This is a genomic window from Kitasatospora sp. CB02891 (genome assembly GCF_002803145.1).
GTDB lineage: Bacteria > Actinomycetota > Actinomycetes > Streptomycetales > Streptomycetaceae > Kitasatospora > Kitasatospora griseola.
In genome coordinates this window covers 511,248-622,746 of sequence record NZ_NNBO01000001.1, presented here as the reverse complement: position 1 = coordinate 622,746, position 111,499 = coordinate 511,248, and the positions used below count along the sequence as shown (strand labels likewise).

The 111,499-nt window shown below is 72.9% G+C and carries 110 protein-coding genes and 4 pseudogenes (2 of these 114 only partly in view); 57 read left to right on the top strand and 57 right to left on the bottom strand.

What is annotated here, in order from left to right; translation table 11 throughout:
* The 3 genes from CG736_RS35860 to CG736_RS02950 form a co-directional block, all read left to right on the top strand.
* A protein-coding gene (locus CG736_RS35860; RefSeq protein WP_157815376.1) for a hypothetical protein crosses the window boundary here: on the top strand, positions 1-32 show its final stretch. It extends 250 nt beyond the left edge of the window; only the last 32 of its 282 coding nucleotides appear in the window; its start codon lies beyond the left edge, outside the window; it ends in the stop codon at positions 30-32.
* Between the two features lie 246 nt (positions 33-278).
* Positions 279-713 (top strand): hypothetical protein, encoded by a 435-nt coding sequence (locus tag CG736_RS02955; protein ID WP_157815375.1) that lies wholly within the window; start codon positions 279-281, stop codon positions 711-713.
* A gap of 95 nt (positions 714-808) precedes the next feature.
* On the top strand, positions 809-1,006 hold the full coding sequence (locus tag CG736_RS02950) for a YegP family protein (protein ID WP_100584533.1): 198 nt from the start codon (positions 809-811) through the stop codon (positions 1,004-1,006).
* Positions 1,007-1,392: 386 nt separating this feature from the next.
* On the opposite strand, the gene CG736_RS02940 is transcribed toward CG736_RS02950, so the two are convergent.
* A complete protein-coding gene (locus CG736_RS02940) occupies positions 1,393-1,608 on the bottom strand; it encodes a hypothetical protein (RefSeq protein WP_157815374.1) in 216 nt (71 codons plus the stop codon).
* Between the two features lie 426 nt (positions 1,609-2,034).
* On the opposite strand from CG736_RS02940, the pseudogene CG736_RS37400 reads away from it, so the two are divergent.
* Positions 2,035-2,356 (top strand): annotated as a pseudogene (locus CG736_RS37400) (transposase); the annotation flags it as partial.
* A gap of 30 nt (positions 2,357-2,386) precedes the next feature.
* Here the strand turns inward: CG736_RS37400 and CG736_RS02935 are convergent.
* The 6 genes from CG736_RS02935 to CG736_RS02910 form a co-directional block, all read right to left on the bottom strand.
* Positions 2,387-3,931 carry a beta-N-acetylhexosaminidase gene (locus CG736_RS02935; RefSeq protein ID WP_198520331.1) on the bottom strand — a complete coding sequence of 515 codons (1,545 nt, stop codon included), beginning with the start codon at positions 3,929-3,931 and terminating at the stop codon, positions 2,387-2,389.
* A gap of 60 nt (positions 3,932-3,991) precedes the next feature.
* A complete protein-coding gene (locus CG736_RS02930) occupies positions 3,992-5,995 on the bottom strand; it encodes a right-handed parallel beta-helix repeat-containing protein (protein ID WP_100584530.1) in 2,004 nt (667 codons plus the stop codon).
* Between the two features lie 73 nt (positions 5,996-6,068).
* Positions 6,069-6,953, bottom strand: a complete 885-nt coding sequence (locus tag CG736_RS02925; protein ID WP_100584529.1) for a carbohydrate ABC transporter permease — start codon at positions 6,951-6,953, stop codon at positions 6,069-6,071.
* Positions 6,950-7,930 carry a carbohydrate ABC transporter permease gene (locus CG736_RS02920; RefSeq protein WP_100584528.1) on the bottom strand — a complete coding sequence of 327 codons (981 nt, stop codon included), beginning with the start codon at positions 7,928-7,930 and terminating at the stop codon, positions 6,950-6,952. Before CG736_RS02920 ends, CG736_RS02925 begins: the two co-directional genes overlap by 4 nt.
* The gene (locus CG736_RS02915) at positions 7,923-9,263 is read right to left on the bottom strand and encodes an ABC transporter substrate-binding protein (protein ID WP_100584527.1); all 1,341 of its coding nucleotides are present in this window, start codon (positions 9,261-9,263) and stop codon (positions 7,923-7,925) included. The genes CG736_RS02920 and CG736_RS02915 overlap by 8 nt, the downstream gene beginning before the upstream one ends.
* Before the next feature lie 98 nt (positions 9,264-9,361).
* Positions 9,362-10,651 (bottom strand): Gfo/Idh/MocA family protein, encoded by a 1,290-nt coding sequence (locus tag CG736_RS02910; protein WP_232733749.1) that lies wholly within the window; start codon positions 10,649-10,651, stop codon positions 9,362-9,364.
* A 305-nt stretch (positions 10,652-10,956) separates the two neighbouring features.
* Between CG736_RS02910 and CG736_RS02905 the strand changes: the two genes are divergently transcribed.
* Positions 10,957-12,054 (top strand): ROK family protein, encoded by a 1,098-nt coding sequence (locus tag CG736_RS02905; protein WP_100584525.1) that lies wholly within the window; start codon positions 10,957-10,959, stop codon positions 12,052-12,054.
* A gap of 317 nt (positions 12,055-12,371) precedes the next feature.
* Here the strand turns inward: CG736_RS02905 and CG736_RS38515 are convergent, their stop codons facing one another.
* Complete coding sequence (locus CG736_RS38515) at positions 12,372-12,827, bottom strand: MarR family winged helix-turn-helix transcriptional regulator (protein ID WP_100584524.1); 456 nt, start codon at positions 12,825-12,827, stop codon at positions 12,372-12,374.
* 76 nt (positions 12,828-12,903) lie between these two features.
* Here CG736_RS38515 and CG736_RS02895 point away from each other — a divergent pair, with 76 nt between their 5' ends.
* The 3 genes from CG736_RS02895 (at position 12,904) to CG736_RS02885 (ending at position 16,546) form a co-directional block, all read left to right on the top strand.
* Positions 12,904-13,983: a substrate-binding domain-containing protein gene (locus CG736_RS02895; RefSeq protein ID WP_100585021.1), complete on the top strand. Its 1,080-nt coding sequence runs from the start codon at positions 12,904-12,906 to the stop codon at positions 13,981-13,983.
* Positions 13,984-14,123: 140 nt separating this feature from the next.
* Positions 14,124-15,530, top strand: coding sequence for an APC family permease (locus CG736_RS02890; protein WP_100584523.1), 1,407 nt, complete (start codon positions 14,124-14,126; stop codon positions 15,528-15,530).
* Positions 15,527-16,546: an acetamidase/formamidase family protein gene (locus CG736_RS02885; protein WP_100584522.1), complete on the top strand. Its 1,020-nt coding sequence runs from the start codon at positions 15,527-15,529 to the stop codon at positions 16,544-16,546. Before CG736_RS02890 ends, CG736_RS02885 begins: the two co-directional genes overlap by 4 nt.
* Before the next feature lie 135 nt (positions 16,547-16,681).
* On the opposite strand, the gene CG736_RS02880 is transcribed toward CG736_RS02885, so the two are convergent.
* Positions 16,682-17,155 (bottom strand): MarR family winged helix-turn-helix transcriptional regulator, encoded by a 474-nt coding sequence (locus tag CG736_RS02880; protein WP_100584521.1) that lies wholly within the window; start codon positions 17,153-17,155, stop codon positions 16,682-16,684.
* Positions 17,156-17,380: 225 nt separating this feature from the next.
* Here CG736_RS02880 and CG736_RS02875 point away from each other — a divergent pair, with 225 nt between their 5' ends.
* Positions 17,381-17,791: an organic hydroperoxide resistance protein gene (locus CG736_RS02875; RefSeq protein WP_100584520.1), complete on the top strand. Its 411-nt coding sequence runs from the start codon at positions 17,381-17,383 to the stop codon at positions 17,789-17,791.
* A 214-nt stretch (positions 17,792-18,005) separates the two neighbouring features.
* On the opposite strand, the gene CG736_RS02870 is transcribed toward CG736_RS02875, so the two are convergent.
* Positions 18,006-18,788, bottom strand: coding sequence for an SGNH/GDSL hydrolase family protein (locus CG736_RS02870; protein WP_100584519.1), 783 nt, complete (start codon positions 18,786-18,788; stop codon positions 18,006-18,008).
* A 154-nt stretch (positions 18,789-18,942) separates the two neighbouring features.
* Between CG736_RS02870 and CG736_RS37390 the strand changes: the two genes are divergently transcribed.
* Positions 18,943-19,074, top strand: a complete 132-nt coding sequence (locus CG736_RS37390) for a DUF6126 family protein (RefSeq protein ID WP_232733748.1) — start codon at positions 18,943-18,945, stop codon at positions 19,072-19,074.
* A gap of 16 nt (positions 19,075-19,090) precedes the next feature.
* Here CG736_RS37390 and CG736_RS02865 read toward each other — a convergent pair whose 3' ends face one another.
* Both CG736_RS02865 and CG736_RS02860 read right to left on the bottom strand, forming a co-directional pair.
* Positions 19,091-19,432: a MazG-like family protein gene (locus CG736_RS02865; protein WP_100584518.1), complete on the bottom strand. Its 342-nt coding sequence runs from the start codon at positions 19,430-19,432 to the stop codon at positions 19,091-19,093.
* A gap of 125 nt (positions 19,433-19,557) precedes the next feature.
* On the bottom strand, positions 19,558-19,920 hold the full coding sequence (locus CG736_RS02860; protein WP_043911705.1) for a UBP-type zinc finger domain-containing protein: 363 nt from the start codon (positions 19,918-19,920) through the stop codon (positions 19,558-19,560).
* A 252-nt stretch (positions 19,921-20,172) separates the two neighbouring features.
* On the opposite strand from CG736_RS02860, the gene CG736_RS02855 reads away from it, so the two are divergent.
* The gene (locus CG736_RS02855; RefSeq protein ID WP_043911706.1) at positions 20,173-20,748 is read left to right on the top strand and encodes a TerD family protein; all 576 of its coding nucleotides are present in this window, start codon (positions 20,173-20,175) and stop codon (positions 20,746-20,748) included.
* Positions 20,749-20,994: 246 nt separating this feature from the next.
* Here CG736_RS02855 and CG736_RS02850 read toward each other — a convergent pair whose 3' ends face one another.
* Entirely contained in the window at positions 20,995-21,606 is a 612-nt protein-coding gene (locus tag CG736_RS02850; protein WP_100584517.1) for an RICIN domain-containing protein, read from the bottom strand.
* 264 nt (positions 21,607-21,870) lie between these two features.
* On the opposite strand from CG736_RS02850, the pseudogene CG736_RS02840 reads away from it, so the two are divergent.
* Positions 21,871-22,624: pseudogene (locus CG736_RS02840) on the top strand (IS5 family transposase); the annotation flags it as partial.
* Positions 22,625-23,071: 447 nt separating this feature from the next.
* Here the strand turns inward: CG736_RS02840 and CG736_RS02835 are convergent.
* Positions 23,072-23,515: a hypothetical protein gene (locus CG736_RS02835; RefSeq protein WP_100584515.1), complete on the bottom strand. Its 444-nt coding sequence runs from the start codon at positions 23,513-23,515 to the stop codon at positions 23,072-23,074.
* Positions 23,516-23,962: 447 nt separating this feature from the next.
* On the opposite strand from CG736_RS02835, the gene CG736_RS38320 reads away from it, so the two are divergent.
* Positions 23,963-24,088 carry a hypothetical protein gene (locus tag CG736_RS38320; protein ID WP_255418979.1) on the top strand — a complete coding sequence of 42 codons (126 nt, stop codon included), beginning with the start codon at positions 23,963-23,965 and terminating at the stop codon, positions 24,086-24,088.
* A 78-nt stretch (positions 24,089-24,166) separates the two neighbouring features.
* Here CG736_RS38320 and CG736_RS02825 read toward each other — a convergent pair whose 3' ends face one another.
* From CG736_RS02825 to CG736_RS35850, 3 genes are all read right to left on the bottom strand, one after another.
* Positions 24,167-25,648, bottom strand: a complete 1,482-nt coding sequence (locus CG736_RS02825; RefSeq protein WP_157815372.1) for a hypothetical protein — start codon at positions 25,646-25,648, stop codon at positions 24,167-24,169.
* A complete protein-coding gene (locus CG736_RS02820; RefSeq protein ID WP_100584512.1) occupies positions 25,645-26,376 on the bottom strand; it encodes a sensor domain-containing protein in 732 nt (243 codons plus the stop codon). The genes CG736_RS02825 and CG736_RS02820 overlap by 4 nt, the downstream gene beginning before the upstream one ends.
* Positions 26,377-26,437: 61 nt before the next feature.
* The gene (locus CG736_RS35850) at positions 26,438-26,581 is read right to left on the bottom strand and encodes a hypothetical protein (RefSeq protein WP_157815371.1); all 144 of its coding nucleotides are present in this window, start codon (positions 26,579-26,581) and stop codon (positions 26,438-26,440) included.
* 1,154 nt (positions 26,582-27,735) lie between these two features.
* On the opposite strand from CG736_RS35850, the gene CG736_RS02805 reads away from it, so the two are divergent.
* Entirely contained in the window at positions 27,736-28,719 is a 984-nt protein-coding gene (locus tag CG736_RS02805; RefSeq protein ID WP_100584509.1) for an aldo/keto reductase, read from the top strand.
* A 118-nt stretch (positions 28,720-28,837) separates the two neighbouring features.
* On the opposite strand, the gene CG736_RS02800 is transcribed toward CG736_RS02805, so the two are convergent.
* The 4 genes from CG736_RS02800 to CG736_RS02785 all read right to left on the bottom strand — a co-directional run bounded on the left by CG736_RS02800 (position 28,838) and on the right by CG736_RS02785 (position 32,258).
* Positions 28,838-29,068: a DUF6296 family protein gene (locus CG736_RS02800; protein WP_100584508.1), complete on the bottom strand. Its 231-nt coding sequence runs from the start codon at positions 29,066-29,068 to the stop codon at positions 28,838-28,840.
* A 99-nt stretch (positions 29,069-29,167) separates the two neighbouring features.
* The gene (locus CG736_RS02795; RefSeq protein WP_100584507.1) at positions 29,168-30,067 is read right to left on the bottom strand and encodes an NAD(+)/NADH kinase; all 900 of its coding nucleotides are present in this window, start codon (positions 30,065-30,067) and stop codon (positions 29,168-29,170) included.
* Positions 30,064-31,197, bottom strand: coding sequence for an SPFH domain-containing protein (locus CG736_RS02790; RefSeq protein ID WP_232733747.1), 1,134 nt, complete (start codon positions 31,195-31,197; stop codon positions 30,064-30,066). Before CG736_RS02790 ends, CG736_RS02795 begins: the two co-directional genes overlap by 4 nt.
* 191 nt (positions 31,198-31,388) lie before the next feature.
* Positions 31,389-32,258 carry an NAD(P)-dependent oxidoreductase gene (locus CG736_RS02785; protein WP_100584506.1) on the bottom strand — a complete coding sequence of 290 codons (870 nt, stop codon included), beginning with the start codon at positions 32,256-32,258 and terminating at the stop codon, positions 31,389-31,391.
* A 247-nt stretch (positions 32,259-32,505) separates the two neighbouring features.
* Here CG736_RS02785 and CG736_RS02780 point away from each other — a divergent pair, with 247 nt between their 5' ends.
* From CG736_RS02780 to CG736_RS02765, 3 genes are all read left to right on the top strand, one after another.
* On the top strand, positions 32,506-34,314 hold the full coding sequence (locus CG736_RS02780; protein WP_100584505.1) for an alkyl/aryl-sulfatase: 1,809 nt from the start codon (positions 32,506-32,508) through the stop codon (positions 34,312-34,314).
* Between the two features lie 112 nt (positions 34,315-34,426).
* Positions 34,427-34,744: a DUF6191 domain-containing protein gene (locus CG736_RS02770; protein ID WP_100584504.1), complete on the top strand. Its 318-nt coding sequence runs from the start codon at positions 34,427-34,429 to the stop codon at positions 34,742-34,744.
* Between the two features lie 64 nt (positions 34,745-34,808).
* Complete coding sequence (locus CG736_RS02765; RefSeq protein WP_100585020.1) at positions 34,809-35,144, top strand: hypothetical protein; 336 nt, start codon at positions 34,809-34,811, stop codon at positions 35,142-35,144.
* A 1,469-nt stretch (positions 35,145-36,613) separates the two neighbouring features.
* On the opposite strand, the gene CG736_RS02755 is transcribed toward CG736_RS02765, so the two are convergent.
* From CG736_RS02755 to CG736_RS02745, 3 genes are all read right to left on the bottom strand, one after another.
* Positions 36,614-37,516 carry an SGNH/GDSL hydrolase family protein gene (locus CG736_RS02755; RefSeq protein WP_100584502.1) on the bottom strand — a complete coding sequence of 301 codons (903 nt, stop codon included), beginning with the start codon at positions 37,514-37,516 and terminating at the stop codon, positions 36,614-36,616.
* 196 nt (positions 37,517-37,712) lie between these two features.
* Positions 37,713-38,882 (bottom strand): glycosyltransferase, encoded by a 1,170-nt coding sequence (locus tag CG736_RS02750; RefSeq protein WP_100584501.1) that lies wholly within the window; start codon positions 38,880-38,882, stop codon positions 37,713-37,715.
* Positions 38,879-40,228: a glycosyltransferase family 1 protein gene (locus CG736_RS02745; protein WP_100584500.1), complete on the bottom strand. Its 1,350-nt coding sequence runs from the start codon at positions 40,226-40,228 to the stop codon at positions 38,879-38,881. The genes CG736_RS02750 and CG736_RS02745 overlap by 4 nt, the downstream gene beginning before the upstream one ends.
* 452 nt (positions 40,229-40,680) lie before the next feature.
* On the opposite strand from CG736_RS02745, the gene CG736_RS35840 reads away from it, so the two are divergent.
* Both CG736_RS35840 and CG736_RS02735 read left to right on the top strand, forming a co-directional pair.
* Positions 40,681-41,097 carry a hypothetical protein gene (locus tag CG736_RS35840; RefSeq protein ID WP_157815369.1) on the top strand — a complete coding sequence of 139 codons (417 nt, stop codon included), beginning with the start codon at positions 40,681-40,683 and terminating at the stop codon, positions 41,095-41,097.
* A complete protein-coding gene (locus CG736_RS02735; RefSeq protein ID WP_369879862.1) occupies positions 40,980-41,594 on the top strand; it encodes a discoidin domain-containing protein in 615 nt (204 codons plus the stop codon). The genes CG736_RS35840 and CG736_RS02735 overlap by 118 nt, the downstream gene beginning before the upstream one ends.
* Positions 41,595-41,937: 343 nt before the next feature.
* Here CG736_RS02735 and CG736_RS02730 read toward each other — a convergent pair whose 3' ends face one another.
* On the bottom strand, positions 41,938-42,360 hold the full coding sequence (locus CG736_RS02730) for an avidin/streptavidin family protein (protein ID WP_100584499.1): 423 nt from the start codon (positions 42,358-42,360) through the stop codon (positions 41,938-41,940).
* A 276-nt stretch (positions 42,361-42,636) separates the two neighbouring features.
* On the opposite strand from CG736_RS02730, the gene CG736_RS38510 reads away from it, so the two are divergent.
* Both CG736_RS38510 and CG736_RS02720 read left to right on the top strand, forming a co-directional pair.
* Positions 42,637-43,467: a pentapeptide repeat-containing protein gene (locus CG736_RS38510; RefSeq protein ID WP_100584498.1), complete on the top strand. Its 831-nt coding sequence runs from the start codon at positions 42,637-42,639 to the stop codon at positions 43,465-43,467.
* 163 nt (positions 43,468-43,630) lie between these two features.
* A complete protein-coding gene (locus tag CG736_RS02720) occupies positions 43,631-43,867 on the top strand; it encodes a hypothetical protein (RefSeq protein ID WP_100584497.1) in 237 nt (78 codons plus the stop codon).
* Positions 43,868-44,175: 308 nt separating this feature from the next.
* Here CG736_RS02720 and CG736_RS02715 read toward each other — a convergent pair whose 3' ends face one another.
* The 3 genes from CG736_RS02715 to CG736_RS02705 all read right to left on the bottom strand — a co-directional run bounded on the left by CG736_RS02715 (position 44,176) and on the right by CG736_RS02705 (position 46,235).
* Complete coding sequence (locus CG736_RS02715; protein WP_100584496.1) at positions 44,176-44,748, bottom strand: rhodanese-like domain-containing protein; 573 nt, start codon at positions 44,746-44,748, stop codon at positions 44,176-44,178.
* 135 nt (positions 44,749-44,883) lie between these two features.
* The gene (locus CG736_RS02710) at positions 44,884-45,861 is read right to left on the bottom strand and encodes a sulfite exporter TauE/SafE family protein (protein WP_100585018.1); all 978 of its coding nucleotides are present in this window, start codon (positions 45,859-45,861) and stop codon (positions 44,884-44,886) included.
* On the bottom strand, positions 45,858-46,235 hold the full coding sequence (locus CG736_RS02705) for a rhodanese-like domain-containing protein (RefSeq protein WP_198520330.1): 378 nt from the start codon (positions 46,233-46,235) through the stop codon (positions 45,858-45,860). The genes CG736_RS02710 and CG736_RS02705 overlap by 4 nt, the downstream gene beginning before the upstream one ends.
* Before the next feature lie 330 nt (positions 46,236-46,565).
* On the opposite strand from CG736_RS02705, the gene CG736_RS02700 reads away from it, so the two are divergent.
* Together CG736_RS02700 and CG736_RS02695 are read left to right on the top strand one after the other, a co-directional pair.
* Positions 46,566-47,936, top strand: a complete 1,371-nt coding sequence (locus CG736_RS02700) for an MBL fold metallo-hydrolase (RefSeq protein WP_100584495.1) — start codon at positions 46,566-46,568, stop codon at positions 47,934-47,936.
* Between the two features lie 134 nt (positions 47,937-48,070).
* A complete protein-coding gene (locus CG736_RS02695; RefSeq protein ID WP_043911727.1) occupies positions 48,071-48,337 on the top strand; it encodes a metal-sensitive transcriptional regulator in 267 nt (88 codons plus the stop codon).
* Between the two features lie 39 nt (positions 48,338-48,376).
* Here the strand turns inward: CG736_RS02695 and CG736_RS02690 are convergent, their stop codons facing one another.
* Entirely contained in the window at positions 48,377-48,625 is a 249-nt protein-coding gene (locus CG736_RS02690) for a hypothetical protein (protein ID WP_157815368.1), read from the bottom strand.
* A gap of 128 nt (positions 48,626-48,753) precedes the next feature.
* Between CG736_RS02690 and CG736_RS02685 the strand changes: the two genes are divergently transcribed.
* Positions 48,754-50,409 (top strand): NaeI family type II restriction endonuclease, encoded by a 1,656-nt coding sequence (locus tag CG736_RS02685; RefSeq protein ID WP_100584493.1) that lies wholly within the window; start codon positions 48,754-48,756, stop codon positions 50,407-50,409.
* A gap of 9 nt (positions 50,410-50,418) precedes the next feature.
* Here CG736_RS02685 and CG736_RS37375 read toward each other — a convergent pair.
* A pseudogene (locus CG736_RS37375) lies at positions 50,419-50,778 on the bottom strand (transposase); the annotation flags it as partial.
* Positions 50,779-50,817: 39 nt separating this feature from the next.
* Between CG736_RS37375 and CG736_RS37370 the strand changes: the two are divergent.
* From CG736_RS37370 to CG736_RS02665, 4 genes and pseudogenes are all read left to right on the top strand, one after another.
* Positions 50,818-51,150, top strand: a complete 333-nt coding sequence (locus tag CG736_RS37370) for a hypothetical protein (RefSeq protein ID WP_369879872.1) — start codon at positions 50,818-50,820, stop codon at positions 51,148-51,150.
* Entirely contained in the window at positions 51,099-51,350 is a 252-nt protein-coding gene (locus CG736_RS38775) for a hypothetical protein (protein WP_369879860.1), read from the top strand. Before CG736_RS37370 ends, CG736_RS38775 begins: the two co-directional genes overlap by 52 nt.
* Before the next feature lie 283 nt (positions 51,351-51,633).
* On the top strand, positions 51,634-56,010 hold the full coding sequence (locus CG736_RS02670) for a GDSL-type esterase/lipase family protein (protein ID WP_157815367.1): 4,377 nt from the start codon (positions 51,634-51,636) through the stop codon (positions 56,008-56,010).
* Positions 56,011-56,192: 182 nt separating this feature from the next.
* Positions 56,193-56,841: pseudogene (locus CG736_RS02665) on the top strand (IS5 family transposase).
* 7 nt (positions 56,842-56,848) lie between these two features.
* Here CG736_RS02665 and CG736_RS02660 read toward each other — a convergent pair.
* The 3 genes from CG736_RS02660 to CG736_RS02650 all read right to left on the bottom strand — a co-directional run bounded on the left by CG736_RS02660 (position 56,849) and on the right by CG736_RS02650 (position 58,947).
* Complete coding sequence (locus CG736_RS02660; RefSeq protein ID WP_100584489.1) at positions 56,849-57,115, bottom strand: metal-sensitive transcriptional regulator; 267 nt, start codon at positions 57,113-57,115, stop codon at positions 56,849-56,851.
* 90 nt (positions 57,116-57,205) lie between these two features.
* The gene (locus tag CG736_RS02655; RefSeq protein ID WP_100584488.1) at positions 57,206-58,090 is read right to left on the bottom strand and encodes a 1-acyl-sn-glycerol-3-phosphate acyltransferase; all 885 of its coding nucleotides are present in this window, start codon (positions 58,088-58,090) and stop codon (positions 57,206-57,208) included.
* Complete coding sequence (locus tag CG736_RS02650; protein ID WP_100584487.1) at positions 58,087-58,947, bottom strand: GNAT family N-acetyltransferase; 861 nt, start codon at positions 58,945-58,947, stop codon at positions 58,087-58,089. Before CG736_RS02650 ends, CG736_RS02655 begins: the two co-directional genes overlap by 4 nt.
* Before the next feature lie 346 nt (positions 58,948-59,293).
* Here CG736_RS02650 and mptB point away from each other — a divergent pair, with 346 nt between their 5' ends.
* From mptB to CG736_RS02635, 3 genes are all read left to right on the top strand, one after another.
* Positions 59,294-60,697, top strand: a complete 1,404-nt coding sequence (gene mptB, locus CG736_RS02645) for a polyprenol phosphomannose-dependent alpha 1,6 mannosyltransferase MptB (RefSeq protein ID WP_100584486.1) — start codon at positions 59,294-59,296, stop codon at positions 60,695-60,697.
* Positions 60,691-61,956, top strand: coding sequence for a glycosyltransferase 87 family protein (locus CG736_RS02640; protein WP_100584485.1), 1,266 nt, complete (start codon positions 60,691-60,693; stop codon positions 61,954-61,956). The genes mptB and CG736_RS02640 overlap by 7 nt, the downstream gene beginning before the upstream one ends.
* 98 nt (positions 61,957-62,054) lie before the next feature.
* Positions 62,055-63,182 carry a DUF4037 domain-containing protein gene (locus CG736_RS02635; RefSeq protein WP_100584484.1) on the top strand — a complete coding sequence of 376 codons (1,128 nt, stop codon included), beginning with the start codon at positions 62,055-62,057 and terminating at the stop codon, positions 63,180-63,182.
* 121 nt (positions 63,183-63,303) lie between these two features.
* On the opposite strand, the gene CG736_RS02630 is transcribed toward CG736_RS02635, so the two are convergent.
* From CG736_RS02630 to CG736_RS02610, 5 genes are all read right to left on the bottom strand, one after another.
* A complete protein-coding gene (locus CG736_RS02630; protein ID WP_100584483.1) occupies positions 63,304-64,128 on the bottom strand; it encodes a bifunctional 2-polyprenyl-6-hydroxyphenol methylase/3-demethylubiquinol 3-O-methyltransferase UbiG in 825 nt (274 codons plus the stop codon).
* A 112-nt stretch (positions 64,129-64,240) separates the two neighbouring features.
* A complete protein-coding gene (locus CG736_RS02625; protein WP_100584482.1) occupies positions 64,241-65,338 on the bottom strand; it encodes a glycerate kinase in 1,098 nt (365 codons plus the stop codon).
* A gap of 260 nt (positions 65,339-65,598) precedes the next feature.
* Complete coding sequence (locus CG736_RS02620) at positions 65,599-66,459, bottom strand: sugar phosphate isomerase/epimerase (protein WP_100584481.1); 861 nt, start codon at positions 66,457-66,459, stop codon at positions 65,599-65,601.
* Positions 66,456-67,604 (bottom strand): dihydrodipicolinate synthase family protein, encoded by a 1,149-nt coding sequence (locus CG736_RS02615; protein WP_100584480.1) that lies wholly within the window; start codon positions 67,602-67,604, stop codon positions 66,456-66,458. The genes CG736_RS02620 and CG736_RS02615 overlap by 4 nt, the downstream gene beginning before the upstream one ends.
* A gap of 248 nt (positions 67,605-67,852) precedes the next feature.
* A complete protein-coding gene (locus CG736_RS02610) occupies positions 67,853-69,004 on the bottom strand; it encodes a Gfo/Idh/MocA family protein (protein WP_100584479.1) in 1,152 nt (383 codons plus the stop codon).
* Between the two features lie 373 nt (positions 69,005-69,377).
* On the opposite strand from CG736_RS02610, the gene CG736_RS02605 reads away from it, so the two are divergent.
* The 3 genes from CG736_RS02605 to CG736_RS02595 all read left to right on the top strand — a co-directional run bounded on the left by CG736_RS02605 (position 69,378) and on the right by CG736_RS02595 (position 71,739).
* Positions 69,378-70,421, top strand: a complete 1,044-nt coding sequence (locus CG736_RS02605; RefSeq protein ID WP_198520329.1) for a LacI family DNA-binding transcriptional regulator — start codon at positions 69,378-69,380, stop codon at positions 70,419-70,421.
* A 183-nt stretch (positions 70,422-70,604) separates the two neighbouring features.
* Positions 70,605-71,351 carry a phosphotransferase family protein gene (locus CG736_RS02600; protein WP_100584477.1) on the top strand — a complete coding sequence of 249 codons (747 nt, stop codon included), beginning with the start codon at positions 70,605-70,607 and terminating at the stop codon, positions 71,349-71,351.
* A gap of 79 nt (positions 71,352-71,430) precedes the next feature.
* Positions 71,431-71,739, top strand: coding sequence for a hypothetical protein (locus tag CG736_RS02595; protein WP_232733745.1), 309 nt, complete (start codon positions 71,431-71,433; stop codon positions 71,737-71,739).
* A 718-nt stretch (positions 71,740-72,457) separates the two neighbouring features.
* Here CG736_RS02595 and CG736_RS02585 read toward each other — a convergent pair.
* The gene (locus CG736_RS02585; RefSeq protein ID WP_100584475.1) at positions 72,458-73,033 is read right to left on the bottom strand and encodes a MarR family winged helix-turn-helix transcriptional regulator; all 576 of its coding nucleotides are present in this window, start codon (positions 73,031-73,033) and stop codon (positions 72,458-72,460) included.
* A 409-nt stretch (positions 73,034-73,442) separates the two neighbouring features.
* Here CG736_RS02585 and CG736_RS02580 point away from each other — a divergent pair, with 409 nt between their 5' ends.
* The 8 genes from CG736_RS02580 to CG736_RS02545 all read left to right on the top strand — a co-directional run bounded on the left by CG736_RS02580 (position 73,443) and on the right by CG736_RS02545 (position 83,479).
* Positions 73,443-74,453 carry an MFS transporter gene (locus CG736_RS02580; protein WP_100585016.1) on the top strand — a complete coding sequence of 337 codons (1,011 nt, stop codon included), beginning with the start codon at positions 73,443-73,445 and terminating at the stop codon, positions 74,451-74,453.
* A complete protein-coding gene (locus tag CG736_RS02575; RefSeq protein ID WP_100584474.1) occupies positions 74,450-76,750 on the top strand; it encodes a molybdopterin oxidoreductase family protein in 2,301 nt (766 codons plus the stop codon). The genes CG736_RS02580 and CG736_RS02575 overlap by 4 nt, the downstream gene beginning before the upstream one ends.
* A 6-nt stretch (positions 76,751-76,756) precedes the next feature.
* The gene (locus CG736_RS02570) at positions 76,757-77,365 is read left to right on the top strand and encodes a 4Fe-4S dicluster domain-containing protein (protein WP_100584473.1); all 609 of its coding nucleotides are present in this window, start codon (positions 76,757-76,759) and stop codon (positions 77,363-77,365) included.
* A 137-nt stretch (positions 77,366-77,502) separates the two neighbouring features.
* A complete protein-coding gene (locus tag CG736_RS02565) occupies positions 77,503-78,135 on the top strand; it encodes a ubiquinol-cytochrome c reductase iron-sulfur subunit (RefSeq protein ID WP_100584472.1) in 633 nt (210 codons plus the stop codon).
* A 52-nt stretch (positions 78,136-78,187) separates the two neighbouring features.
* Positions 78,188-78,556, top strand: a complete 369-nt coding sequence (locus CG736_RS02560; RefSeq protein ID WP_100584471.1) for a hypothetical protein — start codon at positions 78,188-78,190, stop codon at positions 78,554-78,556.
* Between the two features lie 113 nt (positions 78,557-78,669).
* Complete coding sequence (locus CG736_RS02555; RefSeq protein ID WP_100584470.1) at positions 78,670-79,071, top strand: SHOCT domain-containing protein; 402 nt, start codon at positions 78,670-78,672, stop codon at positions 79,069-79,071.
* 38 nt (positions 79,072-79,109) lie between these two features.
* On the top strand, positions 79,110-81,167 hold the full coding sequence (locus tag CG736_RS38505) for a SpoIIE family protein phosphatase (protein ID WP_100584469.1): 2,058 nt from the start codon (positions 79,110-79,112) through the stop codon (positions 81,165-81,167).
* A gap of 38 nt (positions 81,168-81,205) precedes the next feature.
* Positions 81,206-83,479 (top strand): SpoIIE family protein phosphatase, encoded by a 2,274-nt coding sequence (locus CG736_RS02545; RefSeq protein WP_232733744.1) that lies wholly within the window; start codon positions 81,206-81,208, stop codon positions 83,477-83,479.
* A gap of 63 nt (positions 83,480-83,542) precedes the next feature.
* Here CG736_RS02545 and CG736_RS02540 read toward each other — a convergent pair whose 3' ends face one another.
* Positions 83,543-84,547 (bottom strand): aldo/keto reductase family protein, encoded by a 1,005-nt coding sequence (locus tag CG736_RS02540; protein WP_100584467.1) that lies wholly within the window; start codon positions 84,545-84,547, stop codon positions 83,543-83,545.
* Between the two features lie 225 nt (positions 84,548-84,772).
* Here CG736_RS02540 and CG736_RS02535 point away from each other — a divergent pair, with 225 nt between their 5' ends.
* From CG736_RS02535 to CG736_RS02525, 3 genes are all read left to right on the top strand, one after another.
* Positions 84,773-86,017, top strand: a complete 1,245-nt coding sequence (locus tag CG736_RS02535) for an ROK family transcriptional regulator (protein WP_100584466.1) — start codon at positions 84,773-84,775, stop codon at positions 86,015-86,017.
* A gap of 175 nt (positions 86,018-86,192) precedes the next feature.
* Complete coding sequence (locus CG736_RS02530; RefSeq protein WP_100584465.1) at positions 86,193-87,203, top strand: nitroreductase family protein; 1,011 nt, start codon at positions 86,193-86,195, stop codon at positions 87,201-87,203.
* A gap of 82 nt (positions 87,204-87,285) precedes the next feature.
* Entirely contained in the window at positions 87,286-87,624 is a 339-nt protein-coding gene (locus CG736_RS02525) for a DUF5713 family protein (protein WP_100585015.1), read from the top strand.
* A 16-nt stretch (positions 87,625-87,640) separates the two neighbouring features.
* On the opposite strand, the gene CG736_RS37355 is transcribed toward CG736_RS02525, so the two are convergent.
* The 3 genes from CG736_RS37355 to CG736_RS02515 are packed head-to-tail and all read right to left on the bottom strand — an operon-like array spanning position 87,641 to position 88,973.
* A complete protein-coding gene (locus CG736_RS37355) occupies positions 87,641-87,814 on the bottom strand; it encodes a hypothetical protein (RefSeq protein WP_232733743.1) in 174 nt (57 codons plus the stop codon).
* Positions 87,811-88,128 carry an NUDIX domain-containing protein gene (locus tag CG736_RS02520; protein WP_232733742.1) on the bottom strand — a complete coding sequence of 106 codons (318 nt, stop codon included), beginning with the start codon at positions 88,126-88,128 and terminating at the stop codon, positions 87,811-87,813. Before CG736_RS02520 ends, CG736_RS37355 begins: the two co-directional genes overlap by 4 nt.
* Before the next feature lie 17 nt (positions 88,129-88,145).
* Positions 88,146-88,973, bottom strand: coding sequence for a class I SAM-dependent methyltransferase (locus CG736_RS02515; protein WP_232733741.1), 828 nt, complete (start codon positions 88,971-88,973; stop codon positions 88,146-88,148).
* 207 nt (positions 88,974-89,180) lie between these two features.
* Between CG736_RS02515 and CG736_RS02510 the strand changes: the two genes are divergently transcribed.
* The 3 genes from CG736_RS02510 to CG736_RS02500 all read left to right on the top strand — a co-directional run bounded on the left by CG736_RS02510 (position 89,181) and on the right by CG736_RS02500 (position 91,239).
* The gene (locus tag CG736_RS02510) at positions 89,181-89,813 is read left to right on the top strand and encodes a winged helix-turn-helix domain-containing protein (RefSeq protein ID WP_198520328.1); all 633 of its coding nucleotides are present in this window, start codon (positions 89,181-89,183) and stop codon (positions 89,811-89,813) included.
* Complete coding sequence (locus CG736_RS02505) at positions 89,810-90,559, top strand: SRPBCC domain-containing protein (RefSeq protein ID WP_100584463.1); 750 nt, start codon at positions 89,810-89,812, stop codon at positions 90,557-90,559. Before CG736_RS02510 ends, CG736_RS02505 begins: the two co-directional genes overlap by 4 nt.
* 107 nt (positions 90,560-90,666) lie before the next feature.
* Positions 90,667-91,239, top strand: a complete 573-nt coding sequence (locus CG736_RS02500; protein ID WP_100584462.1) for a dihydrofolate reductase family protein — start codon at positions 90,667-90,669, stop codon at positions 91,237-91,239.
* Positions 91,240-91,310: 71 nt separating this feature from the next.
* Here the strand turns inward: CG736_RS02500 and CG736_RS02495 are convergent, their stop codons facing one another.
* From CG736_RS02495 to CG736_RS02480, 4 genes are all read right to left on the bottom strand, one after another.
* Positions 91,311-91,952, bottom strand: a complete 642-nt coding sequence (locus tag CG736_RS02495) for a DedA family protein (RefSeq protein WP_100584461.1) — start codon at positions 91,950-91,952, stop codon at positions 91,311-91,313.
* A gap of 175 nt (positions 91,953-92,127) precedes the next feature.
* Positions 92,128-93,084, bottom strand: coding sequence for an electron transfer flavoprotein subunit alpha/FixB family protein (locus tag CG736_RS02490; protein WP_100584460.1), 957 nt, complete (start codon positions 93,082-93,084; stop codon positions 92,128-92,130).
* 41 nt (positions 93,085-93,125) lie between these two features.
* Positions 93,126-93,911, bottom strand: a complete 786-nt coding sequence (locus CG736_RS02485) for an electron transfer flavoprotein subunit beta/FixA family protein (RefSeq protein WP_100584459.1) — start codon at positions 93,909-93,911, stop codon at positions 93,126-93,128.
* Positions 93,912-94,171: 260 nt separating this feature from the next.
* Positions 94,172-95,839 (bottom strand): FAD-dependent oxidoreductase, encoded by a 1,668-nt coding sequence (locus CG736_RS02480; protein ID WP_100584458.1) that lies wholly within the window; start codon positions 95,837-95,839, stop codon positions 94,172-94,174.
* A 138-nt stretch (positions 95,840-95,977) separates the two neighbouring features.
* Between CG736_RS02480 and CG736_RS02475 the strand changes: the two genes are divergently transcribed.
* Complete coding sequence (locus CG736_RS02475; protein ID WP_100584457.1) at positions 95,978-96,610, top strand: helix-turn-helix domain-containing protein; 633 nt, start codon at positions 95,978-95,980, stop codon at positions 96,608-96,610.
* 66 nt (positions 96,611-96,676) lie between these two features.
* Here CG736_RS02475 and CG736_RS02470 read toward each other — a convergent pair whose 3' ends face one another.
* The 3 genes from CG736_RS02470 to CG736_RS02460 form a co-directional block, all read right to left on the bottom strand.
* The gene (locus CG736_RS02470) at positions 96,677-97,309 is read right to left on the bottom strand and encodes a Tat pathway signal sequence domain protein (RefSeq protein WP_100584456.1); all 633 of its coding nucleotides are present in this window, start codon (positions 97,307-97,309) and stop codon (positions 96,677-96,679) included.
* Positions 97,310-97,426: 117 nt separating this feature from the next.
* Positions 97,427-98,089 (bottom strand): Tat pathway signal sequence domain protein, encoded by a 663-nt coding sequence (locus CG736_RS02465; protein WP_100584455.1) that lies wholly within the window; start codon positions 98,087-98,089, stop codon positions 97,427-97,429.
* A gap of 166 nt (positions 98,090-98,255) precedes the next feature.
* Entirely contained in the window at positions 98,256-99,230 is a 975-nt protein-coding gene (locus tag CG736_RS02460) for a hypothetical protein (RefSeq protein WP_198520327.1), read from the bottom strand.
* Between the two features lie 593 nt (positions 99,231-99,823).
* Between CG736_RS02460 and CG736_RS02455 the strand changes: the two genes are divergently transcribed.
* The 4 genes from CG736_RS02455 (at position 99,824) to CG736_RS02440 (ending at position 102,681) form a co-directional block, all read left to right on the top strand.
* On the top strand, positions 99,824-100,453 hold the full coding sequence (locus CG736_RS02455) for a DUF6230 family protein (protein ID WP_043911765.1): 630 nt from the start codon (positions 99,824-99,826) through the stop codon (positions 100,451-100,453).
* Positions 100,443-100,946: a DUF6114 domain-containing protein gene (locus CG736_RS02450; RefSeq protein WP_232733739.1), complete on the top strand. Its 504-nt coding sequence runs from the start codon at positions 100,443-100,445 to the stop codon at positions 100,944-100,946. Before CG736_RS02455 ends, CG736_RS02450 begins: the two co-directional genes overlap by 11 nt.
* 231 nt (positions 100,947-101,177) lie before the next feature.
* Positions 101,178-101,834 (top strand): allophanate hydrolase subunit 1, encoded by a 657-nt coding sequence (locus CG736_RS02445; RefSeq protein ID WP_100584454.1) that lies wholly within the window; start codon positions 101,178-101,180, stop codon positions 101,832-101,834.
* Positions 101,821-102,681 (top strand): biotin-dependent carboxyltransferase family protein, encoded by an 861-nt coding sequence (locus CG736_RS02440; protein WP_100584453.1) that lies wholly within the window; start codon positions 101,821-101,823, stop codon positions 102,679-102,681. The genes CG736_RS02445 and CG736_RS02440 overlap by 14 nt, the downstream gene beginning before the upstream one ends.
* A gap of 10 nt (positions 102,682-102,691) precedes the next feature.
* Here the strand turns inward: CG736_RS02440 and CG736_RS02435 are convergent, their stop codons facing one another.
* The 3 genes from CG736_RS02435 to CG736_RS02425 form a co-directional block, all read right to left on the bottom strand.
* A complete protein-coding gene (locus CG736_RS02435) occupies positions 102,692-104,041 on the bottom strand; it encodes a VWA-like domain-containing protein (RefSeq protein ID WP_232733738.1) in 1,350 nt (449 codons plus the stop codon).
* The gene (locus CG736_RS02430; protein ID WP_100584451.1) at positions 104,038-105,258 is read right to left on the bottom strand and encodes a MoxR family ATPase; all 1,221 of its coding nucleotides are present in this window, start codon (positions 105,256-105,258) and stop codon (positions 104,038-104,040) included. Before CG736_RS02430 ends, CG736_RS02435 begins: the two co-directional genes overlap by 4 nt.
* An 89-nt stretch (positions 105,259-105,347) precedes the next feature.
* Positions 105,348-106,655 carry a hypothetical protein gene (locus CG736_RS02425; RefSeq protein WP_100585012.1) on the bottom strand — a complete coding sequence of 436 codons (1,308 nt, stop codon included), beginning with the start codon at positions 106,653-106,655 and terminating at the stop codon, positions 105,348-105,350.
* Positions 106,656-106,840: 185 nt separating this feature from the next.
* Between CG736_RS02425 and CG736_RS02420 the strand changes: the two genes are divergently transcribed.
* The 3 genes from CG736_RS02420 to CG736_RS02410 all read left to right on the top strand — a co-directional run bounded on the left by CG736_RS02420 (position 106,841) and on the right by CG736_RS02410 (position 108,793).
* A complete protein-coding gene (locus tag CG736_RS02420) occupies positions 106,841-107,758 on the top strand; it encodes an oxygenase MpaB family protein (protein ID WP_232733737.1) in 918 nt (305 codons plus the stop codon).
* Positions 107,759-108,223: 465 nt separating this feature from the next.
* A complete protein-coding gene (locus tag CG736_RS02415; protein WP_043911770.1) occupies positions 108,224-108,406 on the top strand; it encodes a hypothetical protein in 183 nt (60 codons plus the stop codon).
* 93 nt (positions 108,407-108,499) lie between these two features.
* Positions 108,500-108,793: a WhiB family transcriptional regulator gene (locus tag CG736_RS02410; RefSeq protein WP_100584450.1), complete on the top strand. Its 294-nt coding sequence runs from the start codon at positions 108,500-108,502 to the stop codon at positions 108,791-108,793.
* Positions 108,794-108,857: 64 nt separating this feature from the next.
* Here the strand turns inward: CG736_RS02410 and CG736_RS02405 are convergent, their stop codons facing one another.
* The 3 genes from CG736_RS02405 to CG736_RS02395 all read right to left on the bottom strand — a co-directional run bounded on the left by CG736_RS02405 (position 108,858) and on the right by CG736_RS02395 (position 110,847).
* Positions 108,858-109,325, bottom strand: coding sequence for an ATP-binding protein (locus CG736_RS02405; protein ID WP_100584449.1), 468 nt, complete (start codon positions 109,323-109,325; stop codon positions 108,858-108,860).
* 100 nt (positions 109,326-109,425) lie between these two features.
* Positions 109,426-109,779: an STAS domain-containing protein gene (locus CG736_RS02400; protein ID WP_157815366.1), complete on the bottom strand. Its 354-nt coding sequence runs from the start codon at positions 109,777-109,779 to the stop codon at positions 109,426-109,428.
* A 180-nt stretch (positions 109,780-109,959) separates the two neighbouring features.
* Positions 109,960-110,847 carry an RNA polymerase sigma factor SigF gene (locus CG736_RS02395; RefSeq protein WP_100584447.1) on the bottom strand — a complete coding sequence of 296 codons (888 nt, stop codon included), beginning with the start codon at positions 110,845-110,847 and terminating at the stop codon, positions 109,960-109,962.
* Between the two features lie 209 nt (positions 110,848-111,056).
* Here CG736_RS02395 and CG736_RS02390 point away from each other — a divergent pair, with 209 nt between their 5' ends.
* Positions 111,057-111,437, top strand: coding sequence for a cyclase (locus CG736_RS02390; protein WP_100584446.1), 381 nt, complete (start codon positions 111,057-111,059; stop codon positions 111,435-111,437).
* Positions 111,438-111,492: 55 nt separating this feature from the next.
* Here the strand turns inward: CG736_RS02390 and CG736_RS02385 are convergent, their stop codons facing one another.
* Positions 111,493-111,499 carry the final stretch of a PRC-barrel domain-containing protein gene (locus CG736_RS02385; protein WP_100584445.1) on the bottom strand. The gene runs 353 nt beyond the window's last position, so only the last 7 of its 360 coding nucleotides appear in the window; its start codon lies off the right edge, out of view; it ends in the stop codon at positions 111,493-111,495.

Sequence of the window (111,499 nt, the reverse complement as noted above, 5' to 3'; positions counted from 1 at the left end):
TGCGCGGGATCGTCGAACGCGCCCGAAGCTGACTGGCGGCGGTCGGCTGAGAGTCTTTCCGCCGAGCCGTAGGCCCAGAGAGGCCCGGCAGGGCGCACAAAGTGCGCGGGAATCCTGCCGGGCATGGCCGGCCACCGCGAGACCTCAACAGACCCACAGCCGAACCAGCCACCATCGTTCCACAACTGATCGATCACCAGGGGCACCCCGTGGACGTCGAGGCGCGGCCGAGCTTGCAGATGCGCGGCACCTCGCCACTGGTTCCTGAACACAAGAACTTGACAGGGAACGACACGGCGCTGGATCCGACCGTCCGGCTGGGCGCACTGGTCCAGCGCGCCCGCTGCGTCCCGGGGTTCGACGCCCAGGAGGCGGTCCGGGCGGCGGTCGGCCTGCTGCGCGAGCAGCCCGCCCCGGCCGAGGACTGGTGGCACTCCGCGGCCCCGGCCGTGCCGCAGCCCGCGTTCGAACCCGGCAGCGCGCCGGCCCGCATCAGACCGACGCCGTTCCTGGCCCGGTGGGCGAAGGGAGGGTGGTGGGCGGACAGTCTCAGGCCCACGGTCCTGGGGTCGTCGGGCATCAGGACGGCACGGTCCTCGATCGGTGCGGCGCCGTCGGCCGGCCCCGCGCGTCGGCGGACGCCGGCCTCGGCACGGGATCGGGCCGGTGCGCTGCTTCAGCGTCCCGGGAACCGGCCGCCGGACGAGTGGTGACGCTCACGCAGACGAGGGTCCTGCAGCGCCGACCGGCCTTCGCGGGCAACTCCTCGGGAACGCGCCCAGAAACCCACGTCAGGAAGGAAGACGTCATGTCCGGGAAGTTCGAGATCTACGAGGACAAGGCCGGCAAGTTCCGGTTCCGGCTGAAGGCCGGCAATGGCGAGATCATCGCGGTCGGCGAGGCATACAACTCCAAAGGCGCCTGCGAAAAAGGCATCGACTCGGTCAAGCGGAACGCCCCGACCGCCGAGGTCAAGGAGATCCCCCGGGAGGCCGCGATGAAGTGAGGCCGGGCCCGTACCCGCGTCGCCGGGCTCCTGACAGGCAGACCTGACCGCCCGCCAGGAGCCCGGCGACGGGTCGGCCCCGCCGACGGCAGGGATGCCCCGTCAAGCGCGAAGGACCATCCCCTCGTGCCCAGGGGCACCGAGATCGCCGGGCGGGTCCGGTCGTACCGGACCCGGACCCGGACCCGGACCCGGTCGCGGATCGGGCTCAGGGCGGATGGTGATGGTACTGACGGTGCCATCACCCCGGACCGTGGTGTTCATCATCATCAGCCCGTCCAGGGACACCACCGTGAACTCCGGGATGGCCCCGATGCTTCGTCAGACTGTTGACGGCGCCTATCGTTCGAACTCGATACGGCCGAGGGCTCAGCATGATGCTCGGCTCAGCGGTGATCGAGGTCTCGGCTGTCGAGATAGTCGATCAGCGCGGCCTCCTTGTGCAGCAACCGTTCGCGGTCATCGGCCGACAGCGACGCAAGGGCGTCGAGCAAGACCCGCTTGCGGTGGACGTAGACCAGGTTGCCCGAATAGATCCGGCACCCCGAGCACCAGTTGAACCCGATGCATCGCTCGAACCTGGAGGACTCAGGCGGATGCACGCGGTACTGGTAGGAGCGGACTGGCTCCCGGCACACCGTGCAGACCGAGCGTTCACCGTCACGAACGCACCAGCCGGTTTCGCCTCCGCGCCAGGACTTGCGTCCGGCCGGCGCTCTTCAAGCCGTCATGACGATCATTCTGCCTCGTCCTCAGGAGATGCTCGATCGCTTCTGGCCGGCCTCGGCGACTGCGTGCATGAGGCGGCTGTCCAGTACGGCGCGACCGTCGACGAGATCGACGACTGGCGGCTGTTCGCGGCCTGCCTGGGCGCCGCCCGGACAGGTGAGGGCTGGAGAGCGGGCACTACCAGCCCGAGAGCGAGATGCAGTCGAACGGCCCGGTGGGATCGAGGTGACGGCGAGTGGAGGGACTGTGGCGATGAGCATCGACCGCAGCCCGGTGGGGCCGCGAGGCGCTCGGCCGGTCGCGTGGCGGTCGCCCGGCCGGGTCCGGGCAGGCCCCGGCTCCGGCGCGACCGCGTGCTCGCGGACAAGGGCTGCTCGGCCCGCACGATCCGGGTCCACGCTCGCAGGCGCGGCATCGCCGCGACGATCCCCGAACGGATCGACCGGATCAACGGACGCATCCGTCGCGGCGAGACTCGATGCCGCCTTGACAAGGACGTCCACTGACGTCGCAACGTGGTCGAGCGCTGCTTCGGTCGACTCAAGCAGCACCGGCCCCGGCCACCCGCTACGACGGACGAGCCGTCCGCCGCCACCGATGGTCGCCCTCGCCTGCCTTCGCCGCCGGCTCCTGCGGCTTCATCGACACGGCCTACTGGGCCCGGGTGGGTGGGAGGGGGCCGGGGGTGACGTTCAGGCGGGTGAGGCGGCGGAGGTGTTTGGTGAGGCGGAAGGCGAACTCGGGGTAGTCGCTGGCGGTGCCCCAGAGGACTTCGGCGAGGGCGCAGAGGCGGGGGAAGGCCATGTACTCGACCTGGCGGGTGGTGGGCATCAGTTCGGTCCACAGGCAGCCCTGGGCGCCCAGGATGTGGGCGGCGGCGTTGGGCGGAAGGCCGGGTGGGACGGGGCGGTAGGCGTACACGTCGGCGGTGGTGAGCACCTCGGCGACCGCGAGCGGCTGTTCGACGCGGTCCGGGTCGGCCTGGTAGACGGTGAAGTAGAGCAGCTGGTGCGGCGTCATCACCACGTCGTGGCCGAGCCGGGCGGCCTGCGCGCCGCCCTCCTCGTCGCGCCAGGACATCAGCGTGGTCCCGGCGGGCAGCCCGTCCTCCAGCAGTTCGTCCCAGCCGATCGGGCGGCGGCCGCGGGCGGTGAGGAACTCGGCGAGCTGCCGGGTGAACCACGCGGCGAGCGCGGATTCGGAGGGCAGGCCGAGTTCGCGCATCCGCTGCTGCACCCGGGGCGACTGCCGCCACTCGCGCTTGGGCACCTCGTCGCCGCCGAGGTGGACGTAGGGGCCGGGGAAGACCTCCAGCACCTCGGTGAGGACGTCCCGGCAGAACTGGAGGGTGGACTCCTCGACGTTGAGGATCTGCTCGGTGATGCCCCAGGTGGTGCAGACGGGGCGGGCCGGTTCCAGGTCGTTGCCGAGTTCCGGGTAGGCGGCGATCGCGGCCCGCATGTGCCCGGGCAGGTCGATCTCCGGGACGACGGTGATGCCGCGGGAGGCCGCGTGGGCGACCAGGGCGCGCAGTTCGGCCTTAGTGTAGTAGCCGCCGTGCGGCGTTCCGTCGAAGACCGCGTCCGGGTCGTCCTGGAAGGTGTAGCGGCCGACCAGGGTCTCCGCGCGCCAGGCGCCGACCTCGGTCAGGCGCGGGTACTTCTCGATCTCCATCCGCCAGCCCTGGTCGTCCGTCAGGTGCAGGTGCAGCACGTTGAGGCGGTGCAGCGCGGCCAGGTCGACCAGCTTGTGCAGGAACTCGATCGGGAAGAAGTGCCGGGCGACGTCGATCAGGAGCCCGCGCCAGCCGAACCGGGGCGCGTCGGCGATGTCCACGCACGGCACCGAGACGCCGCCGCGCCCGTCGGGCCGTCCCTCGTCCAGGAGTTGACGCAGCGTCTGGGCGGCGAGCCGGTGGCCGCCGGGCCCGGCGGCGGTGACGGTCGCGCCGGCGGGCGTCACCTCGATGCGGTACGCCTCCGGGGCGAGGGCGGGCTCGGTGCGCAGCGTCAGCGCACCGGGCGTGTCGGCCGTGGCGCGGGGCAGTGGCTGGTCGAGGAGTTCGCGGAGCAGTTCGGCGACGGGTTCCAGGCCGGGTTCGAGGCGCAGCGGGGTGGTCGGGGTGAGGTGCCAGCCGCCCGGGCCGGTCACCGTCATCGACGCGGGGCGGGGGACCAGGTGCGGCAACGCGGGCACGGGTGCTCCTGAGGTGGGGGAGGGGTGGCCCGGGGGCCGGCGCGGCCCCCGGGCCGGGGGTCAGCGGGTGCCGATCTCGTTGACGGCGAAGTTGCCCCACTGGAGGTTCGCCGCGCGGACCACCAGCCGCAGCTGGCCGGTCGTCACCGGCGTGGGCAGCGTCACCGAACGGCGTTCCACGGCCGCGGAGTTGGACGACCAGGCCACGGTGGCGTCGGCGAGGGCGGTGACCCAGGCGGAGCCGTTCCAGTACTGCACGTCGAAGCGGGTGATGCCCTGGCCGGTCCCGAAGTGGGTGGCCAGTTCGACCTGGGAGACGGTGCGCGGGTTCGGGTAGGCGAGGGTCAGGTTGCCGCCCATGGCGACGCCGCTGGACGGCGAGGCCCAGCTGCTGGCGTCCGAGCCGTCCGCGACGGCCGCGAGCGTTCCCTGGCCGGTGGCGTACGAGCTGGTCATGGTCGGCGCGGCCTCGGTGAGGCCGGTGCCGGCGGTGCGCTGGAGCGCGCCGAGGTCGGGCATGCCCTGCGGCAGGGCGGCGCCGACCGCGTCGCGGCCGCCGTCGTTCGGAACTTCCAGGCCCTGCTGGAGGATCGGCGACGTCGCGGTGGGCCGGTAGCCGGCCAGGTCGGCGATCGAGGTGGCGGCGCCGGGCGCGGTCAGGCCGGGGTTGCCGGTGAGCGCGGCCCGGTCGGTCGCCGGGACGGGGCCGCCGTCGTACCAGTTGCGGTCGTAGGTGATCGCGCTGCCGGTGTTGTACGGGAGGTTCGCCGCATTGTGGATGATGTTGTTCGCCATCGTCACGCCCGCCGCGTTGTGGTAGACGGCCGTCAGCGCGGTCATCGCGGCGCCGCTGTTCGGCGACACCCACACCGTGTTGTTGTAGACCTGCACCGAGGTGGTGTTGGTGGAGAAGGTGAAGATCTCGTTGCGGTCGTTCTGGCTGACGTTGTACCGGACGACCGCCGTGGCGGGCGCCGAGTCGCCGGAGACCGAGATGAAGAACCCGCCGCCGTTGTCGTGCGAGTAGTTGTACTGCACCAGGCTGCCGCGGCTGTCCTCGTCCGCGTCGAGCGCGTCGCCGTCCATCTGCGGGCCGTTGTACTTGGTGCCGGAGATCTCGTTGAACTGGACGGTGGTGTTGTCCGCGTCCGCCCACCAGATGGCCACGTTGCCGTGCGCCTGCGCGGTGTCCGCGACCGTGTTGTGGTCCACCATGGTGTCGCGCACCACCAGCGGCGCGATGCCGCCCGCGGCGATGCCGTGCACGTAGTTGTTGCTGATCACGGTGCCGGTGCTGGGCGTGAACGGCCGGTACTCGGTGGTGGGTGCGCCCAGGAACGGCCACAGCGACGTCCAGCCGTCGCGCTGCATCCAGGTCGACCAGCCCGAGATGCCGTACGAGGCGATGTTCGCCACCTCGTTGTTCCGCACCGTCAGCCCGGTGAAGTAGGTGGGCGTGGCCGAGCCGCGCACCGTGTAGATGATGCCGCCCGAGCCCGGGTTGGAGCTGTTCGGCGGCGCGTCGACGTCGTGCACGTAGTTGTCGGTGATCCGGATCCCCGGCACCGCCCCCACGTCCTGCGCGAAGACGTTGACGCCGATCCGGTACGGCGTCGAACTCGTGATCGTTCCGGCCGAGTTGGAGATCTCGAAGTTGCTCACCGTGACGTCGTGCTGATTGGCCAGCAGCACCACGGACGCCACCGCGCCCTGCCCGTCCAGCTTCGGGCGGGCGCCCGTGCCGTACGAGGTGAAGGTGATCGGCGCGGCCGCCGTGCCGGAGCCGTGCGGGGCGAGTTGCCCCGTCCAGGTGTCGCCGGACCGGAAGGCGACGGTGTCGCCGGGCTGGAAGGTCTGCCTGCCGACCTGCGCCAGCGACTTCCACGGCGCGTCGGGCGAGGTGCCGCTGTTGGTGTCGCTGCCCGCCGAGGCGGACACGTAGTAGGTGGCGCCGGCAGCGTGCGCCGCCGGGGCCGCGAACGTGGTGAGCGCCGCGGCGGCCAGGGTGAGCGCGCTCAGGCCGCTCAGGCCGCTCAGGCGTGCGGGAACGAATGTCGGGGTCACGTGCTGCCCTCTCCTGACGTGGGGTTCACGGGGGCCGTGCGAACAGCCGGGCCGAACCCGGCTGCGGGGGCGGCTACTTGGTCGTGCCGAGGGTCATCCCGTCCATGATCCGCCGACCGCACCAGAAGAACAGCGCGACCATCGGCGCGACCAGGATGGTGACGCCCGCAAACAGGCCGCCCCAGTCGGAGGTGTACTGCATGGTGCTGCTGAGCTGGTTCAGGGCGGCCGGCAGGGTGAACTTCGCCGGGTCGTGCACCATCACCGACACCAGCAGGAACTCGTTCCACAGGCCGATCGCGTTCAGCACCGTCACCGTGGTCAGGCCCGGCCGGGCCACCGGCACCATGACGGTCCAGAAGGTGCGCACCGGGCCGGCCCCGTCGAGGGCCGCCGCCTCCTCCAACTCGGCTGGCAGCGACCGGAAGTAGCCGGTCAGCACGAACACCGTGAACGGCAGCGACATCGCCACGTCCACCACCACCAGCGAGATCCGGTCGTCCCACCAGCCGGTCACCCAGTCCACCATGAACTGGCTGACCGACGAGGCCAGCGTCTGGTAGGGGATCAGCACCGCCTGCACCGGCAGCGCCAGACCCGCCGCGAAGTAGGTCAGCGTCGGCCCGGCCGAGCGGCGCGCGGAGCGGGCCAGCATGTACGCCGCCGGGGTCGCGACCAGCAGGATGCCGACGAGTGAAACACCCACCACCACAACGGTGTTGAGCAGCATGCCGGCGAAGTCCGCGGCGTGCCAGGCCCGGGCGTAGCCGCTCAGGTCCAGCCCGTCCACGCCGAGCGGCGAGGACCACAGCGCGCGCGAGGTGCGCGCCGAGGACAGGAACGTCCAGGCCAGCAGCAGCACGTTGAAGGCGGCCACCGCCCACAGCAGGACCTTGACGGCGCCGGGCACCGCCAGGTCGCCGAAGAACCGTCTGACAGCGCGCAGTTGGGTCTTCACGAGATCTCCAGTCGTTCGCTGCGGCCCAGCCGGCGCACCAGCACCACCAGCGCCACGGTCAGCACCGTCAGCAGCGTCGCCATCGCCGAGGCGTAGCCCAGCTCGGGCGCCCCGCCGCCGGTGGTGTGCCCGGCCGACAGCCACTGCTGCACGGCGTAGGTACGGGAGTTGACGGACGGCGTGCCGGCCGTGCCGACGAAGCCGATCACGATGTCGAAGGTGCGCAGACTGTTCGCCGTCCACAGCACCGCCGCGATCGCGATCATGTCGCGGGACAGCGGCAGGGTGATCCAGCGGAACTGCTGCATCCGGGTCAGCCCCGTCAACTGGGCTTCCTCGTAGAGGTGCTTGGGGATCGCGTCGACCGCCGTCATCAGCAGCACGATGTAGAAACCCGACCCCATCCACACCACGCCGACCACGATGCAGCCGAAGATGTGCTGCGGATCCAGCCAGGTCTGCTGCAGCGACTCCAGGCCGAGCAGGCCCAGCAGGCGGTTGACCACGCCGTCCGGGTTCAGCAGGAAGCCCAGCGAGGTGCCGACCGCGATCATCGAGATGATCGACGGCAGGTACAGCGCCGCCCGCACGAACGCCCGCCCGCGCATGTCGCGCAGCACCGCCATCGCGAGGAACGCCAGCGCGAACACCGCCGCACCGCCCACCAGTACGATCACCGCCGTGTTCCAGAACGCCTGCCGCACCGTGTCGTCCCGGAACACCCGCACGTAGTTGCGCCAACCCACCCAGGTGACCGGCGAACCCGGACCCGACCACTTGGCGAACGAGATCACCACGCCGTACATCGACGGGCCGAGGAAACCGAGCGTGTACATCAGCAGCGCCGGCCAGGTGAACAGCCGGAAGTACCCCTTCGAGTCGCGCTGCGAGGTGGCCCCCGGCCGGGCCCGGCCCGCGGTGCGCAGCGCGGGCCGGGCCGGGCGGGACGTGCCGCGGGTCGTCGTCGTGTCAGCCATTGGCGAGCGCGTCCGCGGTCTTCTTCTTGCCCTGCGCGACGAAGTCCGCCGGGGACAGCGTGCCGGCCAGCAACTGGTCGTCCAGCGGCAGGAACACGTTGTTCCACCACTTGTCGTTGGCCGTGGCGCCGTCGTACGTGGTGTTGGTCTCGGTCGCCTTCAGGATCGACTCCTGCGCCGCCTTCAGCGCGTCCGGCGCCGCCGCGTCCGCCCGGGACGGGATGTTCAGCGCGTCGGTGCCGATCTTCGCGATCACCTGGGAGCGCAGCAGGTAGCTGAGGAACAGCTCCGCGGCCTCCGCGTGCTTCGCCTTCGCGCTCACCGACCAGCCCAGCGAACCGACTTCGACCGTCGAGTGCCCGCCGTCCACCATCGGGAAGGTGAAGCTGCTCGGCTTCGCGTCGGTCGGCGCCTGCGGCTTCGTCTCCGACGGCAGCCAGGTGCCGTTCAGGTTCAGCGCCGCCTTGCCCTGCGCCCAATCGTTCTGCGCCGCAGGGTACTTGGTGCCCATGTAGCCGTCCTGGAAGTACGGCTTCAGCTCCGCCACGGCCTGCGCCGCCTTCAGCACCTCCGGCCGGTCCCACGCCGAGGCGTCCGTGCCCAGTGCCGAGAGCGAACCCGGACCGGCGAACCGCATCATCAACTCGTAGAACCAGTAGGCGTTGTAGAAGTTCACCAGGCCGTCCTGGGCGATCGGCGTGGCGCCGGCCGCCTTCTGCTGCTGGAGCAGCGCCAGGAACTCCGTCCAGGTGGCCGGCCGGTTCGCCGCCAGCGCCGGGGTCCGGGCCGCGTCGTACCAGATCGCGGTGGAGATCAGCGTGTGCGGGACGAACGCCAACTTGCCGTCCTTGTCGGTGGCCGACTTCAGCACGTTGGGCGGCAGCACGTCCGCCAGCGACTTGCCGTCCTCGCCCGGGACCGGCAGCTTCAGCACCGCGTCGATCGGCTGCGTCATGTGCTGGCCCGCGAACGCCGCGATGTGGTCGGTGCCGCTGTCGAACATGTCCGGCCCGCTGCCCGAGGCGATCGCCTGCGGCATCGTCGTGGTGCCGGACCGGCCCAGGTACTTGATGTTCACCTTGATGCCGGTCTGCGCGGTGAAGTCGTCCGCCGCCGCCTTGAAGATCGCGGCCTGCGGCTCCTTCTCGCCCCAGGTCGACCAGTAGTCGACCTGGCCCTGCGCCTTCGCGGCGGTCACCAGATCGGCGGCCGAACCGCCCCCGGCGCGCTGCGCGTCGCCGGAGTTCTTGACACCGCAGGAGGACACCAGCAGCACGGCCGCCAGCGAGGCGGCGAGCGCGGCCGCGGTGGCCGGGGAGGGGGTACGGGGCATGGCATTTCTCCATCGAGGGGGCGTGGCAGCGGGGGAGCAGGGAGGTTCGGGGGTGTCGTCGGCCGGGGCGGGGACGTCGTCGGCCGGGGTGGGGAGGCTCAGCGGACGGGGAGGGCGTCGTCGGCCGGGGCGAGCGTGACGACGGTGCCGGTGCGGCGGGCCTGTTCGGCGGCCCACACGGTGCGGTGCGCGGCCAGGCTGTCCCGGCCGCTGGAGCGGATCCGGTCACCGGCGCCGGTGGCGACGGCCTCGACGAACGCCTCGAACAGCCGGTCGTCGGCGCCGCCGTGCCCGGCCGCCGCCGAGGCGTCCGCGCCGGGGACGTCGGTGGCGTCGATGAACTCCCAGGTGGCGGTGGTGAAATCGTGCACCGAAAGCCGCACGCCGTCGCCCTCGACGTAGCCGCGGGTGCCGAAGATCCGGGTCTTGCGGAAGTCCAGCGGCGTGAACGCGGACATCGTGAACGAGGCGGTGCGCCCGTCGCCGAAGTCGAAGTCCACCACCTGGGTGTCCACCACGTCGTTGTCGCAGGCGTACACGCAGCGCCCGTAGGGGCCGGTGCGCAGCGCCCGGCGGATCCCCTCCGGGGTGCGGTCGGTGGTGACGGCGCCGAGCGGCCAGTACTCCTTGTCGGGATCGCCCAGGCAGCCGAGGTACAGCCGCGGCGCCGAGTACGGGCAGCTGGGTTCGACCGGGCAGTCCAGGCAGTTGTCGGCGGCGGCGGCCGGGCGGTTGCGCTCGTTGAAGTGCACCAGGCCGCCGAACGAGGACACCCGCTCGGGCGGACGGCCCATCAGGTACAGCAGCCAGTCCACGTCGTGCGAGGACTTGGCCAGCAGCATTGGCGAGGACTCGTCCTCGCGCCGCCAGTTGCCGCGGACGAAGGAGTGCGCCTGGTGCCACCAGCCGACCGGCTCCAGGTGCTGGATGGAGACGACCTCGCCGATCCGGCCGGAGTCGATCATCTCCTTGATGGTGCGGGTGTAGGTGGTGTAGCGCAGCACGTGGCAGACCGCGAGCAGCACGCCGGCCTTCTCGGCGGCCCGCACGATGCGCAGGCAGTCCTCCTCGGTGGTGGCCATCGGTTTCTCCAGCAGCAGGTGGTAGCCCGCCTGCGCCAACGCCTCCACCGGCTCGGTGTGCTGGTTGTCCTGGGTGGCCACCACCGCCGCGTCGGCGAGGCGGGGCCGGGCCGCGAGTTCGCGCCAGTCGGCGAACACCGCGTCGTCGGGGACGCCGTACTCGGCGGCGAACGCCGCCCGGCGCTCCGGGTCCGGCTCGGCGACCGCGACGATCCGGCCGCGGCCGCCGTGGTGCGCGCTGCGGGCGTACACCCCGCCCCGCAGGCCCGCTCCGACGACGGCCAGCGTCACCTGTCTGTCCGGCACAACACACCCCGATTTCCCAGCAGTCGGCGAATTCCGGCCGGACGGCACACTGCGCGCCCGAGCCGTGCGAGGATGACTTTCCCAGGCCACTTATGTAAGTGACTTGTGGAATCATGGGGAGCGAAACCGGCCACCGTCAAGACTTCGGCGCGGAAGGATCGTCGACGGACCGGCCGCTCCCGGGTCCGGCAACCGCCGGTCCGCACCGGCGACTTACGAAAGGCAGGCGGTAGATGACCGCGGGACGTGCGACGACTTCGGCAGGCGGCGACACCGGGGAGCCGGCGGACCCACCCGCCCCCCGCATGCCGGTGCTGACCGCCAGCGCGGCCCAGGTGCTCGCCGCGGTGCGCGCGGCCGCCGCACCGGCCGTCACGGTCGCCGAGGCCGCCGCCGCGACCGGCCTGTCCCGCCCCACCGTCGAAGTCGCCCTCGACCGGCTCGCCGCGCTCGGCCTGGTCGGCGAACTCGCCCCCGACCCCGGTGAGCGCCGGATGGGCCGCCCCGCCCGCAACTACCGCTTCCGGCCCGGCGCCGGACACGTCCTCGGACTCGACATCGGCAAGTACAAGGTCCTCGCCGTCCTCGCCGACCTCGACGGCACCGTGCTGACCACCCGCCGCATCGAGGTCGACCCCGCCCAGCCGCGCAAGGCCCGGCTGGCCGCGGCCCGCACCGCGGCCCGCGCCGCGCTCACCGCCGCCGACCTCACCCCCGACCGGCTGTGGGCCGTCACCGCCGGCACCACCGGCATCGTCGACCGCGAAGGCCGGATCAAACTCAGCTCCGCCTTGCCCGAATGGACCGGCCTGCACCTGGCCCGCTCACTCGGCCGCACCTTCGCCTGCCCCGTCCTGGTCGAGAACGACTGCCGCCTCGCCGCCGTCGCCGAACGCTGGCTCGGCGTCGCCCGCCACGTCGACGACGTCGTCTACCTGCTCGCGGGCATGCGGATGGGCGTCGGCGTCCTCAACGGCGGCGTCCTGCAGCGCGGCCACAACGGCTCGCTCGGCGAGATCGGGGCGCTCCCCGAGATCGGCTGGAACGCCGCCCCCGGCCACCTGGTCGACGACCCCGACGCGGAATCCTCCGAACAGGCCGTCGCCGCGCTCATCGCCGCCGCACGAGCGGGAGATGCGAACGCGGCCGACCGGATCCGCCGCTTCCTCGGCGCCATCACCCTCGGCGCGGCGACCGTCGCCCTCGCCTTCGACCCCGAACTCGTCGTCGTCGGCGGCGGATTCTCCCGCGCCGACGACCTCGTCCGGGAACCCGTGCAGCACGCCCTCGACACCCTCTGCCCGATGCCGCCCCGGGTCGCCTCCTCGACGCTCGGCGAGGACGCGGTCGCGTTGGGGGCGGTGCGGGTCGCGCTGGATCACGTGGAGGCGCAACTGGCGTGAGGTGGGGGGCTTTTCGGTGTGTGGGGGTGGAGCTGAGGTGGAGGGGGGCGGTCGAGTGGGAGGGGAGAGGGAGGGGCGTGGGCGAGGACGCCGTCGCGCTGGGGGCGGTGCGGGTCGCGTTGGATCACGTGGAGGCGCAACTGGCGTGAGGCGGGGGGCTTTTCGGTGTGTGTGGGGGTGGAGCTGGGGCGGAGGGGGGCGGTCGAGTGGAGAGGGGAGGGGGAGGGGCGCGGGCGAGGACGCGGTCGCGTTGGATCACGTGGAGGCTCAACTGGCGTGAGGCCGCTGGGAGTTGAGTAGGCGGCCCGCGAGGGCGCTCAGAGGGCTGCGAGGCGGGCGAGCGGGCCGGCGGGGTCGGGGAGGCCGCAGGCGGCGCGGACGGCGCGGTCGTGGGCGGCGGCGAGCGCGTCGAGCCGCGACAGGCGGGAGCCGCCCTGGCGGGACAGGTGGGCGGTGATCCGACGGCGGTCCCGGTCGTCCTGGCGACGGTAGACCAGCCCCGCATCCGCGAGGGCGTCCACCAGGCGGCTCAGGCTCGCCTGCGGAATCAGCAGCGCCTGCGCCAACTCGCCCATCGACCGGCCCTCGCCGTCCGCCAGCGCCCGCAGCACCCGCCACTGGTCGACCGTGCAGTCCTCCTCCGCGAGCGCCGCCGCCAGACCGGACGTGAGCCGACGATGCGCGAGCGCCACCAGCTCCACCAACAACGGCGGCGAGCCCGCCGGCCCCGGCGCGACGGTTCCGTGCGCGGCAGCCGCACCCTCGATGGCCATCCGACCCTCCCGTTCCGCGGTCCCCCCGAGCCTCGCGGGCTTTCCCGGGGCCGACATCCCGACCATACTCGCACTGGTGACGCTGGATGCCAGGCTGGTCGACCCGCTCGACGCGCTGCACCTCCCGAGGGAGGGCGGCGCGTTCCGCGTCGGCCTCGTCGTCCCGCAGTCCGGTCCGCTCGGCCTGACCGGCCCCTCCGCACTCGACGGCGCACTGCTCGCCGCGCACGAGATCAACACCCGCGGCGGCATCCACGGCCGCCCCCTCGACCTCGTCCTGGTCGACGGCGGCGGCGCACCCCGCCCCGTGGCCGCCGAAGTTCGCCGCCTGCTCGACGCCGGCGCCCTGGACGCGCTCGCAGGCTGCCACACCAGCGACGTCCACCGCGCCGTCGAGACCGTCGCCGCCGGACGCATCGCCTACATCTACACCCCACCCCACGAAGGCGGCACCCGCCGCCCCGGCGTCCTCTGCACCGGCACCGACCCGTCCGGCCAACTCGGCCTCGCGGTCGACGAACTGACGCAGCGTCACCAGCTCCGGCGCTGGGCGCTGATCGGCAACGACTACATCTGGCCGCGCTCCGTCCACCGCGCCGCCGCCGCCCTCGCCACCCGGGCCGGAGCCCGGATCGTCCTGGAGCGCCGCATCCCGTTCGGCGCCGTCCAGCCGGCCGTCGAACCACTGCTCGACGAGCTGCGCACCGCCCGCGCCGACGCCCTGCTGCTCAGCCTGATCGGCCGCGACCTGGTCCACTTCAACCGCGCGCTGCGCCGCAGCGGACTCGACCGGCGACTGGTGCGGCTGTCCGGCGCGTTGGAGGAGAACGGCCTGCTCGCGCTCGGCGGCGACGACACCGGGACGCTGTACGCCGCCATGCCGTCCTTCGCCACCCTGGCCGAGGAGCCCCGGCAGCTGCTGGGCGAGCGGCACCGGGCACTGTGCGGGCCGTGGGCGCCCGTCCTGGACGCCTACGCGGTCGGCCTCTACGACGGCCTGCAGCTGCTCGCGGCACTCGCCGACCGTCACGCGCTGGAGCCGCACGGCCTGGCCCGGGCGGCCGGGCGGTTGCTGCGCGGAGAGCCGCGCACCGTGCACCTGGCCCGGGCCGAGGGTCTCGGTTTCGCCGTCCTGCCGCCGCTTCCCGCGCGCTGACCTGCGAGTACCGACGGGCGTCCGCCGTCTCGACCGGCAGAACGCAGCCGCAAAACCCTTCCATATGGAAATACTTGCCTCTACAGTCTCCCCCACGCATCCCCCACACATCCGCAGGGTCGTCACGGAGAGAGAGCACCATGGCCGACACACCCGCGCCCCGGAGCATCGAGAACTACGGCTACCAACAGGAGCTCCGCCGGTCCCTGACCTTCACCGACCTGCTCGTCTACGGGCTGGTCTTCATGGTGCCGATCGCCCCCTTCGGCATCTTCGGCGGCGTCTTCCAGGGCTCCGGCGGCATGGTCGCCCTGGCCTACGTACTCGGCATGGTGGCGATGATGTTCACCGCCCTGTCGTACGCCCAGATGTCCCGGGCGTTCCCGATGGCCGGCTCGGTCTACACCTACGCCGGACGCGGCATCGGCGCACCCGTCGGCTTCCTGTCCGGCTGGATGATCCTGCTGGACTACGTGCTGGTGCCCGGCCTGCTCTACCTGATCGCCGGCGTCGCGATGAACTCGCTGGTGCCGGCCGTCCCGGTCTGGCTGTGGCTGATCGGCTTCGTGCTGCTCAACACCGTCGTCAACTACCTGGGCATCGAGACCACCGCCAAGGTCAACAAGGCCGTGCTGATCGGCGAACTCGTCGTGCTCGCCGTGTTCCTGGTGGTCGGCGTGATCGCGCTCGCCAACGGCAAGGGCCGCGGCTTCGACTTCACGCCGCTGTACAACTCGGACACCTTCTCGTGGCCGTTGGCCTTCGGCGCGGTCTCGATCGCCGTGCTCAGCTTCCTCGGCTTCGACGGCATCTCCACCCTCTCGGAGGAGAACCGCGACTCCACCAAGGCGATCGGCCGGTCGATGGTCGCCGCGCTGCTGCTCGCGGGCACACTGTTCATCGTGCAGACCTGGGTGGCGTCGCTGCTGGTCGCCGACCCGGACGCGCTGATCCGCGACGGCGACCCGAACGGCACCGCCTTCTACGACGCCGCCCGCACCGCCGCCGGCGGCTGGCTGGCCACCCTGACCGCCGCGTCCACCGCCGTCGCCTGGGGCTTCGCCAACTCCCTGGTCGCGCAGGCCGCCACCTCCCGGCTGCTGTTCGCGATGGCCCGCGACCGCCAACTGCCCCGCTTCCTCGCCAAGATCCACCCCACCCGCCGGGTGCCCGTCAACGCCACCCTGCTGACCGCCGGCATCTCGCTGGTGCTCGGCCTGTACATGGCCTCGCGCACCGACGGCATCACCCTGCTCAGCACCCTGGTCAACTTCGGCGCGCTGACCACCTTCCTGGTGCTGCACGTCGCCGTCGTCGTCCACTTCCTGATCCGCAACCGCAGCAAGGACTACTGGCGCCACCTGATCGCCCCGGTGCTCGGCTTCGCGATCCTCGGCTACGTGGTCGTCAACGCCAACATCGCGGCCCAACGGCTGGGCTTCGTCTGGCTGTTGATCGGCGGGATCGTGCTGACCGGCCTGATGCTGACCGGCCGCAAGCCCCGACTGGCTGTCGCCGACCCGACCCCCGAGGAGACCGAGAAGTGACACTGCCCGAGATCGTCCAGCTCACCCCCGCACCGGAGGACTGGGCCTACACCTTCGGCGGACGCGCCCCGCTGACGACCGTTCAACCCGGCAGCATCGTCGAACTGACCACCGAGGACTGTTTCGGCGGCAAGGTCCGCGGCATCGGCGACCTGCCCAGCCAGGTCTGCGTCTTCCCCTACCTCAACCCCGTGACCGGCCCGATCGCCGTCGCCGGCGCCGAGCCCGGGGACGTCCTCGCCGTGCACTTCGTCGAGATCACCCCCGCCCGCGACCACGGCATCTCCAGCACCTTCCCGCACTTCGGCGCACTCACCGCCACCCACCAGACCGCGATGCTGCACCCCGCGTTGGAGGAACGGGTCTGGATCTACGACCTCGACGTCGCCGCCGGCCTGTGCCACTTCCGCGCCCGGGGCGGCGACTTCACGGTCGCCCTGCCGCTGGACCCGATGCACGGCACCGTCGGCGTCGCCCCCGCCGCCGGCGAGGTGCTGGCCTCGATCACGCCCGGCGCGCACGGCGGCAACCTCGACACCCCCGAGATGCGGGCCGGCACCACCGCCTACTTCGGCGTCAACGTCGACGGCGGCCTGCTGGCCATCGGCGACGGCCACGCCCGCCAGGGCGAGGGCGAGGTGTGCGGCACCGCTGTCGAGGCCGCGATGCGCACCACCGTCATCGTCGACCTGGTCAAGGGCGGCGGACCGGCCTGGCCCCGCCTGGAGAACGACGACTACCTGATCAGCACCGGCTCCGCCCGCCCGCTGGAGGACGCGTTCCGGATCAGCCAGCACGACCTGGTCGGCTGGACCGGCGAACTCCTCGGCCTGGACCAGCTCGACGCCTACCAGCTGGTCAGCCAGGCAGGCCTGGCGCCGGCCGCGAACGTCTGCGACACCAACTACACGATGGTCGCCAAGCTGCCGAAGTCCGTCCTCGGCCGGGCCCGCGCGTACGACGGCCTGCACGAGCGGCTGCGCGCGACGGCGGCGGCGTACCTGCGGCACCGGTAGGTCACTGCGGCGAACGGGGCCCGGGCGTGTACTGCGTCCGGGCCCCGGCCGCGTCCGCCGCTCGGGCTCCGGCCGCGTCGGTCGCTCGGGCTTCGACCCGGTTCGCTGCTCGGGGCTCCGGCCGGGTTCGTTGCCTCAGGCCTCGGCCGCGTCCAGGTTCGCGGTCAGGCGGGTGAGCAGTTCGCGCAGGGTGCGCAGCTCGGCGAGGGAGAGTCCGGCCGCGGCGCCGATGTGGCGGGGGACGGCGCGGGCGGGGTCGCGCAGGTCGCGGCCGGCCGGGGTGAGCGAGACGATCACCGACCGCTCGTCCTGCGGGCTGCGCTCGCGCGCCACCAGCCCGGTCGCCTCCAGCCGCTTGAGCAGCGGGGAGAGCGTGCCGGAGTCCAGCCGCAGGCGCTCGCCGAGCCGCTTGACGGGGAGTTCGCCGTGCTCCCAGAGCACCAGCATCACGAGGTACTGAGGGTAGGTCAGGCCCAGGTCCTTCAGCGCCGTCCGGTAGACGCTGCCGAACGCGCGGGTGGCGGCGTTCAGCGAGAAGCAGAGCTGCTGGTCGAGCAGGAGCAGGTCGGAGCGCAGGTCGGCGCCTGCGGCCGCGAGGTCGTCCAGCATCGCGTCAACCTCGGTGGGCCCCGCGGGAGTTCGGTTCTCGTCGTGCCTGGTCATGGTTCAAGGGTAGCAAGCGGCCGAGTTGTGGGCGATTGAGTTGTGCGCAATTGAATCGCGTGCTTTACTTCTGGAGCAGGGCAGGCCGGGGACGGCGCCGGCGGACCAGACCGCCGGACACCGGGAACCGGTCCGTCAAGGACCTGGGATCAGGACACAGGAGAGCTCGACATGGAACCGCTCTACACCGCCGTTGCCACCTCGAACGGCCGCGACGGTCGCTCCGTCACCTCGGACGGCAAGCTCGACCTCAAGCTGTCGATGCCGCCGTCGCTGGGCGGCGACGGCGTGGGCACCAACCCCGAGCAGCTGTTCGCCGCCGGGTACGCGGCCTGCTTCTCCGGCGCGCTCGGCCTGGTCGCCCGCCAGTCGAAGATCGACGTCTCGGACGTCTCCGTCACCGCCGAGGTCACCATCGGCAAGGACGACACCGGTCTCGGCCTGGCCGTCGTCATCCGGGTGGAACTGCCGGAGGCGCTGGTCGGCGAGCCCGGCGAGCTCCTGGTCAAGCAGGCCCACCAGGTCTGCCCGTACTCCAAGGCGATCAGCGGGAACGTTCCGGTGGAGCTGATCGTCGAGTAGGGCGAGGCAGGGTTCTCACCTGGGGGCTGCGGGCCGCATTCCGCGTGGGGGCGGGGCGGCCCGCAGTGGTGTCCAGGCGCATTTCGGACCCGGCGGCGCGTCGGGCCCCGCAAATCGGTCCGGGCCCCGCATCGCGGTCTGGGTCCGGCACTCCGGTCCGGGTCCGGTACTCCGGTCCGGCGCCGGTGTCTCGGGCCTGGCTCCGCGTGTCGGGTCAGAGCGGGAGCAGCTCCGGGCGCTTCGCCTCGACGTGGTCGCCGGACGACTCGCCGCGCAGTCGGCGCCCCACCCACGGCAGCAGGTAGGTGCGGGCCCACTGGAGGTTCTCCCGGCGCTGGTCCGCCGGAGTGGTGGCCGGCGCGGGCGGCCAGGCGGCCTCCGGGTCGTCGACCGCGGTGAGGCCCAGGGCGCGCGCCGCCAGCAGCGCCACCCGCTGGTGGCCCTCCGGCGACAGGTGCAGCCGGTCGTCCGACCAGGCCCGGCGGTCGTGCACCGCGCGCAGCGACCACAGGTCCGCGACGGCCAGACCGTTGCGGTCGGCGATCGCCCACAGGTGGGAGTTGTACGTGGCGACCTTGCCGCGCAGGTGGCGCAGCACGGGCACGTTGCGGGTGTCGAAGCCGGTGCAGATCAGCACCCGTCCGGCGTTCTCGCGCAGCTCCAGGACGGCCGACTCGAAGTGCTCGGCGATCAGGTCCGGGTCGCTGCCCGGGCGCAGGATGTCGTTGCCGCCCGCGCACAACGTCACGAGTTCGGGCTGGAGTTGGCGGACCTTCGGGACCTGCTCGGCGACGATCTGGTCCAGCAGACGGCCGCGCACGGCCAGGTTGGCGTACCGGAAGTCGGACTCCGGCCGCCGTCCGGCCAGCATCCCGGCGAGCCGGTCGGCCCAGCCGGCGAACTGCCCGTCGGGGCCGGGATCGTTCAGGCCCTCGGTGAAACTGTCACCGAGGGCGGCGTACGAATTGAGGTCGGGGGTCTCCTGGTAGTCGGCCATGGAGGAGATAGTTCACTGTGTGAAGTGACCTACGCCACCGTAGGTGGCCCCAAGTGCCCCGTGATCTCCGCCACGGGCCCCCGCCGAGCTACCCTGCAAGGGTTCGAAACGACCGAACGACCGCAGCAGAGCCCAGGACGACAGGAGAACGGGTGTGACCAGCGACGGCGTGCGCGATGAGAAGGCGCGTCGCAAGCAGATGATGATCCGCGCATTGATCTACATCGTGGGGACCCACCTGTTCGCCGGCTTCGTGGGCCTGCTGTTCGTCGTCGGGCACCGCTGACGGAGCCCCCCGGCCGTCATTGCGCGGCGGCGTCGGCCCCCGGTGCGGGCAGCGCCCGGGCCGCGACCTCGGCCAGGTGCGCGTCGAACGCGGCGGCCGGATCCGGGTGCACCCGGACCAGCGCGACCATCGCGGTGATCATCACGTCGCACAGCTCGCCCGCGACGTCGTCCCAGGTGTGCGAGAAGCCCTTGCGCGGATTCTGGCCGAGCACGCCGATCACCGCCTCGGCCACCTCCCCGGCCTCCTCGCTGACCTTCAGGCACTGCAACACCCGCTGCATCTCCGCGGGTTGAGTACTGCCGTCGGCCAGCCACGCCGCCAGCCGCCGCACCGTGTCCCACTGCTGCGCGTCCACGTTCCCGCCCCTTCGCCGCCGTCACCCGTCCTGCCGCAACGACCGTACCCGGCGCGGGCGGTGGCCAGGGCTGGGTACGGTCGTTGCGACCGGACGGGTGCGGTCGTCGCGGCAGGGCGGGGGAGTCAGCGCAGGCGCTGCTGCCAGTCGATCGGGACGTGCCCGGCCGGGCCCGGGGTGGGCTGGGTGACCGGGTGCGCGGACGGGCCGGCCAGCGGCGGGCCCTCGTAGAACTGCTCGGTCTCGGTGTTCCAGAACCAGTCCTCGCCCGGTTCGAAACTGGTCAGGAACGGGTGGCCGGCCGACCGGGCGTGTGCGCTGGCGTGCTGGGACGGCGAGGAGTCGCAGCACCCGATGTGTCCGCACGCCGCGCACCGGCGCAGGTGGAACCACCAGCCCTGGCCCTCGCCGGCCAGACACTCCATGCAGCCGTCGCCACTGGGCGGCACCTTCGGGTCGATACCGGGGATCGTCGTGTCGTCACTCATCTCGGGCACCTCCTCGGAAAGGGTATGCCCGGGGTGGCGGCCGACGCCGGTAGGCGGCTCCCGGCGCGGCGCGCCTCCCCGGTGGGGCGTTTCTTTGCCGTCCGTTGGGGTGCTGACGGCGTGAAGGTGGATTCCGTCCTGATCTACAGTGCTGTAGATTCAATTGCGGGGCCTGGGCCCGCGGACGCGGCCGGGGGCCGGCCGCCGGGCCGAACTGCCGGTCCCGGCACGGGGATACCACAGGAGGGCAATATGGGAGTCTCGCTCGCCAAGGGCGGAAACGTCTCGCTGACTAAGGAGGCCCCGGGACTCACCACCGTCATCGTCGGCCTCGGCTGGGACGTCCGGGCCACCACGGGCGCCGACTTCGACCTCGACGCCAGCGCACTGCTGTGCAACGAGGCCGGCCGGGTCCTCAGCGACCAGCACTTCGTCTTCTACAACAACCTGCGCAGCCCCGAGGGTTCGGTCGAGCACAGCGGCGACAACCTGACCGGCGGCGGCGACGGCGACGACGAGCAGATCAAGGTCGACCTGACGGCCGTCCCGCCGCAGGTCGCGAAGGTCGTCTTCCCGGTGTCGATCTACGACGCCGAACAGCGCCGCCAGAGCTTCGGCCAGGTCCGCAACGCCTTCATCCGAGTCGTCAACGAGGCCGACGGCACCGAGGTCGCCCGCTACGACCTGTCGGAGGACGCCTCCACCGAGACCGCGATGGTCTTCGGCGAGCTCTACCGCTACGGCACCGAATGGAAGTTCCGCGCCATCGGCCAGGGCTACGCCTCCGGCCTGCGCGGCATCGCACTCGACTACGGCGTCAACGTCTGACACCCGGAAAGGGCCGGATCCTGAGGGATCCGGCCCTTCCTGCATTCTCCGTCCCGACGTTGCCGAGGGCCTGTCACAGAGGGGCAGGGTCCTGGCGATCACGAGCGGAGCCGGATGACGAGTGCGGCTTGTTCAGTCGGGCGCTCGGCCGGGAAAGCCCGGCCGAGCGTCCGGTGCGGTCGTCCGTCGAGCTCGGCGGCGAGGGCGGCCGGGCCGCGCCCTGGCCTCTCGACCACGCGTCACCGGTCAGGCCTGGTAGAGCGTCCACGCCTGGTTGTCCCAGCCGTTGCAGCCCCAGAGCCACACCGTGTCGCCGTTGGTGCCGATGCGGCCCAGATCCCCGTCCAGGCACTGCCCGCCGTTCCGGTTCACCAGCACGCTGCCGTTCCAGCCCCACGCCTGGTTGTCCCAGTTGTTGCAGCTCCAGAGCCACACCGTGTCGCCGTTGGTGCCGATGCGGCCCAGATCCCCGTCCAGGCACTGCCCACCGTGGGCGTTCAGGATGGTGTACCAGCCCGCACCGCGCGCCGCGTCGGGCACCCAGATCCACGTCTGGTTGTCCCAGCCGTTGCAGCCCCAGAGCTGCACCTTGGCGCCGTTGTTGCCGATGCCGTTCAGGTCCCCGTCCAGACACTGCCCACCATGGTTGCTGCGCATGGTGACGCGGTAGGTCGCGGTTGCCACCGCCTGGCCGGCGGGCTTGCTGTGCATCGTCGGGATCTGCGACATCGAGGTCACATCGATCACCGTCGGTGCCCCGGTGGTGGTGGCGGCGCTCGCAGTCTGGGACAGCCCCAGAGCGGCCATGCCGACGGTCACCGTGGCGGCGAGCAGTGCTGAGCCCTTACGCGTACGCATGGTTCGGCCCTCCCCTTCTCCGAGTTGCGCTCGGAGGTCAACTCCCCACCCAGAGTGGCGAGTTCGTGAAAGAGTAGTGGTCCGGCACCGGCTTCAGAAGAGGGCTGCGCAGGGCAACCTGCCTTCCTCCGGTCCCGGGCCCTCGCCACCTTCGGCCCGCCACATGCCCGGAACAACGAGCCGATCGACCGCGGTCACGTGATCGGCCGGACAGCTCCTGGGCCGTTTCCTTCAGACCATCTGATCGTTGGATCCGGTGCGTCGTTGACTGATGCCCAGTGGGCCCGGACAGAGCCGTTGTCGCCGGACCGGACGCCTCGTCGGGGCGGGCGGTGGCGGGACCACCGGGAGGTGATCGACGCGATCGCTTTCAAGTACCGCACCGGGACGCCGTGGATGGACCTGCCGGAGCGTTTCGGGTCGTGGAAGGGCCGTCCACAACCGGCTGCGGATGTGGGCGCTCGACGGCACGCGGGAGAAAGCGTTCACCGTCCTGCTCGCCCACGCCCACGCCGACGCCGAGGGCGACCTGGGCCGGGTGGTGGCGGTCGACTCGACGATCGTGCGCGCCCACCAACACGCCGCCGGGGCCCGGCAGAAGGGGCTCCGGACGGCGAGCCGCGCGACCATGCCCTCGGATGCTCCCGCGGCGGGCCGACCACGAAGGTCCACCTCGCCGCCGACGGGCGCTTCAGGCCGCTCGCCTTCCACCGCACGCCCGGCCAGGCCGGCGACGCGCCCGCATTCGAGGAGGTCATGGCCCGCATCCGCGTTCCCCGGCCCATCGGCCGACCGCGCACGACGCCGACCGCGCACGACGCCGGACGCGGTCCTGGCCGACAAGGCCTATTCGTCCCGCGCCATCCGCACCCGCCTGCGACGCCGCGGCATCCGGGCGGTGATCCCGCAGCCCGCCGACCAGGCCGCCCACCGCAAACGGCGCGGCAGCCACGGAGGCCGCCCGCCGGCCTTCGACCGCGACGCCTACAAACAGCGCAACACCGTCGAACGCTGCATCTGGTGGCAACGCGTGAGTTCCAGGAACCCTGACAGTTGGACGGTCGGAATCCGCACATCAGCGGGCGGTTCCGGTCGTCGTGGGCGCGGGTTGACGGTGGAGGCCGGACTCGCCGGGTTGGGCCTCCACCGTCGAACGGCTCGGCAGACGGCCCACCGGTGGTTCTGCCACGAGGCGCTGCCGGGGGTGGGTCGAAGGTGGCCGCACCCGAGAGGGGTTCCTGCGGCACAGTGAAACCCCCGTTCGGCATTGATCATCTCTGCCGCCGTGCCACCAGTAGACCCAGCCGGATCACGGAGGCTCGGCGCGCCCACCACGTCTTCACCCGGGCCGGCCGGCCGCCTCAGGCCGGTCCGCCTGCCGCGTGGTGCCCGCCCCGACTCCCGCCCGTTGTCGGAGCGTCAGGCTGCCGCACACCGGCCGACCGCCCCCGGTGGCGGCCGCCCGTCAGCCTGCGGGCGAGGCGGAACGGCGTCGGCGGCGGGCCCGGGCGGCCAGCCAGAGCCAGAGCAGCAGCCCTGCGAGCCCGCCGGCGGCGACCCCCAGGCCGCGCTGCGCCGCCCCGCCGCCGTCCGGCGGGTACACCTTGCCGTCGTGGCCGACCGCCCGGGCCTGATCGCCCAGCACGCGCACCGGGAGACGGCCCATCACCTGGGCGCCGGTCAGGGCGGGTTCGGCCGGATCGTCCGGCGTGAAAGTGCCTTCGACCACGCAACGGCCGCAGTTCACGGCCTCCTTGGTGACGGTGAACACCCCCGGACTGCCCGCGCCCCGCGCCACCGCCCGGCCCGACACCGCATACCCGGCGCCCACCATCAGCAACAGCAGCGCGACCACCAGCACCACCCAGCGGATCGCCGCGGCCTGCGCCCTGCTCCGCCGGTCGTCCATCGCCGCACCCGTCCTCGGCCACCCTCGAAAGACCGTCATCGTGCCATACGTGTGCCGGGTCGTCAGAGGACGGTCAGGGCGGTTGCGGAGTTCAGGCAGCACTGGTGGCGGCGGGGCGGGACCGGGCTGGCACGGAGTTCGGCAAGCCGGTTCATGCCTCGGAGCCTTTCTGGAGTCGGTCAGCGACAGCGAAAGCGATCGAGTCGGGTTGCCATGCCCACGGCCCGTTGGGGTTGCATTCAAGGAAGCACCGGGCACCGGCCGCGGTGACGGCGAAGTCGAACGCCTTCGCCACCAGGGCCTGGAACAGATGGGGCAGGCGGCCGCCGCGCCGGTGATCTCGTGCGCGCGCACCTCTCGTACCCACACACCTGTCGCGCCCGGCCGTCATCCGGGCGCGGGATGTTCCAAAGCAGCTGGTGGACCACTCCGGCCAACTGACGGTCGATGAACTCCCGTGCTCTGTCAGGGGCGTTGGTGGTCAAGGTGTGGGGGAAGCCGCTGCACTGCGCGGTGACGAGCTGGGCCGGCGTGTACTCCGCCGCCCGGCTGTTCCACGGGTGGTTCAGGTAGTGGGCCCGGAGCGACGCCGGGATGCGGCTGACGGGTCGGCACGCGGCCTGCGTCGCCGGTCTTCGGCGCCTGGTGCTGCTACTGGGGCAGCTGCGCCAAGTAGGGGAGGAAGGGGCTGCTCTCCATGACGGTGCCGTTCTCGTCGTAGAAGGTGGTCCGTTCGAGGACGCCCGGCAGGGTGTGGACCATGTACAGCTCCCAGTCGGTGACGCTCGGAGCGAACTCCCACTTCTCGGCGAACGGCAGGATCTTGCCGTTGACCTGGGGGGTCTTCCCCCTCCATCGGGAGTCCGTCTCCCACGTGTAGCCGCGGAGCAGGATATTGGGGTAGTCCGTCCTGCTCATGTCCTTGAGCGAGAAGTGGATCCGGTAGTTCGGTGAGTTCAGCCGGCTGAGGGTTTCCCGGCGCAGCTCGGCCCTCGTGATGTCCCTCCGCATCAGGTGCTCGAAGCTGTGGGCCTCTGCGAAGCCCTTGATCCCTCCGGACGACAGCCCGAGGGCCAGGTGGCGGACCTGCTGGTCGGGCTGGGGCGCGGCAGGCGCGTCGACCGGCCGGACCTCGGTGATGAGGATCTTCTTGCCGTCGACGACGGCGATTCCTGCTGCGCCCCGGCCGACGGTGTCGTCGAACGCCGTCTCGGCCGCGGTCGGCTTCCGGGCGGAGTTGCTCAAGTACAGGGCGCGATAGGTGCCGTCGGGCTTCTTGACCAGCCCGTCGTAGAACCGCAACGGCGGGAGGGCGCCTGCGTGGTCGGAGCTCGCCCTGGATACGGCGTTCGGGGACAGGACGGCGGTGACCGGCCGTTTGTCGACCTTCTCGCCGGTGCGGGCGGCGTACTGGTCCAACGGCTTGCCCGAGGTGGCGCCGGAAACGCTGTCGCCGCCGTCGACCGGGGGCGCTGCGGCAGCGGGGTGGGCCGGGTCGCCGCCGTCTGCCCGGCCTGCGCCCGGGGGCGGCGGGGTGAGCAGGGTTGCGAGGGCGGTCGCCATCTGCACGATCAGGGTTCCGCGGGTGGTCCGCAGGGTGCTGCGTTTGGTGTCCAGGTCCGACTTCCGACCGTCCAGGGCCTTCTGGTCGGCCTTGATCGAGTCGCCCTCGTCGGCGATCTTCCCGGCCTGGTCCTTGAGCTGCTGCTGCTCGCTGTTGATGGCCTGGGCCTCGGCGTTGAGCGCGTCGGCGACCGACGGCGGTGCGCCGTCGGGGTACTGGGCGACCTCGGCGTTGTGGGCGTCGATCTTCCGGTCGTTGGCGTCGAGCGCGTCCAGTACCGCGCGGGACTGCTCGTTGTAGGCGGCGGTCCGCTTGTCGAGCGCGCTCTGCTGGTCGTCGAGGTCCTGCTGGGTGGGCAGGGCGGACAGTTGCTGGTCGAACGCCCTGATCTGCGCGTTGAGCGAGGCGGGGTAGGCGGCACCGGTGGCGAGGGCCTCGATCGCGGCCCCGCTCGCCTCGGACGAGCCGGTGGCGGCCCGAGTCGGCGCGGCGGGGGCGAGCACAGTCAGGAGCAGGGTCAGGAGCAGGGTCAGGGCGAGCGTCGACAGGCGGCGCATCCGATTCGTCACTGCACCCGCCCCGCGATCCGGTCGGCGATCGAGTGGGCGGCCGTGCGGCCGTCGCCTGCCTCGCAGACCGCGACCTGAAGGAGCGTCGACGACTTCAGCCGGGCTTCCCGGTAGCAGGACCACCTCCCGGCCTGGTCCTGCGCGGCGGTCCACTGCAGCGTCTCCGCCGTGGAACCCTCCACCTGGTACGTCCACTTCGACGCGGTGCCGCCGGCCGGGGCGGCCCGTACGGCGCTCTTGCAGGCACCGATTCCTTCGGAGAGGTTCTCGAACGCAGAGCGGGCCTGGTCTGCGGTTGCGTAGCGGCCCACGGTCTGGGTCGCGGTGTACTCGGGGGCGGTGGCGGAATCCTGGTGGACCACCGTCAGGAAGGCCGTCCAACCCCCCTCGTACACGGCTGTGGTCGCAGGGCCCACCGCCACGGAGCACCCTGGCGGGTCGGCCTGCAGCAGGCCCGCGGGCCTGCTCGCACGGGTCTCGGTGCTCAGCGTCTCCCCGACGGCGGCACTGACCTCCTTCGAGGAGAGCACGGTCGCCTGGACCGTCCCCGCCACCGGGGCCGACCCGCTGCCCGCGTCGGAGGGCCACTGCCACCACACCAGCCCCGCGACGAGCGCGGCCAGGACGGCCGCGAGCGGGACGACCACTTGCAACCGGCGGACCCGGGCCCCCGGCCCCGGGCGGGCCGCCTCGGACCACGTGCTGTCCGGGACTTCCTTGCTGGTCATGAGACCCCCCACGTTCCGTGAAGCGAGCACCCGAACCGATTGACAGTATTGGGTCAACTATTCACCCGGCAAAGCGATTTGATGAAAGCCAGAGCTTCACCTTCACCGCCCCGACGCCGCTGAACGGGCCGCCGGTGGCGAAGGTCTCGTCGAGGGCGCGCCCCTTGGGCGGGAACGGATTCAGCTGCATGGTGATCCGGGCCACGGCCGGGTGGTCCGGGTCGAGGGCCGGCTTCTGGGCGACCAGCAGGTGGGGTTGACGCTGGTCGGTCGCCGCCGGTGGCGGTAGGCGCACTCCTGGCCGACCAGTACGTCGGAGGGGGACCGGTCGCGGAATGCCCGTCAGATCTCCCACCGGAAGGCGGCGGGCCAGGTCGCGGAAGACCGGGACGCTCGCGCTTGAACACCCGGAGCAGGTTGCGCAGCGCGATGGTGAGCCCGCGCCGGCCAGTCCCCTCAGGGCGTCCAGCGCGTCCAGCGCGTCCTGGCGGTGGGTCTGTGGTGGCTTCCCGAAGGCCGGTCGTCCCGGCCTGCGTCCAGGCGGTCGGCACCGGCCGCAGGCGGGTCGGATAGCGGTGGGATGCCGTCCCAGCTGCGCGGCTCGTCATGTCGGGGCTCCTGGGTGCGCAGCACGCCCGCCCACGCCCGGACCTTCTCGGCGACGTGTGGCGGCAGCTCGTCCGGCACCTTGGCGATCCGGACCGTTCGCTGCGGTGCAGGTCGGGATCGTCGACGAGCAGGCCGCGGGTGCGCAGGAACCGGCAGACGGGCTCGGCCGCGAGGTGGCCGTCCGGCTGGGCCAGGTCGTAGCTGTCACGCCCGCCGAAGGGCTTGTCGGCTCCGAGTCGGTGGCCCAGGACCGCGAGGGTGCGCACGTTCTTGTGCAGGCCCGTCTCCGTCCGGTCGCGCAGCCGCTCGGCGAAGTCCTCCACCGGCGCGGTGGCCGCACCGACCAATTGCTGCAGGCCACTTCGGCCGCAGCGCGGGCTTCCTGCAGGGCCTGCCCAACCCGAGCCGCGGGACCCGAATCTTCTCCAGCGTCGGAACGAAACCGGGCACAGTCGGTCGAAGACGTGCTCGGCGCGTGCCGGGGTACGGGCCTTTTGTGATCGTGGTTGTGCTCGGTCGGACGGTCGGCCGGTTCGCCGCCTCTGGGCCGACGGTGCAGGGGCCACCAGGCCAGCACCGGCACCGGCATCGGCTTGCCGGGCTTGCGTCCGGTAGATCATCTGATCGGTGATCGAAGCCCGGCTGGAGTGCCGGCCGAGGTGCGGCGTGAAGGGCACCGCAAGCCCCAACGCTCCAGGTCGGGGAGTGTCGGGGGTTGGGCGTTGGCGGGCATTGTGGCAGGCTCGGCGCATGGAACAGCGTGTACTTGGCAGGACCGGGCGTCCGGTGTCGGTGGTGGGTCTCGGGACGTGGCAGTTGGGCGCCGACTGGGGCGTGGTGCTGGAGGACGACGCGCTGGCGGTGCTGGACGCCGCAGCGGATGCCGGGGTGACGTTCTTCGACACCGCCGATGTCTACGGGGACGGCCGCAGCGAGCAGTTGATCGGCCGTTTCCTGAAGTCCCGGCAGGGTGAAGGCCTGATGGTCGCCACCAAGCTCGGCCGCCGGCTGCCGCAACTGCCGGAGAACTACACCCTCGCCAACTTCCGTGAGTGGACCGACCGTTCACGCCGCAACCTGGGGGTGGACCGGCTCGACCTGGTGCAGCTGCACTGCCCGCCCACCGCGGTGTACTCCAGCAACGAGGTGTTCGACGCGCTCGACACCCTGGTCGAGGAGGGCCGCACCGCCGCGTACGGCGTCAGCGTGGAGACCTGCGCGGAGGCGCTGACCGCGATCGCCCGGCCCGGTGTCGCCAGCGTGCAGATCATCCTCAACCCGTTCCGGCTGAAGCCGTTGGACGAGGTGCTGCCCGCGGCCGAGAAGGCCGGCGTCGGCATCATCGCCCGGGTTCCGCTGGCGTCCGGCCTGCTGTCCGGCAAGTACACCAAGGAGACCCTGTTCGGTGCGGACGACCACCGCACCTACAACCGGGACGGCTCCGCGTTCGACCAGGGCGAGACGTTCTCCGGTGTCGACTTCGTGACCGGTGTCGAGGCCGCCGACGAGTTCGCCCGCCTCGCCCCGCCCGGTGCCACCTCCGCGCAGACCGCGCTGCGCTGGATCGTCCAGCAGCCCGGTGTCACCACCGTCATCCCCGGCGCCCGCAGCCCCGAGCAGGCTCGGGCCAACGCCGAGACGGCCGCGCTCCCGCCGCTGTCGACGCAGACCCTGCACGCCGTCCAGGACATCTACGACCGCCGCCTGCGGGCGCAGGTGCACTCGCGGTGGTGAGCGCTTGAGGGACTGACGGCGGCCGGTTGACCGAAAGGAACGGGAAAGCGCTTACCGAAGGTGTTCGGCAAGCGCTTTCCCGTTGCCGGTCGGCAGTCCGCGGCGGGGAGGCGGACGCTCAGGGCAGTGGCTCGGCGTGCATGGGCGTTCGGGGGGTCTGGTGGCCGCCGCTGGCCATCATCCGGACCTCGCCGGCGTCGCTGATCTCGGCCTGCACGATGCCGGACGCGTCCGCGTACACGAGGTGCCCGCCGGGTCCTCGGGTGCCGGTCGCCTCGACCACCACCACGTCCTGGTCGGCGTGGCCTCCGGTCTCCCCGGGGAAGGTGAGAGCGAATCGTCGAGCCATGGCCGGACCTCCTTCCCGTCGTTCGTTCCATCCTAGGCAGCGCCGCCGCCGACGGTCGCTCCCAGGCAGCGGGGCCGGCGGCCCGGTCGGGTGGCCGGGTCAGGCGAGCAGGTGGAGGCGCTGCTCGGCGGGGCCGACCCGGACGGTCTGGCCCCAGGTGAGGTGCAGGGCGTCGGACTCGATGCCGTCGCCGAACGCCACCAGCCGCTCGCTCTCCACGGTGAGGGCCAGCTGCTGCTCGGCGGTCAGCAGGCCCTCGACCCGGGACGTGCCGGTCACGGGGGACGGCCAGGCCTCCCGGACGAACCAGGACAGCTGCGCCGCCGTGGGCCCGGGCAGCGGCAGCCGGCTGGACCGTTCCAGCCAGGCCGAGCGGCACCACCCGGTCGCGCCGGTGCCGGTGCCGACGAGCACGCCCGAGGACGCCTGCGACTCCGGGTCGCCGCCGGGTGCGGACAGCCGGTAGCGGGCCGTCTGGTGGCCGGGCTGTCCGAGGTAGATCTCGTTCAGCGCCAGCAGCCGCTGGGTGTCGTCCGCCACCGTCTCCACCATGGTGCGCAGCTCCAGCCGCCGCTCCGCGCCCGGTCCGACGGCCGCCCGCAGCAGCGCCCCGGCCCGGCCGGCGCGGTGCCGGACCAGGACGCCGGGGTTGCGGCCCGGCTCCGCGTCGATGCCGATCACCGGCTGCCCCGTCAGGTACTTGGCGGTGTTGGCGACCAGCCCGTCCTGGCCGACCACGACCACCAGATCCTCCGGGGCGAACAGGAACCGGTCCAGGTCGGCCCGCTCCACCCGGGTCTGTCGCCAGTCCAGCGGAACCGCCGCCGACACCTCCGCCAGCGCCTCCCGGGCGAGGTCGTGCCGGCGCTCCGCCTCGTCGAGGGAGCGGCCCCGGCCGGCGAGGAAGAACTCGGCCTGGCCGTGCGTGCCGTGGTGGGCGATCAACTCCTGGTACTCGGTGCGCCGGTGGACCAGCACCACGCGCGGCGCGAGACTCACCGTCCCGGCCGATCCGTGTCGCGGGCCGGGGCGGTCGGAGCAGCCGGAGCGGTCGGGACGGTCGGGGTGTCGGCGGCGGCGTCAGCGCCGGCGGCGGCGGGGAGCGGGGTGGACAGCCGGGTGAGCAGACCGGTCAGCACGTCCGGGGTGAGGGTGATGCTGTCGATCCGCGGCAGGTGCTCGGCGAGTCGGATCAGCGCCAGCGCCTGCAGGATCTCCGGCCCGACCTGCTGGTGCGCCGTCAGCCACGCCGCCTCGGCGGCGGCCTTCGCCTCGCCCATCGCCCGTGCGGCCTCGGCCTGTTGGGTGGCCAGCGTGCCCGCTGCCTCGGCCTCCGCCACCGCCAGGCGGGTACGGCGGGACGCCTCGGCGTCGGTGCGCACCGCGTCCGCCGCGGCCTTCTGCTCCGCCCCGCGGCGCGCGTTCGTGCCCTGCTGCGCCACCAAATCCTCTTCGCGGCGCGCGAGTTCGATCTGGCTGGCGAGTTCGTTCTCGGCGATGGCGCGTTCCCGCTCGACCGCGACCGCGCGACGCTCGTAGGTCGCCCGGTCCGCCTCCTGCTGGACCTGCTCCCGGGCCGGGGTGCGCAGCGCCCGCTCCAGTTCGGCCTCGGGCCGGACGGCGGTGACGCGCACCGCGAGCACCGTCAGCCCGATCTCGCCCAGCCGGGGTTCGGCGGCCAGCCCCTCGGAGATCCGTTCGCGGACCGCTGTCACCCCGTCAACCAGAGTGTCCGCCAGCGGAGTTCGGGCGATCAACTGGAGGGCGTGCTGCTGGGCGGTCTCGGTGAGCAGGGTGGCGAGCTGGGCGAGCGGTTCGGCCCGCCATGCGCCGGTGTCGGGGTCGATGCCGAAGTCCATGCGGGTGGCGGCGATCGCCGGGTCGCTGATCCGGTAGGTGACGGTGGCCTGTACCGCGAGGTCCTGGAAGTCGGCCGTGCGGGCGTGGAACATCATCGCCAACTCGCGGTCGTCCGCCGGTACTTCGGATATCGCGGCGGTGAGTGGCCGGAACCAGAACGCCAGGCCGACTCCTTCGTGGGCGAGCTGCCCGCCCCGCAGGTGACGGACGTGACTGGTCGGGGCGGAACGCAGGTGGCGGAAGCCGAAGCGGCGGGTGATGTCGGCCATGGAGATCGCGACCGTCCTTTCTTTTCGTCTCTACGACGATAAGTCGGAAGGTTGCTTGTCGTCAATACGACGAAAAGAGGGGCGGGCAGGCCGATGCGCCGCGCGTCCGGAGGTGCGCGGTAGGGGTTGCTGCGGAGGTCGCCGGCGGGGTTGCGGCGGCGGTCGGCGCGGGGCGGTGAGTTGACGATGCGTCAGAGCGCGGCGCGGGTGCGGGAGGTGGTGGAGATAGCGGCGAGGTCCTGCTCGCCGTGGCCGTGGGCGACGGCCTGGAGCAGGGAGTCGCGCAGCAGTGAGCCGAGGGGGAGCGGCACGTTGGCGTCGGCGGCCGTGTCGAGCGCGAGGTTCACGTCCTTCAGCCCGAGCGCGAGGCGGAACCCGGCCGGATCGAAGGACTGCTCGGCGATCATCGCCCCGTAGCCGGCGTAAACCGGGCCGGGGAAAATGGAGTTGGTGAGGACGTCGAGCAGTGCGGCCGGGGCGAGTCCGTTCGCCTCGGCGAGCACGGCGGCCTCCGAGAACGCCTCGATCGCCGACACCAGAAGGAAGTTGGCGCTGACCTTCGCCACGTTCGCCGCAGCCGGGTCCTCGCCGAGATGCCAGGTGCGTCGGCCCATCGCGTCGAACAGCGGTGCCACCCAGTCGAGTTCGGCCGCCGGGCCGGACGCCAGGATGTTCAGGTTCCCGGCCGCCGCGGCCTCCGAGCGACCCAGCACCGGCGCCGCGATGTAGCCGAGCCCGTGCTGCGCGTGCAGCTCCGCCGCGCGGCGTGCCAAACCCGGCGAGACGGTGGCCATGTTGACGTGCACAGCGGCCCGCGCCTCCGACAGCAACTCCTCGTTCAGCAACAGGCGTTCGACCACCCGGTCGTCCGCCAGCATGGAGATCGCCACCTCCGCGTCGAACGCCTCCGCGAGCGTCGTCGCCGCCGACGCCCCGTCCGCGACCAGCTCCGCCACCGGCTCCGGCGACCGGTTCCACACCCGCACCGAATGCCCCGCCTCCAGCAGCCGACGAGCCATCGCCCGGCCCATCGCGCCCAGACCGACGAAACCGACGTTCATGTTCACTGCCTCCCAGCAGGGTGCGAACGATGCTCCGAGGGCGATGCTACGACGTTCGCTCCCCGACCGGCCGGTGAACCTGCCGAGGCGTTCGAGCACCGCCGAGAGCCGGGCGACCGCCGGGGGAAACGGCGGTCACCCGTTCGGCCCGCTCCCGTCGGGCGGCGTCCGCCCGGGCCGGTGAGGATGACGGGGCCCGGGCGCATACCGACCCCGGCGCGCCCGTCCCGATCCGGAGGTCCCCGCTGTGAGCACCGCCGACATCGCCCCCGACTCCGCTGATCGCACCGACTTCGAGGACGCCGACCGGGGCCTGGTGGCCGGCCCGGCGAAGCCGAGGATCACGGCGGAGGACGGGCACCTGGTCTGGGACTTCGAGGCGACCGCGTTCCTGCGCGGCGACTGTCCGGACACCGCGCATCCGAGCCTGTGGCGCCAGTCCCAACTGTGCGCCCGGGCCGGCTTGTACGAAGTCACCGACGGCGTGTACCAGCTCCGCGGCTTCGACCTGTCGAACATGACCCTGATCGAGGGCGAGCGCGGAGTCGTGGTCGTCGACCCGCTGGTGTCCGAGGAGTGCGCCGCCGAAGGACTCGCCCTCTACCGGGCCCACCGGGGCGACCGGCCCGTCACCGCGGTGCTGTTCACCCACTCCCACATCGACCACTTCGGCGGGACGCTCGGCGTGATCGGCCCCGACGACGACGTCCCGATCGTCGCACCCGAGGGCTTCATGGAGCACTCCGTCGCCGAGAACGTCTACGCCGGCACCGCCATGCTCCGCCGCGGCGTCTACCACACCGGCGCCGAACTCGAACCCGGACCGCGCGGCCTGATCGGCGTCGGCCTCGGCTTCACCGCCTCCCGGGGACGAGCCGGTCTGCTGCGGCCCACCGTCGAGATCACTCGCACCGGACAGGAGGAACACCTCGACGGGGTCCTGTTCCGCTTTCAGCTCACCCCGGACACCGAAGCCCCGTCCGAGCTGAACTTCCACCTGCCCCAGCGGCGCGCCCTGTGCATGGCCGAGAACGCCACCCACAACCTGCACAACATCCTGACCCTGCGCGGCGCCCTGGTCCGCGACGCCCGCGTCTGGTCGCGCTGCCTGACCGAGGCGATCGACCTGTTCGCCGCCGACTCCGACGTCGTGTTCGCCTCCCACCACTGGCCGACCTGGGGCACCGAGCGCCTCACCACCTTCCTGTCGGAGCAGCGCGACCTCTACGGCTACCTCCACGATCAGACGCTGCGCCTGCTCAACCAGGGCCACACCGGCATCGAGATCGCCGAGCTGATCGAGTTGCCGCCTCGGCTGGCGAACGCCTGGCACGCCCGTGGCTACTACGGCTCGGTGAGCCACAACGTGAAGGCGATCTACCAGCGCTACATGGGCTGGTACGACGGACACCCGGCCTCCCTGTGGGAGCACCCGCCCACCGCCTCCGCCGAGCGGTACGTCGCCTGCATGGGCGGCCTCGACCAGGTCCTCGCCAAGGCCCGTTCCTACCTGGACGCCGGCGATCTGCGCTTCGCCGCCCAGCTCCTCAAGCACGCCACCTTCGCCGCCCCCGACGACACCCGCGCCAAGGAACTCCTCGCCGAGACCTTCGAACGCCTCGGCCACGGCGCCGAATGCGGCACTTGGCGCAACAACTACCTGATGGCCGCGCGGGAACTCCGCACCGGTGTCAGGCCCACCCCGATCACCGCCGGCAGCATGGCCGCCGCACTCTCCGTCGAGCAGGTCTTCGACTCGCTCGCCATCCGCGTCAACGGCCCCAAGGCGTGGGACCACTCGCTGACCGTGCTGTGGCGGTTCACCGACCTCGACCGGACGTACCGGACCAGCCTGCGCAACGGCGTCCTGGTCCACCGCCCCGCCGCCGACGGCCCCGCCGACCTCACGCTCGTGCTGACCGAGCCCCAGCTCATGGGCCTGCTCACCGGCCACGGCCTCGACGGCATCGACCACACGGGCGACCCGACCGTGCTGACCACCCTCATGTCGGTCCTCGACGAACCCGACCCCGGGTTCGCCATCGTCACCCCCTGAACCTGAATCTGAACCTGAATCTGAACCTGAATCTGAACCTGAACCGCCTGAGACCGCCTGGGACCGCCCGAGACCCCTGTTCGGCGGGCGGCCCAGGGGTGATACTGGCCGCATGGGGTTCATCGTCTTCATGACGCTGCCGGGCTTGGTGCTGCTGCTCACCGCACTCGCCGTGGTCGACCAGGTCCTGCTGCGCGCCGGGCGCGCCGGCCTGCTGCCCTGGCGCCCCGGCCACCGGCAGGGACAGATCTCGGCGACCGGCTTCGAGCAGCTGCACGCCCAGTTCTCGGCCGGCAAGCAGAACGAGCTGAAGGAACGCCAGTCGGCGCTGATGCTCCGCGACGAGGACGAGGACGGCGCCCCGCCGAACCGCACCCGGATCGACCTCGCACGCGGCTCGGCCGTGATCCGGCTGCCGAAGTCCCCCTGACGGCAGGCTCGTCGGATCCCCGCAGGGAGAATGCTCCCGTCGCCCAGCGGGAGTGGAGCAGCGGATGAACTGGTACGGGGTCCGATGTGTTTTCGAGTGGACGGCCGCGAGCGGGCGGTCCTACGAGGAGCGGATCACCCTCTGGCGGGCTCCGTCCGCCGACGACGCGATCGCCCTGGCCGAGGTGGAGGCCGAGACGTACGCCCGCGAGAGCGGCGTCGAGTACCTCGGCTTCGCGCAGTCCTACCGCCTGGGCGACCACGGGGTGCCGGGGGCGGGCGCAGAGGTGTTCTCGCTGCTGCGGGACAGCTCGCTGGAGCCGAGCGCCTACTTGGACGCGTACTTCGACACCGGTGCGGAGCGTCAGCAACCTCTGCCGGATGGATTGCCAGGTGGATGAGACCCGGCGGCGGCGTCCCGGCTGCGGAAACGGACGGGACGCCGACGCGGTGGCGTCGGTAGCCTCGCGGCCGTGATCGACGAAGGAACGCCGGGAACGGACGACGGTGCCCCGACGACGACGCGCCTTCGCGAGGTGTTCGACCGCGCCGGGTTCGTGGTGATCGTGGAGGGACCGCCGAACGAGGCGAAGTCCCCGAACGTGGCGCGGACCTTGGCGAACGGGGCCGGGATCGCCGAACCGGCCCGGCTGCCGGCCGTGGTGGACGGCGGCACCGACGACCGGTGCCCGTGCAGCGGTCGGCCGACGATCATCGTGCACGACATCGACGGCGAGCCGATCGCCTGCCGGAGCCCGCACCACGGGACCAGCTTCGGTGGGATCGGCGACCGCAACGCCGAGCTGCGCGACGGCCCGGCCCTCACCGCATGGCCGGCGGACCGGAGGCTGCCCGGATCCCGGGACGCGCAGGCGGAGTTGGCCGAGCAGGAAGCCGAAGCCGAACGGGAGCGACGCCGGGATGCGTGCCGCCGCCGAGGCTGTCACCGTTCACCCGGGGCACGACCTGGAAGCCTGGTCGGACCGCGTGCGGGAGGCGGGGGCACGGCTCCTGCACGCGGTCCGACAGGGCTTTCCCGACCGGACCGAGAGGACCCGGCCTTGCCGACCAGGGCCGGAGCATCCGCCAGGGCACACACCGGCGGCCTGACGTGGTACGGCCGGGCCGTCGAGCAGCACCTGCTCGCCGAGGAGCCCGATCTCGTCCTCCGTGACGCCGAGCTGCGCGACGGCCCGGCCCGCACCGCATGGCCGGCGGACCGGAGGCTGACCGGATCCCGGGACGTGCAGGTGGAGTTGGCCGAGCAGGAAGCCGAAGCCGAGCGGGAGCGACGCCGGCCGCCGTTGGCTCGACGCTGCGCCCGCCGGGATGCGTACTGCGGCCGAGGTTGTCGCCGTTCACCCGGGGTGCGACCTGGAAGTCTGGTCGGGCCGAGTGTGGGAGGCGGGGGCCCGGCTCGCCGCGCAGGTGCAGCAGGGCTTTCCCGATCGGACTGAGAGGACCCGGGCCTTGCCGACCGGGGCATCCGCCAGGGCGCATACCGGCGGCCTGACGTGGTACGACCGGGCCGTCGAGCAGCACCTGCTCGCTGAGGAGCCCGATCTCGTCCTCGCCGCGCTCACCGCCTGCCCGCCCGGTCCGGCCCAACTCGACGGCGCTGCCGAACTCTTCGGCTCGCTCGGACGGACTCGAACGCAGGGGCGGCAGTTGCCGGAGAGCCCCGAGCCCGACACCGATCGGGCACGGCCGGGCCGGCGGCACCTCGGCCAGGAGATTCCGACCGGGCAGCGGCCGCTACGGCGCCGAGCGCGACCGAGGACGCCGGGCGGCGACCACCCCGATGGCCGGGCGCTTTCCCAATGTGCCCGGGGTGGTGAGGTGTTGGGGCGTCAGTAGGCCGACTGCCGCCCTACCCCGGGGTCGAGGTGTCGGCCGTCGACGGCTCCGCGGTGGATGCTGCGGGCCGGTGGTCGAAGGGCGGTGCGGGGTCGGGGGCGGTGATGCGGGCGATGACGGCGGCGGTGGTCCGGTCCTCCGCGTGGTCGAGGCGGCGGGCCGAGCCGCGTAGCAGGTGACGGGCCTCGATGGCGGCGAGGGCGAGGAGGCCCGGGAGCAGGTCGGTGGAGCGGGCCGCCAGCCAGCGGGTGCCCTGGGTGGCCATCCACCACAGGTTCGCGCCGGGGGCGGGTGCGGGGGCGGGAAGTTCGGCGGGCGGCGGGCCCACCGGGTGGCCGGCCTCGGCGAGCAGGGTGTGGAAGCCGTGTGCGATCAACCGGTGCCCGGCGGCGCTGGGATGGAGCCGGTCCACGCTCAGCAGAGCGCGTCGGTCCGTCCACGGCAGGTCCGCGAGATGCAGATGCACCGCATGATGCTGCTCGGACAGCGCATGGACGACCGCGTTGACGCCGCGCATCCGGCGCGCCAGCGGGCGGGCGAGTGGCGCCGGCAGCCCCAGCAACCGTCCCGGATCGGGCAGGCAGGCCGTGAGCGGGACGGTGCCGACTGCCGTCAACGAGGCGAACACGGCTGCTAGATGACGAGCCGTCAGATTCAGGTCGAAGGAAGCGCGCAGGGTGTCGTTGCCGCCGACCACCACCGCCGCGTACTGCGGGCGCAGGGCGAGTGCGGTGGGAAGTTGGGAGACCAGCAGGTCGCGGCTGAGTGCGCCGCTGTCGGCGAGGTTGCGGAAGTCCACGGGGTCCGGCGAGAGGCTCGGCGCGAGCAGCGCCGCCCAGCCGCGCCAACCGCCGGGAACGGGGTCGCCGACACCCTCGGTGAGGGAGTCGCCGAGAGCAGCGAATCGTACCGTCATCACGTCCCTCCAAGTGGGGTTCGGTGGGGGTGGAATGCGGTGGGGGAATGGGGAGTTGGTACCGCCCCGCCCCGGTGCGGTGCGAAGTGGTGGGCGGCGGGCCCGGTGGGGAAGGGCGGAGTCGGGGGTGGGTCCGCTGCGCTGCGAGGCGCGGGCAGCGGACCCGAGGGCGGCGGAGGGGGTCGGGGACCGGCCGCTACGGGGTGCGGTGTCGGACGGCGGGCCCGGCGGGGGAGGGGAGTGGCGCGTGGTGGGCGGCGAGGAAGGCGGTGACGGCGGCGTCCCAGCCGAACTCCTCGGCCCGGGCACGGGCGGCGGCCCGCCGCTCGGCCTCGGGGCGGTCGAGCAACTGGCGTACCGCGTCGGCGAATCCGCTGCCGGTGTCGGTGGCGGCGAGGCCCGCCCGGCCGACCACCTGGGGGAGCGCGGAGGAGCGGCTCACTGCGACCGGGGTGCCGCAGGCCAGTGTTTCGAGCGCGGCCAGGCCGAAGGTCTCCACCGGGCCCGGTGCGATCACCGCGTCCGCCGTCGCCAGCAGGGCCGCCACCTCGGCGCGTTCGGCCAGGTGGCCGAGGAAGGTCACGGGCAGCCGCAACTCGGCGGCCTGGCGCTCCAGCCGGTGGAGCAGCGGGCCCGTCCCGGCGACGGCCAGCACCGCCGGGACACGGTGGTGGCGGCGCAGCTCCGCCAGCGCCTCGATCGCCCGCTCCGGCCGCTTCTCGCCCGACAGCCGCGAGCACATCACCAGCAGCACCTGCCCGGGATCGGCCAGCCGCGCCCGGAGTTCGGGGTCGTGGCGGGCGGGGTGCATGGTCGTCAGGTCGACTCCCAGCGGGGCCTGGACGACGTTGCCCGCGCCGATCCGTTCGAATTCCTCGGCCGCCCACGCCGTCGTGCACAGCACCGTGTCATAGGTCTGCGCGGTACGGGAGTTGAGCCGGTCGGCGAGGCCGCGCGCCGTGTGCCCGGGCAGGCCCCAGGTGCCGAGCACGCCGGTGGCGCTCTCGTGCGAGACCATCATCGACCGCACCCCGTGCGCCTTCGCCCAGGTGCCCGTCCAACGCAGCGTGGTGCGGTCCGACACCTCCAGGCGGTCCGGGGCCAACTCGGCCAACACCGACGCCACTTGACGGCGGTCCCGGAGCACCCGGTAGCCGCCGCTGCCCGGCACCCGGGGCCCGGGCAGGGTGATGACCCGGCCCTGCTCGGTCCACTCGTCGCTGCGGCGCTCCCCGGGGACGACCAGCACCGGTTGGTGGCCCGCCGCCAGGTAGCCCGCGCCGAGGTGTCGGAGTGCGGTGCGCAGGCCGCCGGACACCGGGGTGACGAAGTTCGCCACCCGGACGATTCGCAGTTCTCCGTTCACGCCGGCTGCTCCTCGACCAGCTCACCGGCGGGGGCGGCCGCAGCGGACGGAGCGGCCAGGGCGGGCGCCGCCTCGGGCTGACGGGGCGTCGGTATCGGTGCTGCGGCCGCCGACCCGTCCGCGGCGGCCGAGGTCGACACGGGGGCGGCGGCGACGGAATCGGAAAGCGTTTTCCGGTTGGTCGGGGAGGACGCGGCGCCGGACCGGGTGCGGTGTTCGGCGAGGACGTCCTGGTAGTGCTGGACGAGCTGGTCGCCGACGGCCTCCCAGGTGCGGTCGGTGACGTCGGCGCGGCCGGCCGCGCCGTAGCGGGTGCGGAGGTCGGGGGCGGCCGCCAGCGTGGCGACGGCCCGGGCGACGGCCCCGGCGTCCCGGGGGGCGACCAGCAGGCCGGTGCGGTGGTGGCCGACCAGGTCGAGCGGGCCGCCGACGGCCGGCGCGACCACGGGGACGCCACTGGCCATCGCCTCCTGGATGGTCTGGCAGAAGGTCTCCAGCGGGCCGGTGTGCACGAACACGTCCAACGAGGCGAAGCAGCGGGCGAGTTCGGCGCCCGTGCGGCGGCCGAGGAACACCGCGCCGGGCATCGCGGCCTTCAGCGCGGGGGCGCTCGGCCCGTCGCCGATCACCACCACCCGCACCCCGGGCAGTCGCGAGGCCTCGGCGAGCAGGTCGACCCGCTTCTCCGGGGCGAGCCGTCCGACGTAGCCGACCAGCACCTCGCCGCCGGGGGCCAGGGAGCGGTGCAGCGCCTCGTCCCGGTGGTCGGGGTGGAACCGCGCCGAGTCGACGCCGCGCGCCCAGATCCGGACGTTGCGCACGCCGTGCGCGGTCAGGTCCTGGGCGGCCGGGGTGGACGGGGCGAGGTTGCGCGCGGCGGAGCGGTGCACGGAGCGGATCCGCGCCCAGGCGAGCGCCGAGCCCAGCCCGCGGCCCATCCGGTACGCCTGCGCGTACCCGGCCAGGTCGGTCTGGTAGACGGCCACCGTCGGCAGGTCGAGGCGCTCGGTGATCCTGGCCGCGCGCGCGCCGAGGATGAACGGACTGGCCAGGTGCACCACGTCCGGCCGGTGGGCGGTCAGCGCGGCGGCCAGCCGGCGGCTGGGCAGCGCGATGCGCACCTGCGGGTAGCGGGGCAGCGGAACGGACGGAATGCGCACCACCGGCAGCGGTTCCCGGTCCGGGCCGAAGGACTGCGGCGGGCAGTGCGCGCCCCGGGCCGGCGCGGGCGTGATCACCAGTGGCTGGTGACCCCGCCGGACGAGGTGTTCGGCGGCCCGCAGCACGCTGTGGGCCACGCCGTTGACCTCGGGCGGGAAGGATTCGGTGACGATGGCGACTCGCATGCCAACGTTCTGGCCAAGCCGGGCATGCGCCCGGACAAAGGGATCTTTCGCGCAGGCGAACGTCTGCCGCCATTTCCGCACACCCGGGTGGCCCGATTGCTCGCCGCCGCGGCGATTCGCGCAAACGGTCTGCGCTGTTTGCGCAAAACTGCGCAGAACATGGATTGAACGAACGCTTGACGCCATGCCGGGTTGTTGCTGCGATGTGCACCGCTCAACTCGCCGGATCGGCCCACCGTTCAACCACACGGCTCCGCAAGCGACTTGGCGCACCCCCACCCCTCCGTTCCGGCCCGACGACGCACTGTCCACCGTCCGTCTCCGCTCGCTCAGGAGGAATCCCGATGCGTTCCGCCCCACGGACCTCGCTCCCCGGCCCAGGACGGCCACGAAGGCGCGGAGGCCCGGCCGGCGCCGGCCGACGCCCCACCGCGACCACGCTCGTGCTGCTGATGCTGGCGACACTGTTCGTCGTGGTCGGCCCGGCCACCGCCGCCCGCGCCACCACCGCCGGCAACGCCACCGGCGTCACGCACTCCGGCGACACCTTCACCGTCGCCACGTCCGGCGGGGCCGCCGCCCGGATCCAGCTGGCCCGCGCCGACATCTTCCGGATCTGGCTCTCTCCGAACGGCGCGTTCACCAACGACCCGGCCGGCAGCGACCTCGCCGTCACCACCGCCTTCGGCAGCGTCGGGGCCACCCTCTCCGACGCCGGAACGTACGGCGCATCGACACCCCCGCGATCGCCCTGCGGATCAACAAGACCCCGCTCACCTTCGCGCTCTACCGCGCCGACAACACCACACTGCTCTGGGCCGAGTCCCAGCCCACCAGTTGGACCACCAGCCAGACCACCCAGTACCTGAACCGAGGCGCGGACGAGCAGTTCTACGGCACCGGCCTGCACCTGGGCGAGTGGGCGCTGCGCGACAAGACCGTGCCGGTCGCCGTCTCCAACCAGTGGACCGAGAACAGCAACGCCAGCCCCGCCCCGTTCTACCTGTCCACCAACGGCTACGGCGTGCTGCGCAACACCTGGGCCCCCGGCAGCTACAACTTCGACGCGCCCACCCAACTCACCCACAACGAAAGCCGGTTCGATGCTACCTGTCTGCCCCGCCAGGACGGCGGCGTCAACGGCCGGATCGGCGGCTACGAGATCTACGTCTCGGACAGCACCGGCAGCTGGGGCACCCCTGTGGCCACCGGCACGTTCGCCGACACCGCCGCCGCCGCCAAAACCGTCAACTTCAAGCCGAAGAACGGGCGTTACGTGCGCCTGCGAGCCCTCGGCGAAGCCGGGAACCGGGGCCCGTGGACCAGCGCCGCAGAGATCACCGCCACCGGAACGCCCGTTCCGTAGCCGCGGGCCCGTCCGCCCCGCGCCCGCCCCGACCCGCCACACGGGAAGGGGCGGGCGCGGGGTCGTCCTGAGCGGGCCCGGCGGCCGCCCGCTGTCGCGGACCCGCGTGAGCAGGTGCCACCGCACGGCAACCGGGCCAATTCCCAAAGCTGGTAAGCACCATGGGCCCGATGACCATAAGGCGCGACCGCGCCGGCACGCCACCCGACTCGGCCCGGGCTCGGACGACGGCCACTACCGCGGGTCGCGGCGCTGTACCGGCGGAGGGTGCTACCGCGGGCGGCGGCGCCGGCCTGGCGGAGGGTGCTACCACGGGCGCCGGCGCCGGCCCGGCCGGCCGTGCTCAGGGTTTCGGATGCGGCAGTGGGCGCGCCAGCCGCCGCACCTCCTCCAGACGGGCCGGATCGGGCTCCTGCCGAGTGAACAGGTCGTGCCCGACCACCGTCGACTCCCACTCGTCCGGGGCCTCCGCGGACCGCGTCAACAGCCAGGCGGCCGAGATCCACTCCGCCCCGTTCTGCTGGTACTGGCCGCTCCACGAGGTCACCGAGCCGGCGTCGCCGCTGTCGTTGTGCCACGCCACCGTCCAGCCCACCGCCGTCCCGTGCCCGGGCTGCGCCGGTGCCACCAGGCGTCCCACCAGCGGATACGCGCCGCTCGCCCGGCCCGTCGCCGAGACGTACGCCCCGGTCAGTGACCCGTCCGGGCCCGCCACCAACCGCATGTGCGAACCCAGTTCGCTGTACCAGTCGCCGGTGATGCCCACGCTGCTCCTCCCGCCGCCCTGCCGGCCGCCACCGCGTCCGGCCCGGACGCGCCAGCCACCACTGTGCCGCCCCCGGCCGCCCGGGCGGCGGCGACGCGCGGACGTCGCCCGACGGATGACCCGAGCTGCGGACGCCCTGGCACCGGCGCGTCCCCGGGAAGGGGCCTCGCGGCCCGGAGTGCCCCGGGGACGGGGCACCCCCGCGACCGGGGACAATGGTGGCCGGACGGAACCGACCCGGGCCCGTCGCCCCCGCTCCGCAGGAGACCCCGCACCGTGACCGACCAGCAGCACCCCGCCCCGACCGGCCGTCGCCTCGACCTGCTCGCCGACTGCTCCTCCTGCTTCGGGTTGTGCTGCGTCGCCCTGCCCTTCGCGAAGTCCGCGGACTTCGCGGCCAACAAGAACGCGGGCACCCCCTGCAGCAACCTCGACGCCGACTACCGGTGCGGGATCCACGTCAAGCTGCGCGACCGCGGCTACCAGGGCTGCACCGTCTTCGACTGCCTCGGCGCCGGCCAGAAGATCTCGCAGCACACCTTCGACGGGCGCAGCTGGCGGGACGACCCGGACACCGCCCGGCAGATGTTCGAAGTGTTCCCGGTGATGCGTCAACTCCACGAACTGCTCTGGTACTTGACCGAGGCGATGGAGTTCCCGCGGGCCCGTCCGGTGCACGCGGAACTCCGCCGCGCGAGCGACGCGATCGACGAGCTGACCCGCCGGGACGCCGCCGCCCTGGTCGCCGCCGACGTCCCCGCGATCCGCGCCGAGACCAGCGAACTCCTGCTGAAGGCAAGTGAGTTGACCCGCAATGCGCTGCCCGGCAAGAAGCGCAACCACCGCGGCGCGGACCTGATCGGGGCCCGGCTGAAGGGCGCCGACCTGCGCGGGGCGAACCTGCGCGGCGCCTACCTGATCGCCGCCGACCTGTCCGGGGCCGACCTGCGCAGCGCCGACCTGATCGGCGCGGACCTGCGTGACGCCGACCTGCGCGGCGCGGACCTGACCGACGCGCTGTTCCTGACGCAGTCCCAACTCAACGCCGCCAAGGGCGACTCCACCACCCGCATCGGCACCGGACTGGCCCGGCCCGCGCACTGGTGACGCCGGGCCCGGCCCGGTCCGGCCTGAGGGTGGACGGGCGTGGCGGGTCGCAGGGGGCGCGAGGGGCGCGCGGGTACCCCGGAAACGGGATTAATGGACTGCGTCCCGTGCGATGCGCGCGTATGGTCATGACCTCCCCGACGCGAGAGGAGGATCATCCGCGATGGGACTGTTCAAAGACGCCCCGCCCACTGCACATCCGGACTTCACCAACCTCCGGTTCATGGCCGCCGGTACGCCCTCGTGGTGGAAACGCAACCGCCACAAGGTGGTCGGCATCGTCGGCCTGCTGATCGGATTCTGGCTGGCCGGACACCACGACACCGCAGCACCTGCCACACCGGCGGCACCCGCGGCGCCCACCGCACCCGCCGGCTCCTGCACCCCGACCGGGCACTGACTGCCAAACGTTGACCGCAGGGCGCTGACTGCCCGGCCCTGATCGCCAAGCGTTGACCGCAGGGCGCTGACTGCCCGGCCCTGATCGCCGGGCGTTGACCGCAGGGCCTCGATCGCAGGGCGCGCCGACTGCCGGACGGCACCGGCGAGTCGAGGTCCGGTGCCCACGACCGATGCACGCGTAGGCCCTCGGTGCCGACGTCCCGTCACGACGACGGGCGGCACCGAGGGCCGAGTTCACTCACCGCCGGGCGAACCCGGGTCCGGGCCGGAGGCCGGTCGGCGCTTCGACGGCGGCCGAGTCAGGAGTCACTTGCCGCCGTGCAGCTCGGCGAGCGTCGCCTCGAACGCGGCGCCGGAGTTGCGCGGACGGTTGTACGGCAGCTTGCCGAGCATCGCGCCCATCGCGCAGGTGTTGGTGGCCGCCGAGAACAGCAGGCCGAAGCCGACCGCGGCCGACACCCAGCGCACGCCGGGCACGGCCACGTCGACGACGACACCGGCCAGCACCAGCGAGCCCGCGACCATGCGGACCTGGCGGTCCATGGCCCAGCGGACCTTCTGGCCGGGCACCTTGTTCAGCTGGTGGCCGCCGGCCGTCCAGGCGGCGGTGCCGCCGGAGATCAGCAGGGCCGAGATGCCGGCGGCGGACAGCTGCTCGCAGGCGTTGCCGGCCCGGGCGCCCGAGGCGCAGGTGATCGCCAGCTCGCCGCGCGCGGCGGCGGCCCGCAGCGCGGGCAGCGCCTGGGACAGCTGGTCCAGCGGCACGTTGTGGGCGCCGGGAATGTGGCCGCCGGCGAACTCGCCGGGCGACCGCACGTCGATGACGGTCAGCTGCTGAAGCCTGGGCTGGAGCTGGTCGACGGTCAGGGGCGTGGTCATGGAGTGTGGGGCCTTTCGGGCAGGAGTGCCCCGGCAAGCGGTTGCCGCCGGGCGGGGAAGTGGATCGTAGTGCGCAGGCGGGCTGCGCGGGGCAGGTGGCGTGCTGCGCCTGCCGCAGGGCTGTGGACCCGGCGGTCAGAACACCGCGTCCACCAGCATCAGGGCGGCCACCGCCAGCAGGGCCGTGGCGAAGATCCGCTGCAGGGTGCGTCCCGACAGCTTCGACGCCAGCCGCTTGCCGTCCCACGCGCCGAGGACAGCGGCGGCCGCGAACGGGCCGACCACGGACCACGGGATGTCGGCGGCGCCGCCGAGCCGGGGCAGCAGCGCGGACAGCGAGTTGAGCACGATCACCAGCAGGCTGGTGCCGATCGCCTCGGCCATCGGGAACGCCAGGAACGACACCAGCGCGGGTACGGCGAGGAACCCGCCGCCGACTCCCAGCACACCGGTCGCCGCGCCCAGCCCCGCGCCCGCCAGCGCGGAGCGCCGCGCGGACGCCGGAGCCGGCGAGGCGTCGTCGAGGTCCGTGGCGGTGGCGGCACCGGGGTGCTCGGAGGGCGGAGGGAAAGCGTTTTCCCTCTGCGGTTCCGCGACCCGGACCGCACCCGGCAGGCCGTCGGCGGTCACCTGCGCCGCGGCACCCGTCCCGCCGTGGGACAGCTGCGCGTGCGCCGGTGCCCCGGCGGGCACGGGCGCCGCCTGCTGCGCGGGGATCGGAGCCGATCCCGCGACCCGGCGGCTGCGCGACGCGCGACCGGAGGACAGCATCCGCCAGGCGGCCAGGCCGGCGAGCAGCGCGAACGCGGCGGTTAGCGCCGGGCCGGGCAGGTGGCGGGAGAGCGCGCCGCCGAGCGCGGCGAACGGAAGTCCGGCGGCGCCGAACAGCAGCCCGCTGCGCCAACGGACGCGGCCCGCCCGGGCGTGCGCGACCAGTCCGGTGAGGGAGGTCACGGCGACGATCAGCAGGCTGGCGGTGGTCGCGGTGCCGGGGGTGAGGCCGAGCAGGTAGATCAGCGCGGGGACGGCCAGCATGCTGCCGCCGCCGCCGAGTCCGCCGAGGGCCAGCCCGACCACCGCGCCGGCGATCAGGGCAAGGAGGACGGCGGTCATATCGCGGCGCCGCAGGAACACGCGCCCTGGTGCGACGGAAGACCCGCCTGCAGCCAGGCGCGCATTCCGCCCACCACGTTGACCGTCCGCACGCCGCGCGCGTTCAGCACGTCGGTGGCCACCTGCGAACGGTTCCCGGAGCGGCACAGCGCCAGGACCAGCGGGCCGTCGCCGCCCGCGCCGGTGCGGCCCTCGGGGGCGACGAAACCGTCCAGGCTGCCGAGCGGGAGGAGGACCGCGTCGGGCGCGTGCACCTCCGCGTACTCCGCGGGCTCGCGGACGTCGAGCAGCAGCGCCTCGCCGGCGGCGGCCAGGCGGTGCGCCTCGGCGGGGTCGATCTGCGCGGGAGCGGGCGGCTGGTGGGACGTGGCCACGGGGTCCTCCTGGGCGGTGGTGAGGGTGGTGCGTTCGGGGGTCGTGCGAGGTCCGGCGGTACCTCGGGGCGGCGAGCCGCTCCGAGAAAGATACCGGAGGGGGTATATCGTTGGGATCGAGCATATACCCCCACCGGTATCTCCCGGGATCCGCTACAGTCGAGAACTGCCTGCAATAATACCCATGGGGGTATCGGCGGGCCCGGGCGTGGGGCGTATCGGCCCCGTACCCGCACCCGCATGCGGATCCGCGCCCGTACTCGAAGCCGTACCCGCGCCCGCACCTCCACCCTCCAGCCGTGACCGGCCGACGCAGAGATGAGGACATCCGTGTTCTTCGCCCAGTACTACCTCGACTGCCTCTCCCAGGCCTCGTACCTGATCGCGGACGAGACCACCGGCCGCGCCGTGGTGGTCGACCCGCGCCGTGACGTGGACGAGTACCTGGCCGAGGCCGAAGCGCGCGGCTTCACGGTCGAGGGCGTCATCAACACCCACTTCCACGCCGACTTCCTCTCCGGCCACCTCGAACTCGCCGCCCGCACCGGCGCCTGGATCGGCTACGGCCGCCGCGCCGAGACCGAGTTCCCCGTCCGCAAGCTCGCCGAGGGCGAGCGGATCAGCCTCGGCACGGTGGAGCTGGAGATCCTGGAGACGCCCGGCCACACCCCTGAGTCGATCAGCGTGCTGGTGCGCGAGCGCGCCGGGGACGCCGTCCCGTACGGCGTGCTCACCGGCGACGCCCTGTTCATCGGCGACGTCGGCCGCCCCGACCTGCTCGCCTCCGCCGGCGTCACCGCCGACGAGCTCGGCCGGATGCTGTACGACAGCGTCCAGCACAAGCTGATGGCACTGCCCGACGAGGTCCGGGTCTACCCCGCGCACGGCGCGGGCTCCGCCTGCGGAAAGAACCTGTCCACCGAGCTCCAGTCGACCATCGGGCAGCAGCGCGCCACCAACTACGCGTGCGCGCCGATGACCGAGGGCGAGTTCGTCGCCATCGTCACCGCCGGCCAGCCCGCCGCCCCCGGCTACTTCGGCTACGACGCCGACCTCAACCGGCGCGAGCGCGAGCTGTTCGACGCCGCCGCGCTCGCCACCCCGCTGGACGCCGAGACCTTCCTCGCCCGCCGCGCCGAGGGCGCCGTCGTGGTCGACGCCCGCGACCCGCTCGACTTCGCCGCCGGACACCTGGCCGGGGCCGTCAACGTCCCCGCCGACGGGCGCTTCGCCGAGCAGTCCGGCACTGTGCTGGACCCGAGCTGGCAGCTGCTGGTGGTCGCTCCCGAGGGCCGCGAGCAGGAGACCGTCACCCGCCTCGCCCGGATCGGCTTCGACCGGGTCGCCGGCCACCTCGCCGACCCCGAGACGACGTTCCGCTCGGTGCCCGACCAGATGCGCCAGGCCGCCCGCCGTACCGTCGCCGACCTGCGCGACGAACTCGCGGGCAGCGAGCCGCCGTTGGTGATCGACGTGCGCGGCGGAGCGGAGCGCGAGGGCGGGCTGATCCCCGGCTCGGCGCACATCCCGCTGGCCGAGCTCCCGAAGCGCCTCGCCGAGATACCGCAGGACCGCGCCGTCGTCGTGCACTGCGCCGGCGGCCACCGCTCGTCCATCGCCGCCAGCCTGCTGCGCCACCACGGCCACCCGCAGACCTCCGACCTGCTCGGCGGCTACGGCGCGTGGGAATCCGCAGTCTGATCAGCCATGACCGCACGACCCCGACCGGTGGGCGGGAATTCCCCGCCCGCCGCCCCGGTTGATACCGGTGGGGGTATGACCGGCCCCGCTCTCGGCACCCGCCGGAGCAAGGCCCAGTACGAGGAGGAGACCCGATGCAGGTGGACGAGGCGGCCGTCGGCGCCGTACTGAACCGGCTGCGCCGAGCCCAGGGCCAACTGGCCGGCGTCATCGCCATGATCGAAGCCGGTCGCGACTGCAAGGACGTCGTCACCCAGCTCGCCGCCGTCTCCCGCGCCCTGGACCGGGCCGGCTTCAAGATCGTCGCCAGCGGCATGCGCCAGTGCATGGCCGAGGCCGAGGAGGGCGGCGCGCCGATGAGCGAGGCGGAGCTGGAGAAGCTCTTCCTCACGCTCGCCTGAGCGAGACGCTCAACGAGGCCCTCACGGGGCTCACGGGGCTCACGGGGCCGGGTCGTGCGTCGGCGCGGCCCCGCGAGCCCACCACAGGCGCCACCACTCCAGCCGGTCCGCCGAGTCCTGCGGGAACACCAGGTGGAGGGCGGCCACCAGCAGTGCCGTGCCCTGGCAGGCGAGCATCGCCCACCAGGGCGCACCGGCCACCACACCCAGCCCGGTCGACCCGCCGACCACCCCGATCCCGGTGGCCGCGCGGGCGAGAGACGGCCGGGGCGACGGACGTCGCGGCATAGAATTTCCCCTCCAGGGTCAGTCGGTGATCTACCGCCTGGATCATTGCGGGCGGCCGAGCGTTGCCGCACGCGCACACCGTTGCGAGTTGCCCGCAACGGTGCGCCCGGCCGGTGGGGGAGTGTGCGGTGGAGCGGGACGGCAGCCAACCCGAGATCGTGGTCGGCGAGTTGGTGCGGCAGTACGAAGGGCCGCGCGCGATGGTCTTCCAGAAGGACCTCGACCGGGCCGCCGTGGGCGATGAGCGCTACCAACTCGCCCTCGCACTGCGCGAATTGGCCCATCGCCTCGGCATCTCGCTGACCCGCTACGCGGCCCGGGTGACCTGGGACCGCTCCTCGCTGTCCCGCTTCTTCAGCGGAATCGCGGTCCCGCCCGCCGACTTCGTCGAGCAACTGATCGCCGACGGCGACCGCGCCCTCGGGGTCGAACTGACCCCCGCCGTGTGTGAATTGGTCCGCGGCCTGCACCGGACGGCCCTCACCGTCGCCAACCCCAAGGGCGCCCAGCTGCAGCGCCTGCGCGACGAACTCGCCGACGCGGAACGGCAGAACGGGCTGCTCCAGCAGGAACAGCGCCTCCTGCGCGACATGGTCATCACCGCCAACCAGCAGATCGAGGACCGGGACGCCAGGATCCGCGCCGTCGAAGCCTCGGCCGCCGCCGACCGGATCGCCCACCGGGCCGAACTCACCGAGCGGTCGGACGACTTCGAGCGGCTGCGGGCGGAGCGCGATCAACTCCGGGCGCTGCTGGAGAAGCTGACGTGCGAACTGGCGGACACCGAGTCGCGCGCGGTGGAGGCCGAGCGGCGCTGCACCGAGCTGGAGAACCGGTTGGAGGCCGCGGAGGAGACGGCCGACGACGAGCCGGAGGAACAACTGCTGCGCGCCGACGCGCCGGTGCCCGGCATCGCGTCCGTTCCTTACGACGGCGACGACGAGGACCTGCGCCGCGTGATCGACGATCTGCGGGCGCGGGGCCGCAACGGCGAGTACATCGTGAACGCCGTCACCCAGGCAGTGGAGCAGGTGATCGACCCGGCACGGACCGGACGGGTCCGACTCGACCAGCTCTCCGCCGTCGAACTCGCCTCGCTGACGGCGATCGTGACGATTCACCTGCAGCACGCGCTGAGATTCTCGGACGGGCCGGCCTCAGGGCTCGTCGTGGCCGGTCAAGAAGTGCGCGTCCGGTTCGCCCTGGTGCCGGCGTGGACCGTCGCGCCCGGCGAGTCGAACGACATCTTCCTGCTGGTCGAGGTCAACGAGAAGGGCGGCTGGTGGCGGATCGGGGTGGTGCGCGCGACTCCCGAGAACACGGCCGGCCGATCGGACATCCACTGGCTGCACCACCGGATCGACCTGCCGGCGGACCTCCTGGGCTCCATGACGGCGGAGGAGCGTCGTGCGATCAGCGTCGCAGGTTCGAGCAGCCGTCGGCTGGATCAGTTGTTCCGAACCGTTCAAATCCGGCCGATCGATCGGAGGGTAGTGATAGCGATCGTCCGCACGGAGTTCATTCTGAATCGAGTGATCGAAGCCGGCGAACGACTCGCTCCCGAAGGGATCGCGGTGCTGGACTACCGCAGGGCCCGCAACGGGCTCGCTTCCACGCTCCGTCTTCCACTGCCGTCGCGCCGCGAGTTCCTCGCCGTCCGCCTGGTGCGTCTGCGCCCCGACCATGGTCCGGTCCCGTCGGTGGAACTGGCCGGGGAGCAGTGGTGCGTCGCGCGGTCGGGGGACCCGGTGGAGTCCCTCCCGGTGGGGCTCGACTTCCAATAGGCGGCCATCTCATTCGGGGATTCTCCGGAGGCAGACGGCTGCTGCGGCGATGCTGGCGAACGCGGCGACGTGCTCGCCATTGCGTTCGTAGCGGCGGTGGAGCCGGCGGAAGCCGCCGAGCCGGGCGACGGTGCGCTCGATCACCCATCGGTGTCGGCCGAGGCGTTGGGAGGAGTCGACGCCTCGGCGGGCGATGCGCGCCGGGATCCGGCGTCGCCGCAGGTGGGCGCGGATGAATCGGTGATCGTGGGCTTTGTCGCCGTGGAGTTTGCCGGGCCTGCGTCGTCCGGGGCCGCAGCGCGATCGGATGGGCGGGACGGCATCGGTCGGTGGGATCAGGGCCTGGCTGTGATGGACGTCGGCACCGGATGTCGCGCATCGACACCCAGCGCGTGAAGACCTCCCGACGTGCCCCTGACCAGCCGGGGAACGGACGCCGCGGAGAAGATCGTCGGCCGCAAGCGCGGTATTCTCGCCGACACCGTCGGACTCGTCCTCGCCGTGACCGTCACCGCCGCGAGCCTCTCCGAAAAAGCCCTGGGAATTCTCCTGCTCGACCGGGCCGAGAAAACCTGTCCCAGTATCTCTGAAAGCTGGGTCGACACCGGCTTGAAGAACGCCGTGATCGAGTACGGCGCAAGCCTGGGCATCGACGTCGAGGTCGTTCACCGAAAGTCCGAAGTCCCCGGATTTCGCGTGGTGAAAGGCGATGGGTCGTCGAACGAAGCCTCGGGTGGATAATGCGGTGCCGCCGGCTCGCCCGCGACTGCGAAACCCTCCCGGCCGACCCCGAGGCCGTGATCCACATCGCCTCGATCGACAACCTCGCCAAGCGCACAACGGACGAAACTGCACCGACCTGGCGAGGAACTTATCAGGGCATAAAGCGCGAACTGCTCTCATCGAATGCCCTCTCGGCCCAGTTCGGACCCATCAAGTGATGGCAAACCCAGGTGAAAAGTCTCACCGGGGCCTGCGCGGCGGGCGCGTTAGCCGAACGCAGCCAGAACGCAACCGGCTCCCGACAGACTGTGGCTCCCGCGGTCGAGGCACCACCGGAGCGCCGACGTGTTCGGGCAGGGCGGGCAGGAAGGGCGGGGCCGGATCGGGGGTCCAGATAATTCGAAAACCTAGGATGACATTCGAATGATCCGTCAAAAACCTTCCGTTGTTCCATTTCTGACCCTGTGGCGACTCCTGTCGCTGGGTCTCGTCGCAGCCTTGATGAGCGGCTTCCTGGTGGGCCTGGCCCAGCCCGCGCACGCGGTTGTTCCCGGAGAGCAGCGGGTGATGACCTGGAACATGGCCCATACGCCGAAGGCCTGGCAGAACGCCTACAACTACGCCCTCAGGTACGACATCGTGGCGTTGCAGGAAATGCCGATGGCCGCGATCTCGGCCGCAAACGTGGTGAACGACGGAGAAATTCTGGTGCCGGGCACCAGCTACCGGATCGAGAGGAAGAGGCTGACTCCCCGGCTGGGCTACCGTTCGGACATCTACCTCACCTATGTCGAGGACAGTCTCCGGCCGCAGATGTACCGGCTCGGATTCATGACGCACCGTCGGCCGGAAAACGTGGAAATCGTCGAGACGCAATTCGCCAATACGCGCCCCGGGCTCGTCATCGTCGACGGCACCGGCGCCGATGCCATGACCTTCGGCTCCATTCATGCGATCTCCCCCGGCGGGGCCAACGGGAGCGAGTTCGTCAACGCGGTCGCAGGGCGGGCGGGAACCCTGAGCGCGGGGCGATGGGCGGTCCTGGGTGACTACAACCGCGAGCCGGGAACCATGGCCGATCTCCCCGCGAACAGCCTGACGCACTCCACCGCCCCCGGTGTCCGCACCTTCCGGACCGGCGGGCGGTACGACTACATGGTCGCCTCACAGCAGTTCAGCGACTGGAACATCGTCGGTCGGGCCGACACCAGTCACGACAGCGACCACTATCCGGTGTTCTTCGGCGGCCTCCAGGCCGGAGCCGATCCGGGAGTCCCGTACTGGCTGACGGGTGGGACCTCGGAGAACTCCGCCTCCTGGACGATCGGCGTCGACCAGGCCCGGCTGGAGGACGACAGCATCGGCGAGGACGCCCCGTTCGTCCTGCAGAACATCCGGGCGAAGAACGGGAGCCAGGTCCTGTCACCGTTCGGAGCGATCGACATCAGCGGGAAGAAATACTCACTGCTCCTGCTCGCGAGATCCCTGAAATGTCTCACGATCGCTCCCGACGGCACCGGAAAGATCGTCCACAAGAATTGCCAGACGGGCCAGAAGGAGAGCCAGCTCTGGCGTTTCGACAGTGATTCCGGACAGTTGGTCAACCCCGAGGGATTCACGATCGCCCCGGAGAATCAGAATTTCGGTTCGGAACTTCGCGCGGTGTCTCAGGGTACGACTCCCACCTGGAAGTGGAAGACGAGGTTGTTCAAGGGTTGCCCACCGTCCTCGGCCGGCAGCGTGGCGGTGGCCTCGGCGCTGAACGTTTCCGTCCTGTCCGACGGGCAGACGCCCTTCCCCGGCCCGGAGCCCGATCCCTGCACAGCGGTACCGACGGTGGTGTCGATGGGTGACAGCTACATCTCCGGCGAGGCCGGCCGGTGGGCCGGCAACGCGGACGCCTCCGCCGACGGCTCGGTGTGGGGCACCGACCGCTCCGCCGTGGCCTGCAACGCCGGCGAGAGCAGCTGCACCCACGACCTCACCCGGGTGTACGGCGACACCTCCTACGCTGCCAAGCCCGACGCGGCGTGCGACCGGTCGGACTCCGCCGAGATCAACGGTGCGGCCGTGCCCGGCGCGGAGACTGTCGACCGGGTCAACCTGGCCTGTTCCGGAGCGACCACGGCCAGCGTCCTGACCGCCACGTTCAAGGGGGAGCGCCCGCAGATCGAGCAGCTGCGCGACCTCTCCGGCGCACGTGACGTCTCCACCGTGGTGCTGTCGATCGGCGGCAACGACCTCCGGTTCTCCGACATCGTGAAGGAGTGCGTCAAGGCCTACCTCGCCCCGGCCGTGAACAACAACGGCTGCCGGGCCGTCAAGCAGGCCGACTTCGACGCGGCGTTGGGCGCGGTCGAGGAGGACGTGGTCAAGAGCCTGACCGGGATCCGTGACGTCCTGCGCGACTCCGGGCAGTCCGACGACAGCTACCGCATCGTGCTCCAGTCCTACCCGAACCCGCTGCCCAAGAGCTCCGAGTACCGCTACCCGGAGAACTCCCTCAACCCGTTCGAAAAGTACGGGCGTTACACCAAGGGCGGCTGCCCGTTCCTCGACAAGGACAGCGACTGGGCCCGTGACCACGTGATGGCGAACATCACCGCGATGCTGGGCCGGGCCGCCACCCGGACCAACGTCTCCTTCCTGGACCTCCAGGAGGCCTTCGCCGGGCACGAACTGTGCTCCACCTCCGCCCAGTCGGCCACCTCGGCCAACAACTCGACCGCGCCCCTGGACGCCGCACAGGCCGAATGGATCCGCTGGGTCCCCTACCTGATCGACACGGACATCCCGTGGACGGCCCAGGGCCACCAGCAGGAGGCGATCCACCCCAACTACTTCGGCCAGCAGGCCCTCTCCGCCTGCCTCACCAAGATCCTCGCCGACCCCGACACCGGACCGGTCACCTCACGCTGCACCGGCAGTGCGGGCTCCTCTCCCGGCGGCCTGGACGACACCAGCCAGGTCCTGGCCAAGGGCAACCGCCGCACCGGTCTGGGCGGTGACCTGCCGGACTGGAGCAAGGCCGGCTACCGGGGCGGGCAACGGCTGCCCGGCCCCGCGGAGCGCTCCAACGACCCGCGCTGCAAGATCACTCCCCAGGTCCTGGCCGACCGCTACAACGTGAAGGCCGACGACGGCCAGGACGACACCGCCGGCATCCAGAAGGCCATCGACGACATCCGCACCACCTGCACCCCCAACGCCTCGCCCACCAAGCTCTCCTCGATCGAACTGCCCAAGGGCACCCTGGAGGTCAGCAAGCAACTGGCCGTCGACGCCTCCTACCTCGTCATCCGCGGCCAGGGCACGAAAGCCGACAGCGGCACCAAGATCGTGTTCCGGCCGGACAGCGCGACCAGGTACGACACCCTCTACCAGGGCAGCCGCTGGGACCAGGACACGATGCGCTACGTATGCCAGGGCACGATCGGCTCCATCACCGGCACCGGCGGCTGGATCTGGCCCGGACGCGGCCTGTTCCGCGTGCAGACCCGCGAGGTGTCGGCCAAGCACCAGCGCATGTGCGGCAACATCTCCGCGATCCCGGAGAACCGCCGGGACCTGTTCGAAGGATCGATCAACCAGCACTGGGAATCGGGCGTCACCCTCGCCGAGAACACCTCCACCCCCGGATACGCCGCACGGGAGGGCGACCGCACCATCCAACTCAACGGCGCCGCCGACATGTCCGTCTTCAAGCCGGGCGGCTACCTGTGGGTCGGGGCGGCCAACAGCATGAAGTTCTACCAGAGCCAGCAGATCGACACCGCCGGGCAACTGGGCAGCCTGGAGGACCTGCACATGCGCCAGCAGGTCTTCACCATCTCCTCCGTCGACAGCACCCGACGCACCGTCACCATCGACAAGCCGCTGGAGTTCGACGTCCCCGTGAACTCCGTCTCCGACGGCTCCGCGCCCATCACCCCAGGGGGGTCCGCCTACCCCAGCAAGGTCACCCCGCTCAAGATGATCACGGACGTCGGGTTCGAGGACTTCACCTTCACCCAGCAGATGGACGGCCTGACCGCCCAGTGCGTCGACCTGACCCCCAACTGCGCCACCCACAACTACGGCAACCTCGCCCCCGACGCCGCCATGCACGGCATCGTCTTCAAATGGGCGGCCAACAGCTGGGTCCGCGGAATCAGGGGCGAGATGACCGGCTCCCACCCCGTCGTCACCGAGGTCGCCAAGAACCTCCAGATCGAGAACAACTACTTCGACGGCGCCTGGAACAAGGGCAAGGGAGGCAACGGATACCTGCGCGGCTCCCGGGTCTGGGACTCCCTCTACGCCTTCAACACCACCCGCAACCTGCGCCACTTCACCTTCCAGTGGTCCTCGTCCGGGAACGTCGCCTTCGCCAACGACTTCGACTCCGACCTCAACCTGCACGGCGGCTGGGAACGCCGCAACCTCTTCGACAACAACACCGTCCACGTCCCCTACAACCACTCCTCCAGCAACTGCAGCGCCAACTGCGGCGGTGAAGGAGGCGTCGGCGACAAGGGCACCTGGTGGCCGATCTACTGGAGCGCCGGCAACAAGGCCGTCAAGTGGTCCGGCTCCAGCGGCCCTCAGAACGTCTTCTTCAACAACAGCCTGACCAAACAGACCACCAAGAACGGCCCCTACGCGCTCTACCAGCCCTACTCCACCCGCGGCCGTGCCTACCAGTTCGGCTCCGCCGAGGACTCCCCGCGCTCCTTCAAACACCTCGACTACGGAACCGGCAGCTTGCCGCCCATCGACACCAACCCCATCCAGGACTGGGCCGGCTACGAGAACGGCAGCTACACCTCAGGACTGGGCGTCAACAACACCTACCAGGACAGCGGGGACTCCCTCTTCCTGAGGTCCTTCCGACGCTGACCGTCACCGACCCGCAACCGAAGGCCGTGCCGCCGTCCGATCGGGCGGCACGGCCTTCGGCCGCCGACGACAACCCCGGCTGAAAGTCTCAGCGCCCCAGGCCGGTCAGGCCGTGGTGCAGGTGCAGCAAGGGGCCCCACGGCCCGACCGAGGCTCACACCAGCGGCAGTGCCGAGGAGCGGCTGGCTCCGTTGTTGCCGCCGCGTGCGCTGCGGCGCCGCCGCTGTCTGTCCTGGCCGGCTTCCGGCGGACGACCGTGCGGCGCTTCGCGGGATCGCGTACCTGCTGGAGATGGACGGCTGCGCGGTCGACGGCGCGCACGTCAGGGCACTCAACGGGGGGGTGCACAGCGGGCCTTCGCCGGTCGACCGGGGCAGGCCGGGCAGCAAGCACCACCTGGTCGTCGATTGCCACGGCGTTCCGCTCGCCGACACACCGACCGGCGGGAACCGGCACGACGTCACGCAGCTGCTGCCGCTGCTGGACCTGATCCCGGCGATTCGGGGCCTGCGGGGCCGGCCCCGTCGGCTGTTCGCCGACCGCGGCCACGACTACGACAAGTACCGCCGCGTCCTTCGTCGTCGCGGCATCACGCCGAGGATCGCCCGACGCGGCATCACGCCGAGGATCGCCCGACGCGGCGTCGCCCATGGCTCCGGACCCGGGAAGACCCGCTGGGTGGTGGAGCAAACCTTCGCCTGGCTCCACCGGTTCAAGCGTCTGCGGATCCGCTACGAGATACGCGCCGACCTCCACCCGGGCCTGCTCCAACTCGCCTGCAGCACCGTCTGCCTGCGCGAGCTCCGAACCTCGTTCCGAAACGATCGGTAAGGCCCCGCTACGCCAGGGTGAGGAACAGCTTCTCCAGCTCCGCCTCGGTCATCGGCGGCGTGTTCTCGTCCGTGGACGCGAGGCACTGCCGCATGCCGCTCGCCAGGATCTTGAAGCCGGCGCGGTCGAGGGCGCGTGAGACTGCGGCGAGTTGGGTGACCACGTCCTTGCAGTCTCGGCCGGCCTCGATCATCGCGATCACACCGGTCAGTTGGCCCTGGGCTCGGCGCAGTCGGTTCAGCACCGCGCCGACGGCCTCCTCGTCCACCTGCATGGAGCACTCCTCGCCTTCTCAGAACTCGCCCGATCATACGGGAGCCGTACGGTCGTACCTGCCGTCGCCGTCGCGCGTGGGCCGCCGGGGTCAGCGCGCGGCGTCCACCCGGGACCGCGGAACCTCCCGGCGGCCGGGGACGCGGACCGGCGGCTCCGACGGATGGGCGAGCCGGTCCAGGTGGCGGCCCCGCTCCACCACCCGCTGGGCGGCGGCCGCCAGGTGGCGTCGGCCCGGGAACAGCACGGGCGGCAGCTGCGGCAGGAACTCGACCTCGCCGACCAGACCGCGCACCGACACCACCCGCCACAGCGAAGGCAGCAGCCCGTCCTCGCCGACGAACGCCGGCACGGTGCTCGGGCCGTCCGCCGTCCGGTAGCGCAGCGTCACCGGCTGGACGGGGACGTCGGCGCGCACCGCCGCCTCGAACAGCGCGGGGCGGAACCGGCCGCCGCCGCGCCCGCACCAGGTGCTGCCCTCGGGGAAGACGACCACCCGCTCGCCGCGGCGCAGCGCCGTCGCGATCTGCTCGACCGTCCCGGGCAGGGCCCGCAGGCGGTCCCGGTCGATGAAAATGGTGCCGCCCCAGGCCGTGAGCGGGCCGAGCAGCGGCCAGCGGCCGACCTCGGTCTTGGCCAGCATGCGGCCGGGGCGGACGGCGGCGACCAGCAGGATGTCCAGCCACGAGATGTGGTTGGACACCACCAGCGAGCCGCCGACCTCCTTGCCCGGCACGGCGATCGGCCGCACCCGCACCCCGAGCGCGGCCAGCAGCAGCCACGCCCAGCAGCGCACCAGCCGCTCGGCCGGCAGCCACCGCAGCATCCGCACCACGGGCACCGCCGCGACGCCGACGAGCAGCACCGCCAGACAGCCGGTCACCCGCAGCACCCGGCGCGCCACACCCGCCCGCGGCCCGGCGACCGTCACGCAGTCACCGGGCGTGCACGGCGCGGTCGGCAGCCAGACACTCATGCCGCCGTCGCCGCCTCATCCGAAGTGCCCTCCAGGTGACGGGAGTTGATGGCGGAGATCGGCAGGTCCGCCCCCGCGGCCAGGAAGTGCCGCAGGTAGCGCGGGTCGGTCCGCTCCAGCGACAGCAGCACGTACAGGTCCGCCACGTTGAAGTCCGGGTCGTGCGCGGGCCCCCCGCACACCCACGCGCCGAGGCGCAGGTAGCCGCGCAGCAGCGCGGGGATCGGCGTCCGCCCCTGCCGGGCCACCCCGTCCGCCGACCACGGGCGCAGCGGCGTGACCCGGTACTCCTTCGGCGCAAGGTACTTGGCGGACACCGCGTCCCACACCCCGGCCGCGGTCGCGCCGCCGTCGGACAGCGGGACCGAGCAGCAGCCGGCCAGCCACGCGTTGCCGGTGGCCGTCATGTAGCGGGCGATGCCGCCCCACATCAGGTTGATGACCGCGCCGTTGCCCCGGTGCGCCTCGGCGATGCAGGACCGGCCGACCTCCACCATGCCGTCCCGCAGCCCGCCGAGCCGGGCCAGGTCGAACTCGGTGTCCGAGTACAACCGGCCTGCCCGGCGCGCCTGTTCGGGACGCAGCAGCCGGTACGTGCCGACCACCTCGCCGCTCTGCTGCTCGCGCACCAGCAGGTGGTCGCAGAACTCGTCGAACGGATCCGCGTCCAGGCCGGGCAGCGGCGAGTTCAGCACCGCCCCCATCTCCTGCACGAACACCTGGTGGCGCAGCCGCTGTGCGGCCCGCACCTCCTCCGCGGTCCGTGCGAACGCCAGCTGGTACGAGGGCTGTTGGTCGGCCGCGGCAGACACCGGGGCCGAGGACGACTGGACGGGGCGGGCAGGAGCGGTGGTCATGGCGGACTCTCCGGGGTCTCGGGGCGCGATACGGTGGCGGCGAACAGCACGGGACGACACGCGACGACACTGCGCCCGCACCCGGCCCACCGGTCGGGCGGAGCCGGTCACGAGCGGCATGGGTATGTCTCCCCGACCCGCCTGGCCCTCAGGTGGACACCCGAGGGAGACCAGATGTGCACATGCTGAATGGCCGGTTCGCCAAGCGGAGTACGGCAGTTCGCAGCCCGTCGGCGGTGGTCCGGATGCCCGGCCCCGGGTCCGCTCCGATTCGGACGCCCCGTGGTCACCGGCCGGACGCGGGCCCGTCGCCCGGCCGCCACACCGCTCTGCCAGCGTTCCCGGCATGCCGAACACGGGCGCGAACGCCTACCCGAGCCGGTACCGGTGGCTCGGACTCCTGGGATCGCTCGCCCTGGCCGCCGGCGCCCTCACCGCAGGCGCCCGCCCCGCCGCCGACACCGGCCCCACCCTGCGGGCGTCCGGCGGTGCCGGCACCGTCCTGGTCTTCGCCGGCCTCGCCGTCCTCACCGCCGCCTGGCTGCTCCTCGGACGGCCCGCCGACGGCCAACGCCCGCCCGGCACCCGCTGGTTGACCACCACCCTGGCCTGGTGGGCCGCCCCGCTGCTGCTCGTGCCGCCGGTGTTCAGCCGCGACGTCTACAGCTACCTCGCCCAAGGCGCCATGCTCGCGCACGGGTTGGACGTCTACACGCACGGACCCGCCGACCTCGGCGGGCCGACCGCAGCCCAGATACCGCAGGTCTGGCAGCACACCCCCGCCCCCTACGGCCCCGCCTTCCTGCTGCTGACCCGCGCCACCGCGCCGCTCGCCGAACACCCCTGGGCCGGAACGATCGTCCTGCGCCTGACCGCCGTTCTCGCGGTCGCCGCACTGGCCGCCCTGCTGCCCGCCCTCGCCCGCCCGCTCGGCATCGACCCCGCCGCCGCGCTGCGGCTGGGCGCGCTCAACCCGCTGGTGCTGCTGCACCTGATCGCCGGCGCGCACAACGACGCCCTGGCGTTCGCCCTCCTCCTCGGCGGACTGCTCGCCGCCACCCGGCGACAGGTTCTGCCCGCGGCGGCGCTGGTCGCGCTCGCCGCCCTGGTGAAGGCCCCGGCCGCGCTCGCCCTGCCCGTGGTGTGCCTGCTCGCCTCGGCCGACCGCAGCTGGCGTCCCCAACTGCGCACCGCCGGCCAGGCAGTGGCGGCCGCCACCGTCACGGTGCTCGTCGTCACCGCTGCCGCCGGCACCGGCTACGGCTGGATCGCCGCCCTCACCACCCCCGCCACCAGCACCAGTTGGTCACCCAGCAGCAGCCTCGGCCGACTGGCGGCCGACCTCACCGGCACCGCACCGGACGGCGCCGTCACCGCCGCCCGCCTGATCGGCCTGGCGCTCGCGGCCGGGGCAATCGCCCTGCTCGCGCGACGAGTTGTTCGCCGGGAGAGCGAACCGATGGCCGCGCTGGCCCTCGCCTTCACCGCCCTGATCGCCCTCGGGCCGGCCTTCCGACCTTGGTACGCCCTGTGGGCGGTGCTCCCCGCCGCACTCGCCGTCCGCACCCCGGCCGTCCGCCGGGTCGCCGAACTCGGCTGCGTCGTCCTGGCGTTCACCGTGATGCCGGACGGCTTCAGCCCCGACGGCGCGGAACTGGTGCTCGCCGTGGGGGGCTTCGCGATCGGCGCCGCAGCCGTGCTGACGGCGGAGCGCGGAACACCGCTCCACGAGAGGCAGTTGGCGTGCTGACCCGAGGCACCACCACGGCCCGGGCCGCGATCCTCGCCGCCGCCGTGCTCGTCACCACCGTCGTCCTGGCGGTCATCCCCGGCCACCGCGGCTGGTTCGACATCGGCGTGTACTACGGCACCGTGCGGCACTGGCTCGACACCGGACAGCTCTACGACTACGTCCGCCCCGGCACCGCCTACGGGTTCACCTACCCGCCGTTCGCCGCGGTCTGCATGCTGCCGATGCGGCTGTTCGGCTGGCACCCCGCGATCGCGGTCGGCGTCGCGCTGTCCGCCGTCGCCACCGCGCTGCTGCTGTACTGGCTGATCGACCCGATCGCCCGCCGGCGCGGCTGGTGCCGCTGGTACACGTTCGGGCTGGCCGCCTGCCTGTGCGCCCTCACCAACCCGGTGCGGGACACCTTCAGCTTCGGCCAGGTCAACCTGCTGCTGGTCGCCCTGGTCCTCGGCGACCGGCAACTCGCCTACAGCCGCTGGAAGTTCCTCGCCGGAGTCGGCACCGGACTGGCCGCCGCGATCAAACTCACCCCCGCGCTGTTCATCGTCCACCTGCTGATCACCCGCCAGTGGCGCGCCGCCGCGACCGCCACCGCCACCACGCTGGGCGCCACCGGAATCGGCTTCCTGATCGGCCCCGAGGTCTCCCGCCAGTTCTGGACCACCACACTCTGGGACACCGACCGGGTCGGCGGCTTCGCCAACATGTCGAACCAGTCCCTGCAAGGACTCATCGCCCGCCTCGGACCCCAACTCCCCGGCCGCGTCCTGTGGGTGGCCGCGTCGCTCGCCGTCCTCGCCATCTGGGCCCACCGCCTGCGCCGCGCTGCCCGGGCCCGCGACACCCTCGCCGCCTACAGCCTCACCGGCCTCGCCTGCTGCCTGGTCAGCCCGATCACCTGGGTGCACCACCTGGTGTGGGCCCTGCCCGCCCTCGTCGTCCTCGCCGACGCCGCCCTGCACGACCGCCGCCGCGACCTGCTCACCGTCAGCTGGCTGCTCCAACTGGTCATCTCCAGCGGCATGGTGTGGCTCTGGCGCCCCGACGGACGCACCCCCGGCACCCTGTTCGGCGGCAGCGCCTACGTCCTGCTGACCTTCGCCCTGCTGGTCGCCATGCCGATCCGCCACCACCCCGACGACCACCCGGCCCGCACCGCGCCCCTGCCTCCCCGGCGCCACGCTGCCGGAACGGACCCCGACTCCGCCGCCGACCCCCGCTCCGGACGGCCCCGCAAACGCCCGGCCGCCGTCGGCTGAGCCTTCTGCGGGTGGTCGGACGCACAGCCGGCCCGGCGGGCCGGACCTGTGCGGATATGCGATGGACCCCGGCGGCGCCCACTGCCACAGTGAGCGGCATGATCACGCCGGACCCGCCGTTCGTCCCGGGACTCGAACTCGCCGCAGCACTGTACGAGGACGCCGTCCGACCCCTGCTGGAAAGCGCTTACCCGCAGCTTCGCTACGCGGCCGCGCGGATCGGCCCGGGCTCCGAAGTGCTCGGCTTCGACACCGCCCGCTCCACCGACCACGACTGGGGGCCACGACTCCAACTCTTCCTCACCCCCGAGGACGCCGAACAGTACGGCGCGGCCATCACCGCCCTGCTCGCCGAGCACCTGCCCCGGCAGATCCGCGGCTGGTCCACCCACTACCGCCGCACCGGCGACCCGCACAACCCGGTCAGCCACCTCGAACCCGCCGCCGGTGCCGCCGTCGACCACCGCGTCACCGTCCACCACCTGCCCGGCTGGCTCACCACCGGGCTCGGCCCCCGAGCCGCCGCCTGGATCGACACCGATCCCGCCACCGCCGACTGGCTCGCCCTCCCGCAACAGCGACTCGCCGAACTCACCGCCGGCACCGTCCTGCGCGACGACCACGGCACCCTCACCGCCGTCCGTCGACGCCTCCACTGGTACCCCGACCAGCTGTGGCGCTACCTGATGGCCTGTCAGTGGCAGCGCATCGCCCAGGAGGAGGCATTCGTCGGCCGCTGCGCCGAAACCGGAGACGAACTCGGCGCCGCGATCGTCGCCGCCCGCCTGGCCCGCGACCTGATGCGGCTCGCCCTGCTCCAACACCGCACCTACGCGCCCTACAGCAAGTGGCTCGGCCGGGCCTTCACCCGCCTGCCTGCCGACCCCGCCCTCGGGCCCGCGCTGCGCGCCGCTCTCGCCGCGACCGACCACGAGGCTCGCGAACGCCACCTGTGCGACGCCTACGAGTCCGCCGCCCGTACCCACAATGCGCTGGCCCTCACCGAGCCGATCGACCCGACGTGCCGCCCGTACCACAGCCGCCCGTACCAGGTCCTGCACGCCGACCGCTTCGTCCACGCCCTCCGACGCACCGTCACCGACCCCGACCTGCGCGATCTCCCGCCGACCGGCAGCGTCGACCAGTGGGCCGACAGCACCGACCTGCTCGGCCGCCCGGCAGCGCTCCACGCAGCCGTCGACGCCTTGGCCGGCCAGGTGCCCTGAGCGGGCGGGCAGGCTGCCAAGGCGGCGTGCACACCGCCCCGGTACCGCAGTCGGGAGCCCTGAGCTGTGGGATCTCGGTGGACCGGAACCCCGGGCGGTGCGGCGGGAAACCGGCCGGTCGTCAGGACGGTCGGGAGGCGCGCAGCGAATAGACCAGGGGGAGGCGGGGGCCGGGCGACAGGAAGAAGTGTCCGTGCGCGTGTTCGTGCAGGAAGTCCAGGTGCAGGCCGGAGGCTGCCAGCGCGCTGACCACGTCGCCGATTCCGTGCCGCCACTGCACCGTGCGGGTGGCCGTCATCGTCGCGTCCCGGTCGGCGTAGCTGCCCGGCGTGTCCAGCACGGCCGGCGCGCGGTCGAAGTAGTCCTCCACCACGGTGCGGCCGTCCGCTGCGACGAGTTCGGCGATCGGGTGGAACTCCGACAGATAGGCGAACCCGCCCGGACGGACCAGCGCCGCCACTGTGCGGGCCCAACGCGTCAGGTCGGGAAGCCAGTTCAGGGCGCCCATGCCCGTGTACACCACGTCGAAGGTCTCGCCGCCGAGCGCCTCCACCGCGCCGTACACATCGGAGGAGACGAAGCGCGCCGATTCCACCCCGAGTTGCTTCGCCAACTGCGCGGCCTCCACCAGCGCCGGCTCGGAGAAGTCCAGCCCCGTCACCAGCGCGCCGCGACGCGCCCACGAAAGAGTGTCCAGGCCGATGTGGCACTGCAGGTGCAGCAAGCGCTTTCCGGCAACGTCTCCGACCTCCGCGAGCTCGAAGTCCCGCAGCACCTCCGCTCCGGCCACGAACGCCGGAACGTCGTAGAACGCCCCGCCGACATGGACCGGCACCCGCTCGTCCCAGTTGGCGCGATTGGCCGCCTCCCAGTCCGTCCAGTCGGCGGGCGGGACGGACTGCGAGGCGGGCGGAGGCTGGGGAAGGTCGTCGGAGAAAGTAGACATGACGACACAGCCTTCCGGGTTGCCGGTGATGGGTCAACGAAATATCGGACCGGCCGGGCGGGCGATCACCTGGTCGGTCGGCGGGTCGGGGACCCGCCGGGTCGATGCCCGATCAGGTGCGCGCTGCCCACTGCTCCGCCAGCGTGGCTCCCGCCCGGTGCAGCCAGCGGGCCGGTTCGGACCGGGCGGCGGACGCGGATCCCGCCAGCGAGGAGAGGGTGAGCACCCCGTCCGCCGCCGACTCGCCCGCCACCACGCTCGACGGGACGCCCGCTGCCTCGGCCAGGCGCACCACCTCGCCGACGGCCTTCCCCTGGAGACTGGTCGCGTCGTACCGGCCCTCGCCGGTGATCAGCAGATCCGCGGACGCCAACAGGCCCGGCAGCCCGAGGAGTCGAGCCACCGCCGGTGCGCCCGGCTCGACCACCGCGCCCCAACCGGCCAGCAGCCCGTACCCCGTCCCGCCCGCCGCGCCTGCGCCCGGATGCGACGGATCGCCGCCCATCAGCTCCGCCAGGCGTTCCAACCTTCGTTCCAGCAACGGAAGTTCGCGCTCACCGGCACCCTTCTGCGGGCCGTACACCGCCGCCGCGCCGCGCTCGCCCAGCAGCGGATTGGTCACGTCGGTGAGCAGCACCACCCCGCCGGGCGGGGCGAGGCGAATCCGCGAACGGTCGAAGGCGGTCGCAGCGTCGAGCGCGGCATCGAGATCCGACGAGGCGTCAGGAACGACGTGGCCCGTGCTGTCCAGCAGGCGGGCGCCGAGCGCGGACAGCAGCCCGAAGCCGCCGTCGGTGGACGCCGAACCGCCGAGGCCGACCAGCAGTCGGGTCGCCCCGGCGTCCAATGCGGCGGCGATGGTCTCGCCGGTGCCCCGGGTCGTCGCGGTCAGTGGACACAACTCGCGGCCCAGCAACGGGAGTCCACTGGCCACGGCCAGCTCGACCACCGCCGTGCCGTCCGGCAGCAGCGCGAACTGCCCGCGCACCGGCCGCCCGTCCGGCCCCGCCACGTCGGGGACGTCGACCAGCCGCGCACCGGGACTGGCCGAGACGACGGCCGCGAGCGTCCCCTCCCCGCCGTCCGCCATCGGCACGCACCGCACCTCGTCCGCCGACCGCACTGAACGCCAGCCCGAGGACAGCGCCTCGGCGGCATCCGCCGCGTCGATCGTCCCCTTGAACGAGTCCGGCGCCACGACGATCCGCATCCGTCCCACCTCCGCCTCTCTCGATCTCGACCCGCCGACCCGGCAGGACCCCGACAGGCCACCTTCGGCCTGCCGACTCCGCCGGAGCATCCACCCCGACGCGGCACCACTCAACCGGACCGCTCCAGGTGCCCACCACCTCGACACGACGCGCGCGACAGGGTGAGGCGCGACACCCTCGGACAGCGGCGGGCGAGCGGGCCGACGACACGCTCGCCCCTCCACCTGTGTGCGCGTGCCGGCCCGCGCGCCCGCCGGCGTCAGCGACGCACCAGATGCGTGCGGTGACGCTCCTTCAGGGTGGCGAGGGTCTGCTCACCCGGGGTGTTCCACACCTGCTCGTTGAAGAGCTCGACCTCGATCCAGCCTTCGTAGCCGGCCTCGGCCACCCGGTCGGTCAGCCAACCGAAGTCGATGTGCCCGTCGCCGACATGGCCCCGGCCCAGCAACGCGTCCGCCGGCAGCGGCAGCGTCCAGTCGCACACCTGGTACGAGGCGATCCGGTTGCCCGCCCCCGCACGCGCGACCTGCTGCTCCAACTCCGGGTCCCACCACACGTGGTAGCTGTCCACCACGACACCGACCTGCTCGGCCGGATGGGCCTCCGCCAGATCCAGCGCCTGGCCCAGCGTGGAGACCACCGCCCGGTCCGCGCAGAACATCGGGTGCAGCGGCTCGATCGCCAGCCGGACGCCGAAGTCGCCTGCGTGCGGAGCGAGTTCACCGATCATGTCGGCCACCTGGCGGCGCGCCCCGACCAGGTCGCGACTGCCGGACGGCAAGCCGCCCACCACCAACACCAGGGTGTCGGTGCCGAGTTCGGCCGCCTCCTCGATCGCCGCCAGGTTGTCCGCGAACGCCGCCAGGCGCGCCGCCTCGTCACCGGCCGTCAGGAACCCGCCCCGACACAGGCTGCTCACCGCGACACCGGCGTCCCGGCACAGTCGCGCCGCCCGGGCCAGGCCCGCCTCGGCGACCTTGTCGCGCCACAGGCCGATCGCCGGAATCCCGGCGTCCACGCAGCCGCGCACCGCCTCCTCCAGGCTCCAGCCCTTGGTGGTGATCTGGTTCAGCGACAGCCGCTCGCACCCCTCGGACACCTTCAGCACCGCCGCGCTCATGCCCGCACCCCCGCCAGCGCCAGGAACTCCCGCATCCGACCCGCCGCCAACTCCGGATCGCCCAACACCCCGGCCACGTCGGCCAGTCGGAACAGCTCCACCAGGTGACTCACCGAACGGCCGCTCTGCGCACCGGCCACCATGGTGAAGTGCTCCTGGTGCCCGCACAGCCACGCCAGGAACACGATGCCCGTCTTGTAGTGGAACGTCGGCGCCGCGAACAGATGACGGGCCAGCGGCACCGTCGGACCGAACAGCGCGTCGTAGCGCGCGAGATCACCGGCGTCCAGAGCCTGCAGCGCCGCCGCCGCGACCTCCGCGATCGGATCGAACACGCCCAGCAGCGCGTCACTGTGACCGACCTCGTCACCCCGCACCAACTCCGGGTAGTTGAAGTCGTCACCCGTGTACATCCGCACCCCGGACGGCAGTTCACGCCGCAGCGCGACCTCCCGACCCGCGTCCAGCAGTGACACCTTGATGCCGTCGATCCGGCCCGGGTGGCTGCGAATCAGCTCCAGCACCGTCTGCGCGGCCGTATCCAGATCCGCCGAACCCCAGTAGCCGGCCAGCGCCGGATCGAACATCTCGCCCAACCAGTGCAGAATCACCGGCTGTTCGGCCTGCTCGACCAGCTTCCCGTACACCGACAGGTAGTCCTCAGGACCGCGCGCCGACGCCGCCAGCGCCCGGCTCGCCATCAGGATCGGCTGCGCACCCGCCGCCTCGACCACCGCGAGCTGCTCCTCGTACGCCGCCGACACCTCGGCCAACGAGACGTTCACGGACGCCAGTTGGTCGGTGCCCGCACCGCACGCCAGTCGGCCGCCGACGGCCTTCGCCTCCGCACCCGAACGGGCGATCAGCTCCTGCGTCGCGGCCCAGTCCAGGCCCATCCCGCGCTGCGCGGTGTCCATCGCATCGGCCACCCCCAGGCCCAACTCCCAGAGCCGGTGCCGGAACTTGAGCGTCCCCTCCCAGTCCACGGCGGCCGGCGCACCGGGCGCGTTCCCGCCCAGCGGATCGGCCACCACATGGGCGGCCGCGAACGCCACTCGGGAGGAGGCCGGCCCCGTCGGGGCGGCGAGCGCCGCGGGCTCGCGCAACTGGTACCGGCCGATGCCGGGCAGATCGAGATGAGTCATGGTGTCAGGCCTTGGGATCGGGCGATCGCACGGATCGACGGGATGGGGGAGGGGTGTGGAGGCGGCGGCCTCAACCTGCGGAAGGCCGGGGACGTGAGGACGGGGTGCCGACGGGTTCACGTGCCGGGCGACGCAGGCGAGTCGGACGGGGCGGCGGCGGAGCCGGGTCTCGGCTCGCGCCGCCCTGTCGGTCCCGTCGGCGGTGCCGGATCCCGGGTCCCGGGTCCCGGCAGTTGCGGCCGGACGAGTCAGAGGCTGAGTTCCGGCACGTCCAGTCGGCGGCCCTCGCGGGCCGAACGCAGGCCCAGCTCGGCCAGCTGCACGCCCTTGGCGCCCTCCAGCAGGTCCCACTGGTACGGCGCGCCGGTCACCACGTGCTTGAGGAACAGCTCCCACTGCACCTTGAAGCCGTTGTCGAACTCGGCGTTGTCCGGCACCTGCTGCCACTGCTCACGGAACGACTCGGTGACCGGAAGGTCCGGGTTCCACACCGGCTTCGGCGTCGAACCACGGTGCTGAATGCGGCAGTTGCGCAGCCCGGCGACCGCGCTGCCCTCGGTGCCGTCGACCTGGAACTCGACCAGCTCGTCCCGGTCCACCCGGACCGCCCACGACGAGTTGACCTGCGCGACGATCCCGCCCTCCAGCTCGAACACGCCGTACGCCGCGTCGTCCGCCGTCGCCGGGTACGGGCGGCCCTGCTCGTCGACCCGCTGCGGAATGTGCGTGGCGGCGTGCGCGTACACCGAGCGGACCGGGGCGATGATGCCGTCCAGCACGTAGCGCCAGTGCGGGAACATGTCCAGGATCATGCCGCCGCCGTCCTCGGCCCGGTAGTTCCAGGACGGACGCTGCGCGTCCTGCCAGTCGCCCTCGAACACCCAGTAGCCGAACTCGCCGCGCACCGACAGGATGCGGCCGAAGAAGCCGCCGTCCACCAGCCGCTTCAGCTTCAGCAGACCCGGCAGGAACAGCTTGTCCTGCACCGCGCCGTTGCAGACCCCGGCGGCCCGCGCCAGCCGCGCCAACTCCAGCGCCGCGTCCAGCGACTCGGCGGTCGGCTTCTCGGTGTAGATGTGCTTCCCGGCCGCGATCGCCGCCTTGATCGCGGACTCCCGGGCCTGGGTGACCTGCGCGTCGAAGTAGATCTCCGCCAGCGGGTGCGCCAGCGCCTCGTCCAGCGAGGTGGTCCAGTGCGACAGGCCGTGCCGCTTCGCCAGCTCCTCCAGCTTGGCGGCGCTGCGCCCGACCAGGATCGGCTCCGGCCACAGCACCTGGCCGTCGCCCAGCGGCAGGCCGCCCTGTTCGCGGATGGCCAGGATCGAGCGCACCAGGTGCTGGCGGTAACCCATCCGGCCGGTGACGCCGTTCATGACGATGCCGATGACCCTGCGGGACATGGGGGGTCCTTTCCGTGGGCGGTAGGTGGAGAGGGGGAGGGTGGGGAGCGGCGCGTGGAAAGCGCTTGCCGACTCCGTCCGGGGAGACCCCGGGTCGGCGCGGGAAAGCGCTTTCCACGCCCCGCTGCCGACCGGCGTCGAACCCGTGTCGGGGTCGGCGCGGAGATCTGGGGAAGTGTTGCGAGAGCTGATGGAAAGCGCTTTCCAAGCGGGCCGGAGAGGACCCTTGGAAAGCGCTTTCCATGCGCCGAGGCTAAGCGGCCCGCCCGCCTCGGTCAAGGCGTTGTGATCGCCTCGGCCGCCCGGACCCGGCCGAGCGGTAACCTGTCCCTCGATCATCAGCGGGCAGGGCGAGGGAATCGGGGAGTATCGGGTGGCTGTCACTCTCGGGGATGTGGCGCGGCACGCGGGTGTCTCGCTGGCCACCGCCTCCCGGGCCCTGAACGGCTCGGCGCGGTCGGTGACGGAGGAGCTGTCGGCGAAGGTCCGGGCGAGCGCCGAGGCCCTCGGCTACCTCCCCAACGCGCCGGCGCAGGCTCTGGCCCGGTCGTCCGGCGCGACGATCGGCGTGCTGCTGCACGACGTGGCCGACCCGTACTTCGGCGGGATCGCCCGCGGCGTCGGCGACGCCGCCGCCCGCGCGGGCCTGCTGTCGCTGGTGACCAGCACGGACGGCGACCCCCGGCGCGAGCTGGAGGCGATCCGGATGCTGCACGCGCACCGGGTCCGGGCGATCGTTCTGGCCGGGTCCGCGTACAACGACGTCTCGGTGATCCAGCAGCTGGACGAGGCGCTGGCGGCCTATCAGGAGCAGGGCGGCCGCGTGGCGGCCATCACCGATCACGGCCCGCTGTACGACACCGTCCAGGTGGACAACAAGGAGGGCGCCGCCTCGCTCACCCATTCGCTGGCCCGACTCGGCCACCGCCACTTCGCGGTGATCACCGGCCCCGAGCGGATGCGGGTCGCCGAGGACCGCCTCGACGGCGTTCTGGACGCCCTGCGCGAGATCGGACTGACGCCGGCCGAAGGGATGCTCCAGCGCACGGAGTTCACCCGTGAGGGCGGCCGGGCCGCGATGGCCCGGATCCTGGACGTCGCCCGGGAGAGTGGAACTCCGCTGCCCACGGCCGTGCTCGCGCTCTCCGACATCTGCGCTGCCGGTGTCCTCGCCGAACTGCGCGACCGCGGCATCTCCGTCCCCGGCGAGATCTCGGTGGCCGGCTTCGACGACATCCCATTGGCGACCGATCTGGCTCCGGCGCTGAGCACCGTCCGCCTTCCGCTCGCCAGGATGGGCGAGTCCGCCGTCCGTCTGGCTCTCCGCGAGGGCGGCCGACGCGAGGCCGCCGAAACGAGTTCGGCTTTCGCCGAGGTGGTGCTGCGGGACAGCACGGCTGCCCCGAGGGTCGACTGACGTCGCACCGGGGCACAACTGCGCAGACCCGTCCGGCCGTTGGAGCGGGCACGAGCCGGCGGGCGAGCTGCGACGCCGCACCGGCCGGTGGCCGCCGACGGACGGCGGGGGCGCGGTCGGCCGCGTAGTCGCACGTGACAAACCTGGCGACGTCGGTGGTCGTTCCCGGGATACTGGGTGCCCATGGATGAGGTGGAAGTCGTCGTCGCGCATTCCGAGCGGGCGACGCTGCGCGTCGGTGACGTGTTCCTGAAGGTGGACGCCGATCGGGCGCGCATCGACGCCGAGGTCGAGGCGATGTCCCTCGCGCCGGTCCCGACGCCGGAAGTCCTGTGGTGCAAACCGCCCGTACTCGCGCTGGCCGCCCTTTCGGGGACGACGCTCGGGCGCCTCGGCGGGCCGTCGACCGGATCGTCGGCGAGCTGGGCCGCAGCGGGCGCCGCCATCCGGCAGCTGCACGACGCGCCGCTGCCGCCCCGGCCGGGGCGGGCCGGCCGGAGCGTCGCCGCGCTGGTCGCGGAACTCGACGCCGAGTGCGAACTGCTCGTCACGAACGGCGTCCTGCCCGCCGACCTGGTCGCCCGCAACCGCCAGGTCTCCGAGGCCGCGCTCCGGCCGTGGACCCCGGCCTTCACGCACGGCGACCTGCAGATCGCCCATGTTTTCGTCGACGGCGACGAGGTCACGGGCATCATCGACTGGTCCGAGGCGGGCCAGGGCGACGCCCTGTACGACCTCGCCACCTTCACGCTCGGACACCAGGAGCACCTCGGCGACGTCCTCGCCGGCTACGGCACCGACGCCGACCTCGACGTGATCCACGGGTGGTGGTCGCTGCGAAGCCTGCTGGCGGTCCGCTGGCTGGTCGAGCACGGCTTCGACCCCTTCGCGCCGGGCTGCGAGGTCGACGTGCTGAGATCCCGGATGTGAGGCTGCGACGGCCGCTGCTCAGGTCGCCGTAAGACGCGCGGCAGCAGCGCCTGTTGGCGGCAGGGGATAGGTTCCCGGCATGGCTTCACATCTCGGTCCCGGTGCCTCCGGTGCCATCCGGCGTTTCGCCGGCTGGCTCGCCCGTGGTTCGGTCGGTCATCCGATGCTGGAGGGGATCGACTACTGGGCGGAGCTCCGGGATTCGCCTTCGCAGGCGGAGACCTGCTTCGCCGTGTTCGTCAACGTCCTTGAACTGGACGAGAACGGGGAGCCGGTCAACGAGAAGTACGCCGAGCGCCGGGCGGCGACGTTCCTCTACCGGTACTGCACCGGGGAGTTGCCGCCGGGTGAGCCGGAACTCGAAGGGTGGGAGTGCGAGTTGTACTGACTGCGAGTTGTACTGACCCGGGTCGGGAGCCGGTGCCAAGGAGCCTTGCTGGTAAGGGCCTTGGCACCGGATGGGCGGTGCGGGCCTGAGTTGCCGATGCGCCGCCGTGGCCGTTCGACGATCCGGCGTCGCGCTGTGCGGACAGCCCGGATCGCGAGTGGTGGTGGCTGCGGGCCGTCCGGGCGGGGCGGGCTCGGGTGAGTGAGGACTTCTGGCGGCTGTACTTCGTGGTCCAGCTGGACGATGAGCTGATCGTTCGTCGACGACCACGCGTCCAACAGGGTGTCCCGGGCGCTGGGTCACGAGCCGAACGGCACCGCGTGGGACACCCGCTGCGGCGAGGTTGCGCCGGCCCAGCGCCGGCGGCTGACGGGGGACGCGTGGGAGCGGACCCGCCGTGATGACATCGAGCCGGTGGGCGTTCAGGCGCGGCCCCGCGCCGCGCCTCGCCTGACCGTCGGCCCCGCGCGGAGGGTCCACACGTGGCCGCCCCAAGGGTCAAGTGTCGGTCGGGGCGGTGAGCAGGTTCGTCGCGGCCCGGTGGACCTTGGTGAGGGCGGCCGGCAGGAGTGCGCGCTCGGCCGGGAGGGGCTGCTCGGACGTCGGCCGGGCACGTTCGAGGCCTGGTGCGTGCGCAACGCCGACGCCTTCCGGCCGACGGCCGCGGCCGGCTGGGCAGTCCGGCCGGCGTCCGAGCAGCCACTCTGCGGTCGGCCGTTCAGGACTGCATGCCGCCGAGGTACTGCTCCAGCTGCTGCTGGTTGACGACCAGGCGCAGGCACAAGTGGCGGAACTGTGCGAGTTCCTCGGGAGTGAAGCCACGGAAGACGGCGGACATGGCGCGCTGGGTCGGCAGGCGGAACGCGTCGAGCCATTCGCGGCCGACGGGGCTGATGGTGACGCGGACCGAGCGCCGGTCGTCGGGGTGCTGGACGCGGCGGGCCAGGTTCTCGCGTTCCAGGGTGTCGACCAGGCCGGTGACGTTGCGGGAGCTGACGCCGGCCGCGCGGGCGAGGGCGCCGATGGTGAGACCGTCCGCGTCGGCGTTGCCGAGCCGGGTGAGCAGGTCGAGGGCTCCGGCGCTGAGACCGCGGCCGCCGGCGCCGTGGGCGCGCAGGCGGTCGATGGACTGCGAGGCGGAGCGGACGGCGGCGGCGGCCTCCAGCGCGAGGGTGTCGTCGCCGAGCGCGAACGCGGCCATCGAGCTGCGCACGCCGGGGTCGTAGAGGTGGCCGTCGGGGTCGTTGGCGAGGGAGGGTTCGGAGGCGGGTGAGTTATGTACGTCCTTCAACATGAAGCAGTACCTTAATCGGCGAGGGCTCACCGGTCCAGCCCCGAGCCGATTGACGGGCGATCAACCCCAGTGAGTCGAACGGTGCTTGACGGCTCGCCGCCCGCTCCTCCGTTCGGCGCAGCGACGCGCCACCGACGGTGCAGTGGGCGCGCGGGGAGGCGGAGGTGCTGGCTAGCGTCCGAGGGTGGGCGGGCGCCGGGTCGGAATGCCGGGCGCCCGAGCCCTGAGTCGGATCGAGTCGAGCGCTAGGAGAGTGCGCGTGGCCGCGACACCGCCGCCCCCCGGGGGGTCGCCGGACGGGAGCACGGGGGGCAGTGCGGCGGGGGACGGGCCGCCGCCGTACCGCGGGGGAGCGGTGCAGGCGGAGACGCGGCCGGACGTCACGACCTCGCCGGCCGGTCGGGCGTCGATGGTGGCCGGGGCGGCGAGCGTGCTGCTGATCGCCGCGATCCTGCTGGGCAGCCGGGAGCTGCGGGACTTCGACTCGGCGCTGGTGCCGTACGCGGTGGCGACGGTGTTCCTGACCTTCGGCGTGGTGTACCGGTACATGATGTGGATCTCCGCCCCGGCCGCCCGCCGGATGTTCCGGGAGGGCTGGGCCGCGGCGCTGTCCTGGGAGAACCTGAAACGCTCGCCGACCGCGCTGCCGCGGATGGCGGCCACCTACCTGGGTTTCCAGAAGTTCCTCGGCGCCCGCTCGCACGCCCGCTGGGCAGCGCACCAACTCATCTTCTGGGGCTGCCTGTTGGCGGCCGTCATTACCTTCCCGCTGACCTGGGGCTGGTTCACCTTCACCGCCGCCGGCGCAACCGGCCCGGGCTACGAGATGCGGCTGTGGGGGGTGAAGCTGTTCGGCTTCGACTCCGGCAGCTTCCTCGGCTGGGCGCTGTACCACGGGCTGGACCTGGCCGCGGTGATGGTGATCGGCGGCGTCGGCTACTTCCTGTGGCGACGGGTGCGGGACCGGGCGGCGACCACCGGTCAGCGGTTCGGCTACGACTTCCTCCCGCTGCTGGCCCTGCTCACCATCTCGGTGACCGGCCTGCTGCTGACCTTCTCCGAGATGTTCCTGCACGGCGGCGGCTACGAGTTCCTGGCGATCCTGCACATGGCGTCGGTGGTGCTCACCCTGGTCTACCTGCCGTTCGGGAAGTTCTTCCACATCGTGCAGCGCCCGGCCGCGGTCGGCATGCAGCTGTTCAAGTACACGGCGCGACGCAAGGGTTCGGACGCCGAGGAGCTGCGGGCGTGCCGCCGTTGCGGGCAGCCGATCGACACCGCCGCGGCCGTCGACAACCTGCGCGCCACCATGCGCGACCTGCGGCTCGGCTTCGACGAGTGGGCCGAGTACTGCCCGCGCTGCAAGCGGGTGCTGCGCGGCACCGCGTACCTGTCGGACGTCAAGCGAGGGTTCAAGTGAGCGGCGAGCACGTCCCGTTGGACCCGAGCGTCGCCCCGCTCGGCACCCGCGAGTTCCGCGACGCCGGCGGGCTTCCGGCCGCCGCCTGGCGGGCCGACCAGACCGAGCAGACCCTGGTGCCCACCCACTGCTGCTTCTGCGGCATCCAGTGCGGCATGTACCTGCGGGTGGACGGGCACGGCAAGGTGTTCGGGGTCGAGCCGCGCAACCACGACATCAACCGAATGCGCCTGTGCCCCAAGGGAATCAACGCCTACCAGCAGGTCAACCACCCGGACCGGCTGACCGCACCGCTGCTCCGCCGCGATCGTAAACAGCCGTTCCGCGAAGTGAGTTGGGACGAGGCGCTGGAGTTCACGGTCGAGCAGATCAACCGGATCCAGCGCGAGCACGGCCGGGACGCTTTCGGGATGCTCGGCGGGGCCAGCCTGTTCTCCGAAAAGACCTACCTGGTGGGCAAGTTCGCCCGGGTCGCGCTGAAGACCCGGCACGTGGACTACAACGGCCGGCTGTGCATGGTGAGCGCCGCGGGCGCCAACAAGCTGGCGTTCGGCATCGACCGGGCGGCCAACCCGTTCGCCGACATCCTGCAGACGGACTGCCTGTTGATCGTGGGGGCGAACGTCGGCGAGTGCTTCCCGGTGCTGACCCAGTACGTGTGGGGCGCCCGGGACCGGGGTGCGACGCTGATCGTCGTCGACCCGCGGCAGACCGCGGTCGCCCGCACCGCCGACATCCACGTCGCGCTCAAGTCCGGTACGGATTCGGCGTTCTTCAACGCGGTGCTGCACGTGATCGTCGAGGAGGGACTGACCGACGAGGCGTTCCTGGCGGCGAACACCACCGGCTGGGCGGAGGTGAAGGCCGCCGTCAAGGAGTACCCGCCGAGCCGCGCCGCCGAGATCTGCGGCGTCCCCGCCGAGCAAGTCGTCGAGGTGGCACGGTCGTTCGGCCGGGCGCGGCGGGCGATGGGCTGGCACGCGCGCGGCATCGAGCACCACACCCAGGGCGTGGAGAACTGCCTGACCGTCATCAACCTGTGCACCGCGACCGGCAACCTGGGCCGCCCGGGCGCCGGTTACGGCACCCTCACCGGCCAGGGCAACGGGCAGGGCGGCCGCGAACACGGCCAGAAGTCCGACCTGCTGCCCGGCGGCCGCTCCATCAACGACCCGGCGCACCGCCGGCAGATCGCCGCGATCTGGGGCATCGAGGAGTCCGAACTCCCGCCCGCCGGAACGTCGATGATGGAAATGGTGTGGCAGATGCAGCGCCAGGAGATCCGCGGCCTGATCGGCGTCTGCAACAACCCGTTCGTCTCGCTGCCCAACTACGCGGTGGTGAAGGACGGTTACGACAAACTGGAGTTCCACGCCCAGTTCGACTTCTTCCTGTCCGAGACCGCCGCCAACGCGCACGTGGTCTTCCCCGTCACCACCTGGGCCGAGGACGAGGGCGTGATGGCCAATGCCGAGGCCCGCGTGGTCAAGCACAACAAGGCGCAGGAGCCCCCCGAGGGCGTCCGCACCGACACCTGGGTGATGTGCGAACTGGCCCGACGCCTGGGCGCCGGAGGCAAGTTCGCCTTCGAGAACTCGCGCGACGTGTTCGACGAACTGCGCCGTGCCTCGGCCGGCACGGTGATCGACTACTACGGCATCACCTACGACCGGCTGGAGCGGACCGGCGGCCTGGTGTGGCCCTGCCCGGGCCTCGAACACCCGGGCACACCAAGGCTGTTCGAGGACGGCAGGAGCTACCACCCGGACGGGAAGATCCACCTCCAGGCAGTCGAATGGCACCCGCCGGCCGACCCGTACGGCGACGACTTCCCGATGACGCTGACCACCGGCCGCACCGTCGCGCACTTCCTGTCCGGCAACCAGACCCGCCGCCTCGGCGCGCTGGTCGAGCAGACGCCGCGGCCGTGGGTGGAGGTGCACCCGTCGCAGGGCTTCCGCAACGGCGAGCCGGTGCGGGTGGTCACCCGGCGCGGCAGCGCGGTGCTGCCGGCGCTGGTCACCGAGGCGATCCGACCGGACCACGTGTTCGTGCCCTATCACTGGCCGTACCCGGTGGCCGCCAACGAGTTGACAATCGACGCCCTCGACCCGCGTTCGAAGATCCCCGAGTACAAGGTGTGCGCGGTGCGGATCGAACGCGCCCGGGCCGTCGACGAGGTGCCCGCGCCGCCCACCCCACCGGGCCGCGAGGCGTACCCGGAGACCCAGGTGCCGCGCACCGACCCGCTGCCGCCGACCTCGTCGCAGGGCGTCGGCACCGGAGAGAGGGGCTGAACCACGATGCTGGGACGCACCATCTTCATCGACCCGGGCCGCTGCATCGGCTGCCAGGCCTGCGTGTCGGCGTGCCGCGAATGCGACTCGCACCGCGGCAAGTCGATGATCCACCTGGACTACACCGACGAGGGCCGCACCGTCGCCTCGCTGCCCACCGTGTGCATGCACTGCGAGGACCCGGTCGCCCCGTGCGCCGAGGTCTGCCCCGCCGAGGCGATCCTGATCACCGCGGACGGCGTCGTCCACGAGGCCGACCCGACCCGTTGCATCGGCTGCGCGAACTGCGTCAACGCCTGCCCGTTCGGCGTGCCCAAGATCGATCTGGAGGCGAAGCTCCAGATGAAGTGCAACCTCTGCTACGACCGCACCTCCTACGGCCTGGCCCCGATGTGCGCCACCGTCTGCCCCACCGGCGCCCTGTTCTACGGCACCGCCGAGGAGTTGCAGGCCGAACGGCCCGGCGTGGACGTCTCCACCGAGTTCGTGTTCGGCGCCACCACCGTCTCCACCGGCGTCGCCATGGTGGTGCCGCCGGAGCGCCGGGCGCCCGTCCCCGGCGGGCTGTTGAACGTGATCGAGGTCAACGGGCGGTCGACGCCCGGGAACGGTTGAGCGTGGTCGAGGTCAACGGGCGGTCGACGCCCGGGAACGGATGAGCGTGGTCGAGGTCAACGGGCGGTCCGCGCCCGGGAACGGATGAGCGTGATCGACGTCAGCGGGCGGTCCGCGCCCGGGAACGGAGCGGTGGCGTGAGCAGCCCCGTCGACCCGCCCGAGCCGGGCAGCCCCGAGGACGGCCACCGGGCCGAGCAGGCCGCGCTGCGCGAGCGGATCAGCGCCGACTCGCTCACCACCCGCCGCGACTACCTGCGGATCGTCGCCACGGTCTCCGGCGGCCTCGCGGTCGGCTCCGCCGTCGTCTCGGCGGGCGTGCTGCACCGGCACGGCGACGGCATCGCCGCCCCACTGAAGGTCGCCGACCGGCTGGAGCGCGGGCAGGCGGTGAGCTTCGACTACCCCGGCGAGGACGATCGGGCGATGGCGATCCGCCTGCCCGACGGCACCCTGGTCGGCTACTCCACCGTCTGCACCCACCTGGCCTGCGGCGTGCTGTGGCGACGCGACCACGGCCCCGACGGCGATCTCTACTGCCCGTGCCACGAGGGGAAGTTCGACGCCCGCAGCGGCGAGGTGACGGCCGGCCCGCCGCCCCGGCCGCTGCCCAAGGTGGTCATGGTCGAGGACGCCCGGGGCGCGGTCTGGGCGATCGGCACCGCCCGCTCCGGCGAGGACGAGCAGGCGGGCCTGTGCCGGGGCCTGCGCGACCGCAACCCGGCGCTGGCCGAAGCCGCCGGATGCCCGAGCCGGAAGAGCGGCAAATGATGCTGGACGAACGAGACATGACGGTCCGTCAGGAAGGCTTGGTGGGTGTGCGGTGAGCGTCCCCGAAGGCCATTTCCCCGAGGGCTACCACCCCGGCAGCGACGAACCGCACCTCAACCGGCCCGTCCACGAACGCTATCCGCAGATCCGGCCGACCTCCGGGTACGCCGACGCCCGGGTCACCGCGACCGGCCCCGGACCCGGCGCGGGCACCGACCAGCAGCCGGAACGCTCGGCGATCCTCTCCGCCCGCGTCGGCCTCGCCATCACCGTCGTCATCGGCCAGCTGTGGGGGCTCACCGTCGCCACCAACGCCTGGATGCGCGGCGAGATCGCCACCGCCTGGTGGGCCACCGGCTTCAGCATCGCCTCCTTCCTGGTGGTGCTGCTCGCCTGGCGGATCTCCCCGTACGACCGCTGAACACCGGGTGCAACTGCCACCGGACACCCGGTGACGGCTCGCCCGAGGCACCCGGAGTGCGGTGCCCGGAATGTGGTGATACCTCTCGAAGAACCTGTGGAAGGGAGCCCCCGATGGACTACCCGTTGCTCAACCTGTTCTGGACGATGATGTGGTTCTTCCTCTGGATCCTCTGGCTGTTCCTGCTGTTCAAGGTGATCACCGACATCTTCCACAGCCACGACCTGAGCGGCTGGGGCCAGGCCGGCTGGACGGTCCTCGTCGTCCTGCTGCCCTACATCGGCGTGCTCGTCTACCTGATCGCCCGCGGAAAATCCATGGGCAACCGTGACCGGGCGCTCGCCATGCAGGCGGAGAGCAGCTTCCAGGACTACGTCCGCAAAGCCGCCGGCACCGAGAACCAGGACGCGGGGCGGCGGCACGTCGACGAACTCGCCCGGCTCGCCGACCTGAAGAACAGCGGCGCCATCTCCGAGGACGAGTACCGCGCGGCGAAGAGCAAACTGCTCGCCTGAGACCCCGCCGGCAGGCGGGCGGGAGGAGGACCGGCAGGGTGCCGGACACACCACTGACACCCGAGGTGTTCGACCGGGCCATCGTGGCGATCGCACTGACCGCCGGCGACGACCACCGGCTCGTGTACGTCAACGACGCGTTCCGCGACCTGTTCGGCGACCGCCCGCTCGGCGTCCCGGCCCGTGAGGTGTTCACGGAACCGGGTGCCGAGCGCTTCGTCGCCACCCTCGACGCCGTGCTCGCCGACGGCACCGCCCGGCAGGTCACCGCGCCACGCACCCTGAGCTGCCCCGACGGCGGGACGGCCCACCGGCACTTCGTCTACTCCAGCTCGCCCGCCGGCACCCTGCACGCCCCCGGCACCCCGCACGGGCCCGCCATCCTCACCACCGCCGTCGACACCACCGCCGAACTGCACTCCGCCCTGGAAGCCGAACGCCTGTCCGTCGAACGGCTGCAGACCCTGCGGCGCTACGAGGCCCTGATGGCGGCCGCTGCCCAGATGGTGTGGCTGGTGCACGCAGACGGCACCGCCGACGAACTCGTCCCCGGCTGGGAGGCCTTCACCGGCCGCCCGTTCCCCGGGGCGGTCGGCACCGGCTGGCTCGACGTCGTCCACCCCCAGGACCGCGACCAGCTCGCCACACGCTGGGCCGACGCCGTCCGCGACCTGCCCACCACCTTCGAGCACGTCTTCCGGGTCCGCGGCAAGGACGGCGGCTACCGGCACGTCCGGGCCCGCGCCGTCCCCATCGTCCGCAACGGCGGACCCGCCGAATGGATCGGCACCACCACCGACATCGAGGACCAGTGGCGCAACCGGCTGCGCGAACGACTGCTCGCCCGGGCCGGCGCCGTCACCGAGGCCGAACGCGCCGAGGACGCCTTCGCCGCCCTCGCCGCCACCCTCGTCCCCGACCTCACCGACGTGTGCGCCGTCTTCGTGCTGCGCGAGCCGGACGCGGCCGGCGGCGCCGTCGTCGCCACCCGGGTCGCCTCCGTCGCCCGCCCCGGACTGCCCCCGCTGCCACCTATCAACCGGCAGACCTTCACCCTCGGAGAACGCGCGGGGAAAGCGGTTTCCGACCGCACTCCCACCACGCTCGAATTCGCCGACGGCAATGTGCCCGGCGGCAGCATCCCCGAAGTCTCCGCCCGCTGGCTGAAAGCCGCCCGTGCCACCAGCGTCACCCTGCTGCCGATCGTCGTCGACGGCGCCGTCGTCGCCCTCGCCGCCACCGCCGACTGCGAAGGCGCACCCCCGCCCGGCCCCGCCGACATCGAACTCCAGCACGAAGTCCTGCAACGGGCCCAGGCCCCGCTGCGCCAGGCCCTCGCCCTGCAACGCGCCCGGCACTCCGCCGTCGTCCTGCAACGCGCCATGCTCACCACCCCGCCCCGGGTCGGCGGCGCCGACCTCGCCGCCCGCTACCGCCCCGGCAACCGCAACGCCGAAGTCGGCGGCGACTGGTACGACGCGTTCACCCTCCCCGACGGCGCGCTCGCCATGACCATCGGCGACGTCGCCGGCCACGACCTCGCCGCCGCCACCACGATGGGCCAACTGCGCGCCATGCTGCGCTCCATCGCCTACATCCGCCCGCACGGCCACACCCCCGCCGACACCCTGCGCGAACTCGACACCGCCGCCGAAGGACTGGGCGTCGGCAGCTTCGCCACCGCCGTCCACGCCCGCCTCACCCGGCACGGCGCGGACGGCTACTGGGAGGTCGAGTGGAGCAACGCCGGCCACCCGCCACCCGTCCTGGTGCCCGTCACCGGCCCGCCCCGACTGCTGGCCGCCGAGGACGCCGACGTCCCGCTGTCCGTCGACCCGCGCCGCCCCCGCGTCACCCACCGCGACCCGATAGGCCCCGGCGAAACCCTGCTGCTCTACACCGACGGCCTGGTCGAAGTCCCCGGCGAACACCTGGGCCGGGGCATCGACCGCCTCTGCGAAGCCGCCGCCGAAGCCCGCCACCGCCCCCTCGCCGACCTGTGCGAACACCTGGCGAGCGGCGTCGTCGACCTCCGTGACGATATCGCCCTGATCGCCTTCCGGCCCACCCCGCCGACCCCGGGCAGGCCGTCATGAACGCCACCCCGGGCGGCGACGCGGAAAGGAGGCACGTCGTGGACAGCCCGGACGAGGCGCACGCCGGCGGGCACCCCGCCGGCGACGCCGTGCGGCGCGCAAACGCAGCCCGCCGCCGCGGCCCCGACCGCGGCCCCGACGGCAACGGCGACGAAGGCCACGACACGGCACTGCTCGACGCCCTGTTCGCCCAGGCCCCGGTCGGCCTCTACCTGCTCGACCAGGACCTGCGGCTGGTCCGCCACAACGCCGCCGCCCACAACGCCGGCACCCGGCCCGACGTCCAGGCCGACCCCGGGACCGCCGGTCGCCGCGCCGGCGACTTCGCCCCCGGCTTCGACGGCGCCGAACTCGAATCCCTCGCCCGCCAGGCCCTCGACGACGGCGACTGGATCCGCGAACACGTGATCCGCGGCCGCACCCCCGGCGAGCCCCGCCGCGACATGATCGGCGCCGTCTCCTTCTTCCCCGTCGTCTCCGACACCGGCCGCCGCTACCTGGTCGCCGCCATCGAGGACGTCACCGAGCAGCAGACCGCCCTCGAACGCCTCGACATCCTGCACACCGCGCACCGCCGACTCGGCGCCTCCCTGGACGCCATCGGCTCCGCCCAGGAACTCGCCGACGTCGCCGTGCCACGCCTCGCCGACATCGCCACCGTCGACCTGCTCGACGAACCCCTGCGCGGCCTGCCGCCGCGCGCCGGACCCGTCGACCCCACCTCCCCGCTGCGCCGCGCCGCCTACCGGGCCGTGCACGCCCCCGGCCGGCCCGCCGCCGAGCCGGGCCCGATCCCGCACGGCGAACTCTCCACCTACGGGGCGCCCACGCCGTACAGCCAGGTGCTCGACGACGGGCGGGCGCGGCTGGTGCGCGGACTGAACGGCGACGAGGACTGGCTGGCCGCCGACCCCGTGCGCGGACGCCGCCTGGCCGGGCTCGGCGTGCATTCGATGATCGTCGCGCCGCTGGTGGTGCACGACACGGTGCTGGGCGTGCTGTCCCTGTACCGGAACCGGCGGCCGGACCCGTTCGAACCGGCCGACCTGGACCTGGCCGTCGAACTCGCCTCCCGCGGCGCCCTGTCCATCGACAAGGCCCGCAGCTACGCGCGCGAACGCACGATCGCCACCACCCTGCAACGCCAACTCCTGCCCAGGGAACCGGCCGAACTCAGCGCCGTGGAGACCGCGCAGGTCTACCTGCCGGGCGCGGTCGGCCCCGGCGGCGACTGGTACGACATCGTCCCGCTGTCCGCCGCCCGGGTCGGCCTGGCGGTCGGCCGCATCACCGGAACCGGCATCGAGGCCGCCGCCCTGATGGGTCAACTCCGCACCGCGCTGCGCACGTTGGCCGTGCAGGACCTGGCGCCGGACGAGCTGCTGGTGCGCCTGGACGAAGTCGCGCGGGTCCTGACCAACGAGCAGCGCGGCAGCCTGCCGCCCGGCGCGGACCGGCTGCCGGACGGCCTCGCCTCCTGCCTGTACCTGGTGTACGACCCGATCGCCCGGACCTGCACCGCCGCGTCCGCGGGGCACCCCGCGCCGGTGCTGGTCGGCCCGGACGGCGAGCCGCTGCCGTTCGACGTCGAGCCCGCGCGGCCGCTCGGCTGGGGCGACTGCTGCTACGAGACGACCACCGCCGAACTGGACGAGGGCTGCGTACTGGCGCTGTACACCGAGGGGTTGATGTCCGGCCGGGCCCGGCACCCCGACCGGGACGGCACGCCCGACGGCCCGGGCGCGCGGCGGGCGGTGCTGGAGCGGGTGCTCGCCCGGCCCGGCGAGGAGCGCCTGCCCGACCTGTGCGACCGGGTGGTGTACGCGCTGCTGCCCGAACGCCAGCGGGAGGACGCCGTGCTGCTGCTGGCCCGCACCCGGGCGCTGCCGGACGAGCGGGTCGCGGTGTGGACGCTGCCGGACGACCCCGCGGTGGTGCGCACCGCCCGGCGGCTGGCCGAACACCAGCTCGGCGCCTGGGGCTTGGGGGAGCTGGAGTTCGCCACCGAGATGATCGTCAGCGAGCTGGTGACCAACGCGATCCGCTACGGGGAGCCGCCGATCCGGCTGCGGCTGATCCACGACCGGGGCCTGATCTGCGAGGTCTCGGACAGCTCGGCCAGCACCCCGCACATGCGGCGGGCGAAGAGCACCGACGAGGGCGGCCGCGGGCTGTTCATCATCGGTCATCTGGCGCAGCGCTGGGGGACCAGGTTCGGTCGGCACGGCAAGACCATCTGGGCGCAGCAGGAACTGGTGCCGACGGGCGATTCAGGCAGGGACGGTGCCGGGGTCGACCCGTCCGAGCCGTAGCGGGAGGGCGAGTTGACGGCCGGTCCGGCGCCGGGGACCGGTGGGCGCCGGACCGGCGCTGTGTCAGGGGCGGACCTTGGGGGCGTTCTCCGCGGTCTTCGCCGGGTCGAACTCGGCGACGGGCGCGAGGATCTCGTCCATCCGGGCGAGCAGCTCCGGCTCCAGCTTCACGCCGGCGGCCTTGACGTTCTCGGTGACCTGCTCGGGCCGGGAGGCGCCGATGATCGCCGCGGAGACGTTGGAGTTCTGCAGCACCCAGGCGACGGCCAGCTGGGCGAGCGACAGCCCCGCCTGGTCGGCGAGCGGACGCAGCAGCTGGACGCGCTCCAGGACGTCGTCGCGCAGCCAGCGGGCGACGAAGTTCGCGCCGCCCTTGTCGTCGGTGGCCCGGGAGCCTGCCGGCGGCTCGGCGCCGGGCCGGTACTTGCCGGTGAGGACGCCCTGCGCGATCGGCGACCAGACCACCTGGCCGAGGCCCAACTCCTCGGACACCGGGACGACTTCACCCTCGATGACCCGCCACAGCGCGCTGTACTGCGGCTGGTTGGAGACGAACGGGACGCGCAGCTCGCGGGCGAGCGCGTGCCCGGCCCGGATCTGGTCGGCCGTCCACTCGGACACGCCGATGTACAGCGCCTTCCCGGAGCGCACCACGTCGGCGAACGCCTCCATGGTCTCCTCGAGCGGCGTGGACGGGTCGTAGCGGTGCGCCTGGTACACGTCCACGTAGTCGGTCTGCAGGCGGCGCAGCGAGCCGTCGATCGACTCCATGACGTGCTTGCGGCCCAGCCCCCGGTCGTTGCGGCCGGGCCCGGTCGGCCAGAACACCTTGGTGAGGATCTCCAGCCCCTCGCGACGCTCGCCCTTGAGGGCCCGGCCGAGGACCGACTCGGCGCGGGTCTCCGCGTACACGTCGGCGGTGTCGAAGGTCGTGATGCCTGCGTCGAGGGCGGCGCGGATGCACGCGGCCGCGGTGTCCTCCTCGACCTGCGAGCCGTGGGTGAGCCAGTTGCCGTAGGCGATTTCACTGACGATCAGGCCGCTGCGGCCCAGGTGACGGAATTCCATGATCTGTACGGTACGTCAGCTGACGGCTCCGGTGGGTACCATCGCCGTGCCGCAGGAACCGGGAGCGGGCCGGTGCCGGTGGGCGTGTCGAGGTCGGATTCCCGGCGGCGACACGGGTGTGACGACCTGGACGTGGACAACAGTTGAGTGTGTGACGGTATTGCCGGCGGGGGGCGGGCGGACTGTCCCGACCGGAGAAGAGGAACCGTGACCCACCCGCAAGCGATGCCCGTCGCGCGGAGACGGACCGCAGGCGCGGCGCCCGAGCCCGTCAGGTGGAACCGCCAGCGGCTGCGCAGCAACAACGAGTGGCTGCTGCTGGAACTGCTGCGCACCGGCGGCCCGTCCTCGCGGGCCCAGCTCGCCCGGGACACCGGTCTGTCGAAGCCGACGGTGTCGGCCGCACTGGGCTCGCTGGAGACGGCCGGGCTGGTCCGCGAGGCCGGCACGCTGGCCCCGGACCGGGGCCGCACCGCCGTCCTGTACCGGGCCGACGCCGGCGCCGGGCACGTGCTCGGGATGGACGTCGGCCGGGCCCGCCTGCGGGTCGCCGTCGCCGACCTGTCGGGCCGGGTGGTGGCCCGTCGGGACGTCCCCAACCGGGGCCGGACCGGTCCCGCCGTCGCGGACGCGCTGGTCGCCACCGCCCGCGACACGCTCGCCGACGCCGGGCTCGCCGAGGGCGTCGGCTGCCCGTCGGCCGGCCCGGCGGACGGGGTGGTGCGGGCGGTGATCGGCAGCCCCGGCGTGTGGGACGAGCGGCGGCGGGTGATGCGGCACGCCGCGCACCTGCCGGGCTGGGCCAGGCCGGGCCTGTTCGACCGGATCGCGGACGGCCTCGGCATTCCCGTGCAGGTCGCCAACGACGCCAACCTCGCCGCCCTCGGCGAGTACACCTACGGTGCGGGAGCGGGCAGTTCGGTCTTCGCCTACCTGCTGGTCGGAACCGGCGTCGGCGTCGGCTTGGTGCGCGACGGCGAACTGTGGACCGGGGCGCACGGGGCGGCCGGTGAGATCGGCATGCTCCAACTCCCTTGTCTGTCAGGTGAGCTGACGGTCCATCGGGACGCCCCTCTGGAGGCCGTGGTGGGCGCGGACGCCGTGGTGGGCGAGGCGTGGCGGCTCGGGCTGACGGGCGCCGCCACCGCCGAGGAGGTGTGCGAAGCGGCCCGGGCGGGCGACCCGGCCGCGCGGGCGGCGATATCCCGGCAGGCCCAGCAGCTCTCCTTCGCGGTCGCCGTGGTGGCCGCTGTCGCCGACCCCGAACTGGTCGTGCTGGGCGGCGGGATGGGCCGCAGCGCGGACCTGCTGCTGCCGCCGCTGGAGGACGCACTGCACCGCAGCTGCGAGCTGCGGCCCCGGGTGGTGGCGAGCACCCTCGGCGAGGACGCGGTGCTGCTGGGCGCGCTGGCCACGGCCCTGGAGTCGGCCCGGTTGGAGGTGTTCGTGCAGCGCACCGCGTCGGCGTGACGCGGCCGGCGGACGGGTCGCGGGCCGGTCGTGGGCGGACCGCCGGTGGGGGAAACGGGACGGAGGTCGTCGGGCGGGGGTCTTTGGGCCCTACCGGCGCGGCCGGTCCGAGGCGCACGCTCAAGCTACAGAGGCACGTGGAACGCGACGAGGATGCGGCGAGGAGTGATCCGCGATGGTCGAGTCGACAGCGGGTACGAGGGGCGGGCCGGGGGCAGCGCTGAGCGTGCAGGAGCTACGGGTACTGGTGGCCGCGGCCGGGGCCGCGCCGTCGCTGCACAACTCCCAGCCCTGGCGGTTCCAGGCGGCCGAGGACGGCCACGGGGTACTGGTGTTCGCGGATCCGGACCGGGCCGTCCCGGTGGCCGACCCGGACGGCCGCGGCATGCTGCTGTCGGTCGGCGCGGCCCTGTTCAACCTGCGGGTCGCGGCCGCCCGGCAGGGCCTGCCCGTGGAGGAGCTGGAACTGCTGCCCGGCCCCGTCACGGCGGACGCCCCGGTCGCGGTGGTGCACTTCGGCCCGCGCGGAGTCCCGGACGAGACCGCCGAGTTGGCGGACGCGATCGCGCTGCGGCACTCCAGCCGGGAGCCGTTCAACAACCGTGACGTCCCCGAGACGGTGATCGGCGAACTGATCGCGGCGGCCGCCGCCGAGGACACCGTCCTCGAAGCCCTGGAGGAGTCCGAGGCGCGTCGGGTGCTGGCACTCGTCGCGGAGGCCGAGGCCCGGATCGTCGCTGACGCCGCCCGCCTTGCGGAGACCGGGAGTTGGCTGCGCGGCGAGCCCTCCGCGGACGGCATCCCGGTGGCGGCGCTCGGCCCGCAGGACCACGAGGCCCGCGTCCCCATGCGGGACTTCACCGGACACGGCCCCACCCACTCGCAACGCTTCGAGGCGCTGCCGCAGTTGGTGACCATCGCCACCCGCGGCGACACGGCGGCGGACTGGCTGCGGGCCGGCCAGTCGATGGAACGCGTCTGGCTGGTGGCGACCGCCCACGGCGTCCGCGTCTCCGTCCTCCACCAGGCCGTCGAACTCCCCGACACCCGCTGGCGGTTGCGCAACGCCGAGGCCGGTGTCGGCACCGTCCAGATCGTGCTGCGGATCGGCTACGGCCCGCGCGGCGCGGCCACCCCGCGCCGCGACGTCGAAGAACTCCTGCGCGGAGCCGTCCACACCTCCTGAGCCCACCCGAAGGTTGTCGGTGCGGAGTTGGATGATCGGTGTCGGCAACCTCGGGGAACGGAACGGGCGGAGCGGTCGGTCGATGAGCGGAAACACGCAGGTGGCGGAACACGAGTTCCTGAACGGGATGGCGGGGGACCCGTACTACCCCGCCCACCTGGTGGAGCGGGGCCGTGCGGTGCTGCGCGCGCTGTGCGACCGGATCGAGGTCGAACGCCCCGCCGGGCTCCGGGAGTTGTACGTGCTTACGCACGCCGCGACGGAGGAGTTCAACCGCCTGGGCGACGCCCTCGACGAGGCCGACAGCGAGATCGACACGGTCGCCCGGGAAGCGATCGGCGAGGACTTCGCGTTCGTCGCGGCAGCGTACGGCTTCGCCGACGCGGACCGGGAGGAGCTGATCGCGCCACGCGAGTGGTGAGCGGCGGGCCGGGGGATCAGAGACCGCGCGGCACCGGACCGGCCGGCGCGCCGTCGGTGATCAGCGCCGCCGGCGGCGTGGCCGGGTCGCGTGGCGACAACAGGTCCCGGCCGCGGTGGGCGGCGATCTCGGGCAGTGCCCACCAGCGGAAGCCGGCGATGTTTCCGGCGGCGAGCTCGTCGTCGGTCATCGCACCGCGGGGGTGGAACGACACGGTGCGGACCAGGCGTAGTCGTTGACGACGCCCGTGCGGCCTGCCGGGCCGCCGAGGCCGGCGACCTCCTGGTGCCGCACGTGCGGCGGGTCGGCGCCGAGGGTGAGCCCCGCTTCCTCGCGCAGTTCCCGGCGCAGCGCGGCGAGGGCGGTTTCGCCCGGTTCCACGCCGCCGCCCGGCGCGGCCCGTACGACGACCGCTCCGGTGAGTTCTGGAACGACGTGTCGGCAGAGCAGGATGCGGTGGTGTTCGTCGAGAACGACCGCACGGGCCGAGCGGCGCAGCGTCATCCGTGAACGCCCGGCGCTCACTTGGAGCCGGTGGCGAGCAGGGCGGTGTGGGGGAGGGCGAGGGTGCCGTCCGGGGTGCGGAAGGGGGCGGCGAGGCGGTCGTAGTGACGGCGGGCCTCGGACCGGACTTCGGGGGTCTGGGCGAGGAAGGTCAGGCCGATGGTGGCGACGCCGGAGGCCGGGCCGGCCCACCAGTCGTCGGCGGTGGCGTGGTGGTCCCAGCTGAGGGTGCGACACGTGGCGTGCCGGAGGCCGGCGTCGGTGAGCAGCGTGGCCAGGCCGTCCGGGGTGCGCGTGAAGTCGTCGGCGGGGTCGAGCGGGCGCAGGTGCGGCGGCCGGACGGCTCCGGCGGCCTGCATCGCCTGTGGGATCAAGGCCTGGCCGGGGGCCGGGGCGCCGGACCAGATGGTCAGGGCGAGGCGGCCGCCGGGCCGCAGGACGCGGCGCAGTTCGGCCAGGGCGAGCAGCGGACGGCCGACGTGGTTGAGCACGAAGTTGGCCACCACTGAATCGAACTCGGCAGCTGCGTACGGGAGGTCGGGCAGCGCGGCGAGATCCACCCGGGCGGACGGCGCGGCGCGGCGGGCGAGTTCGACCATGCTCGGCTCGGCGTCCACGGCGGTCACCTCCGCACCCCGGGCGCAGGCTGTGGCGGCGACCGTCCCGGGGCCGGTGCCCACGTCCAGCAGCCGGGTACCCGCGAACACCTCGGCGGCGTCCAGGAGTTCGGGCGTGCTGTGGGCGCAGAGCCGGCCGAACGTCGCGGCGTAGACGTCGGCCCGCCCCGCCCAGGCGGTGCGCTCGTTGGCGTCGAAGCTCGTGGTGGGTGCGGCGGTCGGCGGCACGGATTCCCCCTGATCGATCGGTCGGTGGGCGATCCTAGCCCGGCGCCGGCCCGGTGTGCCGAGATCCACCGGCTCGTTCGGCATCGTGCCCGGCCGGAGGGCAGGCGGTCACCGACAAGAAAATTTGTCTTGACAGGATTTTTCTTCGGAGGGAGGCTGGAGTCGTCCCCGGGAGCGCCGGGGGCCTTCGGACCGGAAGGTGGAGAGGTGCTGGACATCGCTGTGATCGAAGAGCCGGCCGCGGCCGAGTCGTCCCTGGATCCGATCCGGTCCCGGATTCTCGCCGCCCTGGCCGAGCCCGGCTCGGCCGCCATGCTGGCGGGCCGGCTGGGGCTGCCCCGGCAGAAGGTCAACTACCACCTGAAGGAGCTGGAGCGGCACGGGCTGGTCGAGCTGGCCGAGGAGCGCCGGAAGGGCAACGTCACCGAACGGGTGTACCGCGCCACGGCCGCCTCGTACGTGATCTCGCCCCGTGCGCTGGCTGCCGTCAGCCCGGATCCGGCCCGGTCGCCCGATCAGCTCTCGGCCCGCTGGCTGCTGGCGCTGGGGGCCCGGCTGGTGCAGGAGGTCGGCTCGCTGCTGACCGGCGCCGCCCGGGCCGGACAGCGGGTGGCGAGCTTCGGGGTCGACGCCGAGGTGCGGTTCGCCTCCGCCGCCGACCGGGCGGCCTTCGCCGAGGAGCTGTCCCAGGCCGTGGCCGGCCTGGTCGGCCGGTACCACGACGAGTCCGCACCGCAGGGCCGGAGGCACCGCGTGGTGGTCGGCCTGCACCAGATCCCCGACCCGCACCCGGCCACGGACAGCCACCGGCCCGACGCCGCACAGGAGAACCCCCGATGAGCCACCCCTTCGAGATCGAGCAGGAGATCGTCCTGCCGGCCGAACCGGAACAGGTCTGGGAGGCGATCGCCACCGGGCCCGGAATCGAGTCCTGGTTCATGGGCCGCAACGAGGTCGATCCGCGCGAAGGCGGCACCGCCGTCATGGACGTGGGCGGCAACCGGGAGGAGTCGCTGGTCACTGCGTACGAACCCGGCAAGCGGTTCGCCACCCGCACGGGCACGGCGGCCGACGGCCGGTTCATGGCCTTCGAGTACCTCATCGAGGGGCGCGAGGGCGGCAGCACCGTCCTGCGCGTCGTCCACAGCGGCATGCTCGGCGACGACTGGCAGGACGAGTACGACGCGCTGCGCCGCGGCTGGCCGTTCCACCTGCACACGCTCCGCGAGTACCTGGCGCACTTCCGCGGCCGCACCGGTCGCCCGGTCTTCGCCATGGCGCAGACCGGCGAGCGGCCCGTACCGCGGGTCCGGGCCGCGCTCGCCCGCGGCCTGGCGCTGCCGGCCGACATCGCCGTCGGCGCGCGGGCGCACGCCGAGCCGGCCGGGCTGCCGCCGCTGACCGGGGAGGTGACGTGGTCCGACCAGGAGCGCTTCGAGGTCCGCACCGCGGACGGGCTGTACACCTTCCACCACGCCCCCGGCCTGGTGCTGATGTTCCACCACCTGTTCGGCCCGGACGAGGCCGCCACCGCTGCCGAGGCCGGGTGGCAGCAGTGGGTGGCCGGCGTCCTTGCCGAGCACTGAGCACCGAGCGCGCCGAGTAGGCCGAGCACCGAGCACCGAGCACCGAGCACCGAGTGGGCCGAGCACCGAGCACATCGCCAGATTCGTACATCGAGGAGAGCACCATCATGCGCACCCTGATCAGCACGGCCTTCGTCTCGCTCGACGGTGTCGTGGAGGGCCCGGGCGGCGAGCCCGGCTACCGGAACTCGGGCTGGACGTTCAAGGACATCGAGTTCGTCCCCGAGGCGTTCGAGATCAAGGCCCGGGAGCAGGAGGAGTCCGCCGCGGTCCTGATGGGTCGGGTCAGCTACGAGGCGTTCAGCCCGGTCTGGCCGGACATGGCGGAGTTCGCGCACTACCGGACACTGCCGAAGTACGTCGTCTCGACCACCCTCGGCGAGGACCAGCTGGTCTCCAACTGGGGCGAGACCAGCATCCTGCGCTCGCTGGACGAGGTCGCCGCGCTCAAGGAGACCGAGGGCGGTCCGATCATCGTCCACGGCAGCGCGACGCTGAACCAGGGCCTGTCCGACGCCGGCCTGATCGACCGGTACCACCTGCTGGTCTTCCCGCTGCTGCTCGGCGCCGGCAAGCGGCTGTTCAGCACCACCGACAAGGACGCCCAGAAGCTGGCGCTGGTCGAGCACGCGGTCTACAGCAACGGCGTGCAGAAGCAGGTCTTCGACGTCGTCCGCTGAGCCCGCCCACCACCCGAAAGCCCGCCGTTGACGGACGTCAGCGGCGGGCTTCTCCGGTTCCGGGCGAGGTGTCAGCCGCGGGCGGCGCGGCTGCGGCGGAACTCGAGGGCGAGCGGGAGGAGGGAGAGGGCGACGATCACCGCGATGGCGGGGAGCAGGTAGTGGTCGACGTTGGGGATGGTGGAGCCGAGCGCGTAGCCGCCGAGGATCAGGCCGACGGTCCAGACGAGGCCGCCGACGGCCTGCCAGAGGGCGAAGGTGCGGGTGGGGACGCCGAGGGCGCCGGCCAGCGGGTTGAGGACGGTGCGGACCACGGGGACGAAGCGGGCCAGCGTGATGGCCTTGGCGTGGCCGTAGCGGGCGAGCAGCTCCTCGGCGCGCTGGGCGCCCTCGTGCAGGCGGCGGTTGCGGGAACGCTCCAGCAGGGCGCGGCCGCCCTTGCGGCCGAGCAGGTGGCCGACCTGGGCCCCGGCGAGGGCGCCGACGACGGCGGCGACGAGGACCTGCGGGAGGTTCAGGTGCGGGCCGGAGTGCAGGCCGGGGGTGCAGAGCAGGCCGGCGGTGAACAGCAGGGAGTCGCCCGGCAGGAAGAAGCCGATCAGCAGCCCGGTCTCGGCGAACAGCACGGCGGCGATGCCGAGCGCACCGAACGCCGCGAGCAGGGAGGAAGCGTCGAGCGGGTTGACCGCCAGCAGGACGGAGTGGGCGTACACGGCGTGGCCTCCGGGGCACTCAGCGTCTACAAGGAAGTAGACCGTCTACGTGACTGTAGACGAAAGTGGTGGGGGAGGCGCAAGCGAGGGCCGTCCGCGGGCGAGCGGCGGGCCGGAACGCCAAAGGGCGCGACCGTGGCGGTCGCGCCCTTCCGAGGCAGGTGGTGACGGGTCGTCAGCCGGCCTTGACCTCGGTGGTGAGCTGGGGGAGGACGGTGAAGAGGTCGCCGACGACGCCGTAGTCGACGAGTTCGAAGATCGGGGCCTCGGGGTCCTTGTTGACCGCGACGATGGTCTTCGAGGTCTGCATGCCGGCGCGGTGCTGGATCGCGCCGGAGATGCCCGCCGCGACGTACAGCTGCGGGGAGACCTGCTTGCCGGTCTGGCCGACCTGGTTGCTGTGCGGGTACCAGCCGGCGTCGACGGCGGCGCGGGAGGCGCCGACGGCCGCGCCGAGGGCGTCCGCGAGGTCCTCGACGACGCCGAAGCCCTCCGCCGCGCCGACGCCGCGGCCGCCGGAGACGACGATGGCGGCCTCGGTGAGCTCGGGGCGGCCGGTGGAGACGCGCGGGGTGCGGGAGGTGACGGTGGCGGCGTTGCCGGTGAACTCCACGGTCACGCTCTCGACGGCGCCGGCGGCCGGCGCGGCCTCGGGGGCGGCGCTGTTCGGCTTGACGGTGACCACCGGCGTGCCGGTGGTGACGGTCGACTTCACCTGGAACGACGCGGCGAACACCGACTGGGTCGCGACGGGGCCGTCCGCGCCCTGCTCCAGGTCCACCGCGTCGGTGATCAGGCCCGAGCCCAGGCGCAGGGCGGTGCGGGCGGCGATCTCCTTGCCCTCGCCGCCGGAGGTGACCAGGACGGCGGCGGCGCCCGCGGTCCTGGCGATCTGGGCGAGGGCGTCGACCTTGGGGACGACGAGACGGGTGGTGAACTCGTCGGCGTCGGCGGTGTAGACCTTGGCGGCGCCGTACTCGGCGGCCTTCGCGGCGATCGCCGCGGCGTGGTCGCCGGCGCCGAGGACGACGGCGCTGGGGGTGCCGAGGCGGCGGGCGAGGGTGAGCAGTTCGAGGGCGGGCTTGCGCACCGCGCCGTCGGCGTGGTCGACCAGGACCAGGATCTCGCTCATGTGTCTAAACTCCGTATCCTTCGAAGGTTCCCGGCGGCCCGTCAGATGAACTTCTGCTCGGCGAGGTACGCGGCGAGCCGCTTGCCGCCGTCGCCCTCGTCGGTCACGACGACGCCCTGGGTGCGGGCGGGGCGCGCGGTGATCTCCGCGACCTTCGTCCAGGCGCCGGTGAGGCCGACGGTGTCGGCGTCGATGCCCAGGTCGTCGAGGTCGAACGACTGCACGGGCTTCTTCTTCGCGGCCATGATGCCCTTGAAGGAGGGGTAGCGGGCCTCGCCGGACTGGTCGGTGACCGACACGACCGCCGGCAGCGCCGCCTCCACCAGCTCGGTGGCGGCGTCGCCGTCGCGGCGGCCCTTGACGGTGCCGGCCTCGACGGTGACCTCGGACAGGAGGGTGGCCTGCGCGACGCCCAGGCGTTCGGCCAGCAGCGCGGGCAGGACGCCCATCGTGCCGTCGGTGGAGGCCATGCCGCACACGACGAGGTCGTAGCCGGTCTTCTCCAGCGCCGCCGCCAGGATCGCGGAGGTGCCCATCACGTCGGTGCCGTGGATGTCGTCGTCGTTGACGTGGACGGCCTTGTCGGCGCCCATCGACAGGGCCTTGCGCAGCGCGTCCTTCGCGTCGTCGGGGCCGACCGTCAGGACGGTCACCTCGGCGCCCTCGTTGGCCTCCGCGATGCGCAGCGCCTGCTCGACGCCGTACTCGTCCAGCTCCGACAGGAGGCCGTCCACGCCCTCCCGGTCGGTGGTGGCATCGTCCGCGAAGCGACGGTCACCGGTCGCGTCGGGCACGTACTTCACACAGACAACGATCCTCAAGCTCACGGCCACCTAGTCCTTTCACGCCTCACATCGGAGGGAACTCAGTACCCCCACTAGACCACACTCCGTGCCACAGATCCACTCTCTGTCGAAGTGAGAGGGGACTCAGTGTCCCGACGGAGGGAACTGAGTGCCAGGTGGCTCGGGCGGGCACGTCGTGATCATAGGGCTGACGGTTCGTCAGGCGAGCGGACAGAAGCACGGCCGCCCGCGTGCGGGTGCGCGCGGGCGGCCGTGGAGGTCGGTTCAGCGAGGTGGGCGGGTCAGGGGTTGCGGCGCAGGCGGACCGTGGAGTCGCGGTGCGGGCGGGCGTCGTGGTCGGCGACGGGGTGCTCGGGGTGGTCGTGGCGAGGGTGCTCCTCGGCGCGCTCCACCGTCCAGGCGCCGGGGGCCAGGCGCAGGGAGTCGAGCACCTCGGCCGGAGTGGGGAAGTTCATCGAGTGATGCCCGTGGCCGTGGTCATGGTCCTGGCCGTGCCCGTGCCCGTGCTGATCGTGGTGGTCCTGCGCCTCGCTGAACCGGGCTGGGGCGACGGCGTGGCTGACGATCAGCAGGGTGCCGCCGGGGGCGACCGCGTCGGCGGCGCGGCGCAGTACCCGCTCGCGCGGGAACTCGGCGGGGGAGTGCAGGAACTGGGCGGAGACCAGGTCGTAGGAGCCGGTCGGGAAAGCGTTTGCCAGGTCGGTGCGCCGCCAGCTGATCCGGTCGGCGACGCCTTCCACCGCGGCGCGGGCGGCGGCCCGGTCGAGGGCGACCTGGGAGATGTCGACGGCGGTGACCTGCCAGCCCTGCTGGGCCAGCCAGATCGCGTCGCCCCCCTCGCCGCAGCCGAGGTCCAGGGCGTGGCCGGGGGCGAGGCCGGCGACCTCGTGGGTGAGCGAGGCGTTGGGCCGGCCGCTCCAGATCTGCTCGCTCTCGCCGTAGCGCTTCTCCCAGAACTCGACGGCCTCGACGGCGAGTCGGGTCTCCTCGGCGATCAGGTCGGCGTTGATCGCGATGGCGGCCCGCAGGCCGTCGGCGGCGGCCACGGCGACCTGCGCCATCGGGTCGACGAGGTTGCCGACCGCCCACACGCCCGGAGCCTCGGTGGCGCCGGTCGGGCCGGTGGTGGCGAGGCGGTCGCCCAGCTCGGCGCCGTCACGGACCAGGGCGGTCGGGGCGAGGCCGAGACCGGCGAGGAACGGTGCGCGCACGGTCAGGCCGGTGCCGACGCCGAGCGCGTCGCAGTCGATCACGGTGCCGTCGGCGAGCCGGACGCCGGTGAGCGCATCGGATTCGCCCTCGGGCAGGACGGCGACGACCTCGCCGGTGTGCACGGTGACGCCGCGGGCGGCGAGTTCGCGCCGCTGCTGCTCGGTGAACGGCCCGGCGGTGTGGGCGAGCAGCGTGACGTCGGAGCTCCACTGCCGCCACAGCAGCGCCTGGTGGACGGCGACGGCGGGCTCGGTGGCGAGCACGGCGATCCGCCGGTCGCGGACCTCCCAGCCGTGGCAGTACGGGCAGTGCAGCACCTGGCGGCCCCAGCGCTCGGCCAGGCCGGGCAGCTCGGGCAGGACGTCGGTGGTGCCGGTGGCCAGCAGCACCCGGCGGGCGTGCACGGTGCTGCCGTCGGACAGCTCGGCGCGGAAGGCGCCGTCCGGATCGCGGGTGATGCCGCGCACCTCCGCGTCGTGGAACTCGCCTCCGTACGAGGCGACTTCGGCCCGGCCGCGGGCGACGAGTTCGAGGGGCGGGACGCCCTCCTGGCCGAGCAGGCCGTGGGCGCCCGCGGCGGGCGCGTTGCGCGGCCGGCCGGCGTCGACGACCAGGACGGAGCGGCGGGCCCGGGCCAGGACGAGGGCCCCGCTCAGTCCGGCGGCGCCGCCGCCGACGACCAGGACGTCGTGGTGGCGGGAGGGGTGCGGGTGCGAGTCGTGGTGCGTGGCGGTCATGGTCCGATGGTGCGCCGCCCTGGCCGGATTGACAAACAATGTTGCTGAGGTGGCAAATGGAAGGACCGAGCGGATGTCGGGCGGAAGCCGAGCGGACGCCGAGCGGAAGCCGAGCGAAGGTCCGGCGATGGTCGGGCGATGGTCGAGCGATGGTCGAGCGGAGGGAGTGGCACGGTGGGCGCGGAGAACGAGGACTTCGAGGCGGTGCTGAGCGGGGTCGGGCCGCGGCTGCGGGCGATCCGCCAGCAGCGCGGCACCACGCTGGCGCAGCTCAGCGAGGAGACCGGCATCTCGGTGAGCACGCTCTCCCGACTGGAGTCGGGCGGCCGCCGGCCCACCCTGGAACTGCTGCTGCCGCTGGCCCGGGCGCACGGGGTCGCGCTCGACGAGCTGGTGGACGCGCCGCCGACGGGCGACCCCCGGGTCCGGCTGCGTCCGTTCGTCCGGCACGGCCGGACGTACCTGCCGCTGGCCCGGAACCTCGGCGGGATGCAGGCGTACAAGATGATCGTCCCGCCGGGGGGCCGGGAGGACGCCGAGCAGCGCACCCACGAGGGCCACGAGTGGCTGTACGTGCTGTCGGGGCAGCTGCGGCTGCGGCTCGGCGAGCACGACGTGGTGCTGAAGGCCGGCGAGGCGGCCGAGTTCGACACCCGTACGCCGCACGTGTTCACCAACGCGGGCTCGACCCCGGTGGAGTTCCTGAGCCTGTTCGGGCCGCAGGGGGAGCGGGTGCACGTACGGGCCAGGACCACGGGCAAGGAGAGTTGACGGCCCGGCCCGGCGGAGCGCCGCGCGCCGGGGCGGGCGCGGCGCGGAAGTGCCGGGTGCGGGCTGTCAGTTGACGAGGTTGACCGGTCCGTAGGAGGCCGAGAAGCCGATGGTCGGGAAGCAGATGCTCGGACCGATGGCCTTGGTGAGGTTCTGGTTGCTCAGGTCGATCTGCGTCAGGCCGTGGGTGGCGTTGCCGTTCAGGGTGTTCGCGCGGAAGACACAGGTGGCGGTTCCGGCCAGCGTCTTGAGGACGAGGGTGGCCTGGATGGTGCTTCCCGAGGCCGGGAAGAGAACGACCGGGTAGCCGGAAGCGTCGGAGACGGCGAGCGTGTACGGCAGGTGGTCCATGGTCAGACCGGTCACCGAGATGACGCCGATGATGTTGGAGGTGCAGGCGCCGAAGCTGAGCGTGTCGACCGGGCCGGACATGCTGCCCGGGGGGTTCGGATCGACGGCGAGCGTGCCGCCGATGTGGGAGGCGGTGCACTTGACGCCGGTGGTGGTGCCCGGGTTGTACATGGTCGCGATGGTGCCGGCGACCAGGTCCGCGGACAGCGGGCCGCCGACGTTGACGGCGGGGCTGTCGGTGCGGAGAGCCGGAGCCCCGGGCGCGGCGCCGGCCGTGCCGGCGGGGAGGGCGATCAGGGCGGTGGCGGCGGCCAGGGCGGCGGCGCCGGCGAGGAGGCGGTTGCGCACGGGGGTTCCTTCCGCAGGGGAGCGGGTGGATGTGCGGGCCGGGGGAGTTGACGGTCCGGTACGGCGGAGCGCCGCGCCCCGGGGCGGGCGCGGCGCCGATGTACCGCTTGTGGAGCGTCAGTTGACCACGACGGTGGTGCCCGTGGTGGTGTCCGTGACCGGGCCGTAGGAGGCCGTGAAGTTGATGCTCGAGAAGCAGATGCTCGGACCGGTGGCCTTGGTGAGGGGCTGGTTGACCAGGTTGATCTGCGGCGGGACGTTGGTGGCGTTGCCGTTCAGGGTCGCCGCGGTGGCCTGGAAGGTGCAGGTGGCGCTTCCTGCCAGCGTCTTGAGGACGACGGTGGCGTGGATCTGGCTGCCCGGGGAGGGAACCAGCGCGACCGGGAAGCCCGTCGAGTCGGTGATCTGGAGCGTGTAGGGCAGGTTGTCCATGGTCAGGCTGGTCACGCCGGTGACGCCGACCACGTTGGAGCTGCAGCCGTTGAAGGTCAGCACGTTGACCGGGCCGTACGCGGTGGCGGTGCCGCCGGCGGCGACGACCGGGTTGGCGGCGACCGAGCCGCCGATGTGGGACGCGGTGCACTTGACGCCCGTGGTGGTGCCCGGGTTGTACATGGTCGCCACGGTGCCGGCGACCAGGTCCGCGGACAGCGCGTCGCCGACGTTGACGTTCGGGCCCAGGACGGGGCCGGCCACCGAGGCGTCGGCGGTGCCGGGGAGGGCGATCAGGGCGGTGGCGGCGGCCAGGGCGGCGGCGCCGGCGAAGAGACGGTTGCGCACGAGGGTTCCTTCCGGTGGGTGGGGCGTCCGGTGAGGGAGGCCCCGGCCGGGTGGCCGGGGCGTCGCTCCGACGGTGCGGAGCGCGTGCCCGCCCGCGGCGGCGCGGGCACGGGTCGGTGGGGGAGAGCCGCCGGGGCGACGAGGGGGTCGTCGCCGGGCGGGTGGGTCAGTGGGCGGCGCTGGCGGCCATCGCGGCGGTCAGGTCGGCGACGCTCTCGTCCAGCGCGAAGTTGGCGTTGGTCTGCTGGAAGCTCACGGAGTTCTTGCCGGGCGTCGCGGGCAGGTTCATCGTCCAGTTGATGATCTGGTTGAGCGAACCGAGCAGGCCGCAGCCGTTGGCGCCGGGCACCGAGAAGGTGTTGTCGACCAGGTTCGCGTTGTTCTCCGAGACCACCAGCGCGTTGTGGCCGTTCGGGTCCATGGTGAAGTCGACGGTGCCCGGGTCGCCGGTCATCGGGGCGGTCGGCGCCGGCGGGGCGGTGGTGCCGGTGGTGGGCTTGAGCACCAGCGGCGCGGAGTTGGAGCCGACGTAGCAGTCCGGGCCGAACAGCGCGTTGAACAGGTGGAGCTTGATCGGCAGTTGGAACACGGGGTACGGCTCGCCGGTCGCCATCGGGGTGAACTTGGAGACCTGGCCCGCGAGTTCGACCTGGGCGAAGACGCTGGTGATGCCGGGCAGGAAGTTCTGGATGCCGGGGATGGTGATCTCCACCATCGGCGCGCTCATCAGCGGGGCGTTGGTCGGCGGCACCACGTTGTACTGGTTGGCGGTGGTGCCGTCCGGGAAGGTCACCTCGGGCGCGGACTTGTCCCAGTAGAAGCCGAACTGCAGCTTGATCGGCGAGTTGAAGGGCACCACCGTGCTGCCCAGGGTGAACTTGCCGCCGTTGGTGATCGACACCAGACAGCCGACCTGGAGGTTCGCCGGGTTGGTCATGGCGGGCGCGTTCAGCGGGCAGTTGCCCATGCCGGTGTAGGGCCCGCCCGGCGCGGCGGCGGAGGCCGGAACGGTGCCGGCCAGCAGCGCCGCGCCGGCCAGCGCGGCCGGGACGGCGAGACGGCCGAGCAGTCGCCGGGAGCCGTGGCGGGCGGTGGGGCGGTCGGAGCTGCTGGCGGAGTGGTCCGGCTGGGTACGGCGCATGGTGGGGGGACTCCTCACGGCAAGGGGACGGGGTGGCGGGCCCGTGCTGGACGTGCCGACGGCGGTGCGGCGTGCGGGTGTTCGGCGAGCGGGCGGGTCGCTCGACGCCACGAGCGACCGGTCCGAAGGCGCACGACTGCCACCGTGCCGCCGGGACGGTCCGTGGTACCGGGCGGAACGTGGCACCGGGAGCGGCGCCCCGGGTCGCGAGGGCACCGACAGGCGGGGCGGAAAGGACCCGGGGTGCGCCGTGACGGCGCGGTGTTACCGCCGGGTACATCGCCAATTTCTATGGGGGTCGGACGACAACGTCAAGAAGATGTGCGGAAGTTGGCAGGCCGGTGAGTGGAGTTCGATCTCGGTGTCGCCACAAGAGCCCCACCAGTCACAGGAGTTGACTGATTTTCAGATGTGTGGGGACGGTGCGCGAAGTATTGACCCGCCATGTACCCCGGGGTAACTTCCAGTCAGCCCGCAGGTATGAGAAAGATCGTCAACTGCGTTGAAACGAAAGATCGTTGACGCATCCGTCCACGCCAGGACCTCACCGCCGGCGGGCAGCGCACCCCCACTCGAACCCTCTGGAGCTGCACATGCCCCACCCCGCAGAACAACCCGCCGCCACCCCTGTCGGGCGTGGCCGGGTCCGGCTGCGCCGCGCCGCACTGATGGCGATTCCCGCCTGCGTGACCGCCGGCGTGCTGGTGACCATGACCGCGCAGAACGTCCTCGCCAACCAGTTCGCCATCTCGGGCATGGCCTTCGAGGTCACTGCCGACCGGCTGCACGGCACCGGGGTCGCGCAGTTCGGCGTCCTGGACAACATGATCGAGAACAGCCCGAACGCCGGCGACACCGGCGGCCAGCTGTTCCTGATCCAGACCGCAGTCAAGTCGGCCGACCTGACCAAGCTCTGCCAGAGCGTCAACCTGGGCGGCATCAACCTGCTGATCACGGCGGGCGACAAGGGCACCCCGGTCCACGCCGAGAACCTCACAACCGACTCCGACCTGATGAGCGGCGAGGCCGAGTTCAAGGGTCTCGAAGTCGGCCGGGACGCCAGCACCTTCGACAAGGGCCCGGTCCAGGGCCCGCCCGGAATGTTCGGCCAGCAGGGCGACGAGGTGACCGTCGACCACTTCCGCCAGCAGAACTACGCCACCACCGCCGGAGTGTTCCGGCTGCCCAACATGCACCTCAGCTTCAGCACCAATGGCTGCTGAGTTCGACTCGGCACCGGACCGGGCGGCCGAGAACACCGCGGCCGCCCGGCCCACCGGTCCCGAGGACCCCGCCACGGACGCCCCGCCGACCGTCATCACCCGCACCGGCTTCGCCGGCTGGCGCGACCGCCGGCCCTTCTGGGGCGGCCTGCTGGTCACCCTCGCAGGCGCCGAGATCCTGTTCACCGAGAAAGCCCCGATGCACACCGTCATCCGCATCGGACTGCTCGGCCTGGCCGGATACATCATCCCGGCGCTCATGGTGCTCTGCGGACTGCTGCTGATCTTCCACCCCGTGCAACGGGTCTTCTACTCCCTGGTCGCGGTCCTCGCCACCCTCGGCAGCTGGATCACGTCCAACATCGGAGGCTTCTTCATCGGCCTGCTGCTCGGCCTGGTCGGCAGCACCCTCGCCTTCGGCTGGCTCCCCGAGCAGCCGCTGAGCAAGCGCAAGGCGCGCCGCCTCGCCGAACGCCCGGCGACCCCGGCCTGACCGGGGCGACCCACGGCGCGGGAGCGTGGCCCGCGCCGTGCAGACCGCCCGCGGCCCCCGCACACCGAGCGGTCGGGGGCTGCGGGCGGTGTCCGGCGCGGTGCCGGGGGGCACCGCGCCGGTGCGTACCGCGCTCCGGTGTACGGCGTACGCACCGCATCCGCCGCCCGCTTGGTAGCTTGGGCCGAGGACGGCCCGGCGGCGGCCGCGCGAACGGAACAGGACGGTCCGGTGCGAGTACTGCCATGCGGGAGCGACGCCGTCCTGATCGAGGTCGACAGCGCCGAACAGGTGCAGCAGCTGCACGGTGCACTGCGCGCCGCACCACCCGCCGGCGTCACCGAACTCGTCCCCGCCGCCCGCACCGTGCTGGTCCGCTACGACCCCCGCACCACGGACCCGCACCGCCTGCGCACCGCGCTCACCGCCCTCGCCGAGCTGCCCCGCACCGCCGCCCTCCCGCCCGCCGGGACGACGGAGACCGTCCGCATCCCCGTGCGCTACGACGGACCCGACCTCGCCGAGGTCGCCGCCCGCACCGGACTGACCGAACGCCAGGTCGTCGAACGCCACACCGCCGCCCACTACCGCGTCGCGTTCTGCGGCTTCGCCCCCGGCTTCGCCTACCTCACCGGCCTCGACCCGCAGCTGCGCCTGCCCCGCCGCACCGAACCCCGCACCCGGGTGCCGGCCGGAACCGTCGCCGTCGCCGACGAGTACACCGGCATCTACCCGAGCCCCTCGCCCGGCGGCTGGCACCTGCTCGGCACCACCGCCCTCACCCTGTGGGACCCCGCCGCCGACCCGCCCACCCGGCTGCGCCCCGGCACCGCCGTCCGCTTCGTCGAAGCCCAGGAGCACCCGGGAGCGGATCATGACCCGCGGTGAACTGCTGGTCGTCCGCGCCGGGTTCGGCGCCACCGTGCAGGACCTCGGCCGACCCGGACTCGCCGCGCTCGGCGTCGGCCGGGCCGGAGCCGCCGACCGCGACGCGCTGCGCCTGGCCAACCGCCTGGTCGGCAACCCCGAGGACGCCGCCGGCCTCGAAGCCCCCATGGGCGGCCTCGAACTGGCCTTCCCGCACGCCGCCACCTGCGCGCTCACCGGCGCCGACTGCCCGGCCTGGATCGACCAACGCCCCGCCGCCACCCGCACCCCGCTGCACGTCCCCGCGGGCGCCCGGCTGCGCCTCGGCACCCCCACCCGCGGCCTGCGCGTCTACCTCGCCGTCCGCGGCGGCCTGGACGTCCCCCCGGTGCTCGGCTCCCGCGCCACCGACACCCTCGCCGGGATCGGCCCCGACCGACTGACGGTCGGTCGACTGCTGCCCCTCGGCGACGCCGCCACCGGCTGGCCCACCGTCGACCACGCGCCGCGGCCCGCCCCCGCCGACCGCACCGTGCTGCACGTGCTGCCCGGCCCCCGCGACGACTGGTTCACCGCCGACGCGCTGCGCACCCTGCTCGCCGAGCCCTACACCGTCACCCCCGACAGCGACCGGGTCGGCATGCGCCTGGACGGGCCCGCTCTGGAACGCGCCCGCACCGGCGAACTCCCCTCCGAGGGCATGGTCGGCGGCGCGCTGCAGGTGCCGCCGTCCGGGCGGCCGATCCTGTTCCTCGCCGACCACCCCGTCACCGGCGGCTACCCCGTCATCGCGGTGGTCCGCCGCGCCGACCTCGGCGCCGCCGCCCAGGCCCGCCCCGGCGACACCCTGCACTTCCGGCTCGCCTGAACTCGCTCTGCTATCGCGCCAGTTGCACCACCCGCGCCCACTCCGGCGGCAGGTCGGGCCGGTAGTCCGGATCGTCCTCGTCGACGTAGGACGGACGGCTGAACAGGCCGACCACCGTCCGGCAGGACGGCCGCCGGGAGGGCCACGCCGTCTGGCCGTCCGTCAGCGCCACCACCACGTCCGGGGCCGGGCGCAGCCGCAGGGCCGCCGCGAAGCCCTCCCGCAGGTCGGTGCCGCCACCGCCGACCAGCGCCAACACCCCGTCGCCGCCGATCTGTTGGACCCGATGGGCGGCGGCGTCGCAGGACAGCACCGACAGCAGTTCGCGCCGCCCGCCCAGAGTACGGGCGATCGCGGCGATCTCCAGCAGCGCGGTGCCCAACTCCTGGTCGCTCACCGAGGCGGAGGTGTCCACCACCACGGCCACCCGCGGCAGTCGGTGGCGCAGCGAGGGCAGCACGACACCCGGCAGCGCGGTGGCGCGGCGCGCCGGCCGGCCGTACGTGTAGTCGGAGCCCGCGCCCGCGCCGGCCACCGCCGAGCGGACCGCCGCGCCGAGCAACTCCCGCCACGGCTGCGGCGGATGGAACGCCTCCCGGGCCCAGCGCCGCCAGCCCGCCGGGGCGTCGCCCGGCCGCCCGAGGATGCCCTCGGCGACCCGGAACCGGACCAGGTCGCGCTCGTGCGGCTGCAGCGCGAGCCCGCCGCCCGGCCCGAGGTCCCACGCCCGGTCGAAGCCGTCGGCGCCGCTGCCGCACTCCAGCCAGCCGGTGGCGTCGGTGTGCGGGCCGAGCGTGAACCTCGGCAGGTAGTCCTCCATCAGCAGGTCCGGCGGCAGGCCGAGAGTCTCCGGGTGGACGGCGTCCGCGGGCCGGATCAGGCCGTCGCCGAAGATGTCGTCGTTGATCTCGCAGTCCGCCGCCACGTTGATCCGCAGGCGGTCGCCCGGCCCGTTCAGTCCGAACTTGCGGATCGCCCGGTCGCCGCGGCCGGCGTGGTCGCGCAGCAGGTGGGAGACCTCGTGCACCCAGATCGAGGCGAGTTCCTCCACCGGCCGGGCGGCCACGAACACGGGCGAGACGTAGCAGCGCCAGTACCGGTCCACCGCCATGGTCGGCACCTGCGCCGACTCGACCACGTGCATCGCGAACAGCGCGGTGGCCAGGTACGGGCGGGCCCGCACCGCCTGCAGACGGGCCGCGTACAGCTTCTCCAGGTCCAGCGGCGGCCCGGCCGGGCGGGACGGCCCCGGCCTCGCGCGGTCGGGCGCGGGACCCGGGGCCGGGCGGGGCGTCGGCCGTGGTGTCGGACGGGGCGGTCCCGGCTTCGGCGGTCCGGGCATCGGGCGGGGCGCGCTCATCGGAGACCTGCCCGGGCGGCGGCGGGCACCCGGGCCGCGGCCCGATCGGCCCGCCGGGACACCTCCAGCGCACCCGCGAACCGCTCGATCAACGCCGGTACCTCCCAGTCGGGTCGGCGCAGCGAGGCGAGCGTGGTGACGGGCACCACCAGCACGTCCGGGCTGCCGGTCTGCAGTGCCCGCGCCATCAACGCCCAGGCGGCGTCCCAGCGTTGCAGGGTCGGCCGGGAGCGCACCGCGGCGACCACCGCGTCCAGCGCGATCTGCCGCAGGTCGCCGCGCTCCGGCAGGACGGCGCCGTCCGGGTCGGCGAGCAGGTCCTCGGGGGCGGGCAGGTCCATCCGGTCGACGGCGGCCAGCAGTTCGAGCCCGGGCCCGTCACCGACCGCGCCGCGCACCAGCATCGACAGTACCTCGCGGGACGAGCGGGCGGCCGAGCCGAACGCCAGCAGCCGTACCGTCATCTCCCAACTGCGGGGCGACGGCCAGGCCCTGCCGCGCCGGGTCTCGCCGGACGGCAGCCGGTGGGTCAGCTCGGGCCGCACCGTCAGCAGGTCGCACACCGCGCGGCGAGCGAACTCGACGGCGGCGGGCAGCCGTTCGGCGTCCAGCCGGGGCAGCTCGGCGCGCGGCCACACCCCGCCGAGGCCGCGCACCACCACCTGCGGGTCGTGCACCCAGTCCAGGTGGACGAACCGGTTGGCCAGCGGCGCGCTCAGCTCCCAGCCGTCGGCGGCCGAGCCGCGCGGGTTGGCGGCCGCCACGATCCGTACCCCCGGCGGGAGTTGGAGCGCACCGATGCGGCGCTCCAGCACCAGGCGGAGCAGCGCCGCCTGCACGGCGGGCGGGGCGGTGGAGAGCTCGTCGAGGAACAGCAGCCCGCGCCCCTGCCGGACCAGGCGCACCGCCCAGTCCGGCGGCGCGAGCGGCACACCGTCGGTGGCCGGGTCCGCGCCGATCACCGGCAGGCCGGAGAAGTCCGACGGTTCGTGCACGCTGGCGATCACCGTGGTGAGCGGCAGGTCGAGTTCGACGGCGAGCTGGTTCAGCGCGGCGGTCTTCCCGATGCCGGGTTCACCCCAGAGAAGGACCGGCAGGTCGGCGGCGACGGCGAGGGTCAGGGCCTCGATCTGGAGGTCCTGGCGGGGCTCGGTGGAGGACTCGGCGAGCATCGCCAACAGGTGCTCGGCGACGGCAAGTCGGGCGGTGGAAGGCATGAGTGATCACCTGGGGAGGGAAGGGTCGGATCCCGGCGCGGCGTGCGTCGGGTGAAGGGTCGGAGCCGGTGCCGGAGCGAGCAGTACCGCTACCTGCGCCCTCGCGGTGGGCGAAGGCGGTGCGGGTGGCCGTCCGGCAGCGATGTCGGCGGTGCCTGAGGGGTCCCGCGGGCATCGCGCAGCCCGCGGGGGACGATTCCGGCGCGACGGAGCACGGCAACGCCCCGCAGCTCCTCGTCCGCGGCCAGCCGCTCGGCGAGCGGGCCGCCCGGCAACGGCCGCTCGTCGCCGATCAGTTGGCGGACGGCGGCGAGTGCACCGGACCGGTCGCCGTGCAGCAGGCGCTGCACGATGGCGTCCAGGTCGTCGGGCTGCCGGTGCGCGCGGTCGATGGTCTGCAGGCAGGGCAGCGGCGGGCCGCCGAACGCCAGCAGTAGTTCCTCCCGGCGCAGTTGCTCCGGCGAGTGGTCGAGTGCGGTGAGTCGGCCCGCCACCAGGGCCACCCGGTGTCGGGCTCCCTGGCAGTCCACCAGTAGTGGATCCGCCGTCGACGGCGGTGGCGCGGGCGCCGAGTGGAAGCCCGGGACGAGCGCTGCCGCCACCAGTGGGTGCAGCCGGTCGGCGGGCAGTGCCCCGGAGCGCAGCAGCCACAGGTCGGGCGGTGGCCAGGTGGCGGCGGCCGGGAGTACGGGGAAGCCGCCCGCGTCGGGCAGTTCCGCGTCGACCGACCCGGTGGCGGGATCGAGCAGCAGGAACCGGCGCGCGGCCAACCGCACCGCGACCGGGACATCGGGTGCCATTCCGTCCGCCGCGCGCAGCAGGGCGGCCTCGAACGGCCAGATCTCGTCGGTGCACCGAGGATCCGTCAATTCGGCGGTTCGGTCGGCGAGTTCGTGGGCTCGCCGGGCGTCCCACAGGTGTCGGTGCAGGTCGAGGCGGAAACGCGGCTGCGGGCGCAGGCCGGCCCTCGGGGCGGAGGGGTGCCACAGCGCCAGGCCGATCCGCTGGTCGACCGCCGTCGCCCGGTGCGGCGCGGTGCGGGCCACCAGGTGGAACGCGGCAGGCCCGTCCCGCGGGTAGCGGGCCAGGGTGGCGCTCAGCCCCGGCCGCAGCAGCCCGTCAGGGGCCGTCCGCGGCAGGTGCCAACGCAGCAGGTCCGGAGCCAAGTGGCGGAGGTCGGAGCGCAGTTGACCGGCGAGTTCGGGGCCGTACGTGCGGGCGACCGCCCGGACGTCCAGCTCCACGTCGAACCGGGCAGCAGCGCAGGCGCCGCCCCAGTCGCCGGACTCCCGGCGGGCGGTGGCGGTCTCGATCATGGCCGGGGGAACGGCGAACTGCCGGACGCGCGGCCAGAAACAGGTACGAGTGTCCTCGTCCGTCGGCGAAGTGCGGTGCATCAGCACTCACTTCGGAAGGACGGGACCTCCAATCCAGGAGTAGTCATCGCCGGTGATCGTAGCGGGTCCCCCGGCGTGCTGTCAGCCCTGTTCGGCGGCGGGGCCCCGCGGCGTAGGGTGGCGGCAGAAGGCGCTCCGGGAGAGTCCGGGGAGCCCGGGCGGTTCGGGGCGGGAGGTGCACGGCGGTGACGGACGGGTGGCGACGGCCGGTCGAGGCGCTGCGGCGGAGGCTGCTGCGGGAGATCAATGCCACGGTGCACGGCGCCGACCTCCACCTGGAGCGTTACGACCGGCCGCCCGGCGATCCCGGCCTGTTCGGCGCGTCCAGCGTGGTGTGGCGGGTGCACGAGCACCCGGCCGGGATGCTGGTCGGCGGGTTCGCCGCGCTGATGCTCCAGTCGCTGCACCCGGTCGCGATGCGCGCCGTCGCCGAGCACTCCGACTACCGCACCGACCCCACCGGCCGGCTGCACCGCACCGCCCGCTTCGTGTCCACCACCACGCTCGGCTCCTCCGCCGCCGCCGAGGCCGCGATCGCCGAGGTGCGGCGCATCCACCGCTTCGTCCGCGGCTTCGACGCGACGGGCCGGCCGTACCGGGCCGACGATCCCGAACTGCTCTGCTGGGTGCACACCGCGGAGGTGTCCTGCTTCCTGCTGGGGCACCAGGTCTTCGCCGGGCGGGGCCGGTTGAGCGACGCCGAGTGCGACGCGTACCTGGCGCAGGTGGCGCTGATCGGCGAACTGCTCGGCGCGGACGGGATACCCGGCTCACGCGCCGCGGTCGCCGGCTACCTGGCCCGGGTGCGGGGCGAACTGCGGGCCGGGCCCGAGTCGTTGGAGGTGGTCGCGCTGCTGCGGGGCTTCGGGCGCACCCGGCGCGAGCGTCTCGCCGTACGGATCCTCACCAACGCGGCGGTCGGCCTGCTGCCCGGCTGGGCGCGCGCCGAGCTCGGCATCCGTCGGTCGTGGGCGGTCCGCCGGCTCTGGGACCGACCGCAGGCCCGGCTGCTCGGCGCGGTGATGGTGTGGGCGTGCGGCCTGTCCCCGATCAGGGCCGCCGCCCACGCCCGGGCGAACGCCGGGGCCCGGACGGCCGGTTGACGGGACGCGGCCGGGGCGGTGTCGGCCGCTCGACGGGGAGACGCCGGGCGCGCAGACAGCGAGAGGCCGGGCGCGGGCGGGACGTGCGGGCGCGGAGCGCACGGAAGCGGCCGCCGTCCGGGGCTGGGTTTCCGGATGTGGCGGCCGCTTCGAGATCGTCGTGTTCGGCGTTCGGCGTTGCCGGGAACGTCGGTGGTTCTCAGTACTGGGGCCGACGGCCGTGGTTCGCCTTGTGCCTGGCGCGGGCCTTCTTCTTGCGGCGTCGCTTGGACGACATGGCCACACTCTCCTCTCCCGACGGTGGACAACGGCCCCCCGTCCACCGTGCGCCCGCCGCCGCGATGCTGCCAGCCGACACCGGGGACACCGGGTGGCCGGGCCGACACGCCCGGCGACGGCCGGGTGCCGGGGCGGGTCGGGACGCACCATGGAGAGGAGGGGGTCAGCACTTCCGCGGGAGGCGAGATGTCGCACCACACGCACGGGACCCATGACGCACCGGCCGACGAGTGGCCGCCCACCGAGACTCCGGAGGCCCGGATGACCGCCGAGGGTTCGCCGCCGCCGGACGAGAGCGAGAAGACCGCGGCGGACGGCCCGGAGTTCGCCGTCCCGGTCTCCTCGCCGCCGGAACCCGAGGAGGACTGACCGCCGTAGCCCGCGGGGACCGCCGCACGCGGTTCGGCCATCGGATCCCGGTTACACGGACGGGCACACCCGTGCGACCGCGAGGAGGAGCCGATGACCGTGATCTCCCGTCTGCCCGGAGCCACCGAGGAGCAGTGGGACTGGCAGCTTTGGGGCGCCTGCCGGGCCGCCGACTCCCGGCTGTTCTTCCACCCGCCCGGCGAGCGGGGCCGGGCCCACGAGGACCGTGACCGCGCCGCGAAGGCGGTCTGCGCCCGCTGCCCCGTCCGGGAGCGCTGCCTGCGCCACGCGCTCGCCGCCCGGGAACGCTACGGGGTGTGGGGCGGCCGCACCGAGGAGGAGCGGCAGCACATCCTGCGCCGGCGGCGCCGCAACCGCGGCAGGTGAGGCGCCCGACGCGAAGGCGGCCCCCGAGGTTCGGGGGCCGCCTTCGCGTCGAGCGTCGGCGACGCTACGCGCGCAGACGGGAGACGTCGATCTCCGCCCAGATGGACTTGCCCTGGGCGTGCAGGTCGGCGCCCCACCGGTCGGCGGTGTGCTGGACGATGTACAGGCCGTGACCGCCGGGGAGGCCGGGGCGGTGCGGGGTGCGCAGCGCGGGCAGCACGGCGGACGCGTCGGAGACCTCGATCCGCAGGCGGGCCGGGGTGGCGTCCAGGACGAGTTCGAGCGGGCCGCCGGCGTGCAGCATCGCGTTGCCGACGAGTTCGGCGACCAGCAGCACGACGTCCTCGCCGAGGTCGGCGTCGGGCGGGGTGGACCACGACCAGTCGCCGAGCGCCTCGGCGGTGAACGCGCGGGCCCGGGCCACCGGCCGGGCGATGCCCGCCAGCCGCAGCCGGCGGCGCTGGCCGCCGGGGGGCGGGGCCGCGCCGGCGTCCGGGCGGTCGCCGTCCAGGGTTCCCCGACTGGGCGTCACGGGCGGGTTCCCTTCGGTCTCGACGGCAGGCACACGGGTCGGTTTCCCGGCCGTGCCGGGATTATGCCCGGTACGGCGGACGGTGCGCGGACGGAGGGTCTCACCGGTCGGCGTCGAGAGCCGCACCCACCGTGTCGTGGATGGTGAACACGGCTTTCGCGCCGGTCAGTTCGAGCAGGTGCCGGACCGGCCCGGAGAGTGCGGCCAGGCGGAACGACAGCCCGGTGTCGGCCGCCGCCATCCGGGTCTGCAGCAGCAGGTTGAGCCCGGACGAGTCGCAGAAGTCGACCCGTTCGAGGTCGACCACCAACGCCCGGGGGCGCTGGGCCAGCAAGCGGTCCAGCGCCTCCCGGGCGGGCTGCAGGGTCTCGATGTCCAGATCGCCCGACAGGGTGCACACCGCCGCGTTCTCCGGCGTGTGCCGCACCTCGACTGCCAGGGGGGCCACGGGCATGTTCTCGGCTGGCATCCTCGTCCTGTTCCCTCGACCGACCTGGCTCGACCTTACGCACGGCGGGCGCGGCGGTCGAGGCGGGGTCCCCGGTGCGACGGATCCCCGGGGCGCCGGCCGCTCCGAAAGTGACGCAGCGTCAGATGCCCGGGCCGTCGGGAGGCCCGGGCATCTGACACCCCGTCAGGTCCGGTCGTCGGCCAGGCCGGTGCGCAGTTCGGCCAGGGTGCGGGACAGCAGCCGGGAGACGTGCATCTGGGACAGGCCGAGGCGGGCGCCGATCTGCGACTGGGTGAGGTCCTCGGTGAACCGCAGGGAGAGGATCAGCCGTTCGCGCTCGGGGAGTCGGGCGATCAGCGGCTTCAGTGCGACCAGGTTCTCCACCAGCCCGTAGCCGCCGTCGACCCGGCCGAGCCGGTCGGCGGGCTGCTGCCCGTCGCTCTCGCCCGGGGCGGTCAGGTCGAGCGAGCCGGCGGTGTGGGCGTTGGCGGCGGCCAGGCCCTCGACCACCTGCTCCTCGGGCAGCGACAGGTGCGCGGCGAGGTCGGCGACGGTCGGTTCGCGGTCCAGCGTCTGCGCCAGCGCGTCCTGCGCCTTCGCCAGGTCGAGGCGCAACTCCTGGAGCCGGCGCGGCACGTGCACCGACCAGGTGGTGTCGCGGAAGTGGCGGCGTATCTCGCCGACGATGGTGGGCACCGCGTACGTGGTGAACTCCACGCCGAGGTCGGGGTCGAAGCGGTCGATGGCCTTGATCAGGCCGACCGAGCCGACCTGGAGCAGGTCCTCGTACGGCTCCTTGGTGCGGCCGAAGCGGCGGATGGCGAACCGGACCAGGGTCAGGTTCAGTTCGATCAGCGTGCTGCGGACGTAGCTGAACTCGCGGGTGCCCTCCTCCAGGCCCGCCAGGCGGCGCAGCAGGACGCGGGTCAGTTCGCGGGCGTCCGCGGGGGCGGCGTGGGTCGGGTCCGCGAGCGCGTCCAGGGCGGACCCGTTGACCGGGGGCGTTCCGATCGGCTCGGAGGTCGCCCCGGCGGGTGCGGACAGGAGAAGTTCATCAGTGGGCACAGGCATGCCTTTCCTTTCCTCGTCTCCGGCCGGTCCGTCCCCGGGTACCCGATCGTCGGCGGGTCATGCCTGGCAGACGTGTGAAGTTTCGGTGAGCGCACCGTTCCGGGCGCGGCTTCGAGACGTGGGCGCATGGCGGCCGGCGGACGGGGCAGGCGCAGGCGCGGACGCGGACCGCAGTCGGGCGGCCGCACCCGGTGAGGAGGAGAACCCCCATGGGACGGATCGAGGAATCCGTGGAGATCGACGCTCCGATCGAGGCGGTCTACCGCGCCTGGACCGACCGCGCGTCGCTGCCCGCCTGCATGCGCGGCGGCGCGGGCCGCGGCGCCGCCGCGACCGAGGTGGTGCCGCAGGACCGGATCGCCTGGAGCGGCGGCGAGGACCGGCCCGGGCACTCCGGGGTGGTGACGTTCCACCGCGTCGGGGCCGCCGACGAGGACGGCACCCGGGTGATGCTGCAGCTGGACACCGAGCCGCACGGCCTGTGGGACCACCTGGTGGAGGGGCTCGGCTTCACCGACCGGCACGTCATCGACGAACTCGCCGCGTTCAAGGCGGACGTCGAGCGCGGCGGCCCGGTCCCGGCCGCCTGAGCGGGCGGCCGGCCGGGGCGGTGGCGCTCGGGCGGTGTCGGCCGGGCGGTGGCGCTCAGCGG

Coding starts and splice junctions, on each gene's coding strand:
- CG736_RS02920 (WP_100584528.1), bottom strand. CDS start 7,930: ATGGCTGACACGACGACGACCCGCGGCACGTCCCGCCCGGCCCGGCCC.
- CG736_RS02785 (WP_100584506.1), bottom strand. CDS start 32,258: ATGAACGTCGGTTTCGTCGGTCTGGGCGCGATGGGCCGGGCGATGGCT.
- CG736_RS02755 (WP_100584502.1), bottom strand. CDS start 37,516: ATGACGGTACGATTCGCTGCTCTCGGCGACTCCCTCACCGAGGGTGTC.
- CG736_RS02805 (WP_100584509.1), top strand. CDS start 27,736: ATGGAACAGCGTGTACTTGGCAGGACCGGGCGTCCGGTGTCGGTGGTG.
- CG736_RS02800 (WP_100584508.1), bottom strand. CDS start 29,068: ATGGCTCGACGATTCGCTCTCACCTTCCCCGGGGAGACCGGAGGCCAC.
- CG736_RS02390 (WP_100584446.1), top strand. CDS start 111,057: ATGGGACGGATCGAGGAATCCGTGGAGATCGACGCTCCGATCGAGGCG.
- CG736_RS02535 (WP_100584466.1), top strand. CDS start 84,773: ATGCCCGTCGCGCGGAGACGGACCGCAGGCGCGGCGCCCGAGCCCGTC.
- CG736_RS02615 (WP_100584480.1), bottom strand. CDS start 67,604: ATGACTCATCTCGATCTGCCCGGCATCGGCCGGTACCAGTTGCGCGAG.
- CG736_RS02690 (WP_157815368.1), bottom strand. CDS start 48,625: ATGCCGCGACGTCCGTCGCCCCGGCCGTCTCTCGCCCGCGCGGCCACC.
- CG736_RS02650 (WP_100584487.1), bottom strand. CDS start 58,947: ATGACCACCGCTCCTGCCCGCCCCGTCCAGTCGTCCTCGGCCCCGGTG.
- CG736_RS02660 (WP_100584489.1), bottom strand. CDS start 57,115: ATGCAGGTGGACGAGGAGGCCGTCGGCGCGGTGCTGAACCGACTGCGC.
- CG736_RS02630 (WP_100584483.1), bottom strand. CDS start 64,128: ATGTCTACTTTCTCCGACGACCTTCCCCAGCCTCCGCCCGCCTCGCAG.
- CG736_RS02635 (WP_100584484.1), top strand. CDS start 62,055: ATGATCACGCCGGACCCGCCGTTCGTCCCGGGACTCGAACTCGCCGCA.
- CG736_RS02765 (WP_100585020.1), top strand. CDS start 34,809: ATGAACTGGTACGGGGTCCGATGTGTTTTCGAGTGGACGGCCGCGAGC.
- CG736_RS02600 (WP_100584477.1), top strand. CDS start 70,605: ATGGATGAGGTGGAAGTCGTCGTCGCGCATTCCGAGCGGGCGACGCTG.
- CG736_RS02455 (WP_043911765.1), top strand. CDS start 99,824: ATGCCCCACCCCGCAGAACAACCCGCCGCCACCCCTGTCGGGCGTGGC.
- CG736_RS02835 (WP_100584515.1), bottom strand. CDS start 23,515: ATGGACGACCGGCGGAGCAGGGCGCAGGCCGCGGCGATCCGCTGGGTG.
- CG736_RS02880 (WP_100584521.1), bottom strand. CDS start 17,155: ATGCTGGACGACCTCGCGGCCGCAGGCGCCGACCTGCGCTCCGACCTG.
- CG736_RS02425 (WP_100585012.1), bottom strand. CDS start 106,655: ATGCACCGCACTTCGCCGACGGACGAGGACACTCGTACCTGTTTCTGG.
- CG736_RS02875 (WP_100584520.1), top strand. CDS start 17,381: ATGGAACCGCTCTACACCGCCGTTGCCACCTCGAACGGCCGCGACGGT.
- CG736_RS02435 (WP_232733738.1), bottom strand. CDS start 104,041: ATGAGCGCGCCCCGCCCGATGCCCGGACCGCCGAAGCCGGGACCGCCC.
- CG736_RS38320 (WP_255418979.1), top strand. CDS start 23,963: ATGAACTCCCGTGCTCTGTCAGGGGCGTTGGTGGTCAAGGTGTGGGGG.
- CG736_RS02585 (WP_100584475.1), bottom strand. CDS start 73,033: ATGTTGAAGGACGTACATAACTCACCCGCCTCCGAACCCTCCCTCGCC.
- CG736_RS02890 (WP_100584523.1), top strand. CDS start 14,124: ATGGCCGACACACCCGCGCCCCGGAGCATCGAGAACTACGGCTACCAA.
- CG736_RS02450 (WP_232733739.1), top strand. CDS start 100,443: ATGGCTGCTGAGTTCGACTCGGCACCGGACCGGGCGGCCGAGAACACC.
- CG736_RS02710 (WP_100585018.1), bottom strand. CDS start 45,861: ATGACCGCCGTCCTCCTTGCCCTGATCGCCGGCGCGGTGGTCGGGCTG.
- CG736_RS02820 (WP_100584512.1), bottom strand. CDS start 26,376: ATGACCAGCAAGGAAGTCCCGGACAGCACGTGGTCCGAGGCGGCCCGC.
- CG736_RS02395 (WP_100584447.1), bottom strand. CDS start 110,847: ATGCCTGTGCCCACTGATGAACTTCTCCTGTCCGCACCCGCCGGGGCG.
- CG736_RS35840 (WP_157815369.1), top strand. CDS start 40,681: ATGCTGGCGACACTGTTCGTCGTGGTCGGCCCGGCCACCGCCGCCCGC.
- CG736_RS02520 (WP_232733742.1), bottom strand. CDS start 88,128: ATGACGCTGCGCCGCTCGGCCCGTGCGGTCGTTCTCGACGAACACCAC.
- CG736_RS02695 (WP_043911727.1), top strand. CDS start 48,071: ATGCAGGTGGACGAGGCGGCCGTCGGCGCCGTACTGAACCGGCTGCGC.
- CG736_RS02595 (WP_232733745.1), top strand. CDS start 71,431: ATGGCTTCACATCTCGGTCCCGGTGCCTCCGGTGCCATCCGGCGTTTC.
- mptB (WP_100584486.1), top strand. CDS start 59,294: ATGCCGAACACGGGCGCGAACGCCTACCCGAGCCGGTACCGGTGGCTC.
- CG736_RS38515 (WP_100584524.1), bottom strand. CDS start 12,827: ATGGCCATCGAGGGTGCGGCTGCCGCGCACGGAACCGTCGCGCCGGGG.
- CG736_RS02790 (WP_232733747.1), bottom strand. CDS start 31,197: ATGGCCGACATCACCCGCCGCTTCGGCTTCCGCCACCTGCGTTCCGCC.
- CG736_RS02855 (WP_043911706.1), top strand. CDS start 20,173: ATGGGAGTCTCGCTCGCCAAGGGCGGAAACGTCTCGCTGACTAAGGAG.
- CG736_RS02410 (WP_100584450.1), top strand. CDS start 108,500: ATGACCGTGATCTCCCGTCTGCCCGGAGCCACCGAGGAGCAGTGGGAC.
- CG736_RS02905 (WP_100584525.1), top strand. CDS start 10,957: ATGCCGGTGCTGACCGCCAGCGCGGCCCAGGTGCTCGCCGCGGTGCGC.
- CG736_RS02625 (WP_100584482.1), bottom strand. CDS start 65,338: ATGCGGATCGTCGTGGCGCCGGACTCGTTCAAGGGGACGATCGACGCG.
- CG736_RS02400 (WP_157815366.1), bottom strand. CDS start 109,779: ATGCCCGTGGCCCCCCTGGCAGTCGAGGTGCGGCACACGCCGGAGAAC.
- CG736_RS02580 (WP_100585016.1), top strand. CDS start 73,443: ATGGTGGCCGGGGCGGCGAGCGTGCTGCTGATCGCCGCGATCCTGCTG.
- CG736_RS02670 (WP_157815367.1), top strand. CDS start 51,634: ATGAGCGGCTTCCTGGTGGGCCTGGCCCAGCCCGCGCACGCGGTTGTT.
- CG736_RS02860 (WP_043911705.1), bottom strand. CDS start 19,920: ATGAGTGACGACACGACGATCCCCGGTATCGACCCGAAGGTGCCGCCC.
- CG736_RS02610 (WP_100584479.1), bottom strand. CDS start 69,004: ATGTCCCGCAGGGTCATCGGCATCGTCATGAACGGCGTCACCGGCCGG.
- CG736_RS02950 (WP_100584533.1), top strand. CDS start 809: ATGTCCGGGAAGTTCGAGATCTACGAGGACAAGGCCGGCAAGTTCCGG.
- CG736_RS02480 (WP_100584458.1), bottom strand. CDS start 95,839: ATGACCGCCACGCACCACGACTCGCACCCGCACCCCTCCCGCCACCAC.
- CG736_RS02430 (WP_100584451.1), bottom strand. CDS start 105,258: ATGCCTTCCACCGCCCGACTTGCCGTCGCCGAGCACCTGTTGGCGATG.
- CG736_RS02490 (WP_100584460.1), bottom strand. CDS start 93,084: ATGAGCGAGATCCTGGTCCTGGTCGACCACGCCGACGGCGCGGTGCGC.
- CG736_RS37355 (WP_232733743.1), bottom strand. CDS start 87,814: ATGACCGACGACGAGCTCGCCGCCGGAAACATCGCCGGCTTCCGCTGG.
- CG736_RS02440 (WP_100584453.1), top strand. CDS start 101,821: ATGACCCGCGGTGAACTGCTGGTCGTCCGCGCCGGGTTCGGCGCCACC.
- CG736_RS02505 (WP_100584463.1), top strand. CDS start 89,810: ATGAGCCACCCCTTCGAGATCGAGCAGGAGATCGTCCTGCCGGCCGAA.
- CG736_RS02540 (WP_100584467.1), bottom strand. CDS start 84,547: ATGGAATTCCGTCACCTGGGCCGCAGCGGCCTGATCGTCAGTGAAATC.
- CG736_RS02555 (WP_100584470.1), top strand. CDS start 78,670: ATGGACTACCCGTTGCTCAACCTGTTCTGGACGATGATGTGGTTCTTC.
- CG736_RS02715 (WP_100584496.1), bottom strand. CDS start 44,748: ATGACCACGCCCCTGACCGTCGACCAGCTCCAGCCCAGGCTTCAGCAG.
- CG736_RS02500 (WP_100584462.1), top strand. CDS start 90,667: ATGCGCACCCTGATCAGCACGGCCTTCGTCTCGCTCGACGGTGTCGTG.
- CG736_RS02620 (WP_100584481.1), bottom strand. CDS start 66,459: ATGAGCGCGGCGGTGCTGAAGGTGTCCGAGGGGTGCGAGCGGCTGTCG.
- CG736_RS02655 (WP_100584488.1), bottom strand. CDS start 58,090: ATGAGTGTCTGGCTGCCGACCGCGCCGTGCACGCCCGGTGACTGCGTG.
- CG736_RS02475 (WP_100584457.1), top strand. CDS start 95,978: ATGGTCGAGCGATGGTCGAGCGGAGGGAGTGGCACGGTGGGCGCGGAG.
- CG736_RS02530 (WP_100584465.1), top strand. CDS start 86,193: ATGGTCGAGTCGACAGCGGGTACGAGGGGCGGGCCGGGGGCAGCGCTG.
- CG736_RS02870 (WP_100584519.1), bottom strand. CDS start 18,788: ATGGCCGACTACCAGGAGACCCCCGACCTCAATTCGTACGCCGCCCTC.
- CG736_RS02720 (WP_100584497.1), top strand. CDS start 43,631: ATGGGACTGTTCAAAGACGCCCCGCCCACTGCACATCCGGACTTCACC.
- CG736_RS02415 (WP_043911770.1), top strand. CDS start 108,224: ATGTCGCACCACACGCACGGGACCCATGACGCACCGGCCGACGAGTGG.
- CG736_RS02915 (WP_100584527.1), bottom strand. CDS start 9,263: ATGCCCCGTACCCCCTCCCCGGCCACCGCGGCCGCGCTCGCCGCCTCG.
- CG736_RS02745 (WP_100584500.1), bottom strand. CDS start 40,228: ATGCGAGTCGCCATCGTCACCGAATCCTTCCCGCCCGAGGTCAACGGC.
- CG736_RS02525 (WP_100585015.1), top strand. CDS start 87,286: ATGAGCGGAAACACGCAGGTGGCGGAACACGAGTTCCTGAACGGGATG.
- CG736_RS02460 (WP_198520327.1), bottom strand. CDS start 99,230: ATGCGCCGTACCCAGCCGGACCACTCCGCCAGCAGCTCCGACCGCCCC.
- CG736_RS02770 (WP_100584504.1), top strand. CDS start 34,427: ATGGGGTTCATCGTCTTCATGACGCTGCCGGGCTTGGTGCTGCTGCTC.
- CG736_RS02570 (WP_100584473.1), top strand. CDS start 76,757: ATGCTGGGACGCACCATCTTCATCGACCCGGGCCGCTGCATCGGCTGC.
- CG736_RS02850 (WP_100584517.1), bottom strand. CDS start 21,606: ATGCGTACGCGTAAGGGCTCAGCACTGCTCGCCGCCACGGTGACCGTC.